This is a genomic window from Sphingomonas sp. (assembly GCF_003248515.1).
Classification (GTDB): domain Bacteria; phylum Pseudomonadota; class Alphaproteobacteria; order Sphingomonadales; family Sphingomonadaceae; genus Sphingomonas_I.
In genome coordinates, this window is the sequence record NZ_QFOB01000006.1 from 284289 (window position 1) to 399631 (window position 115343).

98 protein-coding genes and 1 pseudogene (1 of these 99 only partly in view) are annotated in these 115343 nt (G+C 64.8%); 57 read left to right on the forward strand and 42 right to left on the reverse strand.

The window, feature by feature from the left end; translation table 11 throughout:
• Window positions 1-218: 218 nt before the first annotated feature.
• Window positions 219-1253, reverse strand: a complete 1035-nt coding sequence (locus DI605_RS12480; protein ID WP_293974126.1) for a rod shape-determining protein — start codon at window positions 1251-1253, stop codon at window positions 219-221.
• Between the two features lie 112 nt (window positions 1254-1365).
• Between DI605_RS12480 and mutL the strand changes: the two genes are divergently transcribed.
• From mutL to DI605_RS12495, 3 genes are all read left to right on the forward strand, one after another.
• Entirely contained in the window at window positions 1366-3195 is a 1830-nt protein-coding gene (gene mutL / locus DI605_RS12485; RefSeq protein ID WP_293974129.1) for a DNA mismatch repair endonuclease MutL, read from the forward strand.
• Window positions 3196-3509: 314 nt separating this feature from the next.
• A complete protein-coding gene (locus DI605_RS12490) occupies window positions 3510-4013 on the forward strand; it encodes a GNAT family N-acetyltransferase (RefSeq protein ID WP_293974132.1) in 504 nt (167 codons plus the stop codon).
• Window positions 4010-4423, forward strand: a complete 414-nt coding sequence (locus DI605_RS12495) for a TIGR01244 family sulfur transferase (RefSeq protein ID WP_293974135.1) — start codon at window positions 4010-4012, stop codon at window positions 4421-4423. The genes DI605_RS12490 and DI605_RS12495 overlap by 4 nt, the downstream gene beginning before the upstream one ends.
• Window positions 4424-4617: 194 nt before the next feature.
• Here DI605_RS12495 and zapE read toward each other — a convergent pair whose 3' ends face one another.
• The 3 genes from zapE to DI605_RS12510 form a co-directional block, all read right to left on the reverse strand.
• Complete coding sequence (gene zapE / locus DI605_RS12500) at window positions 4618-5778, reverse strand: cell division protein ZapE (protein ID WP_293974138.1); 1161 nt, start codon at window positions 5776-5778, stop codon at window positions 4618-4620.
• 10 nt (window positions 5779-5788) lie between these two features.
• Window positions 5789-6178, reverse strand: a complete 390-nt coding sequence (locus DI605_RS12505) for a PaaI family thioesterase (RefSeq protein ID WP_293974141.1) — start codon at window positions 6176-6178, stop codon at window positions 5789-5791.
• A gap of 71 nt (window positions 6179-6249) precedes the next feature.
• The gene (locus DI605_RS12510) at window positions 6250-7029 is read right to left on the reverse strand and encodes a succinate dehydrogenase iron-sulfur subunit (RefSeq protein ID WP_293974144.1); all 780 of its coding nucleotides are present in this window, start codon (window positions 7027-7029) and stop codon (window positions 6250-6252) included.
• Between the two features lie 323 nt (window positions 7030-7352).
• Between DI605_RS12510 and rpiB the strand changes: the two genes are divergently transcribed.
• From rpiB to rpsD, 6 genes and pseudogenes are all read left to right on the forward strand, one after another.
• On the forward strand, window positions 7353-7826 hold the full coding sequence (rpiB, locus tag DI605_RS12515) for a ribose 5-phosphate isomerase B (RefSeq protein WP_293974147.1): 474 nt from the start codon (window positions 7353-7355) through the stop codon (window positions 7824-7826).
• Between the two features lie 5 nt (window positions 7827-7831).
• Entirely contained in the window at window positions 7832-9121 is a 1290-nt protein-coding gene (gene glyA, locus DI605_RS12520) for a serine hydroxymethyltransferase (RefSeq protein ID WP_293974150.1), read from the forward strand.
• Window positions 9122-9176: 55 nt separating this feature from the next.
• Complete coding sequence (gene nrdR, locus DI605_RS12525) at window positions 9177-9638, forward strand: transcriptional regulator NrdR (protein ID WP_293974153.1); 462 nt, start codon at window positions 9177-9179, stop codon at window positions 9636-9638.
• 140 nt (window positions 9639-9778) lie between these two features.
• Window positions 9779-10021: a GIY-YIG nuclease family protein gene (locus DI605_RS12530; protein WP_293974156.1), complete on the forward strand. Its 243-nt coding sequence runs from the start codon at window positions 9779-9781 to the stop codon at window positions 10019-10021.
• A 67-nt stretch (window positions 10022-10088) separates the two neighbouring features.
• Window positions 10089-10814 carry an RNA methyltransferase gene (locus tag DI605_RS12535; protein ID WP_293974159.1) on the forward strand — a complete coding sequence of 242 codons (726 nt, stop codon included), beginning with the start codon at window positions 10089-10091 and terminating at the stop codon, window positions 10812-10814.
• Between the two features lie 180 nt (window positions 10815-10994).
• A pseudogene (rpsD, locus tag DI605_RS12540) lies at window positions 10995-11584 on the forward strand (30S ribosomal protein S4).
• Between the two features lie 218 nt (window positions 11585-11802).
• Here rpsD and DI605_RS12545 read toward each other — a convergent pair.
• The 3 genes from DI605_RS12545 to gorA all read right to left on the reverse strand — a co-directional run bounded on the left by DI605_RS12545 (window position 11803) and on the right by gorA (window position 15338).
• Entirely contained in the window at window positions 11803-13086 is a 1284-nt protein-coding gene (locus DI605_RS12545; RefSeq protein ID WP_293974162.1) for an APC family permease, read from the reverse strand.
• Between the two features lie 179 nt (window positions 13087-13265).
• On the reverse strand, window positions 13266-13919 hold the full coding sequence (fsa, locus tag DI605_RS12550; RefSeq protein WP_293974165.1) for a fructose-6-phosphate aldolase: 654 nt from the start codon (window positions 13917-13919) through the stop codon (window positions 13266-13268).
• Between the two features lie 72 nt (window positions 13920-13991).
• Window positions 13992-15338, reverse strand: coding sequence for a glutathione-disulfide reductase (gorA, locus tag DI605_RS12555; RefSeq protein ID WP_293974166.1), 1347 nt, complete (start codon window positions 15336-15338; stop codon window positions 13992-13994).
• 639 nt (window positions 15339-15977) lie between these two features.
• Between gorA and DI605_RS12560 the strand changes: the two genes are divergently transcribed.
• The 6 genes from DI605_RS12560 to DI605_RS12585 all read left to right on the forward strand — a co-directional run bounded on the left by DI605_RS12560 (window position 15978) and on the right by DI605_RS12585 (window position 20695).
• On the forward strand, window positions 15978-16382 hold the full coding sequence (locus tag DI605_RS12560) for a DUF2147 domain-containing protein (RefSeq protein ID WP_293974169.1): 405 nt from the start codon (window positions 15978-15980) through the stop codon (window positions 16380-16382).
• A 29-nt stretch (window positions 16383-16411) separates the two neighbouring features.
• Window positions 16412-17713 carry an OmpP1/FadL family transporter gene (locus DI605_RS12565; protein WP_293974172.1) on the forward strand — a complete coding sequence of 434 codons (1302 nt, stop codon included), beginning with the start codon at window positions 16412-16414 and terminating at the stop codon, window positions 17711-17713.
• The gene (locus DI605_RS12570) at window positions 17713-19392 is read left to right on the forward strand and encodes a long-chain fatty acid--CoA ligase (RefSeq protein ID WP_293974175.1); all 1680 of its coding nucleotides are present in this window, start codon (window positions 17713-17715) and stop codon (window positions 19390-19392) included. Before DI605_RS12565 ends, DI605_RS12570 begins: the two co-directional genes overlap by 1 nt.
• Window positions 19389-19784: a MerR family DNA-binding transcriptional regulator gene (locus DI605_RS12575; RefSeq protein ID WP_293974178.1), complete on the forward strand. Its 396-nt coding sequence runs from the start codon at window positions 19389-19391 to the stop codon at window positions 19782-19784. Before DI605_RS12570 ends, DI605_RS12575 begins: the two co-directional genes overlap by 4 nt.
• A 79-nt stretch (window positions 19785-19863) precedes the next feature.
• Window positions 19864-20106 (forward strand): hypothetical protein, encoded by a 243-nt coding sequence (locus tag DI605_RS12580; protein WP_293974181.1) that lies wholly within the window; start codon window positions 19864-19866, stop codon window positions 20104-20106.
• 121 nt (window positions 20107-20227) lie between these two features.
• The gene (locus DI605_RS12585) at window positions 20228-20695 is read left to right on the forward strand and encodes an Hsp20 family protein (protein ID WP_293974184.1); all 468 of its coding nucleotides are present in this window, start codon (window positions 20228-20230) and stop codon (window positions 20693-20695) included.
• Between the two features lie 162 nt (window positions 20696-20857).
• Here DI605_RS12585 and DI605_RS12590 read toward each other — a convergent pair whose 3' ends face one another.
• The 5 genes from DI605_RS12590 to DI605_RS12610 all read right to left on the reverse strand — a co-directional run bounded on the left by DI605_RS12590 (window position 20858) and on the right by DI605_RS12610 (window position 25469).
• Window positions 20858-21751, reverse strand: coding sequence for a hypothetical protein (locus tag DI605_RS12590; RefSeq protein WP_293974187.1), 894 nt, complete (start codon window positions 21749-21751; stop codon window positions 20858-20860).
• Window positions 21752-21832: 81 nt separating this feature from the next.
• A complete protein-coding gene (bla, locus tag DI605_RS12595) occupies window positions 21833-22684 on the reverse strand; it encodes a subclass B3 metallo-beta-lactamase (RefSeq protein ID WP_293974190.1) in 852 nt (283 codons plus the stop codon).
• A 72-nt stretch (window positions 22685-22756) separates the two neighbouring features.
• Window positions 22757-23284, reverse strand: coding sequence for a hypothetical protein (locus DI605_RS12600; protein ID WP_293974193.1), 528 nt, complete (start codon window positions 23282-23284; stop codon window positions 22757-22759).
• Window positions 23285-23381: 97 nt separating this feature from the next.
• Complete coding sequence (locus tag DI605_RS12605) at window positions 23382-24908, reverse strand: M20/M25/M40 family metallo-hydrolase (protein ID WP_293974196.1); 1527 nt, start codon at window positions 24906-24908, stop codon at window positions 23382-23384.
• A gap of 48 nt (window positions 24909-24956) precedes the next feature.
• Entirely contained in the window at window positions 24957-25469 is a 513-nt protein-coding gene (locus tag DI605_RS12610; RefSeq protein ID WP_293974199.1) for an NUDIX domain-containing protein, read from the reverse strand.
• A gap of 179 nt (window positions 25470-25648) precedes the next feature.
• Here DI605_RS12610 and DI605_RS12615 point away from each other — a divergent pair, with 179 nt between their 5' ends.
• Window positions 25649-26152: a PilZ domain-containing protein gene (locus tag DI605_RS12615; RefSeq protein WP_293974202.1), complete on the forward strand. Its 504-nt coding sequence runs from the start codon at window positions 25649-25651 to the stop codon at window positions 26150-26152.
• 50 nt (window positions 26153-26202) lie between these two features.
• Here DI605_RS12615 and DI605_RS12620 read toward each other — a convergent pair whose 3' ends face one another.
• A complete protein-coding gene (locus DI605_RS12620; protein ID WP_293974205.1) occupies window positions 26203-26682 on the reverse strand; it encodes an SspB family protein in 480 nt (159 codons plus the stop codon).
• A gap of 87 nt (window positions 26683-26769) precedes the next feature.
• Here DI605_RS12620 and hisB point away from each other — a divergent pair, with 87 nt between their 5' ends.
• The 5 genes from hisB (at window position 26770) to DI605_RS12645 (ending at window position 30107) form a co-directional block, all read left to right on the forward strand.
• On the forward strand, window positions 26770-27381 hold the full coding sequence (hisB, locus tag DI605_RS12625; RefSeq protein ID WP_293974208.1) for an imidazoleglycerol-phosphate dehydratase HisB: 612 nt from the start codon (window positions 26770-26772) through the stop codon (window positions 27379-27381).
• Entirely contained in the window at window positions 27371-27994 is a 624-nt protein-coding gene (gene hisH / locus DI605_RS12630; RefSeq protein WP_293974473.1) for an imidazole glycerol phosphate synthase subunit HisH, read from the forward strand. The genes hisB and hisH overlap by 11 nt, the downstream gene beginning before the upstream one ends.
• Window positions 27991-28728: a 1-(5-phosphoribosyl)-5-[(5-phosphoribosylamino)methylideneamino]imidazole-4-carboxamide isomerase gene (gene hisA, locus DI605_RS12635; protein WP_293974211.1), complete on the forward strand. Its 738-nt coding sequence runs from the start codon at window positions 27991-27993 to the stop codon at window positions 28726-28728. The genes hisH and hisA overlap by 4 nt, the downstream gene beginning before the upstream one ends.
• Window positions 28725-29501, forward strand: coding sequence for an imidazole glycerol phosphate synthase subunit HisF (hisF, locus tag DI605_RS12640; protein WP_293974214.1), 777 nt, complete (start codon window positions 28725-28727; stop codon window positions 29499-29501). Before hisA ends, hisF begins: the two co-directional genes overlap by 4 nt.
• A gap of 144 nt (window positions 29502-29645) precedes the next feature.
• Window positions 29646-30107, forward strand: a complete 462-nt coding sequence (locus DI605_RS12645) for a hypothetical protein (RefSeq protein WP_293974217.1) — start codon at window positions 29646-29648, stop codon at window positions 30105-30107.
• A 45-nt stretch (window positions 30108-30152) separates the two neighbouring features.
• Here the strand turns inward: DI605_RS12645 and DI605_RS12650 are convergent, their stop codons facing one another.
• Complete coding sequence (locus tag DI605_RS12650) at window positions 30153-31142, reverse strand: GGDEF domain-containing protein (RefSeq protein WP_293974220.1); 990 nt, start codon at window positions 31140-31142, stop codon at window positions 30153-30155.
• Between the two features lie 100 nt (window positions 31143-31242).
• Between DI605_RS12650 and DI605_RS12655 the strand changes: the two genes are divergently transcribed.
• The 6 genes from DI605_RS12655 to DI605_RS12680 all read left to right on the forward strand — a co-directional run bounded on the left by DI605_RS12655 (window position 31243) and on the right by DI605_RS12680 (window position 35677).
• Window positions 31243-31947, forward strand: a complete 705-nt coding sequence (locus tag DI605_RS12655; protein ID WP_293974223.1) for a response regulator transcription factor — start codon at window positions 31243-31245, stop codon at window positions 31945-31947.
• A complete protein-coding gene (locus DI605_RS12660) occupies window positions 31916-33484 on the forward strand; it encodes an ATP-binding protein (RefSeq protein WP_293974226.1) in 1569 nt (522 codons plus the stop codon). Before DI605_RS12655 ends, DI605_RS12660 begins: the two co-directional genes overlap by 32 nt.
• A gap of 139 nt (window positions 33485-33623) precedes the next feature.
• Entirely contained in the window at window positions 33624-34064 is a 441-nt protein-coding gene (locus DI605_RS12665) for an HPr kinase/phosphorylase (RefSeq protein ID WP_293974229.1), read from the forward strand.
• Complete coding sequence (gene rapZ / locus DI605_RS12670) at window positions 34061-34987, forward strand: RNase adapter RapZ (protein WP_293974232.1); 927 nt, start codon at window positions 34061-34063, stop codon at window positions 34985-34987. Before DI605_RS12665 ends, rapZ begins: the two co-directional genes overlap by 4 nt.
• Before the next feature lie 10 nt (window positions 34988-34997).
• Window positions 34998-35405 carry a PTS sugar transporter subunit IIA gene (locus tag DI605_RS12675; protein ID WP_293974234.1) on the forward strand — a complete coding sequence of 136 codons (408 nt, stop codon included), beginning with the start codon at window positions 34998-35000 and terminating at the stop codon, window positions 35403-35405.
• Window positions 35402-35677, forward strand: a complete 276-nt coding sequence (locus DI605_RS12680) for an HPr family phosphocarrier protein (RefSeq protein ID WP_293974237.1) — start codon at window positions 35402-35404, stop codon at window positions 35675-35677. The genes DI605_RS12675 and DI605_RS12680 overlap by 4 nt, the downstream gene beginning before the upstream one ends.
• 22 nt (window positions 35678-35699) lie before the next feature.
• Here DI605_RS12680 and DI605_RS12685 read toward each other — a convergent pair whose 3' ends face one another.
• Window positions 35700-36614, reverse strand: coding sequence for a LysR family transcriptional regulator (locus tag DI605_RS12685; RefSeq protein ID WP_293974240.1), 915 nt, complete (start codon window positions 36612-36614; stop codon window positions 35700-35702).
• A gap of 110 nt (window positions 36615-36724) precedes the next feature.
• On the opposite strand from DI605_RS12685, the gene DI605_RS12690 reads away from it, so the two are divergent.
• Window positions 36725-37477 carry an SDR family NAD(P)-dependent oxidoreductase gene (locus DI605_RS12690; protein ID WP_293974243.1) on the forward strand — a complete coding sequence of 251 codons (753 nt, stop codon included), beginning with the start codon at window positions 36725-36727 and terminating at the stop codon, window positions 37475-37477.
• 78 nt (window positions 37478-37555) lie between these two features.
• Here DI605_RS12690 and DI605_RS12695 read toward each other — a convergent pair whose 3' ends face one another.
• Window positions 37556-40342 (reverse strand): EAL domain-containing protein, encoded by a 2787-nt coding sequence (locus DI605_RS12695; RefSeq protein ID WP_293974246.1) that lies wholly within the window; start codon window positions 40340-40342, stop codon window positions 37556-37558.
• A gap of 254 nt (window positions 40343-40596) precedes the next feature.
• Here DI605_RS12695 and DI605_RS12700 point away from each other — a divergent pair, with 254 nt between their 5' ends.
• From DI605_RS12700 to DI605_RS12710, 3 genes are all read left to right on the forward strand, one after another.
• Window positions 40597-41415 carry an RNA methyltransferase gene (locus tag DI605_RS12700; RefSeq protein WP_293974249.1) on the forward strand — a complete coding sequence of 273 codons (819 nt, stop codon included), beginning with the start codon at window positions 40597-40599 and terminating at the stop codon, window positions 41413-41415.
• A gap of 191 nt (window positions 41416-41606) precedes the next feature.
• Window positions 41607-42872, forward strand: coding sequence for a bifunctional diguanylate cyclase/phosphodiesterase (locus DI605_RS12705; protein WP_293974252.1), 1266 nt, complete (start codon window positions 41607-41609; stop codon window positions 42870-42872).
• A 95-nt stretch (window positions 42873-42967) separates the two neighbouring features.
• Window positions 42968-43354 (forward strand): response regulator, encoded by a 387-nt coding sequence (locus DI605_RS12710; protein WP_293974255.1) that lies wholly within the window; start codon window positions 42968-42970, stop codon window positions 43352-43354.
• Here DI605_RS12710 and DI605_RS12715 read toward each other — a convergent pair.
• Window positions 43347-44210, reverse strand: coding sequence for an ATP-binding protein (locus tag DI605_RS12715; RefSeq protein ID WP_293974258.1), 864 nt, complete (start codon window positions 44208-44210; stop codon window positions 43347-43349). The genes DI605_RS12710 and DI605_RS12715 overlap by 8 nt on opposite strands.
• A 286-nt stretch (window positions 44211-44496) precedes the next feature.
• Here DI605_RS12715 and DI605_RS12720 point away from each other — a divergent pair, with 286 nt between their 5' ends.
• The 6 genes from DI605_RS12720 (at window position 44497) to DI605_RS12745 (ending at window position 50554) form a co-directional block, all read left to right on the forward strand.
• Window positions 44497-47721 (forward strand): autotransporter domain-containing protein, encoded by a 3225-nt coding sequence (locus DI605_RS12720; RefSeq protein WP_293974261.1) that lies wholly within the window; start codon window positions 44497-44499, stop codon window positions 47719-47721.
• 98 nt (window positions 47722-47819) lie between these two features.
• Window positions 47820-48059, forward strand: a complete 240-nt coding sequence (locus DI605_RS12725; RefSeq protein WP_293974264.1) for a hypothetical protein — start codon at window positions 47820-47822, stop codon at window positions 48057-48059.
• Window positions 48060-48112: 53 nt separating this feature from the next.
• Complete coding sequence (locus DI605_RS12730) at window positions 48113-48346, forward strand: hypothetical protein (RefSeq protein WP_293974267.1); 234 nt, start codon at window positions 48113-48115, stop codon at window positions 48344-48346.
• A gap of 53 nt (window positions 48347-48399) precedes the next feature.
• Entirely contained in the window at window positions 48400-49335 is a 936-nt protein-coding gene (locus tag DI605_RS12735; RefSeq protein ID WP_293974269.1) for an XdhC family protein, read from the forward strand.
• Window positions 49332-49883: a nucleotidyltransferase family protein gene (locus tag DI605_RS12740; RefSeq protein ID WP_293974271.1), complete on the forward strand. Its 552-nt coding sequence runs from the start codon at window positions 49332-49334 to the stop codon at window positions 49881-49883. The genes DI605_RS12735 and DI605_RS12740 overlap by 4 nt, the downstream gene beginning before the upstream one ends.
• Before the next feature lie 242 nt (window positions 49884-50125).
• Entirely contained in the window at window positions 50126-50554 is a 429-nt protein-coding gene (locus DI605_RS12745) for a DsrE family protein (protein ID WP_293974274.1), read from the forward strand.
• A gap of 39 nt (window positions 50555-50593) precedes the next feature.
• Here the strand turns inward: DI605_RS12745 and DI605_RS12750 are convergent, their stop codons facing one another.
• Both DI605_RS12750 and DI605_RS12755 read right to left on the reverse strand, forming a co-directional pair.
• Window positions 50594-52198, reverse strand: a complete 1605-nt coding sequence (locus DI605_RS12750; RefSeq protein WP_293974277.1) for an alpha-L-arabinofuranosidase C-terminal domain-containing protein — start codon at window positions 52196-52198, stop codon at window positions 50594-50596.
• A 210-nt stretch (window positions 52199-52408) separates the two neighbouring features.
• Entirely contained in the window at window positions 52409-52711 is a 303-nt protein-coding gene (locus DI605_RS12755) for a Dabb family protein (RefSeq protein WP_293974280.1), read from the reverse strand.
• A 444-nt stretch (window positions 52712-53155) separates the two neighbouring features.
• Between DI605_RS12755 and DI605_RS12760 the strand changes: the two genes are divergently transcribed.
• From DI605_RS12760 to DI605_RS12785, 6 genes are all read left to right on the forward strand, one after another.
• Window positions 53156-53968, forward strand: a complete 813-nt coding sequence (locus DI605_RS12760; protein ID WP_293974283.1) for a DUF1080 domain-containing protein — start codon at window positions 53156-53158, stop codon at window positions 53966-53968.
• On the forward strand, window positions 53965-54522 hold the full coding sequence (locus tag DI605_RS12765) for a gluconate 2-dehydrogenase subunit 3 family protein (protein WP_293974286.1): 558 nt from the start codon (window positions 53965-53967) through the stop codon (window positions 54520-54522). Before DI605_RS12760 ends, DI605_RS12765 begins: the two co-directional genes overlap by 4 nt.
• Window positions 54522-55370 (forward strand): sugar phosphate isomerase/epimerase, encoded by an 849-nt coding sequence (locus DI605_RS12770; RefSeq protein WP_293974289.1) that lies wholly within the window; start codon window positions 54522-54524, stop codon window positions 55368-55370. The genes DI605_RS12765 and DI605_RS12770 overlap by 1 nt, the downstream gene beginning before the upstream one ends.
• Before the next feature lie 17 nt (window positions 55371-55387).
• Window positions 55388-57067, forward strand: a complete 1680-nt coding sequence (locus tag DI605_RS12775) for a GMC family oxidoreductase (protein ID WP_293974292.1) — start codon at window positions 55388-55390, stop codon at window positions 57065-57067.
• A gap of 94 nt (window positions 57068-57161) precedes the next feature.
• Window positions 57162-58301 (forward strand): Gfo/Idh/MocA family oxidoreductase, encoded by a 1140-nt coding sequence (locus tag DI605_RS12780; protein WP_293974295.1) that lies wholly within the window; start codon window positions 57162-57164, stop codon window positions 58299-58301.
• Window positions 58298-59350, forward strand: coding sequence for a sugar phosphate isomerase/epimerase (locus DI605_RS12785; RefSeq protein WP_293974297.1), 1053 nt, complete (start codon window positions 58298-58300; stop codon window positions 59348-59350). Before DI605_RS12780 ends, DI605_RS12785 begins: the two co-directional genes overlap by 4 nt.
• 10 nt (window positions 59351-59360) lie before the next feature.
• Here DI605_RS12785 and DI605_RS12790 read toward each other — a convergent pair whose 3' ends face one another.
• The 4 genes from DI605_RS12790 to DI605_RS12805 all read right to left on the reverse strand — a co-directional run bounded on the left by DI605_RS12790 (window position 59361) and on the right by DI605_RS12805 (window position 64232).
• On the reverse strand, window positions 59361-60209 hold the full coding sequence (locus DI605_RS12790; RefSeq protein WP_293974300.1) for a Nif3-like dinuclear metal center hexameric protein: 849 nt from the start codon (window positions 60207-60209) through the stop codon (window positions 59361-59363).
• The gene (locus DI605_RS12795) at window positions 60206-61096 is read right to left on the reverse strand and encodes a Nif3-like dinuclear metal center hexameric protein (RefSeq protein WP_293974303.1); all 891 of its coding nucleotides are present in this window, start codon (window positions 61094-61096) and stop codon (window positions 60206-60208) included. The genes DI605_RS12790 and DI605_RS12795 overlap by 4 nt, the downstream gene beginning before the upstream one ends.
• Window positions 61093-62496, reverse strand: a complete 1404-nt coding sequence (locus DI605_RS12800) for a hypothetical protein (protein ID WP_293974306.1) — start codon at window positions 62494-62496, stop codon at window positions 61093-61095. The genes DI605_RS12795 and DI605_RS12800 overlap by 4 nt, the downstream gene beginning before the upstream one ends.
• Before the next feature lie 65 nt (window positions 62497-62561).
• Complete coding sequence (locus DI605_RS12805) at window positions 62562-64232, reverse strand: DUF5597 domain-containing protein (protein WP_293974476.1); 1671 nt, start codon at window positions 64230-64232, stop codon at window positions 62562-62564.
• A 124-nt stretch (window positions 64233-64356) separates the two neighbouring features.
• Here DI605_RS12805 and DI605_RS12810 point away from each other — a divergent pair, with 124 nt between their 5' ends.
• On the forward strand, window positions 64357-66504 hold the full coding sequence (locus DI605_RS12810) for an alpha-glucuronidase family glycosyl hydrolase (RefSeq protein WP_293974309.1): 2148 nt from the start codon (window positions 64357-64359) through the stop codon (window positions 66502-66504).
• Between the two features lie 441 nt (window positions 66505-66945).
• Window positions 66946-69957, forward strand: coding sequence for a TonB-dependent receptor (locus DI605_RS12815; RefSeq protein ID WP_293974312.1), 3012 nt, complete (start codon window positions 66946-66948; stop codon window positions 69955-69957).
• A 104-nt stretch (window positions 69958-70061) separates the two neighbouring features.
• On the opposite strand, the gene DI605_RS12820 is transcribed toward DI605_RS12815, so the two are convergent.
• A complete protein-coding gene (locus tag DI605_RS12820) occupies window positions 70062-71066 on the reverse strand; it encodes a cupin domain-containing protein (RefSeq protein WP_293974314.1) in 1005 nt (334 codons plus the stop codon).
• Window positions 71067-71197: 131 nt separating this feature from the next.
• Here DI605_RS12820 and DI605_RS12825 point away from each other — a divergent pair, with 131 nt between their 5' ends.
• On the forward strand, window positions 71198-71677 hold the full coding sequence (locus DI605_RS12825) for a hypothetical protein (protein ID WP_293974317.1): 480 nt from the start codon (window positions 71198-71200) through the stop codon (window positions 71675-71677).
• Here DI605_RS12825 and DI605_RS12830 read toward each other — a convergent pair.
• Window positions 71649-72962 (reverse strand): MFS transporter, encoded by a 1314-nt coding sequence (locus DI605_RS12830; RefSeq protein WP_293974320.1) that lies wholly within the window; start codon window positions 72960-72962, stop codon window positions 71649-71651. The genes DI605_RS12825 and DI605_RS12830 overlap by 29 nt on opposite strands.
• 271 nt (window positions 72963-73233) lie before the next feature.
• Between DI605_RS12830 and DI605_RS12835 the strand changes: the two genes are divergently transcribed.
• The 3 genes from DI605_RS12835 (at window position 73234) to DI605_RS12845 (ending at window position 75462) form a co-directional block, all read left to right on the forward strand.
• Entirely contained in the window at window positions 73234-73989 is a 756-nt protein-coding gene (locus DI605_RS12835; protein ID WP_293974323.1) for a cupin domain-containing protein, read from the forward strand.
• Window positions 73990-74017: 28 nt separating this feature from the next.
• Window positions 74018-74443, forward strand: coding sequence for a hypothetical protein (locus DI605_RS12840; RefSeq protein WP_293974325.1), 426 nt, complete (start codon window positions 74018-74020; stop codon window positions 74441-74443).
• 92 nt (window positions 74444-74535) lie between these two features.
• Window positions 74536-75462, forward strand: a complete 927-nt coding sequence (locus DI605_RS12845) for an SMP-30/gluconolactonase/LRE family protein (RefSeq protein ID WP_293974328.1) — start codon at window positions 74536-74538, stop codon at window positions 75460-75462.
• A gap of 170 nt (window positions 75463-75632) precedes the next feature.
• On the opposite strand, the gene DI605_RS12850 is transcribed toward DI605_RS12845, so the two are convergent.
• Window positions 75633-75953, reverse strand: coding sequence for a hypothetical protein (locus tag DI605_RS12850; RefSeq protein ID WP_293974331.1), 321 nt, complete (start codon window positions 75951-75953; stop codon window positions 75633-75635).
• Window positions 75954-75967: 14 nt separating this feature from the next.
• On the reverse strand, window positions 75968-77875 hold the full coding sequence (locus DI605_RS12855) for a PQQ-binding-like beta-propeller repeat protein (RefSeq protein WP_293974334.1): 1908 nt from the start codon (window positions 77873-77875) through the stop codon (window positions 75968-75970).
• Window positions 77876-78030: 155 nt separating this feature from the next.
• On the opposite strand from DI605_RS12855, the gene DI605_RS12860 reads away from it, so the two are divergent.
• Both DI605_RS12860 and DI605_RS12865 read left to right on the forward strand, forming a co-directional pair.
• Entirely contained in the window at window positions 78031-79218 is a 1188-nt protein-coding gene (locus DI605_RS12860; protein WP_293974337.1) for a CoA transferase, read from the forward strand.
• Window positions 79215-79997 (forward strand): enoyl-CoA hydratase, encoded by a 783-nt coding sequence (locus DI605_RS12865; RefSeq protein WP_293974340.1) that lies wholly within the window; start codon window positions 79215-79217, stop codon window positions 79995-79997. Before DI605_RS12860 ends, DI605_RS12865 begins: the two co-directional genes overlap by 4 nt.
• A gap of 36 nt (window positions 79998-80033) precedes the next feature.
• Here DI605_RS12865 and DI605_RS12870 read toward each other — a convergent pair whose 3' ends face one another.
• The 9 genes from DI605_RS12870 to DI605_RS12910 all read right to left on the reverse strand — a co-directional run bounded on the left by DI605_RS12870 (window position 80034) and on the right by DI605_RS12910 (window position 93379).
• A complete protein-coding gene (locus DI605_RS12870; protein WP_293974343.1) occupies window positions 80034-80468 on the reverse strand; it encodes a c-type cytochrome in 435 nt (144 codons plus the stop codon).
• A 10-nt stretch (window positions 80469-80478) separates the two neighbouring features.
• On the reverse strand, window positions 80479-82584 hold the full coding sequence (locus DI605_RS12875) for a PQQ-binding-like beta-propeller repeat protein (protein WP_293974345.1): 2106 nt from the start codon (window positions 82582-82584) through the stop codon (window positions 80479-80481).
• 43 nt (window positions 82585-82627) lie between these two features.
• Window positions 82628-84109 carry an NAD-dependent succinate-semialdehyde dehydrogenase gene (locus DI605_RS12880; protein WP_293974348.1) on the reverse strand — a complete coding sequence of 494 codons (1482 nt, stop codon included), beginning with the start codon at window positions 84107-84109 and terminating at the stop codon, window positions 82628-82630.
• A gap of 16 nt (window positions 84110-84125) precedes the next feature.
• On the reverse strand, window positions 84126-85343 hold the full coding sequence (locus DI605_RS12885; RefSeq protein ID WP_293974351.1) for an iron-containing alcohol dehydrogenase: 1218 nt from the start codon (window positions 85341-85343) through the stop codon (window positions 84126-84128).
• A 42-nt stretch (window positions 85344-85385) separates the two neighbouring features.
• Entirely contained in the window at window positions 85386-86711 is a 1326-nt protein-coding gene (locus tag DI605_RS12890) for an MFS transporter (RefSeq protein WP_293974354.1), read from the reverse strand.
• On the reverse strand, window positions 86708-88111 hold the full coding sequence (locus DI605_RS12895) for an amidohydrolase family protein (protein WP_293974357.1): 1404 nt from the start codon (window positions 88109-88111) through the stop codon (window positions 86708-86710). Before DI605_RS12895 ends, DI605_RS12890 begins: the two co-directional genes overlap by 4 nt.
• Window positions 88112-88207: 96 nt before the next feature.
• Window positions 88208-88846: a GntR family transcriptional regulator gene (locus DI605_RS12900; RefSeq protein WP_293974360.1), complete on the reverse strand. Its 639-nt coding sequence runs from the start codon at window positions 88844-88846 to the stop codon at window positions 88208-88210.
• 205 nt (window positions 88847-89051) lie between these two features.
• Window positions 89052-90596 (reverse strand): tryptophan halogenase family protein, encoded by a 1545-nt coding sequence (locus DI605_RS12905; RefSeq protein ID WP_293974363.1) that lies wholly within the window; start codon window positions 90594-90596, stop codon window positions 89052-89054.
• 65 nt (window positions 90597-90661) lie between these two features.
• Entirely contained in the window at window positions 90662-93379 is a 2718-nt protein-coding gene (locus tag DI605_RS12910; protein ID WP_367120047.1) for a TonB-dependent receptor, read from the reverse strand.
• A gap of 484 nt (window positions 93380-93863) precedes the next feature.
• On the opposite strand from DI605_RS12910, the gene DI605_RS12915 reads away from it, so the two are divergent.
• Together DI605_RS12915 and DI605_RS12920 are read left to right on the forward strand one after the other, a co-directional pair.
• A complete protein-coding gene (locus DI605_RS12915; protein ID WP_293974369.1) occupies window positions 93864-94547 on the forward strand; it encodes a SapC family protein in 684 nt (227 codons plus the stop codon).
• Complete coding sequence (locus DI605_RS12920; protein ID WP_293974372.1) at window positions 94547-95548, forward strand: cupin-like domain-containing protein; 1002 nt, start codon at window positions 94547-94549, stop codon at window positions 95546-95548. The genes DI605_RS12915 and DI605_RS12920 overlap by 1 nt, the downstream gene beginning before the upstream one ends.
• 60 nt (window positions 95549-95608) lie before the next feature.
• Here the strand turns inward: DI605_RS12920 and DI605_RS12925 are convergent, their stop codons facing one another.
• Both DI605_RS12925 and DI605_RS12930 read right to left on the reverse strand, forming a co-directional pair.
• A complete protein-coding gene (locus DI605_RS12925; RefSeq protein ID WP_293974376.1) occupies window positions 95609-96967 on the reverse strand; it encodes a cation:proton antiporter in 1359 nt (452 codons plus the stop codon).
• Between the two features lie 152 nt (window positions 96968-97119).
• Complete coding sequence (locus DI605_RS12930; protein WP_293974378.1) at window positions 97120-99870, reverse strand: beta-L-arabinofuranosidase domain-containing protein; 2751 nt, start codon at window positions 99868-99870, stop codon at window positions 97120-97122.
• A gap of 350 nt (window positions 99871-100220) precedes the next feature.
• Here DI605_RS12930 and DI605_RS12935 point away from each other — a divergent pair, with 350 nt between their 5' ends.
• The 4 genes from DI605_RS12935 to DI605_RS12950 all read left to right on the forward strand — a co-directional run bounded on the left by DI605_RS12935 (window position 100221) and on the right by DI605_RS12950 (window position 107357).
• On the forward strand, window positions 100221-101795 hold the full coding sequence (locus DI605_RS12935; RefSeq protein ID WP_293974381.1) for an alpha-L-arabinofuranosidase C-terminal domain-containing protein: 1575 nt from the start codon (window positions 100221-100223) through the stop codon (window positions 101793-101795).
• 63 nt (window positions 101796-101858) lie between these two features.
• Entirely contained in the window at window positions 101859-104117 is a 2259-nt protein-coding gene (locus DI605_RS12940; RefSeq protein ID WP_293974384.1) for an NADP-dependent malic enzyme, read from the forward strand.
• A 385-nt stretch (window positions 104118-104502) separates the two neighbouring features.
• Complete coding sequence (locus DI605_RS12945; protein WP_293974386.1) at window positions 104503-105744, forward strand: MFS transporter; 1242 nt, start codon at window positions 104503-104505, stop codon at window positions 105742-105744.
• Window positions 105741-107357, forward strand: coding sequence for a glycoside hydrolase family 43 protein (locus DI605_RS12950; RefSeq protein WP_293974388.1), 1617 nt, complete (start codon window positions 105741-105743; stop codon window positions 107355-107357). Before DI605_RS12945 ends, DI605_RS12950 begins: the two co-directional genes overlap by 4 nt.
• A 337-nt stretch (window positions 107358-107694) precedes the next feature.
• On the opposite strand, the gene DI605_RS12955 is transcribed toward DI605_RS12950, so the two are convergent.
• From DI605_RS12955 to tkt, 4 genes are all read right to left on the reverse strand, one after another.
• A complete protein-coding gene (locus DI605_RS12955; RefSeq protein ID WP_367120048.1) occupies window positions 107695-110607 on the reverse strand; it encodes a TonB-dependent receptor plug domain-containing protein in 2913 nt (970 codons plus the stop codon).
• A 766-nt stretch (window positions 110608-111373) separates the two neighbouring features.
• Entirely contained in the window at window positions 111374-112756 is a 1383-nt protein-coding gene (locus DI605_RS12960) for a sugar porter family MFS transporter (protein ID WP_293974479.1), read from the reverse strand.
• 73 nt (window positions 112757-112829) lie between these two features.
• A complete protein-coding gene (gene tal, locus DI605_RS12965; protein WP_293974394.1) occupies window positions 112830-113942 on the reverse strand; it encodes a transaldolase in 1113 nt (370 codons plus the stop codon).
• Window positions 113939-115343: the 3' portion of a transketolase gene (gene tkt, locus DI605_RS12970; protein ID WP_293974397.1), read on the reverse strand. Its footprint extends 674 nt past the window's final position; 1405 of the gene's 2079 nt are visible here — the last part of the coding sequence; its start codon lies off the right edge, out of view — the gene reads right to left on this strand; its stop codon occupies window positions 113939-113941. Before tkt ends, tal begins: the two co-directional genes overlap by 4 nt.

Genomic DNA, 115343 nt, shown 5'->3' on the forward strand with positions numbered 1-115343 from the left:
CTAGCAGCCGCCCCCACTCACACGCCGATCGTGGACGCGATCCATCGCGGCGCGCGCCAGGGGCGCGGATGACGCGGACAGAATTGTCCAACTCCGTTCGTCCTGAGCGAAGTCGAAGGACGGGCTAAGCATCGTATCGCCTGTAGCACGGGCTTCGACTTCGCTCAGCACGAACGGTTAAAGAGGACGGATCGGGACCCCACCGAGCCACGGGAACATCACGCCGTGTGCAGCACGCCCCGGAATACCGGATCTTCCAGCGCGCGCCCCGTGCCCAGCGCCACGCAGGTGAGCGGATTGTCCGCCACCGACACGGGCAGCCCGGTCGCCTCGCGCAGCACTTCGTCGATCCCGGCCAGCAGCGCGCCGCCGCCGGTGAGCACGATGCCCTGGTCCACGATATCCGCCGCAAGCTCTGGCGCCGTATTCTCCAGCGCGATCCGAACGCCCTCGACGATCGCGGAAATGGGCTCGCTCAGCGCCTCGGCGATCTGCGCCTGGGTGATCTCGATCTCCTTGGGCACGCCGTTGACGAGATCGCGCCCCTTGATCTGGATACGCTCGCCCACGCCATCGGCGGGCATGCGGGCGATGCCATGCTCCTGCTTGATCCGCTCCGCCGTCGCCTCGCCGATCAGCAGATTGTGGTTGCGGCGGACGAAGGATCCGATCGCCTCGTCCATCTTGTCACCACCCACGCGCACGCTCGTCGTATAGGCGAGGCCGCGCAGGGACAGCACGGCCACCTCGGTCGTCCCGCCGCCGATATCCACCACCATCGATCCGATCGGCTCGGTCACGGGCATGTCGGCGCCGATCGCGGCCGCCATCGGCTCCTCGATCAGGAACACCTGGGATGCGCCGGCATTGCTGGCCGCGTCGCGGATCGCGCGGCGCTCCACCTTCGTCGATCCCGAGGGCACGCAGATGATGATCTCCGGCCAGGTGAAGGGCCGCTTCTTGCCGCCATGCACCTTGCGGATGAAGTGCTTGATCATGTCCTCGGCGATGTCGATGTCGGCGATCACGCCGTCACGCAGCGGGCGGATGACTTCCATATGCTCGGGCGTCTTGCCCATCATCATCTTGGCGTCATCGCCCACGGCGCGAACTTTCTTCACGCCGTTCAGCATCTCGATCGCCACGACCGAAGGTTCGTCCAGCACGATGCCGCGCCCGCGGACATAGACCAGCGTGTTCGCCGTGCCGAGATCGATCGCCATGTCGTGCGACATGAATTTGAGCCAACGCATCAAGGGATGAATTCCGTTCTCGAAGAAAGCCGCCCCCGCGCGCGGCTGCCAACGCACAATAAGGTCTCTCGGCGGGTCGCGGAAGGCCGCCCGTTGGGCTAGAGCGCCCTTCGTGTCAATAAGACGACTCCCCGAGCATCTGGTCAACCGCATCGCCGCCGGAGAGGTGGTGGAACGCCCCGCCAGCGCGCTGAAGGAACTGGTGGAGAATGCGATCGACGCAGGCTCCACCCGTATATCCGTGCGCCTGTGGGGCGGCGGGATCGAGGGGCTGGAGGTCACGGACGACGGCTGTGGCATGGCTCCGCCGGAAATGGCGCTCGCGCTGGAGCGGCACGCCACCTCGAAGCTGCCGGACGACGCGATCGAGGCGGTTGAGACATTGGGCTTCCGGGGCGAGGCGCTTCCCTCGATCGCCAGCGTGGCAAGACTCACGATCGAAAGCCGCGTGCGTGGCGCCGAAGGCTGGCGACGCACCGTGGACAATGGCGCGGTGGTCGAGGAAGGCCCGGCCGCCCTGCCTCCCGGTACGCGCGTGAAGGTGGAGGCACTGTTCGGCCGGGTGCCGGCGCGCGCCAAGTTCCTGCGTTCGGCCCGTTCCGAATATGCCGCCTGCCTCGATGCGGTCCGCCGCCTGGCGATGGCACGGCCGGAAATCGGCTTCTCGCTGGAGCATGACGGCCGCCGCGCGCTTTCCGTGCCGCCGGGCGATTCGGCACCCGAACGGGTCGCGGCGCTCACCGATCGCGAACTGGTCCGCAATTCGGTCGCGGTGGATCATGAGCGCGAGGGTATCCGCCTCGGCGGTGTCGCCGGCCTGCCCACCTTCCATCGCGGTGTGGCCGATCACCAATATCTGTTCGTGAACGGGCGCCCGGTGAAGGATCGCCTGCTGATCGGCGCGGTGCGGGGCGCCTATCAGGATATGCTCGCGCGCGATCGCCATCCGGTGCTCGCCCTGTTCCTGGATGTCCCGCCCAGCGAACTCGACGTGAACGTCCACCCCGCCAAGACGGAGGTGCGCTTCCGCGAGCCTTCACTCGTGCGCGGGCTGATCGTGGGCGGACTGCGGGCGGCGCTCGATTCGGCGGGACATCGCAGCGCGCAGCGCCCGTCCGCCGGCGCGCTCGGCCTCTGGCAGGCGGGTGAAACCCCCGCGACGCCGCTTTCGCCCGCGACCGGCGCCTGGCCCGCGCGCATCGCGGCGCCCGCCCCCTCTCTCTTTGCAAGCTCCGTTTATCCGTCCTCCTATCCGGCTCCGGCCGGGTCGCCAGAGGGCGCCGCGCTGCACGACACGGCGCGCGATTTCGCGCCCGCCGCCCGCGCCGAGACCGCGATCGAGCCACCGCCATCACCCGTCCTCCACCCGCTCGGCGTGGCGCGCGGGCAGGTTGCGCTCACCTATATCGTGGCGGAAGCGGAAGATGGGCTGATCCTCGTCGATCAGCACGCGGCGCACGAGCGCCTCGTGCTGGAACGGATGCGCCGCGCGGTGGCCGATGGCGGTGTCGCCTCGCAGGCCCTGCTGCTGCCCGAAGTCGTCGAACTGGACGAGCCCGCCTGTGACAGGCTGGAGGCGCGCATCCCCGAGCTTTCGGAGATGGGCCTCGAACTGGAGCGGTTCGGCCCCTGCGCGGTCCTCGTCCGCGCGCTTCCGGCGTTGCTCGGCAAGAGCGACGCGCAAGGCCTCGTCACCGACCTCGCCGACGAGCTTGCCGCCTATGACGAGGCGCTGTCGCTGAAGGAGCGGCTCGATCATGTCGCCGCGACGATGGCCTGCCACGGCTCGGTCCGCGCCGGCCGCGCGCTTTCGGTGGCGGAGATGAACGCGCTGCTGCGCGAAATGGAGGTCACGCCCCATTCGGGCCAGTGCAACCACGGCCGCCCGACCTGGGTGAAGCTGGGGCACGCCGATATCGAAAAGCTTTTCGGACGAAAGTGACGCTCCGCGCCTCGCATCGCTCGCGGCGGACCTGCGCCACAACCTTTTCGTAACGTGCTTTGCGCAAACTTCACCCATGCCTGATGCTCCGACCGGCAGAAGACTGAGATCGCTCGACGAATTCGAGAAGCCCGTCTGGTCTTCCGATCCGCCCGCCATCCTCCCGCTCGACGCGGATCGGGAACGGGCCGCTGCTCGATTTCAGGTGGGGCCGATTTCGATCCCGGCGATCCTTCTCATGGCGGCGGCAGGAGCCACCGGAGCCTTCATCGGATTGTCTTGGCCGATCTGATCGATACTGGCATGCCTCAGCTATGCGAATCCGCCCAGCCACCGCCATCGACCTGCCGCTCCTCCATCCCGTGATCGAACGGGCCTATCGCGGCGATTCGGCGCGCGGCGGCTGGACGCATGAGGCGGACCTGATCGAGGGCGCGCGCACCGATCTCGCCACGCTCGAAGCAATCCTCGCCCGCCCAGACGAGCGGCTGCTCGTCGCCGAGCGTGACGGTGCGATCATCGGCTGCGTGCAGGTGAGCGATCGCGGCGGGGGGATCACCTATCTCGGGCTGCTGTGCATCGATCCCGCGCTCCAGGCCGCGGGCCTCGGCCGCGCCCTGATCGCCGCTGCCGAAAGCGAGGCGCAGGCGACCTTCCGCGCCGCGACAATGGAAATGACGGTCATCGACAGCCGCGCCGAACTCATCGCCTATTATGAGCGACGCGGCTATGGGCGGACGGGCGAGCGGCGGGCCTTCCCCATCCCGCTCGATCCGCCGCTTTCGTTGACGGTCTTGTCCAAGGAACTTCTCGCATGACAACGACCCCTTTCCGCACGCTGGACGAAACGATAACCGTCGCCGGCCAGATCCGGCCTTCGGACGTGGTCGAGGCGGCCGCCGCCGGATTTCGACTCGTCATCAACAACCGCCCCGAAGGCGAGGAACCCGGCCAGCCCGCCGCAGCCGAGATCGAGGCGGCTGCCACCGCCGCCGGCCTTTCCTATGTCGCGATCCCGGTCGATCATTCGGGCATGCGACGCGATCAGGTGGATGCGATGAAGGCGGCCCTGGAAGGCGCCTCCGGTCCTGCGCTCGCTTTCTGCCGATCGGGCACGCGCTCCACCTTCCTGTGGGCATTCGCGCGCGCCGAACTGGGTGACTCGCCGGCCGATCTTATCGCGAAGGCGGAGGCTCAGGGCTATAACGTGCGGCCGCTCTTCGGCTGAGCCTTTCTCGGCGCGGCCCTTCGTTCGGAGCCTGCGGGGCGCCATTACGGCCTTCATGCGTCAGCGCTGAGAGGGAGGTCCTCGCGAGCCTTGATTGTGGCCTTCGCCGGCCAAAGGCCGAAGCCCTTTCCTCGCCGCAGGGAAATGGACACGGGCGCGCTTCGGGATGACGACCGCCCGAACCTGCGGATCCTCTAGCGCGCCTTCGATCCTCCGGCCGTGTCCACCGGCCCCTTTTCGGGCTCGTCCGATACGCCATGGCCGCGCGCCAGATAGTCGGCCGACTGCATTTCCATCAGTCGCGAGACGGTGCGCTCGAATTCGAACGAATCCTCGCCCGCCGGATAGAGATCCTCGGCGGCGGCATCGGCGGTGACGAGCAGCTTCACGCCATGTTCGTACAGCGCGTCGATCAGCACCTTGAAGCGGGCGGCCTCGTTGCGCCGCTCGGGCGTCAGCAGCGGAATGCCGACGATGATGACGGTGTGGAAAGCGCGCGCGATCGCCAGATAGTCGGCCGCCCCCCGCGCCTCGCCGCACAACCGTTTGAAGGAAAAGACCGCGACGCCCTTCAGCGCCTTGGGCACGTGCAGCGTCCGCCCGCCCTGCACCGCCAGATCGCAGGAGGGCACATGCGCGCGATCCTCGGGAGGATAATCGGTAAGGCGGAAGAAGGCGCGGCTCACGGCCTGCGTGGCGGCGTCGCCGAGCGGCATATACCATGTGGGGAAGCCCGCCAGCCGCTCCAGCCGGTAATCGGTCGGTCCATCCAGCGTCATCACATCCAGCTTCGCCTGGAGCAGATCGATGAAGGGCAGGAAGAGCTGGCGATTGAGCCCGTCCTTGTAGAGATCGGTCGGCGCCCGGTTCGATGTGGTGACCACGATCACGCCACGATCGAACAAGGCCGCGAACAGCCGGCTCATGATCGCGGCGTCCGCCATGTTGTTGACGACCATCTCGTCGAAACAGAGCAGTTTCGCATCGGCCGCCAGCGCGTCGGCCACGGGCGGGATCGGATCGCCCTTTTCCTTCACGCGCTCGCGCCGGAGGCGATCATGCACCTCCAGCATGAATTCGTGAAAATGTACTCGTCGCTTCGGCGTCACATCGGCGCAATCGTAGAACAGGTCCATCAGCATGGACTTTCCACGCCCCACCCCGCCCCACATGTAGAGGCCGCGCGGACTCTTCGCCTTGCGCCCCAGCAGACGGCCGAACAGACCCGTATCGTCGGGCTTCGAAACCTCCACCGCCAGCACGTCGAGCCGCCGCACCGCGCGCTCCTGATCGGGATCGGGCTTCAGCTCGCCGGCCGCGACCAGCGTCTGATAACGATCGAGCACCGCAGCCATGACGCGTTCGTCAGCGCGGCTTGCGGAGCGTGCCGGTGAAGGCCATCACGACGGTGCCTTCCTGCTCGATCAGCCCGCGCGCGAACAGCATCCGGCCGGTTTCGCGCAGCACCTCGACAACGGCATCCAGCGGCGTACCGATCCGCCCCGCGCCGATGAACTGGCAGCTGGCATCCACGGTGACGCCTCCCAGCACGTCATGGCCCAGCGCGGTCGGACAGATGAAAAGCGCCTGATCGGCCAGCGCCATCAGGAAACCGCCATGGACGGTGCCCACGATATTCTGGTGGCCACGATGCGTATCGATGCGCAACCGCGCGCGATCCGCCGCTTCCGCGCGCACGCGGCTTTCCCCGAAAATATCGAAAAAGGTGCCGGTCGCCGAAGCGGGGCGCAGCATCCAGCCGGGGTTCTCCGGATCGGGTGCGTAACCGTGCGATGCGCCGTCCCGGCTCCCGGACAGGGCGTCGCTCAGATCTGGCGCTCCACTTCCATCTTCTTGATCTCGGCGATGGCACGCGCGGGGCTCAGCCCCTTCGGGCAGACGTTCGCGCAATTCATGATCGTATGGCAGCGATAGAGACGGAAGGGATCCTCCAGCTCATCGAGCCGCTCGCCGGTCATCTCGTCACGGCTGTCGGCCAGCCAGCGATAGGCCTGCAACAGGATCGCCGGGCCAAGGAACTTGTCGCTGTTCCACCAGTAGCTGGGGCAGGACGTGGAGCAGCAGGCGCACAGGATGCACTCGTAGAGGCCATCCAGCTTCGCGCGATCCTCCGGCGACTGGAGCCGCTCCTTGCCCGAGGGCGCGGGGGAAACGGTCTGCAGCCAGGGCTGGATCGAGGCATATTGCGCATAGAAATGCGTGAAATCGGGAACGAGATCCTTGATCACGTCCATGTGCGGCAGCGGCGTGATCCGCACCTCACCCTTGCAATCCTCGATCGCGGTGGTGCAGGCCAGCCCGTTCTTGCCGTCAATGTTCATCGAGCAGGAGCCGCAGATGCCCTCGCGGCAGGAGCGGCGGAAGGTCAGCGAGCTATCGACCTCGTTCTTGATCTTGAGAAGAGCGTCCAGCACCATCGGACCCGTTTCCGCCAGATCGATCTCGAACGTGTCGTAGCGCGGATTTTCGCCGGAATCGGGATCGTAGCGATAGATCTTGAAGCTGCGCGGCTTGGAGGCGCCCTCTGCCTTGTGAGTCGTGCCCTTCTTGACGACACTGTTCTTGGGGAGCGCGAATTCGGCCATGCGTGATCCTTCCGTTGCCGAAGCCGATAGCGGCTGGAACCGGCGACGAAAAGCCCCGGATCGCCGCATCGCAGCGTAAATGCCATGGAACCGATTTTCAATCTCATTCACCCCGGATGGAGGTAATCGGGCAAATATCGGGAAATTTTTGATTGTTTCATCAGATAATTTTCCGATTTGATTGTGGATATGGACGCATCGAACTGCTAATGCTCGCCGCCGCAGCTTCGGCGCGACCCCGATCGGAAGGCCGGGGTGGCGAAGCGTGCGCGGCGCCCCTAAGGCACCGCCATTCCGAATCGAAACGGGGAAAGCTCTTGCCGATGCGCATCGCCATCGCCTCCGATCATGCCGCCGTCGGGCTCAAGGCCGCGCTCGTGGCATGGCTGCGCGAGCAGGATTATAGCGTCGAGGATATCGGCCCCTTCGATACATCCTCCGTCGATTATCCGGACTATGGCTACCGGCTCGCCCGCGCGATCGCGGAAGGCCGGGCCGATCGCGGTATCGCCCTGTGCGGATCGGGCATCGGCATCTCCATCGCCGTCAATCGCGAGCCGGGCGCGCGCTGCGCGCTCGTTTCCGAGCCCGTTTCGGCTGGCCTCGCCCGCCAGCACAATGATGCGAACGTGATCGCGCTCGGCGCCCGCCTGATCGGCGAGGTGATGGCCAAGGCCTGCGTCCGCACCTTCCTCGTCACGGAATTCGAGGGCGACCGGCATCAGCGCCGCGTCGCCATGCTCGCCAGCCCGGAGCTCGCCTCCAAAGCCCACCTCACCTCTTCAAGCGAGGCCTGATATCTATGAGCACGCAGCCCACCGGCTATTTCACCCAATCGCTGAAGGACAAGGATCCGGCGGTCTTCGCCGGCATTTCCCAGGAAATCACGCGTGAAAAGAAGCAGATCGAGCTGATCGCCTCGGAAAATATCGTTTCCAAGGCGGTGCTGGAGGCGCAGGGCTCCGTCTTCACCAACAAATATGCCGAGGGCTATCCGGGCAAGCGCTACTATCAGGGCTGCCACCCGTCCGACGTGGTGGAGCAGCTGGCGATCGATCGCGCCAAGGAGCTGTTCGGCTGCGCCTTCGCCAACGTCCAGCCGCATTCGGGCGCGCAGGCCAATGGCGCGGTGATGCTCGCGCTCACCAAGCCGGGCGACACGATCATGGGCATGAGCCTGGATGCGGGCGGCCACCTCACACACGGCGCGCGCCCGGCCATGTCCGGCAAGTGGTTCAACGCGATCCAGTATGGCGTCACCCGCGACACGCACCTGATCGACTATGATCAGGTCGAGGCGATGGCCAAGGAGCACAAGCCCACGCTCATCATCGCGGGCGGCTCGGCCTATCCCCGCCACATCGATTTCGCCCGCTTCCGCGCGATCGCGGATGAAGTGGGCGCGAAGTTCATGGTCGATATGGCGCATTTCGCGGGCCTCGTCGCCGGCGGCACGCACCCCACCCCCTTCGGCCATGCCGATGTCGTGACCACGACCACGCACAAGACTCTGCGCGGCCCCCGCGGCGGCGCCGTCTTTACCAATGACGAGGCGATCGCGAAGAAGATCAACTCGGCCGTTTTCCCCGGCCTTCAGGGCGGCCCGCTGATGCATGTCGTCGCCGCCAAGGCGGTCGCGTTTGGCGAGGCGCTCCAGCCGGACTTCAAGGATTATGCCGCCGCGATCATCGCCAATGCGCAGGCGCTTGCCGCCCGCCTCAAGGAGCGCGGCGCCGCCGTCGTCTCGGGCGGGACGGACACGCATCTCGCGCTGATCGATCTCAGCCCGCTGGGCGTGACGGGTAAGGATGCGGACGAGGCTCTGGAGCGTTCGGGCATCACCTGCAACAAGAACGGCATCCCCTTCGATCCGCTTCCCCCGGTCAAGACGAGCGGCATCCGCGTGGGCTCGCCCGCCGGCACGACGCGCGGCTTCGGCGTCGCCGAATTCCAGCAGATCGGCGACATGATCGCGGACGTGCTGGATGGCCTGCGCAAGAATGGCGAGCAGGGCGACGCGCAGGTGGAGCAGAATGTGAAGACGCGCGTCGAGGCGCTCTGCGACAAGTTCCCGATCTATCCGGAGCTTTGATCCCGGCGCGTGCTCCTGCTTGCGCAGGAGCACGTCTCCTGCGTAAGGGCCGCCCATGCGCTGCCCTTTCTGCGGACATGCCGATAGCCAGGTGAAGGACAGCCGCCCCGCGGAGGATGGGGCGGCGATCCGGCGCCGGCGCCAGTGCGAGAAGTGCGACGCGCGCTTCTCCACGTTCGAGCGCGTGCAACTGCGCGAGCTGACCGTCGTGAAGAAGGATGGCGAGCGCCAGCCCTTCGTCCGCGCCAAGCTGGAGCGGGCGATCGAGACGGCCGCGCGCAAGCGCCCGATCGCGCTCGAGGAGATTGAGCGCCTCGTCAGCCGTATCCAGCGCCAATTCGAGACGAGCGGCGACAGCGAGGTTTCCGCCACCCGCATCGGCGAAGCCGTGATGGAAGGGCTGAAGACGCTCGACAGCGTCGCCTATATCCGCTTCGCCAGCGTCTATAAGGATTTCCGCGAGGCGAAGGATTTCGAGGAATTCGTGGGCGCCGTGCAGGCCGCCACGAAGGAATAGAGCCGGCCGAAAGCCGCTTACCACCCGCTACCGTTTGGCTCGCTCACCACTCACCCCAACCTACCCTCCCCGCTAGTCCCGAGCGGAGTCGAGGAACCCACGGTATCGAGCGAAGCCGAGATACGACTATAAGAGCCCCGATGACCTTATCGACCCATATCCTCCGCTGCGCCAACGGCAGCTATCATGCCGGCCAGACCGATGATCTCGACCAACACACGGCCGGGCATCATTCGGGGCAGATTGCCGGATACACCGCCAGCAGCTTGCGGGTGGCACTGGGGGGGCATGAAAACTTCCAGACACGCCGAGGTGGCGCCGGCATCAAGCCCTGGTCGCGCGCCAAGAAAGAGGCTCTGATCCGAAGCGACGGGAGGGGCTGAACGTATGACCATTTCTCCCCGGAAACTCGCCTCACGCACCTCGGCTTCGCTCGGGGAAAACGGACATTTGGAAACCCCTCCTCCCGCCATCGTCCTCGTACGACCGCAGCTTGCAGAGAATATCGGCAAGGCCGCCCGCGCGATGCTCAATTTCGGGCTCACCGATCTGCGTCTCGTCTCTCCGCGCGATGGCTGGCCCAATCCCGCCGCGGGGCCGGCCGCCTCGGGCGCGGACGAGGTGATCGCCAATGCGCGCGTCTATGAAAGCGTGGCCGATGCCGTGGCCGATCGCGCGCATGTCTTCGCCACAACCGTACGCAAGCGCGGCGTGACCAAGCCGGTCGTCACCCCCGAACGGGCGGCCGCCACGATCCATGCCGAGCCGGGCGGCTGCGCGATCCTGTTCGGCCCGGAGCGCTCGGGGCTGGAGACGGACGACGTCGCCGTCGCACGCACGATCCTCACCGTGCCGATCAATCCCGAATTCGGCTCGCTCAATCTGGCCCAGGCGGTGATCCTCGTCGCCTATGAATGGTCGAAAGCGGAGGCGCTGGAGCAGCCCCCGGTGACGGAAATGCTTCCCCCCGCGCCGCAGGCGGAGCTGGATGGCATGATCGCGCAGCTGGATGGCATGCTGGAGGAGGCGGGCTATTTCTTCCCGCCCGATCGCAAACCCACCGTGCAGCGCACGCTGCGCACCCTGCTGACCAAGCCCGCATGGAATTCCCAGGAAGTACGCACGATGCGCGGCGTCCTTTCCGCGCTGGATCGCCCGCGCCCGCGCCGGGGCTGATCCGGCGCCTCGCCGCGATTGACTCGCGGCGGGGTCGCCGCTAAGCGCCCGCCTTCGCAATTGGCCCCGCACCCCGGTGCAGCGGTGGCCCTGCCCTCGTCTCGATGAGCCAAGCAGCGCGGATCCGGGATCATCCGCACGGGCTTCCGGCCCGGGCACAACGCAATTGAAGGACATATCATGTCGAAGCGCAGCAGCGCCAAGTACAAGCTCGATCGCCGCATGGGCGAGAACATCTGGGGCCGCCCGAAGTCCCCGGTGAACAAGCGTGAATATGGAAGGGCAAGGCTACCGACTTTGGTATCCAGCTGAAGGCGAAGCAGAAGCTCAAGGGCTATTACGGCGACGTCACCGAGAAGCAGTTCAAGAAGGCCTATGCCGAAGCGGACCGCATGAAGGGCGATACCGGCCAGAACCTGATCGGCATGCTGGAGCGGCGCCTCGACGCGCTGGTCTATCGCGCCAAGTTCGCACCGACCATCTGGTCGGCCCGCCAGCTCGTCAGCCACGGCCACATCCGCGTCAACGGCGTGAAGTGCAACATCGCCTCGCGCCTCGTGAAGCCGGGCGACGAGATCACGCTGGGCACCAAGGCGCAGGAAATGGCGCTGGTGATGGAAGCGCAGGGCCTCTCCGAGCGCGAGATCCCCGATTATGTCGTCGCCGATGGCAGCGCCAAGGTCACCTTCATCCGCGTCCCCACGCTGGACGAAGTGCCCTATCCGGTGAAGATGGAACCGAATCTGGTCGTCGAGTTCTACTCGCGCTGATCGGTTCCTCCGGGACGAACAGGAAGGGCGGCGCCGGCGACGGCGCCGCCCTTTTCGTTGGCGAGGTCGAGATCCGGCCCCACCCGGTTTATCGGTGCCTGTCCAAAATCCGCGGCATCAGCCACGATCGGGATGATCGGCGTGCGTAACACCGCTATCGCCCTGCCCGCTGATGATCGGGCTCTAGCGCCCGATCGATCGTCTTCCACAACAAGCCATCATGCCACCCGCGCCTTCGGCCGCATCACGGCAAACAGCGCCAGGCTGCCCAGCGTTACCGCCACGAAGCCGGCGATGTCGCCCATCTTCCCGATCGCGACCAGGAGGACCATGCTGATCATCCCCACCCAGGCCGACGGCGCGAGAATGCGGAACGCCAGCGGCTTGCCGGAAATGGCGATGCCCCGCCGACGGAGCGACAGGGCCGCCGCGCATGCCAGGAAATAGATTCCCGCCGTCGCCAGCGTGGAAAGAATAGCCAGCCCCTCGAACGTGCCCGTCACCGCCAGGAACAGCGCGATCCCGGTGTGGAAAAGGATCGCGACATAGGGCGTCCGCCAGGCCGGATGCACGCGTCCGAACACCGCTGGCAGCAGGCCATCGCGCCCGAAGGCGAACAGCACGCGCGGCGCGCCGAAAATGTCGCTGCCGATCCAGACGAGCCGCGACAGCGCCGCTCCGAACAGAAGAACGAGGCCCAAAGTGGGGCTCACCTGCTTCATAGCGTCCGCCAGCGGCTCCGCCGATCCCGCCAGCGCGGGGCCCAGCAGCCCCTGGGCAACAAGCTGGATCGCGATGTAGAAGATCGGCACGAAGGCCATGGCCAGCATCGTCGCGCGCGGCACGGTGCGCGCAGGATCGGCAACCTCGCCGCTCGCGGCGAGTGGCGTCTCCATCCCGCAGAAGGCGAAGAGCGCGAGTTGCACGGCGGCTGCGAAACTCGCGAAATCCAGCGTTTCGGGCGGTGCGACCGTCTCGGGAGGCTTGTGCCCGGAAAGGATGGCGAAGCCGCCGACCACCAGGAACAGGCATAAGGGAATCAGCTTGATGACGGTGCCCGAAGCGATGATCCGCGCGGCCAGCCCCACACCCCTGAGGTTTATCGCCGTGATGCCACCGAACATCAGCAGCAGCATCGCGAAGCGCGCGCCCGGCCCGGCAAGCGCGGGCGTGAGCGTGCCGATCCCGTCGAGGAAGGCCACGGCGATGCCGCCGCATGCCAGCACGCTCGCCAGCCAGATATAGATGCCGCACAGAAAGGCCCAGCGTTTGCCGAAAGCGGCCTCCACCGTGCCATAGGCGCCACCACTTGTCGGCACGCGGCTGCCGGCTTCCGCGAAGCACACCACCACCGCGCCCATCGCCAGCGCGCAGACGAGATAGACGAGCATCGTATAGGGGCCGGCCGATGCGGCCATGGATCTGGGCAGCGAGAAGATGCCCCCGCCGACCACGCCGTTCACGATGCTGGCCGCCAGCGCCCACGTGCCGACGCCACGCATCAGCCCCTGATCGCGCGACGTCTCCTCGCCCGCAATCGCTTCGCTCGCGCCGATTCCCGCCAGAGCCGCCCCCTATCGCCCGTGGAAGCGACGAACGTGCCCGAGGCGACCGACCTCTGCAACAGGCTCGACGGGGCGGAATCACCCGCCCGGCCGAGCCGCCGCAATCAGATCATGCGTCAGAGGATGGACTGGCCCGTCTTCGCCCAGTCGGCCGCGAAGCTTTCCAGCCCCTTGTCGGTCAGCACATGCTTGGCGAGCTGCTCGATGACCGACGGCGGCGCGGTCATCACATCCGCTCCCACCTTTGCGCTATCCAGCACGTGCATCGGCGAGCGCACGCTGGCGACCAGGATCTCGGTGTCGAAATCATAATTGTCGTAGATCAGGCGGATATCGGCGATCAGCTCCATGCCCGAATGACCGATATCGTCCAGACGTCCGACGAAGGGCGAGATGAAGCTCGCCCCCGCCTTCGCCGCCAGCAGCGCCTGATTGGCGGAGAAACAGAGCGTGACGTTGACGAGCGTGCCATCGCCGCGAAGCTTGCGGCAGGTCTTCAGGCCATCGATCGTGAGCGGCACCTTGATGCACACGTTGTCGGCGATCTTCCGGAGGATCTCGGCCTCCTTCATCATCTGATCGTGCTCCATTGAGACGACTTCGGCGGAGACGGGGCCGGAGGTGATCCCGCAAATCTCCTTCACCACCTCCTTGAAGTCGCGGCCGGATTTGTTGATCAGCGAGGGATTGGTCGTCACCCCGTCGAGCAGCCCGGCCTCCTGCAGCTCCTTGATGTCGGCCACTTCGGCGGTGTCGGCGAAGAACTTCATGGGGACGTGCTCCTGATCGGTTTCGGGGCCATATAGAGCCTTGTCCGGCGGAGGGAACCGCCAGCTTCAGCCCTAACGCATGAGAACGAGTTCTTCTGCCATGCTCGGATGCAGCGCCACCGTCTGGTCGAAGGCCTGTTTGGTCAGGCCCGCCTTCACCGCGACGGCCGCCGCCTGGAGGATTTCCGGCGCATCGGGTCCGATCATGTGGATGCCCAGCACCACGTCCGTCTCCGGATGGACCACCATCTTGTAGAGTGCGCGCTCGTTGCGGCCAGCCAGCACATTCTTCATCGCGCGGAAATCGGCGGTGTAGGTTTTACAGCTGCCGAGAGACTTGCGCGCCTGTGCCTCCGTCAGGCCGACGCCCGCCAGCGGCGGATGGCTGAAGACGGCGCTCGGGATGCAGCCATAATCCACCCGCCACGGACTGTTGCCAAACACGGTATCGGCGAAGGCATGCCCCTCGCGGATCGCCACCGGCGTAAGCTGCACGCGATTGGTGACATCGCCCACCGCATAAATGCTGCCGACCGCAGTCTTGCTATCCGCATCCACCGGAATCGCGCCATGCGCGTCCACCTGTATCCCGGCCGCCTCCAGCCCCAGCCCCATGGTATTCGGCCGTCGGCCGGTGGCGAACAGCACCATATCCGTCTCGATCGGCGCGCCGCCGCCGACGAAGCTGACCTTGAGCGCGCCGTCCTCCAGCCGCTCGATCTTCTCCATCACGGTGTTCAGCTTAAAATCGATGCCCTTGGCCATGCTGATGGCCATCAGCCGCTCCACGATCTGCCGCTCATATTGGCGCAGGATCACATCGGACCGGTTTACGAGCGTGACGTGTGCGCGCAGTTCATGAAAGATGCCGGCGAATTCGTTGGCGATGTAGCCGCCCCCCGCGATCAGAATGCGCTTCGGCAGGCTCGGCAGATCGAACACCTCGTTGGAGGTGATACCCAGCTCCGCGCCGGGAATGGCGAGCACATCCGGCGTCGCGCCGGTCGCGATCAATATCCTGCCGGCGGTATAGTCCGTATCGCCCACCCGAACGCTGTTCGGCCCGGTGACGATCGCGCGGCCATGGATCGTCTCCACATTGTTGCTCGCCAGCGTCGTGCCATAGGCGCCTTCGATCCGTTTGACCTCGGCCAGCACATTGTCGCGCAGCGTCGGCCAGTCGAAATCGCAGGTCGGCACCTGCCAGCCGAAGCGGCGGGCATCCATCAGATCCTCGGCGAAATGCGCGCCATAAACGAGCAATTTCTTGGGCACGCACCCACGGATCACGCAAGTGCCGCCAACCCGATATTCCTCCGCGACCGCCACCTTCGCGCCATGCGCGGCCGCCACGCGCGAAGCCCGCACGCCGCCCGACCCCGCACCGATGACGAACAGGTCGAAATCATAATCAGCCATTGCGGGGTGAACTCCAGTTGCGAAGCGCATCTAGGCAGCCCCGCCACGCGGCGCAAATGGGATAGGCCGATCGCGGTGATCGACCTGGTGATTGTTCGATCGTCCGTCCCATGCTCGCCGGCGCGAGCGGAAGGTCGCCTCATCGTGCCGGGCGCGTCTCCGGCAGGGCGGACGGAATTCCGGCATTTGCCCGATCGGCGGTCGCCAGCCGGCGCAGCGGTGCGGGCAAGGCAATCCTCCGGCAACTCTATCCACCACGCGGCGTTCAGTCGCTGTCCCACCCTGGAAAAGCAGCGCCGGCCAAGATGTCCCTGGAGATTTCGATATCCTCCGATTTCAGATGGGCCGGATCGATCCGGCGCGTGCGCCCCGGGCAGCATGGCCGGGCGCGCGAACCCGCATCCGCACCCGGTGATCCGTGGGGTGCGGGAAACGAGCCGGCATAGGCGCGATCATCGGATCGCTTGGTCGACGCCCCCCTGCATGCCGACATGCCCCCGCCCGACCGCGTTGATCGTATAGGTTCGCTAATTTCCCTATACGTCAATCAATTTTTGAGGCAGAACGTGATTCGAGGATGCCGCGCCGGCATTCGAAAACGTTTTGCACGGCCCGATCGGGGCCGGCTGGAGGAGAGAGATGATCGTCCTGATGGCCGCGGCCGCACTGGCCGCCGGGGGAGCCGAATCCATCGTCGGAAAATGGCGCGCCGAAACGAAAGGCGCCGTCATCGAGATCGCCCGCTGCGGCTCATCGATCTGCGGCAAGCTTACCGGATCGGATGGGCTGCGCGCCAACCCCGACATGCTCGATGCGAAGAACAAGGAGCCCAAGCTCCGCGGCCGCCGGGTGATGGGGCTCGAGATGATCAGCGGTGCCTTCACCTTCGCCGATGGCTCGTGGAGCGGCGGCACCGTTTATAATCCCGATGACGGCGGCACCTACAAGGCGACGCTGACCCTTCCGGACAATGATCATCTGAAGCTCAAGGGCTGCATCGTCTGGCCGCTCTGCAAGACACAGACGTGGACGCGCATCCGTTGACGACAATATATTCTCAGGAGAGGAAAGTTATGAAGACCATTTTCGTCCGGGGCATGATGCTGGCAGCGGCACCGGGAGCCTTGCTGGCGGCAAGCGCCGCGCATGCCGGCGCCTTCTACCTCCAGGAGCAGTCGGTTCGCGCGACGGGCCGCGCCTTTTCGGGCGAAGTGGCAGATCAGGGATCCGCGTCGCTGTGGTGGAATCCGGCCGCGATCGGCGGGATGACGGGCGGAGAGGGCTCGTTCGGCCTCAGCGCGATCCTGCCGAAGGGCAAGGTGACCAATCTCAACACGCTCATCAAGCGCCCGACCAACACCGCGCCGGTTGCGATCGGCGGAGAGCAGGTTTCCGAGGATCCGATCAACAAGGGCTATCTGCCCTCGGGCGCCGTCGCCTATGGCATCACCCCCAAGGTCGCGCTCGGCCTTGCGATCACCTCGCCCTACAGCTTCACGACCAACTATAATTCCACGAGTTGGGCGCGTTACACGGCGGACAAGACCATGCTCCGCACCTTCGACATCCAGCCTTCGGTCGCCTTCGCGCCGAATGAGAATATCAGCCTGGGCGTCGCGCTGAACGCCGAACATTCGAAGGCGAGCCTTTCCAATTTCCTTCCCAATCTTTCGGCCGCGCTGCCGGACGGCCATCAGACGCTGAAGGGCGATGGCTGGGATTTCGGCTGGACGGCGGGCGCCCAGTTCCGCACCGACCGCGTGACATTCGGCGCCAGCTACAAATCGAGCGTCAAGCACGTGCTGAAGGGCGACGTGGTCACCGCCGGCCTGCTTGGCCCGCTTGCGGGGCAGAACGGGACGATCAGCACCAAGGCCACCTTCCGCACGCCCTGGCAGGCGACGTTCGGCGCGCGCTTCAAGGCCACCGACAAGCTGACGCTGAACGCGCAGATCGTGCGCTTCGGCTGGAACAAGTTCGATTCGATCAGGCTCGGCTCCCCGATCAACAGCGCTCTTCCGGAAAATTACAAGAATACCTGGAGCTTCGCCGGAGGCGTTGATTATGCCGTGAACGAGAAGTGGACGCTGCGCGGCGGCATCCAGCACGATCAGACACCGACGCGGGACGGCAATCGCGATGCGCGCGTGCCGGATGGCGATCGGTGGAATTTCGCGCTGGGCACCAGCTATGATCTGATGCCCGGTTTCACGATCGACGCGGCTGCCAATTATCTGCCGGTGAAGAATGCCAGCATCGATCGCACCACCGCCGCTTATGCCGGAACGGCCGTGCAGACGCCGATCCTCGTGAACGGGGAACTGCGCAAGGCCAGCGTTCTCGTCTTCGCGCTGGGCGGACGGCTGCGCTTCTGATGTCCGCCTCGGCCGCACCCCACACGGCCGACGGCCAGGCCGGAGGAGCCCCGCTCCTCCGGCCGCGACTACTGACCGACCTGCTCGACGCCACCGTCGCGCGACATCCCGACTGGACGGCGATCGATTTTCTCGGGCGCACATGGAGCTATGGCGAGATCGGCGCTCTGGTGGAGCGTGCAGCGCGCGGCCTCCAGGATCAGGGCCTGAAACCGGGCGACCGCTTCGGCCTGTGCCTGCCCAATTCGCCTTATTTCGTGATCCTTTATTTCGCGGTGCTGCGCGTGGGCGGCATCGTCGTGAACTTCAACCCGCTCTATGTGGAGCGCGAGCTGGAGCATCAGATCCGGGACAGCGGTACGCGGATGATGGCCGTGCCCGATCTCGCCGCCATCCACGGCAAGGTCCTTCATGTGGCGGAAGCGACGGGGCTCGATCGGATCATCATCTGCCCGATGACGGGCATCCTGCCCTTCGCCATGGGCCTCGGCTTCCGCTTCCTGAAGCGCAAGGATCATGCCCGCTGGCCGCGCGACACGCGCCATGTCGCGTGGGGGGCGCTGATCGCCTCCGATCGCCCCCACGATCCCGTTGCGCGCGATCCGGACGATATCGCCGTGCTCCAATATACGGGCGGCACGACCGGCGTGCCCAAGGGCGCGATGCTCACCCATGCCAATCTGGCGGCCAACAGCGCCCAGATGACCATCCATGTCGGCGATCATGAAGACGTGCAGGAGCGTACGCTCGGCGTGCTGCCCATGTTCCACGTCTTCGCGCTGACAACCGTGCTCAACTATTCGGTGGATACGGGCGCGGAGATGATCCTGCTGCCCCGCTTCGATCTGAAGCAGATGCTGAAGACGATCGCCCGCACCCACCCCACCCAGTTCTTCGGCGTGCCGACCATCTATGTGGCGATCAACGGGGCGGATGCGGCCGATCTTGCCGGATTCAAGTCGATCCGCTGCTGCATATCGGGCGGCGCGCCGCTGCCGCTGGACGTGCGGGAGCGTTTCGAAAGCCGCACCGGGGTGATGGTGGTCGAAGGTTATGGCCTGTCGGAGGCCTCGCCGATCCTCGCCTGCAACCCGCTCGACGGCCCCGTGAAGAACAACAGCACCGGCCCCGCCTTCCCCGAAACAGTGATCGAGATACGCGACCTGGACGATCCCCATCGCGTGCTGGGCCTGGGCGAAAAGGGCGAGGTCTGCGCGCGCGGGCCACAGGTGATGAAGGGCTATTGGCAGAAGCCCGAGGCGACCGAAGCGGTATTCGTCGACGGCGCGCTGCGTACCGGCGATGTCGGCTATGTGGACGAGGATGGCTATCTGTTCCTCGTCGATCGCATCAAGGATGTGATCCTGTGCGGCGGCTACAATGTCTATCCCCGCGTGATCGAGGATGCGATCTACCAGCATCCTGCGGTGAAGGAAGCGATCGTGATCGGCGTGCCGGATCCGTATCGCGGGCAGGCACCCAAGCTCTTCCTCGTCTTCCGCGACGGCATGGATGCGTCTAAGGAGGAATTGTGCGACTTCCTCCGCGAGCGCATCAACAAGATCGAAATGCCGAGGGAGATCGAGATACGTACGAGCCTGCCGAAGACGCTGATCGGCAAATTGTCCCGCAAGGAACTCGTCGCGGAGGAGGCCGCCCGCGCGGCGGCATCGTCATGACGACGACGGACGCGAGCGATCTGCGGGGCATTCAGCAGATGGCGGAGGAGCTGGGCATCACCCAGCGCACAATCCGCTTTTATGAAGACAAGGGGCTGATCGAGCCGCAGCGGGCCGGGACGACGCGCGTCTACACGCGGCGCGAATTCGCGCGGATGCAGTTGATCCTGCGCGGCAAGAGTCTCGGTTTCTCGCTGCGTGACATCAAGGATTTCCTCGATCTCTACGATCACGATCCAGCGCATATCGAGCAGACCCACATGCTGGCGGCCCGCGCGGCCGAACGCATCACCGATCTGGAGCAGCAGCAGCGCGCCATCGTGCAGACGCTGGCCGAACTGCGCCTGATCGAGCGCCAGGCCCTGGATCGCATCCGCGCCGTCGAGGGCTGATCTGCTCCCTCCGCGCCCGGCTTCGTCGCGGCGCGGAAATCGCTTGCATGGAAATATCCGATGCGAACGCGCGGCCATCATGATCCGCCTGCGCGAGCCTGCGCTGGAGCGGCCATACAGGATGCCCCTTTTTCCCGCGCCCGCCCTGTTCTCGCTGTTCGTCAACGCCGCGCTGCTGACGGCGTTCGTCTATGAGGAGCCACTCGTGCCAGCCTGGGCTTTCGCGCTGCTCGGCGCGCTGACGCTTCTCGCCTCGTGGGCGGCATATCGGGCGGGCCGAAATCGTGCTCCAAACGTGCACGGCAGCGCGCCGGAGGCTTGAAACCGGATCGGGTGTGCCTAGCTACGAAGGCGTCGGGATCGTCGCCGTTCGGGGCGGTCGCGGCGGGGCCGGTGGATGATCCACGGCCCTTCTTTCAATCGCTTGTGAAGGATTGAATATCATGCGTACCTTCGATTTCGCCCCCCTGCTCCGCAGCTCCATCGGCTTCGAGAATCTCAACCGTCTCGTCGATCTCGCCACGCGCGGCGAGGGCGATGCCTACCCGCCCTACAATATCGAGAAGGTGGCCGAGGACGCCTACCGCATCTCGATGGCGACGGCCGGCTTCACCCGCGACGAGCTGGATATCACCGCGCAGGATAATGTGCTGACCATCACCGGCCGCGCTGTCGAGGCGGCGGACGGCGACAAGCGCGAATTCCTGCATCGCGGCATCGGCAAGCGCGCGTTCGAGCGTCGCTTCCAGCTGGCCGACACGATCCGCGTGACCGGCGCCTCCTACACGGACGGCCTGCTCAACATCGAGCTCGTCCGTGAAGTGCCCGAGCACAAGAAGCCCCGCACCATCGCCATCGACGGGCAGTCGCCCACGCTCGAAGCGGTGATCGACGAGCGCCAGGCCGCCTGAGCGCCGGCGCCCACGAGGCTAAAGCGAAAGGCGCCCCTGCCACATGGCCGGGGCGCCTTTTTTCATATGTGAAAGCGTTTGCGCCCCGCCCTTACCCTTCACGGGGCGGAGGCGGGGCGGCGCTTCGGTGCGTTCGTCACGAACGATCCTTGTCGATCACCCTCAAACCTTCACCTCCAGCGCCATCGCCTCCGCGTAAAGCGTCACCGCGAAGCGCGCGACCTTCTCACCCGCGATCGGCAGGATCGTCTGAAACCGCCGGAAGCCGATATTGGCGAAGGAGATGATCGCGAGTTCGGCCTTCATGTCCGGCCCGAGCAGCACGATCCGACCCGCCATCTCATCCGTATCCAGATGCTTGCCATCGACGAACCAGGCCTGCGCCGCCGCGGCCCACGCTGCATGGTCGGCAGCGGAGATCGTCAATTGCAGATCCGGCACCGTCACCTTCGCGGGCAGCTTGGCCGGATCACGAAAGATGCCGACACTGTCGGTCGCCACGCCACATGCCCAGCTGAAACTCTCGATCCGCGCCACCCGCGCGCACGGCAGATTGCCGATCTCGATCCGGAAATTCGAGGCGATCCAGGCCTTTGCCTTCGGCGCCTTGACGCGGATGTCGCGGCCGTCTCCCTTGCCGATCTTCACCTGCTCGGCCTCGAACGCCGCAAGCAACGTGCCGGGCTCCTTGCTCGCGCCGTCCAGCGCCGGAACGATCAGGCGCGTGAGAACGGCGTTCGAAAAGGCGATGGATCTCTGCGCCTTGTAGGCCGCGTCACCGATCACGACTTCACCGGATGCCGGCGACAGCGGCTGGGCCAGTGACGCCTTCAGCCAGTCCGCCATGGGTTTGCCCATGCCGAGGCCGACCGTGAGCGAGGCGGGCGTCCAGCGCACGTTCGAGACGTGTTTCTTGATGGCGCCGGCCGGGCCAAGATTGGTTTGGGCAATATCCGCCTCCATCTCCAGCCCCTCGATCGCGCGCAGATCGCTGACCGTGCCGCCGTTGAGAGTGAGGGTCTCGGGGTAGCCGGACGTGCTGGAGACTGCTGGCATGACGATCCTTCCCATGATGATCGGCGCGGGGCGATTCGTGGCCTTCCCGCTACCCCGTTGAAACGCCCCGTGCGGCGGCCGTCAGCCCGGCGGATTCCCCGCGCGCTGGCTGGCCAGTTCCTTGGCGAAGCTCTTCTGCGCTGCATCCACCACCCACCGCAATTCGCCGGGATCGACGAACGCGCCGGGCTTGCCGGCCTTCAGCGCCGCGCGCTTGGCCTCCAGCCCGAAACCATCGGCATGATAGTTCAGGAAAATATCGGCCCTGGTCGCGCGCAGTTTGGCGAAGGTCGTCTCGAAATCGGCGGCGGCCCTCGGATAATCGGGATTGCCGACCAGCCTCTGCCCCGCCACCGAAATGCTGGACGCGAAGATCACGCGCTTGCCGCCGATCGTTGCGAGCCAGCTTGTAGCGCCCTTCGTATGGCCCGGCGTCAGCATCGCGGTCAGCGCGATGGGGCCGAGCGTCACCTTCTCGCCATCCCGGATCACACGATCGACACGCACGGCCGGGAAATCGGCGAGGTCGCCCCGGCCGATCGTGCGCCCCGCCTCCAGATCGGGCCGATCGCCCGCGCTGGCATAAAGCTTCGCCCCCGTCAGCCGCTTGAGTTCGGCAAGACCGCCCGAATGATCGAAATGCGCGTGGTTGATGAGGATGATCCGCACATCGCGCAGCCTGAAGCCCAGCCTGCGAATGTTCGCGGCGATCAGCGGCGCGCTTTCCGGCAGGCCGCCATCGATCAACACATGGCCAGCCGGCCCGGTCAACAGATAGGAGGAGAGCCCCGCCGTCCCGACATAATAGAGATTGCCCCAGATCCGGAACGGCTGGGAGGGCCGGTTCCAGCCGATCCGCGTCTCCGCCGATTGCGCGAAGGCGGGAGCGAAAGGCGTGGAGAGAGCGAGCAGGATGGCGATGAGATGGCGCATGGCCCCCTGCCTAATCGAAGCCCGCGAGAGTGCAAAGCGACACCTCTCGGCATATGACCAGCGCCCCATCCGCTAGCCGCGCCCGCAATGGCTCAACGCCTGTCGCTCCGCAGTCGGGCGATCGCTCAGGAGATCCTTCATCTGGTGAAGATCCTGATAGCCGGTGCCCATCCACGAAACACCGTAAATCACCGAAGCCGCCGCGCAGAGATAGGAGAATTTCCGGTATCGTGCCTCCAGATCCCGGCACAATATGATGAGAAGATAGGCGAAAAGCAGCGAGACGATCACGTTCCCGATCACCGCTCCGATCCAGTTCTGGTAAAGGATCGATTCCCGGTGCGCGAACTCGATATAATGGCCACCAAGGCAACCCTGTAGAACGCTGTCCTTCTGTTCGTTTATCGTGCTCGTGGCGCTCAGCGAGGTCGCGATCGCGGCCCAGAGCCCCGCAACGATCGCAAGCAGCGCATCGCGATCCTTCTTCCCCTCGGCGCCGGCCTCGGCCTGCCTCACATTCGCCTTCAGGGCATCGGCCAATGCCCGCAGATCGCTCGCTTCGCCCGTCCTGCCGACTTCGCCGGCTTTACTCTCGTCCATCGAAGCCCCCGCAACGAAAACGGACGTAAGCTATATCGGATTCATCGGCGCGGGGCGACGGCTTCGAGGACGGGCAATCAATCGTTACAGAGGCCGGTCAGAGCGGCCGGGTGAACAGAGCGTAGAGGCTCTTCACTCCCATGAAATAATTGCCGATCCGCAGATTTTCGTTCGCGGCATGCTGGTTGTTGTCATTGTTCACCAGCGGCACGAGCAGGATAGGCGCCTTCACGCCATCCACCAGCGGGCGCGTCGGCACGCTGCCGCCCATGATCGGGATGCGCACAGGCTCCGCCTTCCATGCATCCACCAGCGCCGCGCGCGCCCAGCCACCCACCGGCGCATCGAGGGGCGTCTGGAGCGCCTGCCCCTGCCCGTCCCCACCGGTGATGGTCGCAAGCTTCGGCCAGGTCGCGCGTTCCTCATCGGTCGGCGGGCCTTTCACCAGATGATAGCCCTGATCCTCCACCCATTTGCGGACGAGCGCGATCTGGCGCGGCGCTGGCGTACCCGGCACGGTGCGCGCATCGAAGGTGGCGATGGCAAAGGCCGGGATGATCGTGCGCGAGGCTTCCGGCGATCCCGCCTTCATCGATGTGATGTTGAGAGAGGGATAAGCGAGCGCCTCCTGATAGCTCTCGCCCACCTTCTCGCTGGTCCTGATGCCCAGCCGCTTGCGCAATGCCACTTCATCGTCCGGCACGGCTGCGCGCGCCGCCTTCGATGCCGGATCCAGCGCGACGCCATCGTAGAAGCCGGGAATCAGCACACGGCCGTCCGCATCCTTCATCGTCGCGATCAGCTGCGCGAGGCCGAAGGCCGGATTGGCCGCATAATTTCCGTAATGCCCGCTATGAAGCTCGCTTCGCGCCCCCCACACGGTAAGCGCGAAGCCCCCGCCGCCGCGATGACCGAAGACGAGGGTGGGCTTGTTGCTCTCGTGCATCGGCCCGTCGAGCATCACCACCGCATCCGCCTTCAGCAGTTCCGCGTTGCGATCCACCACGTCTTTCAGCGTCGGCGGGCCGCCCTCCTCGTGGCTATCGATCAGGATCTTGATCCGGATGGCGGGTTTTCTGCCCGTAGCCTTCAGCGCGTCCATCGCCGCCATCAGCATCAGGATCGGCGCCTTGTCGTCGGCCGCCGAGCGGGCGAACAGGCGCCATTCGGGATCAAGCGCGCCTTTCGAGAGGGTCTCGATCGGCAAGGTTTCCCACGAGCCATCGGCGCGCTTTCTTTTCAGCGTCGGCACAAAGGGGCCGGGCTGGTCCCATTCGGCGGGGTTTACCGCCTGTCCGTCCATATGTGCGTAGAACAGCACGGTGCGGGCGCCCTTCGCCGCCGCCGGGCCGGCCGCATAGACCATCGGAGTCTCGCCATCCGCCAGTTGCCGCGCCGTGAAGCCGTGGCGCTTGAAAGCGGCCTCCACCCAATCCGCATTCGCCCGCATATCGGCAGTCGAGGCACGCATCACGTTGGGAATCTTCACCGCCTCGACCAGTTCGGGCAGCGTCGAGCGGGCTGCTTGGGTGATGGCCTTTTCGTCCTGCGGGGTCAGCGCACGCGCCTGCGATCCGATCAGGCAGACCGCACCCAGCAATGTCGAAAAGCGCGCACATCCCATGGCCGATCGCCCCCGCGAAAAGCGCGAAAAGCGCGCCGAAATTCGAGACTAGGGGCTTTTCCCGCCGCGTCCAGCAAGCCGGGATTCTCCGCCGGAATCCTGCGCGAGGAGGCTCCTGAGAGCGGTCAGCACCGGGCGCTGGCTGGCGAGCATCGCCGTTTCCGCCTCTTCCAGATTCATCCAGCGCGCCTCGCCCACTTCGGGCACCCGCATGATCTGCCCCGATCGCGGCGGCCATTCGATCGAAATCTCGTTGCTGACGAGATCCGCCACATCCCAGTCCCGCTCTGCCGCAAAAGCCTCGACGCGCTTGCCGCCCGCCTGACGCACCGTGCACAATGGACGCGGCGCCTCCTCCAGCAGGACCCCCAGTTCCTCGTGCAACTCGCGCATCGCCGCATCCACCGGGCTCTCGCCGGGCTCCAATGCACCTTTGGGTATCTGCCACGCACCCTCGTTGCGACGGCGCCAGAAGGGGCCACCCGGAAGGATCAGCAGCACCTCCGTGCCTTTTTCGCGCCGGCGATAAAGAAGGACGCCCGCGCTACGGGGTTGGCTCATGCGATACTCCCACCCCGCCGCGCACGATAAACGCGGCGACGGGCCGGTGTTTCCGTTGCGTGACGAACATGGGGGACTGATAGGCAGGCAGAGCGGAATCCTCTAATGGTTTCCGATTGATTCACCCTTTTCCGTAACAATCCTTCAATCCGATCGCGCCGATCGTCTCTCCGGGGGACATGACCGTGCCGTTTCTGGCCAAACTTGATTTGAAAGCGACTGGCGACGCGCGGCGATCGCGGCGTCTGTTTGCCAATCGAATCGATGGCCTTCTGGTCGGCAAGGATCGCCGCTTCGACATCATCATCCACAACATGTCCGAAACCGGCTTTCTCGCGGAATTCCAGTCCGGCCTGCGCCCCGGCGATCTCGTGCGGATCGAGATGGCGCGCATCGGCTTCGTCGAGGCGCGGGTGATGCGCAAGCGCGGCATGGGCCATGGCTGCCAGTTCCTGACCCCCGTCCCCTCCGATGTCGTGCAGGAGACGATCGCCGGGAGCGTCGGCTTCGCCGAGGGATCGGGCGAGGGCGAACATGCCGAGCCCGGCACCAGCGAAGCGGAACTTCTGGGTTATCGCCGTCGCGCGCGCCGCGAACGGATCGGCGCGATCATCATGGTCGTCTGCATGCTGGCGGCCGTCGCGATCCTCGCGGCCGCCCTGCTCCGCATCCTTACGGCATAACGACGGCCACGGCCGGCATTCCGATGCCGGGGCGCCGCGACCGCCCGATTCTATTTCTTGCGGGTGAAATCCACCGAAACGACGTTGGAGCCATCCTCCACCGGCCGCGCGATGACCGGATCATTTTCCGCCGCCGCAATCTCCTCGGGCTGCTGATCGTCGGCCTGGGCCGAGAAATGCAGCGCGAAATCCACCGCCGGATCATGAAAGGCCGTGATCGCCGCGAACGGGATCGAAAGCTTCGAACCGACCTGATTGAAGGACAGTCCCACCTCGAAACCGCTCTTCGAGACGTGCAGGTCCCAATAGCGATTCTGGATGACGATCGTCATCTCGTCCGGATAGCGTTCGGTCAGGTGGCGCGGAATGTCCACGCCGGGCGCCCCCGTCTTGAACGTGATGTAGAAATGGTGCGCGCCGGGCAGTCCGCCCTGCTCGACCTGGCCCAGCACCCGGCCGACGACGGCGCGCAGCGCGTCCTGCACGATCTCGTCGTAGGGAATCAGGCTGTCTTGCGGAGTATCGCTCATCGGCACTCACCTGAACTTGGGACAGGAAAGGGTCAAGCCGCGAGACGCGCATTGCTCCTTTCGCAAGTGCCGTATAGGCGGCTCGCCATGCGCAGCGCCACCATCAGCCGCAAGACAGCCGAGACCGCAATCGAGGCAACCGTAAACCTCGACGGAACGGGAAGCTACACCGTCTCCACGGGAATCGGCTTTCTCGATCACATGATCGAGCAATTGTCACGTCACTCGCTGATCGACATCACCCTCAAGGTGGATGGCGATCTGCACGTCGATCAGCATCACACCACCGAGGACAGCGCCCTCGCGCTGGGCCAGGCGGTGGCAAAGGCTCTGGGCGATCGGCGCGGCATCACGCGCTATGGCCTGTGCTATGCGCCGATGGACGAGACGCTCTCGCGCGCCGCGATCGATATTTCGGGCCGTCCCTTCCTCGCCTGGCGCTCCGGCTTCACGCAGGAAAAGCTGGGTGAACTGGATACCGAGCTGATCGAGCACTGGTTCCAGAGCTTCACCGGCGAGGTAGGCATGACGCTTCACCTCGAAACGCTCTACGGCAAGAACAACCATCATATCTGCGAAAGCCTGTTCAAGGCGACTGCCCGCGCCCTTCGCCAGGCCGTGGAGATCGATCCGCGCAAGGCCGATCAGATCCCGTCGACGAAGGGCACGCTGGGTGGTTCTTCCGGGGATGGCGTCTAAGGTGCTGGCACTGATCGATTATGGTGCCGGCAATCTCCACTCGGTGGAGAATGCGCTGCGGGCCGCCGGCGGGCGCGACATCCTCGTCACCGCCGATCCCGCCGTCGCGGCCTCGGCGGATCGCATCGTGCTCCCCGGCGTGGGCGCCTTCGCCAATTGCATGGGGGCGCTCTCCGCCATTCCCGGCATGGTCGAGGCGCTCGACGAAGCGGTGGTCGGCAAGGGCCGCCCGTTCCTCGGCATTTGCGTGGGCATGCAGCTGATGGCGACGGCGGGCGAGGAGTTCGGCCGCCACAGGGGGCTCGGCTGGATCCCCGGCACGGTCTCCAAGATGGAGGCCACGGACGAAAGCATCCGCATCCCCCATATGGGCTGGAACGATGTGACGCTGGAGCGCGATCATCCGATGATCGAGCATGGCGAAGCCTATTTCCTCCACAGCTTCGCCTTCCACGTCGACGATCCCGCCGATCTTGTCGCCACGACGGAGCATGGTGGTCCCGTCACCGCCGCCGTGGGCCGCGCGAATATGCTCGGCGTCCAGTTCCACCCCGAGAAGAGCCAGGCCTACGGGCTCGGCTTCCTCGCGCGATTCCTTGAATGGAAGCCATGAGCATCATCGTTTTTCCCGCCATCGATCTGAAGGGTGGCAAGGTCGTCCGGCTTGCCGAGGGCGATATGGATCGCGCCACCATCTATGGTGACGATCCCGCCGCGCAGGCGAGCGCCTTCGCGGACGCCGGCGCCGATCATCTCCATGTCGTCGATCTCGATGGCGCCTTCGCGGGCGAATCGGTGAACGGGGACGCCGTGCGCGCGATCGTCGCCGCCTTTCCGGGCAAGGTGCAGCTTGGCGGCGGCATCCGCACGCGCGCCTCGATCGACAAATGGCTGGAACTGGGCGTCGCGCGCGTTGTGATCGGCACCGCAGCGCTCGAGGATCCGGATCTGGTGCGCGAGGCGGCGAAAGATCTTCCCGGCCGGATCGTGGTCGCGGTCGACGCACGCGATGGCATGGTCGCCACGCGCGGCTGGGCCGAGGTATCCGAGCTTACGGCGGCCGATCTCGCGAACCGCTTCGTCGATGCCGGTGTCGCCAGCCTGCTTTTCACCGATGTCGGCCGCGACGGCCTGCTCAAGGGCTGCAACATTCGCGCAACCGTGGATCTCGCCCGCAAGACGCGGATGCCGGTCATCGCGTCGGGCGGTGTGGCCGGGCTGGTCGACATCGTCGATCTCGCCCGCAGCGCTTCGGAAGGAATCGAAGGCGTGATCACCGGCCGCGCACTCTATGACGGTCGCCTCGATCTCGCCGCCGCGCTTCGGGCGGCGAAAGGCGGCCGGTGACCGTCCGCACCCGCGTCATCCCCTGTCTCGACGTCGCCGGCGGGCGCGTGGTGAAGGGCGTGCAGTTCCTGGATCTGGCCGATGCCGGGAATCCGGTGGAACAGGCCAAGGTCTATGACGCGGCCGGCGCGGACGAACTCTGCTTTCTCGATATCACCGCCACGCACGAGGATCGCGGCACGATCCTCGACGTCGTCGCGCGCACCGCCGCCGTCTGCTTCATGCCGCTCACGGTGGGCGGCGGCGTGCGGACGGCGGACGATGCGCGCGCGCTGCTGCTGGCAGGCGCGGACAAGGTGGCGATCAACAGCGCCGCCGTCGCCCGGCCGGAGCTTGCGGCGGAACTGGCGGATCGCTTCGGCGCGCAATGCGTGGTCGGCGCGGTCGATGCCAAGGCCGTCGGGCGCGGGCGCTGGGAAATCTTCACCCATGGCGGGCGGCGCGAAACGGGCATCGACGCGATCGAGCATGCCATGCGTCTGGCGGAGCTGGGCGCGGGCGAATTGCTCGTCACCTCGATGGATCGGGACGGCACCAAGGGCGGCTATGATCTCGCGCTCACCCGCGCGATCACCAGCGCCGTCTCGGTGCCCGTGATTGCAAGCGGCGGCGTTGGCACGCTCGAGGATCTGGTGGCCGGTGTCACCGAAGGCCATGCGAGCGCGGTACTGGCCGCCTCCATCTTCCATTTCGGCCAGCATACCGTGGCGGAAGCGCATGCCGCGCTGGCGGCGGCCGGCTTGCCCGTGCGTCAGGTCGCGGCGAGCCGATAGGGCCGCGCGGGCGGCTTTTCCTTCCTCCCGGCGCCCACTGCACGACGATCATCAAGAGGACGCCCCACTGAACCGGGCGATCACGTTTGCCCTGTTCCGTTGCGCACAGGGAACCATTCGCCTTCCCTGTGCATATTGCGCGCCATGCTGACACTTATCGCTTTCGCCGCCCAGGCGGCCGCACAACCCCAGTCCGGCACCGAACAGGTCATCGATCGGGGCGGACAGATTGCCACCCGCCCGGCCGTGGACGTCGGCGTGAAAAAGACGGAGATCCCCCCCGTCCTCATTCGCGCGGCCAACAATCCCTATGCCACGGCCGGCGCGGCGAATTGCGCACAGATCCGTTCCTCGCTCGCAAATCTCAACGCCGTCCTCGGCCCGGATTTTCAGGCCGGCGCCACGACGAAGGAAAATGAGGCGGGCAAGCTGGCGGAAGCCGGCGGCAAGACGCTCGTGAACGGGCTCGTGCCGTTTCGCGGGCTGGTGCGCGAGATTTCCGGCGCCGCTCCCGCCGAGCGACGGCTGAATGCGGCGATCAGCGCCGGCCATGCGCGGCGGGGCTTTCTGCGGGGCCTCGCCGTCGCGCGGAAATGCCGGGTCTAGGAAGACCTGTCCGCGCCGGATCGCCCGGATGCGGGACAAGGCCGCTCAGTCGCGATCAAGCTCGACGCGGTTCCTGCCATTTTCCTTGGCGCGATAAAGCGCCTCATCCGCCCGGTTGAGCAGGCCATCGCCCTCCTCGCCCGGGCGAAGCGCGGCTACGCCCGCCGAAAAGGTGATCCGGCCGATCGGCGTTTCGTTGGTGCGCGACTTGAAATCGCGCGTTGCGAGATCGGCACGCACGGCATCCACCCGCGCCGCCGCCTCGTCGAGGGGCACGCCTTCGAACAGCATCACGAATTCCTCGCCGCCCTGCCGGCCGACGAAGGCGCCCGCCCCGGCGCCATCCGCCAGACAATCACCGACAAGGCGCAGCACGCGATCTCCGAGCGCATGACCATGGGTATCGTTGAGACGCTTGAAATGATCGATATCGCAGAAGGCGAGCGACAGAGCGTGATCGGCCGCGCGCGCCCCGTGCACCGCGCGCAGCAACGCAGCCTCCAGCGCGCGCCGGTTCGGCAGGCCAGTCAGCTGGTCATGCTCCGCCGATCGGCGGGCATCGGCCAGATCACGCTGGACCGATTCCAGCTCGTCGCCCATCGCACGCAGCCGCTCCTCGGCGCCGCGCGCGCGGGCGATCATCGTGCGCGTCACGTTGACGAGCGCAGCCGTCACCTGCTCGCCGGCATTCGCGCCGACCAGGGCCTCCGCCTCGGTGGTCAGGGCAGTCCGAAACGCCTCGGCATCGTCGGCGGAGCGGCCGACGAGCATCACCGCTCCGTCGATCCGCGTCTGCGCCGAGACGATCAGTTCCTCCAGCATCCTCGTAAGCGCTTCCACGCCCGGATCGGCAAGCGGAGCGGCCGTCTCCGGCTCATCCAGCAGCATCGGCACGGCGACCTCCGCCTCTGTAATCCCGAAGCCGAGACGATGGCGAATCCGTCCCACCCAGCCAGTGGCGGGAGGGGCCTTTGCCGCGCGGAGCGCAGCGCCGAGATGAGGATCGTGTTGCACATCTTCCGTTACGGCGGACAAGGCTAACATTTTATGAGGGCGCCCCAATTTTTCCGCGCCATTGAGGCCGGCAGACCGTTCGGATAGGAGGGCGCCTGCGGCAATGGGATGAAGACGCAGAATGGCCGGAGCGATCGCGCTCGTCGATGACGATCGCAATATCCTGACATCGGTATCCATCGCGCTGCAGGCCGAGGGCTTCACCGTTCGCGTCTATTCGGATGGCGAGGCGGCCTTGAAGGCCCTCACCGAAAATCCCCCCGAACTTGCGGTGCTCGATATCAAGATGCCGCGCATGGACGGAATGGAACTGCTGCGACGGCTGCGCGAGAAGAGCGCACTGCCGGTGATCTTCCTCACATCCAAGGATGACGAGCTGGACGAGGCGCTCGGCCTCGCCATGGGCGCGGACGATTATATCACCAAGCCTTTCAGCCAGCGCCTGCTGATCGCGCGGATCCGATCCCTGCTGCGCCGCTCGGAAATGCGCGCCAAGCCGGACAATGCGGACGAGCCCACTGCCGAGAAAATCGTGCGCGGCCGGCTGGAAATGGACCCCGCCCGCTATCGCGTTTTGTGGCAGGGGCTTGAAGTGACGCTCACCGTCACCGAATTCATGATCCTCGAAACGCTCGCCCAGCGCCCCGGAATCGTGAAGTCGCGTGACCAGTTGATGGACACCGCCTATCAGGACGATGTCTATGTCGACGACCGCACCATCGACAGCCACATCAAGCGGCTCCGGCGCAAGTTCCGCGCCGTCGACCCCAGCTTCAAGGCCATCGAAACGCTCTATGGCATCGGCTATCGCTTCGCGGAGGAGTGACGGGCCCGAAAGCTGGCTCGGCCGGCTTTCGCTCACCGCCCGCATCCTCGCCGTCAACATCTTCGCGCTGATCGTCCTCGCCGGCGGCTTCTTCTATCTCGACAGCTATCGCAGCCAGCTGATCGAGGAGCGGACCGATCAGGCCGAGACGGAGGTGCGCATGGCCGCGCGCGCGATCGCGCTGGAGCCGGCAGGGGATCGTGCGGCGACCCTCACCGCGCTGGGCCAGGCCAATGAGAGTCGTTTCCGCCTCTATGCCGCGCGGGAAGCGGCGCCCCTCGACGGCTGGACTAGAAGCACACCCACCTACGAGCTGCGCGATCCCTCAAGCGAGCAATGGCAGCGCCACGCGGCCCGCGCGCTGGATCGCGTGATCGACAAGGTGGTGGGCGCCGAGGTGCCCGAGCCTTTCGTGGAACCCGCGCGCGATCGGCTGGCAGCATGGCCCGAGGCGGCCGCGGCCGCGCGCACCGGCGAGGTCCAGTCCCATGTCCGCCGCGCGCCCGATCGCACACCGGTCGTCTCCGCGGCGATCACCGTTCCCGACAGGAGCGGCGCGGTTCTCCTGATGACGACCAATGATCGCGATGTCGTCCGCACCGTTCGCGCCGAGCGCTTCTGGCTCGGCATCGTCCTGCTCGGCACCACTGCCCTTTCCATCTTCCTGTCGCTCTTCCTCGCGCGCACGATCGCGCGGCCGCTGCGCAGGCTCGCCATCGCCGCGCATCGCGTGCGTCTGGGCCGTTCGCGCGAAGTGCAGGTGCCGCGCCTGCCTTCGCGTCGCGACGAGATCGGCACGCTTGCCCGCGCGCTTTCAGATATGAGCCAGGCGCTGCGCCAGCGCATCGACGCGACCGAGGCGTTCGCCGCCGATGTCGCGCACGAGATCAAGAACCCTCTCGCCTCGCTGCGCTCCGCCGTCGACAGCCTGGAGATCGTTAGCGATCCGGACCTTCGCCAGCGCCTCGTGGCGATCATCCGCGACGATGTCGGCCGGCTGGACCGGCTCATCACCGATATATCCGAAGCCTCGCGCATGGACGCGCAGCTTTCCCGCGCGCGATTCGAAACGATCGACATCGGCGTGATGATCGAACAGCTCGTCGCCGCCCGTGACGAGCGTGGCGTGCCCAATGAAGTGCGCCTCGCCTTCGCCCGGCCCAATCGCGGCAGCGCGCTGATCTTCGGCGATGGGCAAAGGCTGGCGCGGGCGATCGAAAATCTTGTGGACAACGCCATCTCCTTCTCGCCGCCCGGCGGGCTGGTGCAGGTGGCGGCGACGCGCGATCGCGACGAGATCGTGCTGCGCGTGGAGGATGAAGGCCCCGGCGTTCCCGAACATGCGCGGGAAGCCATCTTCAACCGATTCCATTCCATCCGGCCGGAAGGCGAGGAATTCGGCCGCCACTCCGGCCTGGGCCTCGCCATCGCCAAGGCGATCGTGGAAGGCCATGGCGGCCGCATCTACGTCAGCGATCGGGAGGGCAACGCGCAGGGCGCGCGCTTCACCATCCGTTTGCCCGCAGCGCAGCGGTGACACCGCATCATTCGCAGATCCGGTCCGCACTCCGCCCCGCAAAGAATTGTTTCACATCGATATATCGGCGACAGAAAATGCGCTGTGCTCAGCATCGCGGCACACCGAACGTTAAGATGGAAGGCGGGATAGTCGCGCCATGACGTCCCCCTCGCCTTTCGCGATCCTGCACGCCACGTGCGTTTCGATCGGCAAGCGAGGCGTGCTGATTCTCGGCCCCTCCGGATCGGGCAAGTCCGATCTCGCACTCCGCCTGATCGATCGCGGGGCGATGCTCATCAGCGATGACGGGGTGGAGGTGCGCGCCGAATCCGGCCGCGCCATCGCATCCGCTCCGGCCACGATCGCAGGGCAGCTGGAAGTGCGCGGGCTCGGCATCGTCGCTCTGCCGGCCTATGACGAAATCCCTGTTTCCCTCTGCATTTCGCTCGATTCGGAGCGTCACCGTATGCCCCCCGATCCCCTTCCGGTCCTCTCCGTCGCCGGTCTGCCGGTGCCGATGCTCGCGCTGGATCCGTTCGAGCCATCCGCCCCGATCAAGGTGGAGCGCGGCCTCGCCCTCTACGGCCTGCCCGCATGAGCGAGCCGAAGCGTATCCTTCTTGTCACCGGCATGTCCGGCGCCGGGCGCACAACCGCGCTCAAGAGCCTAGAGGATCTGGGCTGGGAAACGAGCGACAACCTTCCTCTGGCGCTGGTGGATCGCCTGCTCGCCAGCCCGCCGCCACCGGGCGACGTGGAGGATGATCGCCCGCTGGCGGTTGGGATAGACAGCCGCACGCGCGGCTTCGATGTCCACGCCATCCTCAAGCGTGTCGCGGCCGTGCGTTCGGATCGTCAGCTCTCGATCGAGATCCTGTTCCTCGATTGCGCCGGCGCGGTGCTCGTCCAGCGCTATTCCGCTACTCGCCGGCGCCATCCGCTCGCGCTGGACCGCCCCGCCGAGGATGGCATCGTGCAGGAACGGGATCTGCTGAGCCCGCTGCGCGAGGCCGCGGATTATCTGATCGATACGAGCGGCCACACCACCAACAGCCTGCAGCAGGAGATTCGCGAGCGCTTCGGCGACGGCCCGGCCGCCGAGCCGACCCTGATGGTCACCTCCTTCGGCTTCTCGCGCGGGCTGCCGCGCGGCGCCGATCTGGTGTTCGATTGCCGATTCCTGCGCAATCCGCACTGGGTGCCCTCGCTGCGCCCCGGAACCGGCCTTGATCCAGCCGTCGCGGCCTATGTTGCGGCCGATCCGGTCTATGAAGAGGCCGTCTCGCGCTTCGAGGAGCTGCTTCTGCTGTTGCTTCCGCGCTACGCCGGCGAAGGAAAATCCTACATCAATATCGCCATTGGCTGCACCGGAGGGCGGCATCGCTCTGTCCATGTCGCCGATCGAATCGGGCGGCGGTTGCGCGAAGCGGGTTTTTCGCCCACCATCGCGCATCGCGATCTGGCACATAGAACGTCGGACGCGGCTGAGGGGAAGCCGGAGGCAGGCGAAGCAGCGACGTGACGGTGAGTAGATGATCGGACTGGTGCTGGTGACCCATGGTCAGCTCGCGGCAGAATTCGTGCGGGCGATGGAGCATGTTGTCGGTCCCCAGCAGGCGATCGAGGCGATCTGCATCGGGCCGGACGATGACATGGAGGCGCGTCGCGCCGACATTGCACGTGCGGTGGCGGCGGTCGATCTCGGCAAGGGCGTTATCCTGTTGACCGATCTGTTCGGCGGCACGCCCTCCAATCTGGCCATCTCGCTCATGGAGCCGGGCCGCGTCGAGGTGATCGCAGGCGTCAATCTCCCCATGCTCATCAGGCTGGAGGGTGCGCGAAAGATGATGAAGGTCCAGGCGGCGGTGGCGGCAGCGCGCGAGGCGGGCCGCAAATATATTTCGGTCGCATCCGAAGTGCTGGGCGAGGCTGCGGCGTGAGCGGCGGCATCGAACGCACGGTGCTGATCAGCAACCAGCGCGGGCTGCATGCGCGCGCATCGGCCAAGTTCGTGACGCTTGCGAGCGCACAATCGGCCGCGGTCGAGGTTGCCAAGGATGGCAATCGCGTCGCCGGCACCTCGATCATGGGCCTCATGATGCTGGGCGCGGCCAAGGGTGATTCGGTCACGATCCGCGCAAGCGGCGATGGCGCGGACAAGGCGCTGGATGCGCTGTGTGGCCTGGTGGAGGCAAAGTTCGGGGAGGAGTGAGCCCCTCCGGAAACCGCGCCCGTCAGCCGGCCAGATCCGGCCCGATTTCCCGAAACCGTTCGGCGATGTGATCGATCCAGGCCCGCACCAGCGGCGGCAATCCCACCCGGGTCGTGAAAACCAGATGCACGATCCCTTCCAGGCCCTGCCATTGCGGGAAAACCCGCACGAGAGCTCCCGTCCTCATCGCTTCACCACAGACATGATCGGGCAGCAGCGCGACGCCCAGCCCAGCGATCGCCGCATCGCGAACGGCCATGAAACTGTCGCAGCAGAAGCGCGGCACATGCGTGATATCTCGTATCTCGCCGGCCGCCCCCTCCAGCGTCCAGATCACGTCCGCACCGTCATCGGACGTGCTCAGCGTGGGCACATCCGCCAGCGCCGCGATATCACGCGCCCCGATCAGATTGGCCAGAGAGGGGCTCGCCAGCAGGATGCGCCGGCTGCGACCCAGCGTTCTCATCGTCATGGCCGCATCACTGTCCAGCCTCACGCGCACCCTTAGGGCCACATCGATTCGCTCCTCGATCAGATCGACCGGCCGATCCACGGCGACGATCTGAACGCGTGCGCCGGGATAGAGGGCCAGAAAGCGCGGAACCAAAGGCGAGACGATTTCGAGCAGGCCCGTGGGGCAGGAAAAGCGCACCGTTCCGCGCGGTTCGCTGATGCTGGCTTCCACCAGCGCCTCTGCCCGCTCGGCTGCGCTGATGGCCGCCCGACATTGTTCGTGAAAGGCGGCTCCGATGTCCGTCACACGAAAGCGACGCGACGATCGCTCGATCAGCCGCACGCCAAGCCGCTCCTCCAATTGGGCAACACGGCGGCTCAGCTTCGATTTGGGAATGCGGGTGGCACGGCTGGCCGCCGCAAAGCCGCCCCGCGTCGCGACCTCGTTGAAATAGAAAAGATCATTGAGATCCTGCACGATCATCATCCCATGAATGGGACGATAAGTATCGAAATTGCCGACTACTGGCAATTTCGTTCCATCAATAGATCGTTTCTCACCGGCGGATAGCCCGCCATCCAAGGAGAAACACCATGACACGCAAGCTGGAAAACAGGGTCGCTGTCGTTACCGGCGCCACCACCGGGATCGGCCTCGGCATCGCGCAGGAACTCGCGGCCGCGGGCGCCAGGGTCTTCATTACCGGATGCCGACAGGAAGAACTGGACGCCGCCGTCAAGGCGATCGGCGGCAACGCCGTCGGCATCCGCAGCGACGTATCGCGCCTCGATGAGCTTGATCGGCTGTATGACGTGATCCAGCGGCATGCGTCGCATATCGACATTCTCGTCGCCAATGCCGGTGGCGGCAGCTTCCAGCCGATCGGCCAGGTGACCGAGGAGGAATTCGACAAGACCTTCGCCATCAACGTCAAAGGCACGTTGTTCACGGTGCAGAAGGCGCTGCCATTGCTGCGGGACGGCGCCTCGGTGATCCTCACCAGTTCGACCAGCACGACGCGGGCGCTTCCGGCCTTCAGCGTCTATGCCGCCACGAAAGCGGCGATCCGCAACTTCGCCCGGCACTGGATCGTCGATCTCAAGGAGCGGCGGATCCGGGTGAACGCGATCAGCCCCGGGCCGACACGCACGCCGGGCCTTCAGGGCCTCACCAGCACCGAGCAGGAATGGCAGGCGCTGGAAAGCCAGCTTGCCGCGCAGGTGCCGCTCGGCCGGATCGCCGATCCGCGCGAGATCGGGGCGGTTGCCGCCTTCCTCGCCTCGGACGAGGCCAGCTTCGTCAACGGCGTCGAACTGTTCGTGGATGGCGGCATGGCGCAGATCTGATCCGACCTGCTTCCAGGCGCCCCGCTTCCCTTCACCGGAAGCGGGGTTCGGCGCATTCACGCGATCCGCCGGCTATCGCTAGGCAGCGATATCCTCCTTCGGCGCATCCAGGCTCGGCCGACCAAGCAGATAGCCCTGCGCCTCGGTGCACCCCTCCTGCCGCAGGCGCGCCAGTTGCGCTTCCGTCTCCACGCCTTCGGCCAGCACCGGCATGTCGAGGCTCGATCCCAGCGCAATCACGGCGCGGATGATCGCCCGCGCCTGCTCGCTCCGATCGGACTGGAGCACGAACGAGCGATCGATCTTGATCTTGTCGAACGGGAAGGCGTGCAGCGTTTCCAGCGAGGAATAGCCCGTACCAAAATCGTCGATCGCGATCGTCACGCCCAGCGCCTTGATTTGGCGCAGCGTGTGGAGCGCCACGTTCTTGTCCGCGATAATGGCCGTCTCGGTGATCTCCAGTTCCAGGCGGCTGGGCGGCAGGCCGGTCTCCAGCAGAATCTCGGCCAGCGTTTTCGTCAGATCCCGGTTGGTGAACTGAACCGGTGAGAGGTTGACGGCCACGCGGTGCGGCTGATCCCAGCCGGCCGCGTCACTGCACGCCCTGCGGAGCACCCATTCCCCGATCTCGACGATGCTGCCGCTTTCCTCGGCGATCGGAATGAACTGATCGGGCGCAATCCAGCCGTCGACGGGGTGCTGCCAGCGCAGCAGCGCTTCATAGCCGGTAATCGCACCGCTCATCACCGAGCGCTGGACCTGATAGGCGAGCGTCAGTTCGTTGCGGTCGATCGCCTCGCGCAGATCCTTGGCCAGCGCCCGGCGCGTGCGCGCCGTCTCGTCCATGCCATATTCGTAGCGGCAGATCTGGGTACCATGCGTGCCCTTGGCCCGATACATGGCGAGATCGGCATTTCCGAAAATCTGCTCGCGATCCCCGCCATCATCCGGGAAGATCGCCACGCCCAGGCTGGCGACCGGCTTCAGTTCCAGGCCATCGGCGTCGATCGCCGCCCCCATGCGCTCGGTGAGCCTGTCGAGAAAGGCTGTCAGATCCTCTTCGCGCTCGAAGGCGTGGCAGGCCGCGAATTCGTCGCCGCCGAAACGCGCGACAAGCTCCCCTTCCTCCACCAGATCGGCCATGCGCTGGCCAAGCGTCTGGAGCACCAGATCGCCTGCCGCGTGCCCATAAGTGTCGTTGATCTCCTTGAAGCCGTCCAGATCGATCGCGACGACGCCCACCTTGGTTCCCGCCGCCCGCGCCCGCTCGATCGCCTTGTCGAGGCGGCTGTTGAAATGGGTGCGGTTGGGCAACCCTGTCAGTTCGTCGTGCAACGCCATATGCGCGATCCGCGCCTCGGAACGATGCCGTTCGCTGACATCCTCGAAAGTGGCGACAAAGCCACCGTCAGGCAGCCCCCGATAGGCGACGTCGATCACGCTGCCATCGTCGAAGCGGGTCGTCACGGAGCCGCCATGATCCGGCTGGGCGAGGCAGGCCCGCTTCCACTCCTGCCCCAGGGCGATGCGCTCGTCACCGATGGGCACGCCGTTACGTGAGCTCAGCGAGAGGCGCATGAACTCAGCAAAAGCCATGCCCTCCAACGGCAGGTCCCGATCCAATCTGTACATGCTCCGGAAGCGCGCATTGACGAGCGCGACGCGTTCCTCGGGATCGAACATCACCAGTCCCTGGTGCATGTTGGTGAGCGCGGCATCCAGCTTGCGGGCCAGCGCTTCCTGCCGATCCTGATCCTCCTTCTGCCGGCTGATATCGCGGGTGATCTTGGCGAAGCCGAGAATCTCACCCTTCTCACCCAGCACGCGCTCGATTGTCACGGTGGCCCAGAAGCGCCTGCCATCCTTACGATATCGCCAGCCTTCAGCTGTATATTTGCCGGCTTCGCGCGCCTGAGTCAGCGCACGCTGCGGCGATCCGTCTTTCTGTTCGTCCTCTGAATAAAAGCTCGCGAAATGCGCCCCGATCGCCTCCGCGGAGGTGCAGCCCTTGAGACGCTCCGCGCCAGCATTCCAGCTGACGATCCGGCCGTCTGTATCCAGCATGTAGAGGGCGCAATCGGTGATGCCCTGCACGAAGATCCGGAATTCGCGGCCTCGCGAGCGGATGGCGGTAAGGGCGACGGCGTTGATGAACGCCGCGCCGGCACCGATCATCAGCACGGCCAGACCGATCGCGCCAATCACGAGGCCGAGGCTGACCGGCGAGAGCACATAGTTATCCTGCCGATCGGTGGCATCGGGGATGATGTTGAGCGCCGTCATACCCGTGAAATGCAGCGTCAGGATCGCCACCATCAGCAGACCGCCCGCCGCGAGCCCAGTGGCGAAACCGCGTCGGCGCAGGGCCAGCGCCAATCCGGGTGTCGAAAAGCCGATCGCGAACAGCACGGACAGGACGACCAGCCCTGGCGACCAGGTGAAATAGCCGGGAAATTCAACCGCGTTCATGCCGAGATAGTGCATGGCCGCGATTCCCGATCCAACGGCAGCCCCACCGCCAACAAGGTGTCGCATCCGGGCGTCTCGCCGCGAGGCAAAGGCGAAACCCGCAGTGGTCATGACGACCGCGATGGCAAGGGAGAGCACCGTCAGGTGAATATTGTAACCGATGATGGCAACACCGCTATTGTAACCCAGCATCGCCACAAAGTGCGTGCACCAGATCCCGAAGCCCGTCGTAATTCCGGCAACCAGACGCCAGCGAAAATCGATCCGGCGACTCTTCCCGCGCTGCTGGCGCAGAATCGTCACCGCCGCAAGGCAGGCGAGCGTGCAGATCAGGCCAGCGAACACCACCAGTCGCAAATCATGCTGATATCGTATGCAATACAAGACGCCGATCACGCGCACTTCCCTGTCTTGTTATCGCCGCGCACCTCGTTGCCCCCCGTGCAGCGCTATCGATCGAACCTACCGGCCCGAATATTCTCTTTCCGTTAACAGGAGCACCGATGCACCTGCAAAATCATGAAAAATCGTCTCATATCTGGGATCGGCAGATATCGACGAGGAATTCAGCCGCAACGGTCGCTCCGCGACAGGCTCCCGGCGCACCGCTTCGCATCGACGCTTCGCCCCTGGCCCGCTAGAGCGGCCCGATGCCCCGCGAGATCACCGCTTACTCCAATCCACTCGTCAAGCGCGTGCGTAACCTGCGCGACAAACGCCATCGCAAGGACGAAGGACTATTCCTGGCGGAAGGGCTGCGCATACTGGCCGAGGCGGAGGAGACCGGCGTGCTGCCGCTCTGGCTGTTCTTCGCCGCCGATGGCGCCGGGCATCCGATCGTCCGCAGGCTTGTCGCCAAGGTGGAAGCCGCGGGGGGCGAAGCGATCGAGACGACGCGAGACATCCTCCACAAGCTTTCCGGGAAGGAAAACCCGCAGACCGTGATCGGCGTCTATCAGCAGCCGGATACCGGGCTGAACCGGATCGATCGATCGTCAGCCCCGATCTGGCTCGTTGCCCAGGCGATGCGCGATCCCGGCAATCTGGGCACGATGCTCCGCACCGGTGACGCGGTGGGCGCGGGTGGACTGATCCTGATCGACGATACGGTAGATCCCTTTTCGGTGGAGGCCGTCCGCGCGAGCATGGGCGCGCTCTTCACCCAGACGATCGCGCAGGCGCGCTGGCCCGATTTCCTCGCCTGGCTGCGGGCCGGGCCGGGCCTGCTCGTCGCGACCCATCTGGAAGCCAGCGTCGATTATCGCGTGCCGGATTATCCCGCGCCCACTTTCCTGCTGATCGGCAACGAGGCGCAGGGCCTGCCCGCCGATTATGCCGCCGCCGCCGATGTGCGCGTGAAGATTCCGATGCGGGGCCGCGCGGACAGCCTGAACGCCGCCGTCGCCTGTGCCGTCATGGCCTATGAGGTGCTTGGCCGGATCGAGAAGATCCGCGAACCGCTCGGCTAGGCGCTCCGCAGCCAGCCATCCGAAAAAGACGGAATCGTGCGATCCGCCCTCTCCATTTTCCCGAAAACGCCGGAAAAAGGGTAGAAATGGCGGCAGAACGATCCGCCATCCATTTGAAAGTCCATCGCGAAGCCTCATGATGGCTGCCGTCGTTAACGGTTGTGCAGGAAACCGGTGGCATGGGGGATGCAATGTCGTCCGTGCCTGCCCCCTCGCCCGAGTCCGAAAGGACCGTGCTGGCCTTGCTCGAGATCGTGCGCTTCGAGGCCCTGAAGCGCACGGTCGGCTATGCGGCGGCTACCGGATTGCTGCTCGTGCTGGCGGAACGCGTGGCGCAACTGCCGAACTGCCGGTCTGCGCGGGGCGATCGCCATTATGTCGAAGTGACGCTGGCCTGCCCGCAAGGCGCCGATCTCCATCGTGAACTGGAGACGATGGCGCGCACGCTCGGCGGCCCGATCGATATCGACGGCTACGAGTTCGGTCTGTCCGTCCGCATGGGCGCCGCCGAGGCGCATGAAGACGAGGACATGGCCAGCCTGTTCGGCCGCGCCGAACGCTCGCTCGCGCGTGCCAACGAGCAGCGCAAGAATATCGCAATTGCAAGGCCAGAGGACGAATCGGCCTTTGCGAGCCGCCTCGTCCTGATGCGCGGGCTCCAGCACGCCATCCAGGACGATCAGCTCGAGCTTCACTACCAGCCGAAAATCTTCGCCCGATCGGGCAAGACGGCGGCGCTCGAGGCTCTCGTCCGCTGGAACCACCCCACGGAGGGGATGATCCCGCCCGATCGCTTCATCGGCCTCGCCGAGGAGACGGGCGACATCAACAAGCTTACCGAGTGGGTCATACGCCGGGCGATCGCCGATCAATCCCGCCTGCTGAAGCTGGGCCACAAGCTTCCGATCGACGTCAACATATCCGGCGTGATGATCGCGGATCCCGATTTCGCCTGGGACACGCTGATGCTGTTCACGGCCGTGCAGGGTGAAATCGGCTTCGAGATCACCGAAACGGCGATGATTGCGGATCCGGTCCGCGCGCTCGAAAATCTCCGCACCATCGCCGATGCCGGCATCAAGCTGGCCATCGACGATTATGGCTCGGGCTTCTCGTCGCTCGCCTATCTCCAGCAATTGCCCGTCAGCGAACTCAAGATCGACAAGATCTTCATCTCGCGCCTCGCCAGCGGCCAGCGCGATCCGCTGCTCGTGCGATCGACGATCGAACTGGCCCACGCGCTGGAAATGAAGGTGACGGCGGAAGGCGTCGATTCTCCCGAGGCGCTCGCCCTGCTCCAGGTGATGGGCTGCGATCTGCTTCAGGGCTTCCATCTTTCGCGCCCGTTGCCGTTCGATCGGCTCGTCACCTATCTGGAAACGGAGGGGTTGCGCGCCGAGGAACGGTTGACCAACCCGATACGAGATCTGCGCGCTAGGCTGGTGCGGGCGGGATAGTCAATCGCACCTTAACCCTTCCCCTGAACGTCCCCGCAACACTAATCCCGCATCGCGGGCCTTGCGTGAAATCTTCAGCCGACGAGGGTGAACCGGTGCGTATCCTTTACGTCGAGGACGACAGCATGAACCGCCGGGTGGTGCGCGACATGTTCGCGAGCCTGGGCATGGATCTCGATGAGGCGCCGGATGTCGCGACCGGCCTGAAGATGGTCGACGAAATCCATTTCGATGCGATCGTCACCGATCTGATGATGCCGGTGGCCGATGGCCTCGCGCTGATCAGCGCGATCCGACGGCGTGCCGATGCCGGCGCCAGCGTTCCGATTCTGGTGCTGACGGCGGACACATCCGAGCGAGCGCGCGACAATTGCCTGCAGGGTGGCGCAAACGACGTGATGACCAAGCCGGTCGGCCTCGGAACGCTGGTGGACCGGCTCGGCCATGCCATCGCCGCATCGGATCACGCGACCTTCAGCTGACCAGCGCTGCGTCCCCCGGCTGCATCACGCCCGCCGCCGCCTCCACGATCGGAAGATCGATCCGGAAGACCGCGCCCCGGCCGGGCACGCTTTCCACCGAAATTGTCCCGTCCATCGCATCGGCAAGCTCCCGGCAGATGGCGAGCCCAAGGCCCGTCCCCGCGACGCCCGGCACCGCCCCGCCATCCGCCTGACGATAGCGATCGAAGATCGCCGCCTGCTGATCGGCCGGGATCCCGATGCCGCTGTCGGCCACGAGGATCACGAGGCGGCCGTCCATCTCGGCCGCCTCGAGCGAGACCGATCCGGCCGATGTGAACTTCACCGCATTCGATAGGAGATTGAACAGGATCTGCCGCACGCGCGCCTCATCCCCCAACAGCAGCGCCGGGAGCGGCCCGATCGTGATCCGATGCGCAAGCCCCTTTCGCTCAGCCGCCATCTGCCAGAAGCGCGCGGCTTCCCGCAGCAGGCCCGTGGGATCATAGGGCGCCACCGTCAGCGTCAGATGACCGCTCTCGATCTTCGCGATGTCCAGAATGTCATCGATCAGCGCGCGCATCCGCTCGCCGGCGCTCTGAACGATCTCGATCCGCTCCCTCAGGCCGTGTGCGACCCCCGCATCGGCGAGCATCACCTGCGTCATGCCGAGAATCCCGTTCAGCGGCGTCCGTATCTCATGGCTCGTCGTCGCGAGGAATTGCTCGCGCATCGCCAATGCACCGGCCAGACGTTCGTTGCTGGCCTGCAGGATCGCGTTGGCGCGATGCGCTTCCTGGCGGCCACGCCGCAGCCAGAATGCATAAGCGGCCAGCGCCAGCCCCGCGCCAAGGGCGAGCGCGCCCGATCCCGACATGCCTTCCGCGGGATCGCCGCTTACTGCGGAACCGGATTCTGGGGTGCTCGAAGCGAGCCTTTCGACGGACGAAACGCGACGTGACGGCAAGGATACGCACTCCTGACTCGCCGCACTTAAAAGATCAGCGCTAACAGGACACTAAGGCCGGGCGCGATCCGTCGATTATTACGGCACCGCAATATGGATGCCACAAAGGCCGCCCCGGGCGCCCTCCGCAAAGCCAGCGAAACATCCCCGCAAAGCGCCCGCGCCACGAGCCTCCCGCATCAATTTGGGGAACTCCATGCGCCGACCGCCCGCGCCGACCTGCCTGCTTCGCATCGCGCTTGCGCCCATGGCATTCGCCATCGGGACCGCACCCGCCCGTGCGGACACCACCATCTCGAGCGCGACCACCGCCAACCAGCAAACCTCCACGGTGAACAGCGGCACGGCCGACAATATCGTCGTCTCCTCGAGCGGCAGCATCACCCCCGCTTCCGGCACCGCGATCACGATCGACAGCGACAATACGGTGAGCAATGCCGGATCGATCACCGCATCGGACATCGATGGCGTGATCGCCATCGGCGGCGGCGGCGGCTTCACGACTGACATCACCAATACGGGCACGATCACGATCGACGAGACCTATGCGGCGAGCGATACCAACAGCGACGGCGTGGTCGACGGGGCTTTCGCCTCAGGATCATCGCGCTTCGGCATCCGCCTGAGCGGCAACAGCGCCCTGATGGGCAACATCAACACCAGCGGCACGATCACGATCAAGGGCAACGATTCCGCCGGCATCTTCAGCGATATCGCGATCACGGGCGGCGTCACCACCAGCGGGGCGATCAGCGTCACCGGCGATCGGGGTTATGGCGTCCGCCTCGCCGATGTCGGCGGCAATGTCGCGATCGCAGGTTCGGTAACCGTTACCGGCGAGAATTCGGTGGGCGTGGCGCTCACCGGCGATGTGGCCGGAGCCGTGATCGTCCACAATACGGTCAGCTCGACCGGCTACAGTTCGACCACCCTGCCCTCGGACACATCGAACCTCGGCGCGGACAATCTGTTGCAGGGCGGAGCCGCTTTCGTGATCGGCGGCAATGTGGCGGGCGGTGTACTGATCGCGACGACGACATCGTCCACCGATACGACTCTGGACGAGGATGGCGACGGCATCGTCGATACCAGCGAGGGATCGGGCCTGCTGTTCAGCGCTGGCTCCGCTCCCGCTTTGCTGGTCGGATCGGCCAGCCGCGATGTGACGCTGGGCCTGGTTTCGGGGCGGACCGCCGGCCTCGCGATCGATGGCACCATCACCTCGACCGGCGTCTATGCCGGCTACAGCGCGACGGCCGCGCAGATCGGCGGCCTTGGCGGCGCGGTGTCGATCACGGGCGGCATCAGCGTCGCGGGATCCATTTCCGCGACGTCGAACGGCGGCCTAGCGACCGGTCTGCTGCTCGGCTCCGGCGCGGCGGTGCCGGTTCTTTCCGTCACGGGCACCATCGCCGCCAACAGCAGCACCACGGCCGGCGGCAGCGCCCGCGCGATCGTGATCGAATCCGGGGCGTCGCTGCCGACGATCGAGAATGCCGGCTCGATCTCATCCATCGTCACGACCGGTACGGGGCTCGCCACGGCCATCCTGGATTCCACCGGAGGGCTCACGTCCGTCACCAACACGGGAACGATCGCGGCATCGGACGCGGCCGGCACGGCCCGCGCCATCGACGTTTCGACCAACACCAGCGGCTTCAGCTACGTCCAGTCGCTCGCCAGTTCCACCTCGACGGCGCCCGCGCTGACCGGCGCGATCATCACCGGCAGCGGCAATGACAGCATCACCGCGAGCGCCGGCACGCTGAGTTCGGCCGCCTCCCTGGGCGAGGGCAACAATCAGGTTGCCCTGAGCGGCACCGCCGCCTGGACGGGCAGCGTCGTCTTCGGATCGGGTGATGACAATCTGACGCTGGCGGATACGGCGCATTTCACCGGCACGGTCGATTTCGGGACGGGCGCCGATACGCTGGCCATAACCGGCAGCAGCGTGTTCAGCGGGCGCATCCTCGATGCAACGGGCCATGCGGCGGTGAGCGTCACGGGCGGGACACTCGCGCTCAATTCCGTCGCCACCTCATCGATCGGGAGCCTCTCGATCAACGGCGGCACACTCGGCGTGACGATCGATCCCGCCTCCGGCACGCACAGCCTGCTGCTCGTCAACGGCGCCACCACGATCGCGGGCAGCTCATCCATCAAGGTTTCGCTTTCCACCTTCGGGCTCGGCACCGGCAGCTTCACCGTGCTGCAAAGCGGATCGCTCTCCGGCAGCGCGAACTTCGGCCTCTCCGTGGATTCGCTCCCCTATCTCCTGACCGGATCGCTGACGGCCGATGACGCGGCCGGCACGGTGACCGTCAATCTGAACCGGAAGACGGCCGCGCAGATGGGCTTCCGCACATCGGAAGCCGGTGCCTATGACGCAATCTATGCCGCGATCGCCGGCAACAGCGAACTCACCAGCCTGTTCCTCGGCTCCACCGATCGCGAGACCACGCTACGGCGCTATCGTCAGATGCTGCCCGATCATGCGGGTGGCCTGTTCGACGTGCTGAGCCGGGGCGCGCGGCTCGTGGCGCCCGGTGCCAGTTCGGTCCCGTGGAAGGATATCGGATCGTTCAGCCTGTGGGCACAGGAAGCCCAGACCAACAATCGCCAGAGCGCCGGGGAAACCGCCGGCTACAAGAGCACGGGCTTCAGTCTTTCGGCTGGCGGCGACATCGATACCGGGGGGGCGGGCCGGATCGGCCTGTCGCTGGGTTTCGTTTATGGCGACGTCAACAATCGCGGCGGCAACAGCGAGGTCACCGCCAGCCTTTTCCAGGGCGGCGCCTACTGGATGGCGGACTGGGGCACGCTCCATCTCGATGCCAATGCCTCTTTCGGCACGGTGGCCGCCAGCAGCAGCCGATCGATCGAAAGCACCTCCACCATCAGCCCGCTGCTGTTCACCAGCAATGGCAGCTGGAGTGGCACGATGGCATCGGCGGGCGGCAAGGCGAGCTGGGAAGCCCGCCTCGGCGCCTTCTATCTGAAGCCGACCGCCAGCATCACCTATGCCCGGCTGCACGAGCAGGCGCATGACGATACGGACGGCGGAACCGGCTTCGATCTTTCGATCGACGGCCGCACCAGCGACGAACTGGCGGCGACGGGAACGATCGCGCTGGGCCTGCATCTGGGCAAGGCCAAGGATGAGGATTCGATCACCGGCCATGTCGAGATCGAGGGCGGCCGGCGCGAAATACTGGCCGGATCGATCGGGGCGACCACGGCGCGCTTCACAGGCGGCAACGACTTCACCGTGCTGCCCGAGGATCGCACGAGCGGCTATCTGGGCGGGGTCAATGCATCGATCGGCTCCTCCACCTTCCGCTTCGTGGCGGGGCTGAATGCCGAGCAGCGCGAAGGCTATCGTTCGCTTTCCGGTCAGGTAGGCCTGCGCAGCGCCTTCTGACGATCGGCGGCACGGAGGTTGCCCGGCGCCGCGGCGATGATAGTCTGTCATCAAAATGGGAGTGGATGTCTGTCGCGGCCCATTTGGGGATTTTTGCCGTGCCGATCGACATCGACGACAATCTGGTGAACGCCGCCATCATCGAATTCCACACGGCCAAGGAACATGGCCGATCCGATCCGCAGGCGTGGGCGGCGGCGGTATCCCGCGTCCGTCACGACGTGCTGACGCTGGCATCGGTCACATGCGAACGTGTGGCCGAAGGCATGGTGCGGCGTGGCGAAAAGGAAGCGGACGTCGCCCGACGCTGCGCCGCCACCATCCGCGATCTTTATTGATTCGTATCATTTCGTTTACGGATCGTTAGACGAAACGATGCTATCGTTACGCCATGGATCTTCTGCGCCAGATTCGCATCGCCCAGGATGCCTGGATCGCCAGGGGCTTCGGCGTTGCCGACCTTCAGGGCATGAACGACGCGCGCACCCTGCTTTCGCAGGCCATTGCCGATCAGAATGAGACGATGATCCGCATCTATTCAGAAACCTGCCTGCTCCTTCTGGAGGCGAACCGGAAGCAGGCGGCCGAATGGATGGCGATGATGATGCCCGACTGCGAACGCTGATCGCTTCATCCCCGCCCGGTCGGATGCTGGCGGGAACAGCCCATGCGCCCTAGATGGGACAGGTGAGCGACATCGAACCCATTCTGGATGCCTCCCGCTTATGGCGCGGCGCGCCGATGGCGCTGGCCACCGTAATCTCCACCTGGGGCTCCGCGCCCCGCCCCAGGGGCAGCCACATGCTCGTCCATGCGGATGGGCGGCTGGAGGGATCGATTTCGGGCGGCTGCATCGAAGGCGAGGTGCTGGCGCTGGCGGCGGACGTGATCGGCGGCGCGCCGGCCCAGCGGCGGACCTTCGGCGTTTCAGACGGCATGGCGTGGGAAGCCGGCCTTCCCTGCGGAGGATCGATCGAGATATTCGTCCAGCCCGTGGCCGATCACGGTTTCGCACCGCATCTGTTCGATGCGGTGCGGGAGGCGCGCGCCGCCGGCGAGACGATCGCGGTGGCGACCCATCTCGAAAGCGGCCAAAGCCGCCTCGCCGATGTCGCGGAGGAGGGCCACTTCCTCAATCACTATGCCCCCCCGCGCCGCCTGTTCATCGTCGGCGCGGTGCAGATCGCGCAGACCCTGGTCTCGATCGCGCGCAGCATCGATATCCGCCCGATCGTGATCGATCCGCGCGCGCGATTCCTCACCGAAGCCCGCTTTCCGGGCACCGAACTGGACGATCGCTGGCCGGACGAGGCCATCGCCGCCTGGAAACCGGACAAGGCCAGCGCGATCGTCACGTTGAGCCATGATCCCAAGATAGACGATCCCGCCTTGATCGCCGCGCTGGCCGCGCCGACCGGCTATGTCGCGGCGCTGGGATCGCGACGCAGCCACGCGGCACGACGCGAGCGATTGGCCGCCGCTGGCCTGGACACCGCCACGATCGACCGGATCGAGGGGCCGGCGGGGATCGACATCGGCGCGCTGGGCACGGCGGAGATCGCCCTTTCCGTCGCGGCAGGGCTGGTCAGGGCGCTCGGCCAGCGCAAAGGGTGAAGATCGCGGGCATCCTGCTGGCCGCGGGCCGATCGACACGCTTCGGCGCGGAAAACAAGTTGGTGGCACCGCTGCTGGGCCGCCCCCTCCTCCAGCACGCCATTGATCCGATGCGTGGAGCGCCACTCGAATGGCGGCTGCTCGTCCGTTCCGAAGATGCTCCTGAGATGGAGGGTTTCACGACAATCAGGGTCGCCTCAGGCCAGGATATGAGCCGGTCGCTCGCCGCCGGTATCGCCGCTGCGCGAGACCTTGGGGCGGATGCCGCGCTGGTCGCGCTGGGGGACATGCCGTTCGTCACGATCGGCCACCTGACAAAGATGATCGCGTCCTGCGCCGGCCGGCACAGCCTGCTCGCCTCCGACGACGGAAAGCGGCGTTCGCCCCCCGCTCTGTTCGGATCGGACTGGTTTGACGATCTGTGTGCGGCGACGGGAGATTCTGGCGGCCGGGCGCTTCTTGCCCACGCCACGCCGATCCCCGTCCCCGCCGCAATGCTGCGCGACATCGACACGCGGGAGGATCTGGGCGCGGCGGAAAGGGCATGAACGCAGGCCCCGCCGCCTTGCGCTGACGGCGGATCATTTCCGATCCCCGCAATCGCTCATTGCCAAGCGGGCGACACGACGGAAAGATCGGCTCTTCGCAGAGAGGATCGCCGCACATGTATCGCACGCCACGACCGAGAAGAACCGGAGCTGCCCTGATCGCGTGCCTATTCGCCGCCGGCTCCAGCCTCTCGCCGGCGAGCGCGCAGCTGCCGATCCCGTCCGCCGGCGTGATCCCCGACATGGCCGGGGCCACCGACCGGCCGGATCCCGCGCAACGCTACAAACTGGCGTTCGACGTGAAATCGACCGGCCCGGCGAACGCGGTGAATCCCGCCCTGATCGGCATCGCCCGGATCATCAATACGCTGCGCCAGCAGGGCGTAGCCGCCGATCATATCGAGGCGACGGCGGTGTTTCACGGCCCGACGATCGCCGTCGTCACGAAGAACGAGACATATCGCAATCGCACGGGCGCGAAGGCCAATCCCAATCTGGGGCTGCTGCGCGAACTGGCCGCCGCCGGCGTGAAGTTCGTGATCTGCGGCGTTTCGGCCGCAGAGCAGAATTACACCAGGGACGATATGGTGCCGGAAGCGACCATGAACATGTCCGCGACGCTGACCTTCATCGATCTCGGACTTAAGGGGTACGTGAAAGTCGAGCGTTAAGTATCGAAATTTACTAGATTTGACTGATCCGTGACCACCCTAGCGGATCGTCACCATCGAAACGGACCGGGCGGGAACAAGGATCGAAAGCGTCGAGCCATCGAGGCGGGCGCCGTCGATCGGCTTGGGAACGAACGGGTCCGCCGCGCCGAATTCCACCTTCGTGTCGATCGCGGCTGCCGTCAGCGCCTGCGCGGAGACGGACTTGCCGGCCGCGCCGACAAGCGTGGCCGAGATCGGCGCCGCGTGTTCCGGATCCAGATTGACGATCGACAGGTGCACGGCACCCGTCTCATCACGCGAGGCCGATACGCTGACCTGCGGCATCCGGATGTCCCCCTCGACATAGTCGGCCGTCGCCACATCGACGGGAATCTGCGTGGCCCCCTGATGCACCTTGTAGAGATCGAAGACATGCCAGGTCGGCGTGACGACCATCTCCTTGCCACGGGTAAGCACCAGCGACTGGATCACATTCACCATCTGGGCGAGATTGGCCATGCGGACGCGATCCGCGTGGCGATTGAAGATGTTGAGGCTCAGCCCGGCAATCACGGCATCGCGCAGCGTGCTTTCCAGATAGAGGTTCGACGGCGCATCCTTCTCGCTCTGGAACCAGGCGCCCCATTCATCGACGGCGAGCGCGATCTTCTTGTCCGGATCGTAGCGATCCATGATCGCCGCGTGGCGGGTAATCAGCTCGTCGGTCAACATCGTCCGCTGCAGCGCCTTGGCCCAGCCCGTCCGATCGAAGCCGACATTGCGCCCCTTGTTGCGCCAGTCATTGCCCGCGAACGTGTAGAAGTGGAGGGACAGGCCCCACATCAGCGGCTTGTCGTCGATATAGGCCAGCGGCGTGGGATCAGGGCGCCACGTGACGGCACGGGCCATCATCGTTTCCGTCCAGGCATAATCATCGGAATCGGCGCCGACCGCGATCAGGCGCGCGCGCGGCCCCGAATAGCTGCGCAGAAAGGCGGCATAATGCCGATAGGTTTGCGCATAGGTGTCGGCGGTCATGTTGCCGCCGCATCCCCACGTCTCGTTGCCGACGCCGATATATTGCACGGGCCACGGTTCGGCATGGCCATTATTCGCCCGCGCCCGCCCCGGCGCGCTGTCCGTCGGGGCGGTCATGTAGCGCATCCAGTCATCGGCTTCCTGGACGCTGCCCGATCCCACATTGACCGAGACGAAAGGCTCCGCCCCGATCTGCCCCAGGAAATCCATGAACTCGTGCGTGCCGAACGCATTCGTATCCGGCTTGCCGCCCCATGAGGCGTTGATCTCGGGCACGCGCCGGGATTGGGGGCCGATCGCGTTGCGCCAGTGATAACTGTCGGCAAAGCAGCCGCCCGGCCAGCGGATTACCGGAATGTGAAGGGGCTTCAGCGCCTCCACCACATCGCGCCGGATTCCGCGCACATTGGGGATAGGCGATTTCTCGCCCACCCAGATGCCCTCATACACGCCCCGACCGAGATGCTCGACGAACTGCCCGTAGATCTCCGGCGCTATGCGGGCGCCCGGCTGATCCAGATGGACGAGAAGCGTGGTTGCAGCGGGCTGGGCTCCCGCGGGGCCAACGCCCAGGCAGGCCATCGCCCCGAGCAAAGCGGCCTTTAACGTGGCACGGCGGATCATGGCGTTCTCCCCTGGGCATAGCGGCCCTGTCATTCGCGCCGCCTACACCTCTGATTTATTGTCTGAGTATATTGCGGGCACCGCGATCGCAAGCGCGATGAGAGCGCTTCAGGGAATGCGGCAGCCCTTTCGCGACGGCCGGGGATCGAAACGCCGGGGCGATCCGGCAGACGTGGATCTGTCGCCGCAAACTGCGGGCGATCGGCCGGATCAGGCCTCGATGCTGTCGTACACGACGATCCGCTCCCACAGATGCCCGCACGTTTCCACGAACTGTGCATGGATCGGATGGCGCTGATAGGCCTCTTGATCCGCGATACTGTCGAAGCGCATCAGTTCGGACACGTCGAAACTCGAATCGACAACCGAACGCTCCTCGGTCGAGGCCGGCACGCCGATATGCAGTTCGCGAACGAACGGAACGCCGCGCAGCGTTTCCAGGCCGGCGATCAGCGTCGCGCGATCGCCCGCGTCGCGAGGGCGCCTGAGCCAGAACAGAACATGATGAAACATGTGCCTTCTCCCGTATCGCGCACCGACAATCGCGCCGATCGCTGCCACGCCGTCCCGTGCGGCTTTTCCGGTCGATTCCTCCCGCCCGCCGGCAATGGAGCGCCCCGTAGATAACCCTGACGGCCTGGGCCAAGATGGCGTGACGCCGCCCGTTGCTCAAGCCTGCGCTCGACCTTGACTTAAGGCGGGCAATGCTAAAAACTCAGACAATAATATCGAAACGAGAGGGCAATGAGGCGCACCGTGAGCATGAATGCTACGATCGACGGACGCGCCCGGGGTGCGCATGCGGATCTCGCGATCGCCCTTCGCCGGGCGCGCAGCGTCTTTCGCCCCCCTTTGCTCCCGGATGATCCCTCGACGTTCCTGTGCCGGCGCGGGACGCATGGTGTCGGGGCGAGGCGTGCCACAGGCCGGCGCGCTGCGGGCGGGCGTTTGGGGGTTGTGGTTTCGACATGTTTCGCCGCCTGCTTCGCGGCGGGAGCGCAGGCGGCCGATCCACAGGACATGGGCTTCACGGACACGCCGATCCTGCCCGGTGGAAAATGGCATGTCCACGATCCCGCGCGCCCGGCGCCCGTGGTCGTGACCCCCGGCCGGCAGGCAGGATCGCCCCCGTCCGACGCGACCATATTGTTCGACGGCGGCTCGCTCGATGCGTGGGCGCCGAAGGGGCAGGCGTGGCCGGTCGCGGGAGGCGCGATCACGGTGCCCCCCCGAACGGACGGCAAATCCAGCAATCTCGTCACGCGACAGAGTTTTGGCGACATCCAGCTTCATCTGGAATTCCGCTCCCCCTCACCGCCCACGCGCACCTCGCAGAACCGGGGCAATAGCGGCATCTATTTCATGGGCCGGTATGAGGTGCAGGTCCTCGATGGCTTTCGGAATCCGACCTATGCGGACGGCACCGTCGGCGCCGTCTATGGCTGGAAGCCGCCGCTGGTAAATGCCGCCCGCCAGCCGGGCGAATGGCAAAGCTACGATATCGTCTTCGAACGCCCCCGCTTCAAAGCCGACGGATCGCTCGCGAGGCCAGCTTACGTCACCGTGATGCTCAACGGCGTCCTCGTGCAAAACCACCAGGCCATGCTCGGCACGACGAACTGGCGGCATGTCTCAGCCTATACGGCGCATGGCGATGCGGCTCCGCTCGAACTGCAGGATCATGATTCGCCCGTATCGTTTCGCAACATCTGGGTCCGGCCTCTGCCTGCCGACGCCATCGCCCAGGATCTGAATGGAGAGACGCGGTGATCGACCGCAGGACTGCACTGGCCGGCATAGTCGGCATGTTCGGCGCCCATCTGTTCGCGCCGCTGGCGCGTGCGGCTGGCTTTGCCCCCATCCCCGCCATCAATACGGGCAAGCCCGCCACCGTCTTCACGGATCCGCAGCGCGATCTGGTCGCAGCGCTCAGTGAAAGGGTGATGCCCACCACGGACACGCCCGGCGCGATCACGGCAGGCGTACCCGAATATATCGAACATATGCTGGGCGACTGGGCGGTCGACGATGATCGCGCGGCCATATTGGGCGGCCTTGCCGCGATCGATGCCCGCAGCATGGCAGACTATAAGGCGCCCGCCGTCAAGGCTTCGCCCGAACAGCAGGATGCGCTCCTGACGCTGGCCATGAACGGGCAGTTGCCGGGCTCGGCCGCCTTCTTCGATGCGTTCCGCCAACTCGTGATCGCCGGCTATTTCACGTCGGAAGTCGGCATCATGCAGGAGCGCGAATATCTGCCGGTGCCCGGAAAATATGACGGCGCCTATCTCTATTCCAACGTCAACAAGGTCTTCTCCTCATGATGACGAGCCGTCGTTCCTTCCTATCCGGCGGGGCCGCCGCGGCGACCCTGGCCGCCACCGGCAGCCTCTTTTCCAGCGCACGCGCGGCGACCCCGGTCGGGATCGGCCTGCAACTCTACACGGTGCGCGAAATCTTCCACGCCGATCCGGTCGGCACGCTCGAGAAGGTGGCCAAGGTCGGCTATCGCGAGCTGGAATATGCCGCCGGCGGCTATACCGAAATGGATCATGCCATGCTGCGCAAGGCCATGGACCGGCTCGGCCTCAAGGCGCCATCGGTGCAGGTGGGCTACGAAAATCTGCTGGATCGTTTCGATGCCACGGTGACGATGGCCAAAACGCTGGGCGCCGATGCCGTGGTGCTCGGCTTTATGGGCGAGAAACACCGCAATGCGCCCGCCTGGGCCGAGGCGGTCGCCAACTTCAATCGCTTTGCGGAAAAGCTGAAGAAGGAAGGTCTTTCGTTCGCCTATCACAATCATGATTTCGAGTTCACGAACAAGCCGGACGGCATCAGCCTTTTCGATCGGCTGCTGAAGGATCGCGATCCCGCGCTCGTCCGTTTCGAGCTGGATCTGTACTGGGCCGTCAAGGGAGGCCAGGATCCCAAGGCGATCATCCGGCGGCTGGGCGGCCAGATCTATTCCTATCATGCCAAGGACATGAAACCGGATGGATCGATGGCGGCGGTGGGCACCGGCACGATCGATTTCGCCTCGATCTTTAAGCTGGATGCCGTCTCGGGCGTTCAGCACATCTACGTCGAGAACGATCAGGCCCCCGCCCCCTACATCCCCGATATCACCACCAGCTTCGTCAACCTGCGCAAGCTGCGCGCCAACATCTGATCGGCAGGCGAGACATCATGGCAGAGACCAACCGGTTTGACGCAATCGTCATCGGCTCCGGCGTGAGCGGCGGATGGGCCGCGAAGGAACTGACCGAAAAGGGCCTTCGCGTCCTGATGCTCGATCGTGGCCACATGGTCGAGCATGGCGAGGACTACACTTATGAGGGGCGTCCCGCCTACGAAATCCCTGCGCGCGACAGGATGCCGGCGGCGCTCGTCAACAGCGACTATTACGGGATCCGCAACTGGGTTGCCCCGTCCAGCCAATCCTTCTTCATCAATGATCGCCTCAATCCCTATGAATATGAAGGCGAGAACAAGTTTCGCTGGGTCCGGCCCGGTGGCTTCGGCGGCAAATCCCTGACGTGGGGACGCTGGAGCTTTCGCTGGGCGCAGACCGATTTCGAGGCGAACAAGCGCGAAGGTATCGGCACGGACTGGCCCATCCGCTACGAGGATGTGGAACCCTGGTACGCCTATGTTGAGAAATATATTGGCGTTTCCGGTGGACGGGAAAATCTGTCCTATCTGCCGGACAGCGAATTCATGCCGCCCATGCCGATGAACATCGCCGAAAAGTGGCTGAAGGAGCGACTGGAGAGCAGTTCCCCCGGCCGGAAGCTCATTCACGCGCGGCTGAGCAACATTACCGAGGACAAGCCGGAACAGGGGCGCACCCAGTGCCAGAAGCGCGCCCAGTGCCACCGCGGCTGTTCGTTCGGCGGATATTTCTCCACGCAGGCGGTGACCTTGCCAGCGGCCCGGGCGACCGGGCGGCTCACCGTGCGCGCCGATGCCTGGGTGACCAATCTGGAATATGATCCCGCCCGCAAGCGGGTGACGGGCGTCCGCGTGGTGGATGCCAAGACGGGTCAGGCGGAAATCATCCCGGCGCGCATCGTCTTCCTGTGCGCCTCGGCGATGGGGTCAGTCCATGTGATGCTCAACTCGCGCCCGGCCGGCAGCGGCATAAGCCACTTCAACAGCAGCGGAAAACTGGGCACCGCCGTGATGGACCATGTATTCCGGGTCAATGTGTCGGGCGACATACCGGGCATGACCGAATTTATCGAATATGGCCGCCGCCCCGGCGGTGTTTACGTCCCTCGTTTCCGCAATCTCAACGGAGACGAGGGGCTCGGTTTCCGACGCGGGTACGGATATCAAGGAGGCGCGAGCCGCCAGCCTGCGGAGCCCGACGGTTTTGGCGCCTCGATGAAACACGGCATGCGAAAATATGGCGGCTGGAAATTCTGGATGGGTGCATTCGGCGAATGCCTGCCCTATGACGATAATCGCGTGACGCTGAATCCCGCGAAGGTGGACGCGCGCGGCATGCCGCTCATGCATTTCGACGTTCGCTTCCGCGAGAATGAAGTCCGGCTGCTCGATGACGCGCAGGAACAGGGCCTCATCATGCTGCGCAATGCCGGCCTCCAGAACGTCACGTCGTCCCGCACGGAGGGCGTTCCCGGCGATGCGATCCACGAAATGGGGGGCGCACGCATGGGGGCGGATCCCACCATGTCCGTGCTGAACCGCTGGAACCAGGCGCATGATGCCGCCAATCTGTATGTGACGGACGGAGCGCAGATGGCATCGGTCTCGTGCGTCAATCCCTCGCTCACCTTCATGGCGATCACGGCGCGCGCCGCCGATCATGCCGTGAAGCAGATGCAGGCCGGCGCCATCTGACCTTCCGCAAAAAAGCGCCATTGCCGACACGAATGCACGCCGCGTCCCGCCCGCCGGAAGGCGGGACGCGAGCCGATCCGAAGGAGAGACGATGATGGCAAACCGACCGCTGAGGCTGGGCATGGCGGGTGGTGGCCCGGGCTCCTTCATCGGGCCGGTTCACCGCATGGCCGCCCGGCTTGACGGCCGGTTCGAACTGGTGGCGGGCGCGCTGAGCCGCTCCATCGAAAAGTCGCGCGAGCAGGCCGCCCGCTGGGGAATTGCCTCCGATCGCGTCTATGCCGATCCCGATGCGATGTTCGCGGCCGAGTCCGCGCGCGCGGACGGCATCGAGGCGGTGGCGATCACCACCCCCAATTCCAGCCATCGCGATATCGCGGCGGCCGCATTGCGCGCCGGCATCGCCGTCATCAGCGACAAGCCCATGACCGCGACGCTCGACGAAGCGGAGGATCTTGCCTCCATCGTCGCGGAAACGGGAACGCCCTTCGCCCTCACCTATACCTATACGGGCTATGCGATGCTGCGCGAGGCGCGTGCCCGCATTTCGGCCGGGGCGATCGGCACGGTCCGCAAGGTGGTGGCGGAATATCCGCAGGGCTGGCTGTCCGAAGCGATCGAGAGCACGAACGCGCAGGCCGGCTGGCGCACGGATCCCGCGCGCGCGGGGGCCGGCGGCGCGATCGGCGATATCGGCGTGCACGCCTTCCAGATGATCGAATATGTGACAGGTCTGCGCGCGACCGCGCTCTGCGCCGATCTGCCGCGCGTCGTGCCGGGTCGGATGCTGGACGACGATTGCAACATCCTGCTGCGGCTGGGCGATGTGCCGGGCGTGCTGATGGCCTCGCAAATCTCGACCGGCGAACGCAACGGCGTGCGCATCCGGGCGTATGGCGAACGCGGCGGGCTGGAATGGACGCACGAAACGCCCGACCAGCTCATCCTGCGGGAGCCCGACAACAGGCTGTGCATCCTGCATGCCGGGGCGCCCGGCCTGTGCGATGCGGCCCTGGCGGCCACCCGGCTGCCGCCGGGTCATCCGGAAGGGCTGATCGAGGCGTTCGCCACGCTCTACAGTGATTTCGCCGACGCGATTTCGGGCGCGGGCGGCATATTGGATGGTCGCCTGCCCGGCATCACGGATGGCCTGCGCGGGATGCGGTTCATCGATCTCGCCGTGACATCGAACGCATCGCGGCGGTGGATCTCGTTCGAGGGAGAGATTCTGTGAAGACGATCAAGGGGCCGGCCATCTTCCTCGCCCAGTTCATGGGCGATACCGCGCCGTTCGATACGCTGGACCATCTTGCCGAATGGGCGGCAGGGCTCGGCTACAAGGGCGTCCAGATCCCCGTGGCGGACAAGCTGATCGACATCAGGACGGCGGCGGAAAGCCAGGATTATTGCGATGATCTGCGCGGCCGCCTCGCGCAATATGACATCGAGCCCACGGAACTCGCCACGCACCTGCAGGGTCAGCTCGTCGCCGTTCACCCCGCTTACGATCAGATGTTCGACGGCTTCGCGGCCGAGCATGTGCGGGGCAATCCGAAGGCACGACAGGAATGGGCGGTCGAGCAGATGAAATATGCCGCACGCGCCAGCCGGAGGCTTGGGCTGAAAGCCCATGCCACCTTCTCGGGCGCGCTCGCCTGGCCCTATGTTTATCCGTGGCCGCAGCGGCCGGCCGGCCTTGTCGAAGAGGCGTTCGACGAACTTGCGCGGCGGTGGCGCCCGATCCTCGACGTGTTCGACGAGGAAGGCGTGGATGTCGCCTACGAGATCCATCCGGGCGAGGATCTGCACGACGGCGCCACATTCGAGCGTTTCCTGGCGCTGGTGGACGATCATCCGCGCTGCAACATGCTGTTCGATCCCAGTCATTACGTGTTGCAACAGCTGGATTATCTGCAGCTGATCGATTTCTATCACACGCGTATCAAATGCTTCCATGTGAAGGATGCGGAATTCCGCCCCACGGGCAGGAGCGGCGTCTATGGCGGCTATCAGAGCTGGGTGGATCGTCCGGGACGATTCCGTTCGCTCGGCGACGGGCAGGTCGATTTCAAGGCGATCTTCTCGAAGATGGCAGCCTATGATTTCGATGGCTGGGCCGTGCTGGAATGGGAATGCGCGCTGAAGCACCCGGAAGACGGCGCGCGCGAAGGCGCCCCTTTCATCCGCGATCACATCATCCGCGTCACCCCGCATGCCTTCGATGATTTCGCCGCCGCAGGCATCGATGCGGCGGCCAATCGAAAGGTGCTGGGCCTCTCCTGAAGCCCGTTTCCTACGCCGTCTGCCGGAATGGCCCGAATGGCGGGGCGAAGGCCTCGCCCGCCGGGATGAACGTCACCGGCAGGGGCGCGGCGATATCGCGGATCCAGTCCGCGAGCAGGATCAGCGGCAGATCCTCCGTCCCCATATGCCCCAGCAGGACGATTCCGCGCGGACGTCCGAGCGTGCTCATGTCGGCGGCCCAGGCGGTTTCGTCGATCGTCGGCATCGCATTGGCGCTGCCTTCGGCCGTCTCCCCGCCCACGATCGCATCCACGTCCGCCGGAAGCGTCGGGAAGCTCGGAAAGGCATAGCCCACGCCGATCGCCACGCGCCGCACGATCATCGCCGGATCACCGGTCACGCGGTGCGCCTGCGTCTTGCAGCGCGCGGCGGCATAGCGCACCAGCGCGGCAAGGTTCATCGGCTGCGGCAGGGTGACGAGCGGCATGGGCGGCGGCGGCACAATGGCATCCGCCTTCCAGCCCAGCACCTGAAGCTGGCCCGCGAAGACCTGATCCGGAACCATCCGATGGGCGAGATCGTGATCCCGCCAGATGATCAGGCCATGTTCCTCGATGAAGCGCTTCTTCGCCTCGTAAATCGCATCGCCCGCCAGGAAATCCGGATTGTCGTCATCGCGGAACCACGTGTCTTCGTGCGAAATGATGAAGTTGCACTTCGCCGCCACCGCCCGGCGGAGGACCGAAAAGGTCGTCATGCCCGTGGTGGCGATGCCCGTGATGGCGGCATCGGGATCACCCGTTTTGAACGTATCCCGCCGGGATGGCACCGTTGGCTGCGGAGTTCCCTCCGCGCCGGCCTTGCTCACGATCCGGGCGACGAGTTCACGCGGAGTCATGCCTGCACCCTCCAGAAAGGATCGCGTGCCGGAGCGATCTTCAGGTTGAGCCCCGGCAGCGCGGCCGTGATCGCCTGGCCGCAGAGATCCACGAATGGTTGCTCGGAAAGGATCCGCCCGACGGCAAGCAAGGCCTTGGGCTGCCCGGCCTCGGCACTGTCGTGGATATATTCCACGACCTCCCATTCCCTCAGATCGCCCGTCAGCAGCGCGTCCACGCCCGCCAGCCCCTTCACGGTCGGCACCACGCGCGCGGTGCCGGCGACCAGCAGGATCGAGGCGATCGGCATGTCCGGATGTCCGATCGTGCGCAAACCGCCGCGAACATCCAGCCGCGCATGGGTCAGTTCCGCCAGCCGGGAAAGAGTCAGGCCCGGCGGCGTGTAAACCGGGGTATCGCCAGCGCGGCGATGGGCTGCCCAGCCCAGCCGCTCCGCCAGCGCGGCTGTCGCAGCGCCGCCATCGTCTCCGACCGGCGAAACCCGGATCACCGCCAAGCCATGCTCGCGCACGAAAGCGCGCTTGGCCTGAAGCGGCGGGCTGGCCTCATCGCGCTCTATCGCCCGCGCCATCGCCTGCGCGAACGGCCCCGGCGCGGGTGCTCGCGCCGCACGGGCATAAAATGGGCTTTCGGGGCTCACGATCACCGAGCAGCCGGATGCCACCGCCTCACGCAGAGCCGCCAGGCTGGGACGGGCGGTGAAAAGCACGCCCCCGACCGCAGCGCCCGCATCCCCCGCGAGCAACTCGACATCTCCAAGCTTGCCCAGCGCCGCCATCACGGCTTCCACCCGCGCCGCATCGGCCGCTCTTACCGCCGATGCGATCGCCACGGTCGCGGCGGCCGCCGCGCAAAATGTCCGCCGGCCGATATTCGCCTCGCTCATTCCGTCACCTCCGGCTCTTTGAAGGCACGCGCCGCGAACCGCAGGAAATAGGGCCAGTTGGGCTTGGGCGTGTGGCCATATTCGTGCTGCCGGAATGCGATGCTCCCCCGATCGAGAAGCGTTCCGAGCTTTGGCATCTGATCGCTCTCCAGCCCCTGCGCCCCGAGGAGAGCCCAGGCCGGGCTCGCCGCGACTGCCGCCTTGAACATGCCTGCGGGATCGACCCAGCCATCGCCCGGCACGGCATCCGGCGGAGAGAGCTTCAGCACGCCCGTTCCGATGAATACGGGGCGTGGGGCGACGAGCGCGATCAGCTCGTGCGAGTCCACCGGAAGGTCCGCCGCGCTGCGCCCGACGGCCGCATAACGGAGGAAATTCCCCGCAAACCAGTGGAAGCCGCCGCTCGACGCGAGATTGGGGATGCCCTCGCCATAATTGCGCCGGTAAAGCGCCGCTCCGCCCGCGCCGGACGAGCTGATATAGCCCGTGGCGAAACGCTGGTCATAGGCCATCGCCACCAGGGCGGCCTTGCCGTAGCGGCTATGCCCGTAGATCGCCACGCGGCGCGGATCGATATCGGGATCCTGGGTCAGCCGGTCGAGCCCCCGGCTCGCACCCCATGCCCACGCCCTCAACGCACCCCAGTCGTCCAATCCGCGCGGCCCGCCGTGATTGCCGATGCCGATGATTCCCGCGGAAAGACCGGCACCATTGTCCGCCTGCACGGAGGCGGGATCCAGCACGACCACCGCCCAGCCGCGCCCGAGAATCTGGGAGCGCTCGTCGGGGCCGGCGGGCTCGCTGATCTGGAACGGCGGCGGGCCCGGTGGGCGGGGCGCGGTGGATCCGAAGAGCATCACCGCCGGCACGTGCCGCCCCCGTGATCGCTCGGGCACGAGGATGTTCATGCTGATATCGATGGATCGCTTGGGGTCCCGCCCGTCGGCGACGTGGCCGGCGAGGCGCGTCACGATCACCCTGGCATTGTCGACCGTCTCCGTTTCGCGGGCCAGGATGCGCCAGTTCACGGAAGGCAGGTGCGCCGGCACATGCCCGTACAGCGCATCGGAAAGCAGACGTTCGATCTCCGGTCGGCGCACGCGCGTCCACGCGGAGCGCGTTGTCACGTCCTTGCCGCCATTCGTCCTGAGCAGCGCGGGCAGATCGGGAAGGGGATTGGCCCGGGCTTCGTCGAAATTGGCGAAGTTCGGCGCCGCCGGATCACGCGCTGAGAGTGTCGGTCGCGTCTCCCTGATCCCGAGGAGCGCCAATTCGCGCGATCGTTCGGCTCCAGATTCCGTCTGGATGCGTTCCCGTTCCGCAGGCGAAGGCGCCTGCGCGATCACGGGGAAAGCCGCCAACAGGCCAACCATAATGCCGAACCGGCATCCCTGCTTCATCCCACCTCTCCACTTCGAATTCTTGGCGATCCGATAGTCTTTGCGCGCCTGGCCCGAAGCGGGCCTCAGCGATATCGATAATAACGTACCTTCTGGATGGCGAAGTGGTGCCCCAGCATGATCCGGCGCCCCTGATGCGTCTGGTCGCCATTGAGCAGGCGCCCCGGCGACCAGGCGCCATCGCCACCGAAGCGGCCTTCCCACGCGCTGTCGATCCCGGCCTGGCCACCGGCCACCGGCTCAGCATAGACATGCACGTCGCGGCCGGCGATCAGATAGTCTTCCGGCCCGGTCTGCACGATGATCGCCGCCGCGCCGGCTGTATCGTCGGTCCGCGCCGGCCGCTCGATATCGGCGAAGGTGACGGTGAAGCGATAATCCCCGATCACCTTGGTCTGCGGCTCATAGACCAGGCTCTCATCGTAAAGCTGGCGCGGCTTGAAGCCGCCCATCCTGCCCTGCCCCTGCGCGGCCAGAATATAGGGCGAGAGCTGCCCCAGCACGTCATACGCCTCGCCCAGCGCCCCGGGGTCGCCATCGACGGAGTCGATCGAAAATGGACCGAAGCCGATCGCGTCCAGCGCGCCGATCGCGTAAAAGGCGTTGGCTGGCACTTCCGGCCGATCCGCATTGTTCGCTTCGGGAATGAACAGCGGATTATCCGGCCGCTTATAGCCATTCACGATGTCGACGAAGTTCGGAAAATAGATGTCCGGGGCCAGCAGATCGATATGCGGCGCGCCCGCTTTCCAGATGTCGATGAGATGCGGCAGCGGTCCGCCGCTCGGATATTGGCCGGGTGCGCGGCCGGGGCGGGCAAGCGCCACGTTCACATACATCGGGATCGGATAAGCGGCCTTGCCCGCCGCCGTCAGTGAATCGGCGAAGCGCGCATAATGCCACGCCGCGAAGATTTCGGCGGATGCGTCGCCCTGGCCGAACAGTTCGGACCAGGTGCCGGCGGTGCGCGCGCCATTCTGTTCCCACACCTGCTTCAGCGCGGGAACCAATGTCTCGCGATGCGCGGCGAGATAGGCGGTCAGATCCGCCGGCACCGCGCCGGCGAACGCGGCATTGGCGGCCGCGCTGTAATCCCGCGCGACCGGCAGCATTCCGATCTCGTTTTCAACCTGGATCATCAGCACCGTGGCGTCGCGCCGATCGACCTCCGCCAGATGCGCGTTCAGTGCCGCGAAGGCGCGCGCATCGGCCTTCAGCGTTTGCTCACCGAAGGTCGAAAGGATTTCCGCGCCCTGCCCGTTCGGCAGTTCCGCGCGCGGAAAACGCCCCTGATCGCGCTTCACCCACGCCGGCGCGTAGGTCGACATCGAATTCTTCCAGGCGCCGAACCAGAGCAGAACGAGCTTCAGATTGTTCGCCCGCGCAGCACGCAGCATCGAATCCAGGCTGCTCCAGTCGAACCGCCCTTCCTCGGGCTCGATCAATTCCCACGATACCGGCGCCAGAACGGTATTGAGATGCATCGCCTTCAGGCGCGCCCAGTGCGGCGCCATATAATTCGCGCTGGATGCGGCGGAATTGCTCAATTCGCCCGCGACAAGGAGCATCGGCTTCCCGCCGACGACCAGTTGTGTTGCTGTCCCCTGCCGCTGGAGGCGCGGGGGTTCGGCACGCGCAGCAACGAAAGCCTGCCCCGGCAGGGAGACGCAAAGTGCCGTCGTGAGCAGGGCGCGACGCAGTGCAAATCCATTGGATCGAACGAAATCAACTCGCACCGTCAAACGGCCCTCCCGACATTTCCGGCCCCGGACCGGCTTTCTCCCCGCGCACGATACCGCTATTCGGCACGACGACCAGCTTTAAATGTCTGACATAATAAATTTGCGACGGGGACGATCCATGACGATCCTTGCACGGCTCATCACCTCTCTCGCGCTGATGACGGCGCTCTTCTCATCGCCGGCGCGGGCCGAGGACGGCTATGATCTCTGGCTGCGTTATCGCCCGCTTCCCGCCGCCGAGGCGAGCGTGGCCGCGCGCCACATGCAGGCGATCGTGCCGCTGGACGACTCCCCCGTCATCCGGTCCGCCGCCGCCGAACTGGCCCGCGCGGCCACCGGCCTGACCGGCCAGTCTCCCGCCACGTCACGCCGGGCTGGCGCGATCATTCTGGCGCTGGCCAGCAATCCGGCGATCGCGTCGCTCAGGCTCGACACCTCCACGCTGGGTGCCGAGGGTTATCTCGTCCGCTCCGTGAAAATGGAGGGGGAGCCTGTGACGCTGATCGTCGCGAATGCGGATCGCGGCCTGCTTTACGGCGCCTTCGCGCTGATCCGCCTCGCCCAGACCAACACGACACTGAACGGGCTCGACGTGTCCTCCCGCCCCAAAATGCAGCTTCGCGTGCTCGATCACTGGGATAATCTGGATGGAGTGGTGGAGCGCGGCTATGCCGGCCAGTCGCTGTGGGATTGGTGGACGCTGCCGGATTACCGGAATCCCCGCTACACCGATTATGCCCGCGCCAATGCCTCGATCGGCATCAACGGTGTCGTCCTCAACAATGTGAACGCCAAGTCGGAAAGTCTGACGGCGCGCTATATCGGCAAGGCCGCCGCGCTGGCCGAGATGTTCCGGCCGTGGGGCCTGAAGGTCTATTTGTCTGCGCGTTTCACCGCGCCGATCGAATTGGGGGGGCTGCCGACCGCCGACCCTGCGGATTCGCGCGTGGCCGCCTGGTGGCGCGCCAAGGCGGATGAGATCTACCGCACGATTCCGGATTTCGGCGGCTTCCTCGTCAAGGCAAACAGCGAGGGCCAGCCTGGTCCGCGCGATTATGGGCGCACCCAGGCCGAGGGCGCGAACATGCTGGCGGCGGCGCTCGCGCCGCATGGCGGCACCGTGATGTGGCGCGCCTTCGTCTATGCGGAAACCAACCCCGAAGACCGCGCCAAGCAGGCCTATACCGAATTCAAGCCGCTCGACGGCACGTTTGCGGACAATGTGCTGGTTCAGGTGAAGAACGGCGCACTGGACTTCCAGCCGCGCGAACCTTTCCACCCCCTGTTCGGGGCGATGCCGCGCACGCCGCTGATGATGGAATTCCAGATCACCAAGGAATATCTCGGCTTCGCAACGCACCTCGTCTATCTCGCCCCTCTCTTCTCCGAGACGCTGCAGAGCGACACGATGGCGCGCGGCAAGGGATCGACGGTCGCGCGCATCCTGGATGGCTCGCTGGAAGGGCATCGGCTGAGTGGCATCGCCGGCGTCGCCAATATCGGGCGTGACCGTGACTGGTCCGGATCGTCCTTCAATCAGGCCAACTGGTATGCCTTCGGGCGCCTCGCCTGGGACCCGGACGGGTCGCCCGAAGCGATTGCGCGCGAATGGTCCGCGATGACGTTCGGCCCCTCGCCCGAAATAATCGCAACGAGCGTGAAGATGATGATGGGCTCGCGCGAGGCGGCGGTGGATTACATGACCCCGCTGGGCCTGGCTCACCTGATGGGCACCGGCCACCATTACGGGCCGGCCCCCTGGATCTCCAATCTCGCCCGGCCGGAATGGAACCCGGTTTATTATCATCGCGCCGACAGCGCCGGCATAGGCTTCGATCGTACGGCATCGGGCAGCGACGCGATCGCCCAATATGCACCGCCCGTCGCCCGCATCCTTGCCGATCCGAAGCGCATTCCCGAGCGCGAACTGCTCTGGTTTCATCATGTCCGCTGGGATCAGCGGATGGCATCCGGGAAGACGCTCTGGGCCGAACTGGTCGGCCATTATGATCGCGGCGTGGATTATGTGGCGGGCATGCAGCGCGAGTGGAGCGGACTGGAAGGCAAGGTCGATGCCGAACGCTTCCAGAAGACGGCCACCTTCCTCGCGGTGCAGCTCCGCGAGGCGAAATGGTGGCGCGATGCGAGCCTCGCTTATTGGATGAGCGTCAACAAGCTCGCGCTGCCCGCGGGGGTCGCCGCACCGGAGCATGATCTGGCCTGGTATCAGGCGCAGCGCTTTCCCTACGCGCCCGGAAACCCCTAACTCCCCCTTCGCCCCGGCAGAACCGGGGGAGCGATCAGGAGCGTCCGGCGGCAGCCTCCAGGAGTGGCGGCTGCCGATTGCGTCCGCGCACGCATCGCTGGCGCGCGCCCTGAAGCGAAGCGAGCCATCGCAGACACAATTGCGCACAAAAGGCCAAAAACAGCCAATTTCTCTACAAATACCAAATCAGTAAAAGAGGAATGATCATTCCATAGACAAGGACAATCGGCCACAGAATTATACAAAATGACGCCACCGGAGGCTATCGACCACGATTTTTTCGGCTGAAAACCGAGCAATCCACGATTATGTATTACAAGTTCCAAAGTAGAACAGTTGTTCATTGCTTAGACAAGTATTGACGAAACACATACTTGGTCGGATAACTTCTGTCCCGATCGTATATGATATGATTCGATCCATAAGGACAGGGGGAGAGGAATGATCACATCTCGAATTGACGGGACAGGTGCGTCCATCGCCGTTCTGGCGGCAGCCTTGCTTGCCAGTGCGGCTTCGGCCCAAACGGCGGCACCGGGCCAGTCCCGCACCACCGCCTCCACCGCGCAGGCGGAAGAAGACAGGCCGGCGACCGCGGCGCCGCTCAGCCAGGATATGCAGGGCATAGCCGACATCGTCGTCACCGGATCGAAGATCCGCGGCGTGGCGCCGATCGGCTCCAATCTCGTTTCGGTGGGGATCGAGACGATCGAGAAGACCGCGCCAGTCAACGTCTCGCAACTGGTCAACACCGTGCCGTCGATCTCGACGGCGGGGTCGCTCGCGCAGGGCGAGAACGGCTTTTCCTATTACTCGCCGCAGATCCACAGCCTGGCGGGCTCTTCTTCCAATACCACGCTGGTGATCGTGGACGGGCTCCGGCTTCCCGGTGGCGGCACCCAGTTCAACCAGACCGATCCGAACATCATCCCGGTCAGCGCGATCCAGCGTGTCGAGGTGCTCGCCGACGGCGCATCCTCGGTCTACGGTTCGGACGCGGTGGCCGGCGTCGTCAACTTCATCACGCGGCGGACATTTGATGGCCTCGAGGCCAATGTGCAGGCCGGCTTCGCCGATCATTATCGCGATTTCCAGACGAGTTTCATCTGGGGCAAGACCTGGGAAACGGGCGGCGTCTATGTCGCCGGATCCTATTCCGATCAATCCAAGCTTCTGAACAAGTATCGCGAATTTTCCAGCCGCGGCGATTATCGCTCGGTCGGCGGCAGCGTGAACCAGAGCTATCAGTGCAACCCCGCGACGATCGTGGTGCCGGGCGTCACCGGCGTGTTCCTTTCGCCCAGCGCCACGACGCCTGTCGCGAATACAACCTTGAACGCGCCCTGTAACAACTCGATCTACGCGACGCTGCTGCCCAGCCAGTTCCGCGCCAATTCCTTCATCAAGGTCACCAACGATTTCAGCGACAAGCTGACCGTGACCGCGACGATGAACTATAACCGGCAGGAGACGCATTCGCCCAACGGGCCGGGCGGCCTCAGCAATGCCGTGGTCTTCGGCCCCGGCTCCGGACGGACGGGGCAGATCAACCCCTTCTACGTGGCCCCGGCCGGCGCGCCGACCGCGACGCAGGAGACGGTGAGCTTCCTCTTCCCCCGCGCGGACGGGGAATATGGGGAATCGGAATCGCAGGCGGATTCGATCTACGCAACGGCCGTCGCGGATTATAAGATCACCGACGACTGGACGGTCACGCTCAGCGATGCCTTCGGCTGGAACCGGTCGGCGCTCAACAATATCAACAGCTTCTGTTCCGCCTGCGCGCTGCTGGCTCTGAACGGAACGGGGCAATCGAGCGGCAGCACCACCGCCACGAACATCGCCGGCCAGAATGTGATCGCGCTGAACCTTCCGCTGACGACGGCCAATGCGCTGGATATCTGGAGCCCGGTGGGATCCGCCAACCGCACCTCCGCGGCGGTGCTGCGCAGCCTGTACGGCGCGAACAGCGAAAATACGAACTACAACACCTTCAACCAGATCAAGCTCGACGCCCAGGGTTCACTGTTCAATCTGCCCGGCGGCGCCGTGAAGATCGCCGTTGGTGGCGAATATTACTGGCAGGAGCAGACGCAGAAGATTTCGGGATCGAACGGCACCGGGCCGACCACGACCGGATCCAACTTCCGCGTCTATAATTATGATCGCAACATCAAATCGGTTTACGCGGAACTTTATGTACCGGTCATTTCGCCCGAAATGGAGATTCCCTTCTTCCATCGGGTCGATCTCAGCATCGCCGGCCGCTACGACAAGTTCAGCGACGTCGGCGATACGACCAATCCGAAGTTCGCGGCGAATTGGGAACCGTTCGAAGGGCTGAAGCTTCGCGGTAATTATTCGCGCTCCTTCGTCGCCCCGCCGATCGGCGTGATCGGCGATCCCACGCAGGGCTATCTCTACGCCTCGGGAAGCGTCGGCGTGAACGGCGCCCAGATTGCCGTGCCGATCGCGAATTATCCCACCGTCGCCCAGATTCCGGGCATCCAGTGCACCGCGACGACCTGCCTGATCGGCACATCGGCCATTCAGGGCATGCGGCGCCAGCTTGGCGGCGGTTTCACCAATGAGGTTCCACAGAAAGGCCGCAGTTGGTCGCTCGGTGCGGATTTCGCGCCACGCTTCCTGCCCGGCTTCGTGGCCGCCGCCACCTTCTTCCACAACACGTTCATCGGCGGTGTGAGTTCACCAAGCCCCAGCGCGATCGTGAATTCCGCGGGCCTGCGCCCGCTGCTCACCATCTGCCCGTCCGGCTGCACGCAGGCGCAGATCGAAAGCTTCGCGAACATCGCCAATGGCGCGACGATTTCGGGTGCGGTGCCGCCGACCGTCTATTTCCTGATCGACCAGAGCTCACGCAACGCGCTCAATCTCAAGGTTGAGGGTATCGATGCCCAGTTCACCTACAAGACCCGCGAAACCGGCATCGGGCGGTTCACGGTGGGCACCGCGCTGACTTACTTCACCAAGTTCGTCCAGAATTTCGGCGGGGGCACGAGCTTCAGCATCCTGAATACCTCCGGCTACAATACGACCTTCCCGTCCGTGCGTTTCAAGAATCGCGCGCAGCTGGGCTGGGAATCGTCGGGCTTCTCCGCCGATCTCTTCTGGAACCATACGGGTTCCTACCGTAACTGGATCAGCACCTCGGTGAACCCGATCACCGTCGACAGCGTGGGCAATCCCACGGGCGGCGGCGACAAGGTGAAGGCGAACAACCTGTTCGACATGCACCTTCAATATACGTTCAAGACCGGAAACTTCCTGAACGGCTGGCAATTGTACGTCGACATGCAGAACATCTTCGATCGCAACCCGCCCTTCTACAACGGCAATACGGGTGGCATTCTCGGCGGCGCGTGGGGCTATAACGGCTTCGTGTCCAACCCGCTCGGGCGGCTCACCAGCTTCGGATTGCGCGTGAAGCTCTGATCCTGCCGGTCCCCTGTCGAGCCGTCCTCAGCAATCTGAGGACGGCTCTTTTTTGTGCGGTTCGCGGCGCGCTCAGGCGCGCATGAAAGGGCGAACGGGACGCATCACTGCCGCCCGCCCGATTCCAGCGAGTAGCCATGCAGGCCCGCCGGATAGGGATTGATCGCCACGCGGGTGCCCATCTGCCCTTCCGGGCCGCCGAAACTGGCGCGGTGCCAGCGCCCCTGGGCCGCCGATACGACATCGCCGGCAGAAGCCTTGATAAGGGGCACCCCTTCTACCTGCAGATCGACATTACCCTCCATGACGAACCAGAATTCGTCATAGCCGATATGATAATGGCCAAGATTGGAGGATGGAGGCGTAGGCACGCCACGGCCGCGAATATTGTTCACGAACATGTGCTGCGCCATGATGAACGGCCCCGCGCGGGCTCCGCCTTTCACCACATCCCCATAATAATCGAGATAGGGCTTGTTGGCCTCGTCGAATCCGCCCGGGCCTCCGGTCGCGAGCCTTTCTTCATAGATGAAGCCGTCTGTCGGCTTGGGCCGCGCGCGTGCGGGCTCCACGGGATAGAGCGGAAGATCGCTGGCGGCATGGATTTCAAAATACAGCGCCGGCGCGTCGCCCATCGCTTCCAGCGTGAAGGCGACGCGATAGGGAATATCGATCTCAAAGCCCTTGCGGGCCACGAACGAGGGCTGCCCCGCCAGAGAAACCTTCACCTCTCCGTCCCAGACGATGATCGCAGTGCGATTATCGGAATAAGCAACGGCATCCGTGGCCTTGCCCGGCGCGATCTGCTTCCAGTCCGCCACGATATCGCGATTGCGGACGATGGGCTGCGTCCACGTTTTCTGGCCTTTGTGAAGCGCCAGCACGTCGGCAAGCTTCCACCATGGGCGGTTCGGCGCCTTATAATCCGCATAAGGGGTTTTCTTCGGCATCCAGAGGCGCATTGGCGGCGGTGGCCCGCGACGGGCCGGGGCATCCGGCGGCGGCGGCGCCGCGCCGGACATTCCGGCCTGCGCGTTGACCTGCGCTGTGGCCGCGATCGCCACCATCGCAATCGCCGTCATGGCCGAGCCGATAGCAAAGCGTTTCATTCATCCCCTCCTCGCCCGTGGGCTTCGATTTTGTTGCGATCATATATGATATGATAGCATCTTGTTCGTCAAATTGATCCGCGCCAGAAACGGACAACGAAGATCTCAAGAATCTCGGAGAGGATGGATCGATGCTGCGACATGTTTTGGCCACCCTGCTGATCGCCTCGGGCGCGACGGCAGCGGAGGCGCAGGTGGAAAATTGCCGCGCCATTGCGGATTCCGCCCGTCGGCTGGCCTGTTATGATGCGCGCGATGCTGCTCCAGCCGCATCCAGCGCCGCCCCCGCGCCCTCCAGCGCGGCGCCCCCTGCCTCACCGATCGCCGCTGCCCAGCCCGCACCGGTCCAGACATCCGTGCCGGCGTCGCAGTCGAGCGCATCGATCGTACGGGGCCGGCCGGATGGCCGGATCGCATCGGTCACCGCTCTCCGCTACGGTCTTTCGCGCATCCAGCTGGAAGACGGCCGCACGTTCGAAACCGCGACGGATACGGCGGTGCCGCCCCCCGCCGGCACCGAGGTCCGGCTGCGGCGCACCCTGCTGGGCACCACCTTCCTCGACGCGGACGGTCGCCGCCCGCTCACTGTGCGACTGGTACGCCAGCCCTGACGGAGGGTTCGCCTCCTACGATCTGCCGGCGCGGATCCACGAACGCCCAGGCCACGATCCCGGCGAGCACCACCACCGCCCCGGTGCCGAACGCCGCGATCCAGCCGAATTGGGCGGCGATCCAGGGCGTCAGCGATGATGTGAGCGCTCCACCCAGTTGGCAGCCCACATTCATCAGGCCGGAGACGACCCCCGTATGCCGGCCGGCGATATCCGTCGTCACCGACCAGAACGAGCTTTGCGAAAGATAGATGGCGCCGCCGCCCAGCGCGAGCGTGAGAACGGCGAGCGAGACATTATCGACGCGCGAGCCGATGCCCAGAAACAGCCCGGTCAGGAGGAATGCGGCCATCGCCAGCCCGGACCGCCCCCAATAAAGGCCGAAGCGCTGGGAGATGAAATCGTTGAGCACGCCTCCGGCAAGGCAACCCACCGTCATCGCCATGAACGGCGCCATGCCGAACAGCGCGCTGGATTTCAGATCGAGCCCGCGCGCCTCCGCCAGATAGATGAAGAACCAGCTGAAGAAGATCCAGATGACATAGCCGAACGCGAAATAGCTGAGGAATAGCCCCCATACGCTGCGGCTGGACAGGATCGCCGACCAGGGAATGGCGCCGGGTGCCGCCGGATCGTGCACGGGAAGCCCGCTCTCGATATGCGCCAACTCCGCGGCATTGACGCGGGAATGCTCCCGAGGCTTGTCGCGCGAGACGGTGAACCAGATCGCGGCGGCGACCAGGCCGATCACCGCGCAAACATAGAAGGATGCCCGCCACCCCGCCGTCGCGATGATCGCCGTGATGAGCGGCGGCGTGAGCCCAGATCCTGCGCCCACACCCGCGAAGATCAGCCCGTTGGCCTTGCCGCGCTCCTGCGCCGGCACCCACCGGGAAAGAAACTGATTGCCGGCGGGATAGACGGCAGCCTCACCGATGCCGAGCGCGAAGCGAACGATCGCCAGAAGCAGGATCGCATGGCGGCTATCGGGCGGAACCAGTGCCGTCGCGACGCTGAAAATTCCCCACCAGACGAGCGCGGCCGTCAGCAGGGCACGCGGCCCGAAGCGCGCCGCCAGCCATCCCGCAGGGACCTGGAATGCCGCATAGCCCAGCAGGAAAGCGCTGAAGACCCAGCCCAGCCGGATCTGATCGATCCCATATTCCTCGCGCATCTGCACGCCGGCGACGGAGATATTGGTCCGATCGAGAAAGGCGATCGCGCTGATGACGAACAGCATGAAGATCAGCCAGATCCGGATGTTCGAGCGCCCGCTCCTTGCCATCATCATCTCCCCTGTCGCGGTCGAGCCACGATAATATCCTATATGATTTTTCTGTAGGCAGGTTATATCGACCCGTAAAGAGCGGGTCGACAGGCCCCGCCACAGGAGGGATGGCATGGTGGGATCGGGTAAATCAAAACGATATCTTGCTCTTGCGGCCGTGCTTTCATGGGGCGCCGCGGCCCAGGCAGCCCCCCTCCCCGATAGAATCGGCCACAGCGATCCCTCCCGCTATCGGGATGCCGCCAAGGTTCATAACGGCGCGGGCCAGATGAAGTTCGCCGAATTGCTGGGCGCCGGAGCCCTCAGCACGAACCTGATCTTCGTCCATCGTGGCGTGATCGCGCCCAAGAGCGGCATCGGCGAACATTTTCATCATCAGTGCGAGGAAATGTTCGTCATTCTCGATGGCGATGCGGAATTCACGATCGACGGACACACATCGCTCGTCCCCGGCCCCGCCGCCGTGCCGGATCGGATGGGCCATGCGCACGGGCTCTACAATCCGGGCGACAGGCCGCTGCAATGGCTGAACATCAATGTCGGCACCACCAAATCCTATGACGCCTTCAATCTCGATGATCCGCGCGTGGGCGTGGCGCGCGATCCCATTCCGCAATTCGTGAGCGTCCGGCTGGACAGATCGCTCCTCAGGCCCGCGCCGACCATGAACGGCGGACGCGGCACGATGCTTTACCGGCGCGTGCTGGAGCCATCGGTGTTCAACACGACATGGAGCTTCGTCGATCATCTCGTGCTGCCGGCGGGGAGCGCCACGGGGCGAAATGCCGATCCCGGCATGAGCGAAGTCTATTATGTGATTTCCGGGCAGGGCGAGATCGATGTCGATGGCGAAACCGCCCCGATCCGAGCCGGTGATGCGGCGCCGGTGGATCTCGGCCAGGCCCATGCCATCAGACAATCGGGCGAGGCCCCGCTCGAATTGATGGTGATCGGGGTCGCCAAGGATCTCGCGGCCAAGGCCACTTATGCGGCGCAGGCCGCCGCAGCGCGCCAGAGGCGCTGACCATCCACAACCATTGGGGAAAGAACGAATGGAAAGGCGCACCCTTCTCAAGATGCTTGCCGTCGCAAGCGCCGGCATGGCCGGCGGCGCGCGCGCGCAAGGCGCGGCCAAGGCCGCTGCGGGCAAGAAGCCGATCGTGCTCTATTGCGATCTCGCGATCGATCCCCGGCGCGAGCAGGAAATGCTCGATGCCTTTCACAATCATTTCAGGCCCGCCGCCGAAAGCTTCCGTGGGCGCGGCTTCATCGATCTGAAGATGCTCAAGATCCGCAAGGTGATCCAGGGCCGCCCCGCGCCCGCGGACGGCATCAACTATCGCTTCCAGCTGACCTATGAGAGCGAGGAGCAGCGGCAGGTCTGGATCAAATCGGAGGTCCACGAGAAGAACTGGCCGCTCATCGAGAATACGGTCCTCAACAAGGATTATCTCGTTCTGCTGACGGACAGCATCTGATCCAGTTCACGAAACGGAGAGGTTTCATGCGATCGGCAATATTGATCGGCGCCTTATTGTCTTCAGCGCCGCTCTGCTGCGCGCACGCCCAGGTGGCGGGTACAAACATCGAGAGGCTGGATCCCGCGCTGGACGCGCTGGTGGCGCCGGATGCGCGGATCGAGCGTGTGGCGACCGGCTTCGTCTTCACCGAAGGGCCGATGTGGAAAAGCGGTCGGCTCTGGTTCTCCGACGTGAATGGCGACAAGCTTCGCGCGGTCGATCCCTCGGGCAAGGTCGAGGAACTGCTGCCTAACTCCGGCGGCCTCCCCAATCCGCCGCAAGGCGCCTCGATCGGATCGAACGGCATGGTTCCCGACAAGGACGGGACCGTGCTGATGACACAGATGGGTGCGCGCCGGATCGTCCGCGTCGATGCGCGGCTGAAGCTCACGCCGTTTCTGGGCCATTATCAGGGCAAGAGGCTCAACAGCCCCAATGATCTGGTTGTCGGCGCGGATGGCGCGCTGTGGTTCACTGATCCTCCCTTCGGCCTGTTCAACGGAATGGACAGGGATCCGGCCAAGCAACTGCCCTACAATGCCGTGTTCCGATATGCCGATGGCAAGCTGGAGCCCGCGATCACCGATCTGGCCCTTCCCAATGGCATTGGCCTCTCCCCCAACGGCAAGATTCTCTACGTCACCGATTATGGCCCGCCGGGCATCATCTACGCCTATGACATCGGGCCGAAGGGCGCCCTTTCGAACAAGCGCACGGTGATCGCCTTTCCGCGCGGCGGCGGTGGCGGAGCGGATGGCCTGAAAGTGGATACGGCCGGCAACATCTGGGCGACCGGCCCGGGCGGCATCCGGATCATCACGCCGCAGGGCAAGGTCCTCGGCCAGATCAAACTGCCCGAAGTCGCCGCGAACCTCGCCTTCGCCGAAGACGGGCATGTGCTCTACATAACGGCCTCGACGAGCGTCTATCGCCTGAAGACGAAGATCGCCGGCATCCTGCCCCGCTACAGCCGCTGAGGCTCAGTTCCCTGCCGCGCAAGCCCTGAGGGCAAGCGTGCTCCGCCGCTCCGGCCTCCCGTGGATGCAATCAGCGGGAGGCCGGAGAGGAGCAGGCCCCGGACAGGCGGAGCCAAATGCCGGACATTTGAGAACGGCGTCCCGGTGGGGCATCCCCGGGGGCCGGGCGCTCAGCCCTTCGGGGGAGGCGCGGCCGCCGGCACCGCTCCACTGGCCGGCGGGGCGAAATGCGTCGCGAGATAATCGATCACGGTCGCCTGTTCCTCGGGATCGAGATCGGCGCCGCGATCGATCATCGCCTGCACGGTCGTCGTCCAGTCGGCGCGCGACTTGCGCACCTGGAGCGCCTGCGAGGGCGGATGGCAGGAGCCACATTTTTCGTTGATAACGGTCAGCCCCGGCCCTGGCGGCGGCGTCGCCGGAAGCTGGGCCAGGGCGGCGCCGAACGCGATCGTTGCGCTGGCGGCGGAAAGCACGAAAATCACACGCAAGGTCGTGGCCTTTCTCACGGAAGGGCATAAGCGACGACAGCGTCGCTGGTGGCGGGTTGGCCAGCAAAGCCGCCGGTCGCGACAACGGCCACCATCTGGTGCCCGCCAGGGGACTGATATGTCATCGGCGTACCATAACTGGAGGCTGGCAGCGTCGTGCTCCAGATTTCCTGCCCGGTGCGGGTGGCAAAGGCGCGAAGCTTCGAATCGCGCGTGGCCCCGATGAAGGTCAGGCCGCTCGCCGTTGTCACGGGTCCGCCCGCGCTCAGCACGCCCAAATCCTTCAGCGCCGGATCGGAATTGCTGCCCAGCGTACTCCGCCAGGCGATCGTTCCCTTGTTCACGTCCACCGCGACAAGTTCGCCCGCCTTGCCCTTGTGGCAGGGAATGCCCGTCTTGAAGTCCATGAAATAGGCATAGCCGCGCTTCATGCCCCAGCTTCCGTCCGGCTGGAGCGCCATCTGTTGCGGGCTCGCCAACTGGTTCAGGTTTATGACGTACAGGCCCATGGCCGGATCGAACGCGCCGCCGCCCCAGTCGCTGCCGCCCAGGCTGCCCGGAAAGAAGTTCACCGCGCCACCCGCCTTCAGCGGCTCGAACATCCGGCTGGGGACGATCTCGAAATCCTTGACCATCGCCTCGCAGCGTTCGCGGACATCGGGCGGGCCGTCGATCATCTCGGATGCGTTCCAGGAGAGGCGCGTCAATGGCTCCGGCCGCACCGGCATCGGCTGGGTCGGCCAGGGCTGCTCGCCCGGAATGTCGGTATCGGTGGGGACCGGCACTTCGTGCACGTCATAAAGCGGCTTGCCGGTGACGCGATCGAGGATGAACATGATCGACATCTTGTTCATCACCGCGATGGCGGGGATCGTGCGCCCGCCGCGGCGAACGTCGATCAGCGTCGTCACCGGAATATCGACGTCCCAGATATCGTGATGCACCGTCTGGAAATGCCAGAGATATTTGCCGGTGGCGGCATCCACGGCGACGATCGAATTGCCGTAGAGATTGGCGCCCTTGCGATCGCCGCCCCAGCGATCATAGGTCGGCGCCGCGACCGGCAGATAGGCGATGCCCCGTTTCTCGTCGACGACCACGAAGGTCCAGACGTTCACGCCGGAGCGCTGTTTCCAGCTGTCGCCCTCCCAGGTGCCGAAATTCGGTTCCCCGGGCTGCGGGATGGTGTGGAAAGTCCAGACAAGCTTGCCGGTGCGCGCATCCCATGCCCGCACGTCGCCCGCCGCGCCCTTCACGGGCATTTCCTGAACGCGGGAACCGGTGATGATGAGATTGCGGAAGATGGCCGGCGGGCTGCTCATGCCCAGCATCCCCTTCGTGCCGTTCATCACCTCCGGCGTCTTCATGTCGATGGTGCCGTTTTCGCCGAACCCGGCGGCGGGCATGCCCGTCGCGGCATCCAGCGCATAGAGCTTGCCCGTGCGGCCGCCGAACACGATGCGCGCGCCCACCCCCTTCGTCCCGGGCCAATAGGCGACACCGCGCGTGGAAGGCTGATCGTTTCCGGGAAGCGAATAGACCCACCGTTCGCGCCCTGTCGCCGCATCGAGCGCGACCACACGGCGATAGGGCGTCGCCAGATACATCACCCCGCCCACCACGAGCGGCGTTGCCTCCGATGCCGAAAAGCCCGTGCGCATCTGCGGCCCGGCGCTGTCGGGAGTGCCGATCGCCTCCCCGTTCGCGCCCGATGGCCGCATATGATAGGTCCAGGCTTCACGGAGGGTCGCGACATTGCCCGGCGTGATTTCCTTGAGCGGGGAGTGGCGCGCATGGCTTTCGTCACGGCCATAGCCGCTCCAGTCACCTGGAGCTTCCGCATGCAGCAGAGCCGGCGCTCCCGCCAGGAAGGTAGCGATAACAATGCCGATCCGCGACGATCGCGAACGAATGCTGGTCAAGCGGTCTCTCCCTTCAAATTGAGCGGTGCGCGCCTGTCCCGACGCGTTGCGTTGTCCCGCTTGCCCGATCATGCTAGCAACCGTGCAAATCATATACAATATGATCTGGAAAGCTAATCCGGCATTTTCTGCGCCGGCTCGAGGGAGATTGATGGATGCCGACTTTGCCTCTGGCAGGCCTCCGCGTACTGGACATATCGCAGGTTATGGCGGGGCCGTTCTGCTGCATGTTGCTGGGAGACATGGGCGCGGACGTCATCAAGATCGAACCGCCCCGGACCGGTGACTCCACTCGCCATTCCATGGGTTTCCGCCTCAAGGGCGAGGATAGCCCCGGCTTTCTCGCGCTCAATCGCAACAAGCGGAGCATCACGCTCGATCTGAAGAATGACGAGGATCGCGAGGTGCTCTACGCCCTCGTCAAGACGGCGGATATCCTGGTCGAGAATGCCCGGCCGGGCGTGGCGGGCCGGCTCCGCATCGATTATGATACGCTTTCGGCGATCAATCCCCGGCTGGTCTATGCCAGCATTTCGGGCTTCGGGCAGACCGGCCCCTGGGCGCAGCGGCCCGGCTTCGATCTGATCGCGCAGGCGATGTCCGGCATCCTCAGCTCCAACGGCTTTCCGGGCATGGAGCCCGCGAAGAATTCGATCGCCGTGGCGGATCTCGGCGCCGGGCTCTTCTCGGCCTATGGGATTCTCAGCGCGATCATCGGCCGCCACACGTCCGGCAAGGGGCAATATATCGATGCCTCCCTGCTGGAGGCGGCCATGGGCCTTTCGATCTGGGAAACGACCGAATTGTGGGGAACAGGCAAGCCGCCCGCGCCCATCGGATCGGCAAATCGCATGTCCGCCCCCTATCAGGCGGTGCGCGCGTCCGACGGCTGGTTCGTCATCGGCGCGGCCAATCAGGGACTGTGGCTGACCTTCCTCAAGGTATTGGGGCGGCCGGAATTGCAGGAAGATCCGCGCTACGCCACCAATGCCAACCGTGTCGTGAACCGCGAAATCCTGATCGCGGATCTCGCGCCAACCTTCCTCGAGCGGACCAAGCAGGAATGGATCGATGCCTTGCTGGAAGCGGGCGTCCCGGCATCCCCCATATTGGATTATGGCGAGGCCGTCGCAAGCGAGCAGGCGATCGCGCGGGATATGGTAATGCAGGTCCCCCACCCGGTAGAAGGCGAATTCAGGGCGCTGGGCTTCCCGGTGAAGATGCGCGGGACGCCGCAGGAAGTGCGCCTGCCCCCGCCGCTCATCAACGAACATGGCGACGAGATCCGCCGCGAGCTTGTGGAAAAGGGCCTGCTCCATCCGAAGACGGAGGCCGCTTCGTGAGCGGCGGGCGCGTCATCGTCGAGCGCCGGGGCGCAGAAGCGCATGTCCGCTTCGACAATCCTTCCGCGCACAATGCTCTGGACAGCCAGATGTGGCTCGATCTGCGGGATATCGCGCGTGGCTTCGCAGCGGATCGATCCGTTCGCGTCGTCACCTTCCGGGGCGCGGGCGGAAAGGCGTTCGTTTCCGGCACCGATATCGCGAAGTTCGCCGATTACGAAACCGGCGAACAGGGCATCGAATATGAACGCGGCATCGACGAATGCATGGGCGCGGTGGATGCCATTCCCTGCACCACGATCGCCGTGGTCGAGGGCTGGGCCATCGGTGGCGGCATGAACATCTCTTCCGCCTGCGATTTCCGCATCGCCACGCCCGATGCGAGATTTGGCTCCCCGATCGGCCGCACGATCGGCAATTGCCTGTCGGCGGCGAGCGTGGCGCGCATCGGCGGGGCCGTGGGCATCCAGCTCGCCAAGCGCATGGTCCTGCTCGGCGAGATACTCGGCGCGGAGCAGCTTCTCGCCAGCAACTTCCTGCTGAAGATCGTCGAGCGGAGCGATCTCGACGAAGAAATCGCGACGCTGTGCGAACGCGCGACGCAGAATGCGCCGCTCACCACCAGCGCCACCAAGGAAACGATCCGGCGCATGACCTATGACGCGCTGCCCGAGATCGAATCCCTCATCGGGCAGGTCTACGGGAGCGCGGATTTCCGGCGCGGCGTGGCCGATTTCCTCGCCCGCACGAAGGCCGTTCCGAACTGGTCCGGAAACTGAGGCGGCGGCGGGGGCCTTGCACCCCCGCCCCCTGCCCTATTGCGGCTTCTGGGCGATGATCTTGATCCCCGCCATCATCGGCGGGCTCGGCGGCAGCGCCACTTCCCCGCTGGGGAACCCGTTCGACTGGAACAGATAGGCCTCGATATCGGATACGGTCCGTCCGCTCAGGGAATCGGGCGCGTTCAGCGGCATCGTGGTCTTGATCCGCGTGAACAGATCGCCCGCGGATGTACCGTTCCAGTTGTTGAGGAAACCCGATCCGGTAAGCGCAGGCGCCACGTCGATTCCGGAAAGCGATTCTCCGTGGCAGGATGCGCAATTCTGCGCATAAGCCGCCTTGCCGCGTGTGGCCTGCTCCGCGCTGTAGACGCCTGTCCACACCGAACGCTCGGCGGGCTGGGCCTGGGCGACGATCCCTCCGGCGAGAGCCAGCGCCCCGGCGAATATCAACGCTACACGTGCCATCATACCTCTCTCGTCATGCCGCGCCCGGCAGCCTGTAAGCCACCAGTTCGGCGCTATAGTTTCCGCCCCCGATGGCGACGACGATATATTGCCGCCCCTTGAGACGGTAGGTCATGGGCGATCCACTTTGGGGTGCGGGCATGTAAACTGCCCCGCGTTCGACACCGGTCGCCTTGTCATAGGCGCGCAACATCGCGCCGCGGACGCCATATTCATTGGTGTAGAAGCCCGCTTCTCCGCAGATCACGAGGGTCTTCGTCACCAGCGGACCGAGATTGCCGGCACGGCCCGTGCGCGGAATCTTGAGCCCCTTCAACGCCGGGTGGTTGCGCACATTGTCCGGCGTTTCTCCGTGCGCGATCTGCCAGGCGAGATCGCCCTTGGAGAGATCGATCGCGGTGATGCGGCCATATGGCGGCTTGAGCAGGGGCAGCCCGTCAATCGCGAGAAAGGCGGGGCGCAGCGACTGGCCTCCCGGCGGCATGGGGGGAGGACCGCCGCCGGCGGTGGCCGCGCTCATCATGTTCGCCGCCGTTTCCGAACCCATCGCGATCTGCGCGCGCGGCGCGTTGCCCGCCACACCGTGGACGTGCGGGAATTCGGAAACCTTCTGATCCCCATTCGGGACGATCCCGATCAGCCCCGGCGTGGACTTCGAATAGACGTACACCATGTGCGTCTCTGGATCGTAACAGCCGCCGGGCCAGTTGGTGCCGCCCTGTATGCCCGGGTTCGTGATCGTGCCCCACCGGCCGGGACGGCTCAGCACCGGCGGCGTATAGAGAGGCCCGATCTTGTAATTCTTGACCAGTTCGACGGCCTTCGCCCGCAGTTCCGGCGTGTAATCGATCAGATCGTCGATCGATACGCCCTGCACATCATAGGCCGGCGGCTTGGTGGGAAAGGGCTGCGTGGGCGAATACCATTCACCCGGCACGTCGCCCGCCTCCACCTTCCGTTCCACGATCGGCCAGATCGGCTTGCCGGTCTCGCGATCGAGCACGTAGAGGAATGCCTGCTTGGTCGGCTGGGCCAGCGCCTTGACCGTCTTTCCCCGTACCGGGATGTCGCAGAGGATCGGCGCGCAGGGAATGTCGCGATCCCACAGGCCATGGTGCACAAGCTGGTAATGCCAGCGCCGAACCCCGGTCTCGATATCCAGCGCGACGAGGGATTCGCCGAACAGGGCATTGCCGCGGCGGAACATCCCCATCTCGTCGCCGGTCGGCAGCTCCACCGGAACATAGACGAGGCCGAGTTCCTCATCGGCGGACATTTCCGCCCAGACGCCCCCGTTGCCGGCCTCGTCGGCATCGCCGTTCAACCAGCTTTCATAGCCATATTCGCCCTTGCGCGGGATGGTGTGGAAGATCCATTTGCGGCGCCCGGTGCGAACGTCGAACCCGCGAACATAGCCCTTCACGTTCCGCTTCACCGCCGGCACGTCGCCTGCGGCATGCGCTGCCCCCACGATCACCGTATCGCGCGCGATCATCGGCGTGGCATGCAGCCCCACATCGGCCGATTCCAGATCGATCTCCTGATCGAAATCCTGCTTCAGATCGACGATGCCATTCTTGCCGAATGCCGGATCCGGCAGGCCGGTGACGGCATCCAGCGACACGAGCTGGTAGCCGATCGTCACGTAAAGGATGCGTTCGACCTTGCCGTCGGTCCAATAGGATACGCCGTGTCCGGAAAGCTGGCGCGGGGATTTCAGCGCGCGCTCGCCCTCATCGATGCGATGCATCCACAAAAGCTCGCCGCTCGCCGCATCCAGCGCCACGCAATCTCGCCGGGATCCGGCGGGAAGGTAGAGCTTGCCCTTCACCAGCAGGGGCGTCGGCTCGAACTGATATTCCTTGCGCGCGCCCAGAGCATCCGTCTTGAAGCTCCAGGCGACCTCGAGATCGTTGAAATTCTCCGCATTGATCTGCGCGAGCGGGGAATAGCGCGTATTCGCCTGATCCGCCGCATAGTGGCGCCATTCGGTGTCGGCGCCGCTATCCCCTGCCGCAGGGGGCGCCGCGAAAAGAGGCGCCCTGATACCCGCCCCATCGAGCACGATCACGGAGGCCGCGCCCGCCAGCAGCCCCCGTCGGGAGATCTTCAGTGTCACGCCGTGCGGCTCCTCTCGAATTATCGTTGCCGCGGCCAGCCTTTTACCAGCTGACCGCGATATATTTCGCCTCGCAATATTCGATCAGGCCGTGGTGCGAGCCTTCGCGACCGAGCCCGCTCTGCTTCACGCCGCCGAACGGCGCGGCCGCATCGGACACCAGCCCCCGGTTGACGGCGACCATGCCGCATTCGATCCGCTCTGCGACCCGCAGCGCCTTGGCCAGATCGCCCGAATAGACATAGGCCGCCAGGCCATATTCGGTCGCATTGGCGAGGGCGATCGCCTCCTCCGGATCATCGAACGGAATGACGGCCGCCACCGGCCCGAACACTTCCGTCGACAGGATTTCGGAGCCGGGCTGGACATTGGCGAGCACCGACGGCGGATAGAAATAACCCGGCCCGTCCACGGCCTTTCCGCCAAGCCGGATCTCGGCTCCGCGCGATGTCGCGTCGCTCACCAGCCATTCGATCTTGTCGATCGAGGCCTGGTTGATCATCGCGCCGCACTGCGTATCGCCGTTGATGCCGGGGCCGACCTTCATCGCCCCCATCCGTTCGGACAGCTTCGCCACGAAGCGGTCATGGATGCCACGCTGGACGTAAAAGCGGTTGGCCGCCGTGCAGGCTTCGCCCGCATTGCGCATCTTGGCCACCATCGCGCCTTCGATCACATCATCCAGATCGGCATCATCGAACACGAGAAACGGCGCATTTCCGCCCAATTCCATGGACGAACTGATGACGGTATCGGCCGCCTCGCGCAACAGCAGGCGCCCCACTTCCGTCGAGCCGGTGAAGGAAAGCTTGCGCACGCGCGGATCGTGAAGGATCGCGCGACACACGGCTGCCGGATCACTGGTGTTGACGAGGTTCACGACGCCGGCGGGCACGCCCGCGCGCCGCATGATCTCCGCCACGGCCATCGCCGTCAGCGGCGTTTCCTCGGCCGGCTTGAGAATGCAGGTGCAGCCGGCGGCCAGCGCCGGCGCGATCTTGCGGGTCGCCATCGCCGCCGGGAAATTCCACGGCGTGATGAGCAGCGCGATGCCGATCGGCTGATACTGGACGAGGATCCTGTTGGCCCCCGAAGGAGACAAGGCAAACTCGCCATTGATGCGCACGGCTTCCTCCGCATACCAGCGGAAGAACTCGGCCGCATAGGCAACCTCGCCGCGCGCATCGCTGATCGCCTTGCCATTTTCGAGCGAGATGAGCTGCGCGAGCCATTCCTGCTCGTCCATCATCGCCCGATAGCAGGCGAGCAGGATCTCGGCGCGTTTCCGGGGAGGTGTCGCCGCCCAGCCGGCGGCAGCAGCGGACGCGGCATCGATCGCCGCAATCCCATCCGCCACGCCGCCATCCGCGACGGACGTCAGAGTGCCACCGGTCGAGGGATCGAGAATGTCGATCCGCTTGCCACCGGCCGGCTCGATCCAGCTGTCGCCGATCAGTAGCCCGGTGGGGATGGCGAAGGGGCCGGCACGATCGCCGGCGGCGGGGGGCGTGTAACTGTTGCTCATATCTGCGCTTTCCCGATCAGGCCGTGACAAGCGACGCGCGGTCGCCCGCGAACGCGGCTCTGGTGATGGCCTGCATCCCGCCGAGATCCAGCAGGCGCGGATTGTTCTTCACGAGCCGGGCGGCCTTCAGGGCATGTTCGGCCACGAAATCCTGCTGATCCGCGTGAAGCCCCAGCTCCGCCAGGGATACGGGAATGCGGATGGCCGCGAGCAGATCCGCCACAGCATCGATGAAAGCCTGGGCGCGGTCTTCCACCGTTTCGCCCGCGAGGCCCAGCATGTCCGCCAGCTCGGCGAAGGCATCGGGGCAGGCGGATCGATTGAACTGCATCACGTAGGGCAGCAGGGTGGCGACGCCCAGGCCGTGCGCGGTGTGGGTGAGATTGCCGACCGGATATTGCAGCGCATGCGCGGCCGCCGTTCCCGCCGTTCCAAACGCGCAGCCCGCCGCCAGCGCGGCCAGCATCACGCCATCGCGCGCCTCCATGTCGCTCCCGTCGCGATAGGCGCGTTCGAGATATTTGAAGAGATTGCCGATCGCGAGCTTCGCCATATGATCGGACAGCACGTTCCGGCCGACGAAGACATGCTCTTCGGTCAGCAGCGGATCACGCGCCCGCGCCAGCGTGGTGAAGGCTTCCACCGCGTGCGTCAGCGCGTCCGCACCCGAAATCGCCGTGAGGCCGGGAGGACAGGTCATCGTCAGTTCCGGATCGCAAATGGCGATGGCCGGGATGAGATGCGGGCTCGCGATTCCGATCTTGGCGCCGCGCTCCTCATCGGAAACGACCGCAACGGGCGTCACTTCCGATCCGGTGCCCGATGTCGTCGGTATGGCGATCAGCGGGATAACGGGGCCTGGCACGGCGAATTCGCCATAATAATCGCGGACGCTGCCACCATGGGTGAGCAGCACCGCCACGACCTTCGCCATGTCCATCACGCTGCCGCCGCCGACCGCGATCATGATATCGGGGGCGATGGCGCGTGCCCGCGACACGCAATCCTCGATCGAATTCAGGGGCAGATCGGGGATCGTCTCGTCGAACACATGCGCCTCGACGCCGTGCTTCTTCAGATCGGCCAGCATCGCCGCGAATTCGGGCTGCGCGGCCTGACGCTCGTCCGTGCACAGCAGAGCCCGCGTTCCCAGGCGCGCCGCGACAGAACCGAGCGCCTCGCGCTGCCCCCGGCCAAACAAGATGCTGCGTGGCAGCCGCAACGCCCCAAACATGGATGAGATTTCCTTCACTTCATTCCGCCCAATTCACACACATCAGGAATTTTCGGTCGACGGCGCGACGTAGAGCCGCCGCGAAGCATCGATCTTCAGGAACAGGGCCGCCGCGATCAGGCACAGGACCGCGAGGACCATGAATGCCGAGAACCAGCCGCTGACGCTGACGATATAGCCCGTGATCGCGGCGGCGATCGCAGCGCCAAGATTGCCGAGCGTGTTCATTACCGCCGAGACGGAACCGGCGAATTCGCCGCCCACATCCAGCGCCACCGCCCACGACACCCCCACCGTCAGCTCAAGGCCGAACAGCGCGATGCAGAAGCACAGGATGCTGGCGATCGGATCCGTTATGCCCGCCGCCAGCGGGATCGCCACAGCGGCCGTCACGAAGCCCACCACCGCCACGGCCCGGCGCGCCATTTTCAGGCCCGCGCCCTTCTTGACGAGGTGATCGGATGCCCATCCCCCCGCCAGATCGCCGACGACGCCGGCCATCAGCGGCATGCTGGCGAACAGCCCCATCACCGCGATGTCGAAACCGCGCGCGTCGTGCAGATATTTGGGGAACCAGGTCAGGAAAATGTTGATGCAATAGGCATAGCAAAAGTACATCGCCGACAGCACCCAGAGCTGCGGGTTCGCAAGAAGATGGCGCCACGGCACCTTCGCGCGCTCACGCCCCGCGCCCAGCGCATTTTCGATCATGGCGCGTTCCGCGTCGTTCGTGCGCGGATGATCGCGCGGCGCATCGCGATAATAAACGAACCACAGCAAGGCCCAGGCCAGGCCGACGCCGGCGAACAGAAGGAAGGGCATCCTCCAGCCGAAATCCACGATCAGCAGCGCGACGAAGACCGGCGTGACGGCGCCTCCCAGCCGGGCGCCGGCGTGCGTGAGCCCCTGCGCCCAGCCGCGCTCCGATGGCAGCATCCAGCGCGACAGCGATCGCGTGGCGATCGGGAAGGATCCCGCCTCGCCCATGCCGAACAGGAAGCGGCACACCATCATCGATCCGGCCGACCATGTGGCCGCGGTCGCCGCCGTGAACATCGACCACCAGAGCACCACGCCCGTCAGGGCACGGCGCGGACCGAACCTGTCGCCCAGCCAACCGCCCGGGATCTGGAAGATCGCATAAGCGAACTGGAACGAGGCGAAGATCCAGCCCATCGTGACGAGCGAGAAGCCATATTCGGCCTGAATGGAGGGCGCCGCGGTCGAAATGACCACACGATCCATATAGGTGATGAGATAGGCGAGAACGGTCAGCCAGAGCACGACATGCCGCACCCTGGTCGGGCGGACGGCAGCGGGCTGGCTATCGATCTCCGCCGCGGCGGAAAGGGCGCCACTATCGCTCATGGCCGCGCCGGCCCGCAGGCACCTTCGGGGCGGTCGACGCAGGTCTGCCAGATGGTCGGCACCTTGCGGCCGGCGACATAGACGCTGCGGATCGCGCGCGTATTGCGGATATCCGCGACAGGATCACGATCCAGCACGAGCAGATCGGCCCATTTTCCCTTTTCGACCGTTCCGGCCTCGCTTGCCGCCATGAATTTCGCGTTGGTGCCGGTCGCGGCCGTCAGCGCCTGCAGCGGCGTGAGGCCCGCCTTCACCATCAGCTCAAGCTCCCAATGCGCGAAATAACCGGGGAACCTGCCGGAGGGGCCGCTATCCGTGCCCATGCCATAGGTCACGCCGCCCTTGGCCTGGCTGGCCAGGTTGGCCATCGCGTTGCGCAGCACCTCCGGATATTTCGGAAAGGTCGGCGATGCGGCCAGCTTTTGCTGGCGATCCGGCGCCTTCAAAGCGGCGATCGTGGCGGGCGAGACGCCGCGCGAGAAGAAGGGATCGTCCACAAACGGGAGCAATTTGTAGGTGAAGGACGCTTCGCGGCTGAGCGTGGAGGCGAGCTGCCAGGTTCCGCGTGCCTTCATGGCGGAAACCAGCGCGGGATCGACCGCGCGATCGCGAACCTGGTGCATGAAGGCATCGATGCCTTCGCCCGTCAGTTCTGCCGCATTGTCATAATAGAAGATATGCGCCGCGGCCTTGCGGCCATCCTTGTGCGCCGTATCGATCACCGCCTTGCTGATCGAATAGGGCATGCGCTGGGAAATCGTCTCGAACTCGTCATCCATCCACAGCTTGATGAAGTCATCGCCCTTGGCGACTTCCCGATCGACCATCGCCACGGCTTCCGCGGGCGTCGCCACGGATTGTTCGAGCCCGGCGACACCGCCATAGCTGCCCTTGAACACGACTCCCCTGCCCGCCGTGAAGGCACGGGCCATATCGATCCGGCCGATACGCCGCTGATCCGCGATCACGTCATGGATCGCGTCCCCATCCGTACCGAGCGTGTAAACGGAAGTGACGCCATAGGCCGCGTAGAGTCGCAACTGACGCTCGACGCGCTGCCGATCATAATATTTGCCGAAATTCTGATCGATGCCTTCGACGAGGCCGAGATGGACATGGCTATCGATGATCCCCGGCATCAGATATTTGCCGCGCAGATCCTCGGCCGCCGCGCCCGCGGGCTTGCGCAGCCCCGCCGCCGGACCGACCCACGCGATGCGCCCATCCTCCATCACCAGCGATTGGTCCCGCTGGGCGGGCCGCCCCGTGCCGTCGATCAGCGTGAAATGCTCCAGCACGACGGTTTCGCCGTGCACTGCGGCGGCACAGCACATGCCGAGCGCGATAGCCGCGCCCCGCATCGCCGATCGCCGGTATTGGCCGAACGGCAATGGCCGCATCGCACCCCTCCAATTTCATATCATATATGATTTTGGTAAGGTCGCGTCAGATCGCTGTCAAGCGCGATGGCTCCCCATACGGCGCGATATCGATGCTTATTTCTGAAGGTCTTCCGGCGCGGCCAGAACCGTATCCATCCGCTGTTCGGAGCGTTCCAGATGCTGCAACACGGCGCGCTCCGCCCCGTCCGGATCATGGGCCACCAGCGCCTCGATAATGGCCCGGTGTTCGGTTGCCGCCCGCGTGGGCGCGTTGGTGCTGTAGAGCGCCCGGAAAATATGGAGGTGTGCGTGAAGCCGCTCGATCGTCTCGGCCACCAGCCTGTTGCCGCTGCCCTCCGCGATCAGGCGATGAAGCCGCGCATCGGCCTCCGCGAACTGGGAGTAAGCCAGCGCATCCCCATCCACGACTTCCGTCATCTCGCGATCGATCGCCTGCAGTTCAGCGATCGACTCATCCGTCATCGCCTCGGCAGCGCGGGCAGCGGCATAGGGCTCGATCAGCTTGCGCAGCGCATAGAGATCACGAACCTCCTCGTGCGTCATCTGCGGGCTGGCGCGATATCCTACGTTCGTCATCTTCGAGACGAGCTTCACCGCCTCCAGCTGACTGAGCGCCTCGCGGACCGGCGTCTGGGAAATTCCGAGCTGCCTGGCCACGGCATCGATCGCGATCCGTTCGCCAGGGGCGATCCTCAATGTCATCAGCATTGTCAGGAGATGCTCATAGGCCATTTCGACCATCGTCTGCCCGGGAGGGGTCCGCCCCACCCGGGGAGCGACATTGGCCGGAATTTGATCGTTTGTCTGATGCACTGCCGTTCGACCGTCGTTTGGGACGTAATCATATAGGATACATCTCCCAAACAAAAGCCGAGCCGTTCTCCGGCAGCGACGGGCTCCTCACGTTCGGCCGAAACCGCATGATATCCCTATCGAATCAGATCGCCTGCATCCCGCGATCGACGATCTTCCGGATGAGATCGCGATGCTTGGGAAGGGTGCCGCGCAGCCGCTCCGCCATCACCTTATTCTCCCGGATCGCGCGTTCGGCGGTGCGGGCGTCGGCCACCAGCGAGTCCGCCTCGATCTCGGTTCGAAAGCCCATGCCGTAGAGCACATATTGATAGCTGGCGGCGGGAAACACTTCCTCCACGCGATCGAATTCGTCGTGCAGCCAGGGCCCCTGATACCGCCAGAGATGGAGAAGGTCCTTCAGCCTGTCCGATATGGTTTCGGGCAGCATATTATCCCGCCAGAATGCGGAATCGCGCCGTTTGCTCAGCACGTAATGCAGCTTCAGGAAATCGATGATGCGCCCCCAGCGATAGGTGGTGGTGGCGTTGAACCGGGCCGCGACGATATCCATCACCTCGCGGTTGGCGGGCATCTGCTCGGCTATGATCTTGGCCGAAAGTTCGACCAGAACGATCGCCGAAGCCTCCAGCGGCTCCAGGAAGCCGGCCGCGAGCCCCACGGCGACGCAGTTCCGTTTCCAGAAGGTTTCGCGATGGCCGCTCCGGATCCGGATCTTGCGGACGGGCAGATGATCGGCCGCCGATCCGAGATAGGCGCGCAATTCTCCTTCGGCGGCATCGTCGCTGATATGGCGGCTGGAGAAGACATGTCCCACCCCGCGTCGCGTCGGCAAGCCGATGTCCCAGATCCACCCGGAACTCTGCGCGGTGGAGATGGTGTGGGTCGCGATCGGGCTGTCCTCGTCCGGATAGGGCACCTGCACGGCCAGCGCGGTATCGCAGAACAGCGTATCGCCACAGTCCTTGAAGCCCACGCCCAGCGCCTGCCCCAGCAGCAGCGATGAAAATCCCGTGCAGTCGACGAACAGATCGCCCTCGATCTCGCCCGCCTGCTCGGTCATGATCGCGCGAATATCGCCATTCTCGGCCAGTTCGACGGACCGCACATCGGCAAGCACGTGCCGGACGCCCAGCTTCGTAGTCGCATGCCGCTGAAGGAAGGGCGCGAATTTGCCCGCATCCAGATGATAGGCATAATTCGCCACGCCTTCATATTCGGGCGTGGTAATCATCTTGGGCGCCAGCCCGTCATCGCAGCACAGCCCTTGGGCGCAGACGGTATCGCAGAAACTGCTATCCTCGCCGGCATTCAGCCAGTGGGGCACCAGATTGACCTGCGAAAAGGCCTGCGGAAGCACCAGCGGATGATAATAAGCGTCGTCGGGCGCACCCGTCGTCCAGCGCGCGAACAGCGCGCCCTGCTTGAAGGCCGCATCGCATTCCCGGAAGAAATCCGTTTCGGATACGCCGATCTTGCGCAACGTTGACCGCAAGGTCGGCCACGTCCCCTCTCCCACCCCAATGATCGGAACGTTGGGGGATTCGACGAGGGTTACCGAGAAATGTTCCGGCATCCGGCTCTGATGGCGCGCGGCGACCGTCGCCGCCGTCAGCCAACCGGCCGTGCCGCCCCCCACGACGACGATCCTGCGCACGGGTTTGACCATAATATCTCACATGTAGGCCAAACGGGGGCGCTCGCCAAAAGGCGAACGCCCCCGCCGCCCAAGCCTTAGAAGTGGAAGCGCGCTCCGGCGGTGAAGCGGCGTCCATAGGACCAGACGTCGAGCGTCTGGTTCGAGAAGCGACCATGCGTGCTGTAGGTCGAATTGTTGAGGTTGGTCGCCTCGCCAAAGACCGTCAGCTGCGGCGTGATGTCGTAGCTTGCCGACATGTCGACCTGGATCTGCTTGTCGACATAGACAGGCTCGGCACCGAAGGTACCGCCCTGGCCCTGGCCAAGACCAGACAGATATTCGTCGCGCCAGTTGACCGAGGCACGGATCTGGAACCCGTTCTTGTCATAGAAGCCGACGAAGTTGGCCGAATTGGCAAGACCCGTGATCGCGAAGGCCGCACCGGAAATGTCCGCACTGTCGAACTTCCGGTTCGTATTCACGAACGTGCCGTTGACGCTGAAGCCGAAGCCGCTGTCGCCAAACACCTGCTGCATCGCGATTTCGACGCCGCGGACGGTCGCCTTCGGACCGTTGATCTTCGCGTTGACCTGGAATTGCGCGGCCGATCCGGTGAAGGGATCGATCACGCCGGGGAAGGTCTGCGTCGAAACGCCGCCCACGATGAAGTTGGACAGATTCTTGATGAACCCGTTCACCGCGAAATACGAGTTGCGCGCATAATACCATTCGACGCCCAGATCGTAATTGTCGGCAAGATATGGCGTCAGGTTGGGGTTGCCGCCCGAGGCCGAAAGGCTGCCGCGACGCAGCGTGCCAAGGTTCACCGTCGGCTTCAGATCACCAAGCACCGGCCGCGTGAGCGTGCGGGACGCATCGGCGCGCAGATACAATTTCGGCGTGATCTCAAGCTTCATGTCGAGGCTCGGAAGCAGATAATTATACTTGTTTCCGCGAACGATGCTCTGCGTCGGAGTGTAGGCGGCCTGCAGGAGCGTCGGATCGTTGGCATCGAGGATCAACTGCGTCGGATCACGACCAATCGCGGAGGCGGTGACCTTCGTCCCCTCATTGCGGATGCCCGCGTTGAAGTGGAACGGCATGTCCCCGATCTCGACATCGAAGCCCGCCTTCACGAAGATCGCATAGGTCTTCTCGTGGACGCTCAGCACCGAGCCAGGATCGAATGCGGGCGAAACCGAACCACGCCCGGTCGCTTCCAGCGCCGAATAGATGACGTAGGGATCATATTTCAGGAAGCCGGGCGCCAATCCGCTGGACGAATAGCCGGGGATGAAGCCGTTGGTGCTGATCGTGCCCTTGAACGCCGCCGCCGGCAGAGGATACAGCGCACCTGTGCGGCCCGAAGGCGTACCATAGCCACCGTAAGACGCGAACACGTTATTCGTGAAGGTGTTCGTCGATTCCTGATAGAACTTCGTATCCAGATACTGGCCACCGAAGGCGATCTTGAAATTATCGCCGTCATAGGATCCGGTGAAGCGGCCCTGCTTCAGCTTGTTCGTGCGATAAGGCGCACCGCGTACGATGACGTGCGAGCCCATCACAGACGTATCGAGGAAGCGCGACAGATTACCGGCCGGGCCGATATCGTGCAGCACCGGAAGATCGTTGCTGCTCGATCCGATGATGCCGAGACCCGTATTGGCACCGAGGATGGTGGACACGCGACCACCGGTCGAAAGGAAGGGGCCGGTGGAGCTATTGTTATAGCCACCATAGCCGATATCCATATTGTCGCCGTAGCCGTTGCGATGCGGATTGAACACGCTCTTCGCATAGGCGCCGTCGACATCGAACTTCAGTCGGTCGGTTGCCTCCCACTTGACGTTGGCGCCCGTCTGGTTGGTCTGATTGATCGAACGGCCGAAGCCGGCATTGAAATCCATCGGCGTACCGAACTGGTTGAAGTCGATCGCCGTGCCGTTGCTGTCCAGTTTCAGGTTGCGCAGATCGTCACCCGCGAACCAGGCGCCATAGCCGTAGGTCTCGGTGTGAAGCGTCTGGCGCGTATAATTGTGATCGACCGTCAGCAGCAGCGTGTCGCTCGGGCGCCACTGAACCGCCAGACGCCCATCGATACGTTCGTCTTGGGTCGTGACCTGGTTGGCGCCGATCTGTTGCGGGAACCAGCCCAGCACGGTCTTGTTCGCCGCCGTCAGGTCGGAAGCCGAGCAGCTCGGGCCGGACTGGCAGCGATAGAAGCGATTACCGACCCAGCCGGGAATGAAGACCTGGTTCGAAGTCGTGTCGCGGCGGCTGTAGATAAAGTTGCCGAGCACGCCGAACGTATCATCCGCGAAGGTGTCGCTCAGCAGGATGCCCGCCGACGGCCGCGCATCCTTGTTGCGCGACTGGATCGTGCCGGATGCCACCGCCGAAGCGTGAAAGCCGGTCCGGTCGAAGGGCTTCGGCTGGGCGACGTCGATCGTGGCGCCGATCGCGCTGGACGAAAGGCCGACATCCGGCGTCTTGTACACGCTCAGACGGCCGACGAAATCCGCGCCGACGGTGGTGAAGTCGACACCGCGCCCGCCGGATGCCGTGGAAACACGACGACCGTCATACAGCGTGTCGTTGAAATCGCCGCCGAAGCCGCGGATGCTGACGCCGGTCGCTTCACCACGGGATCCGGAGCGCTGGATCGAAACGCCCGGAAGGCGCTGCATGGCGGACGCCACGTTCGAATCCGGGAACTTGCCGATATCTTCGGCCGAAATCACGTCGACGACGCCCGGCGACGTGCGCTTGATATCCAGATTGCGCTGCAGCGAGCCGCGAATACCCGTCACGACGATTTCAGAGCGGGCCTGCGCCTCCTCGTCGGAAAGCTGAGTGGCCTGCGCCGGTGCGCCGCCAGCGGCCTGCGCGGCAGCCGAAGTTGCTCCTGTGAGCGCTATCAGACTTGAAGCCGCGATGAGCGCACGCCTCCGCGAACGCCGAACTCCGCCAAAAGAGTTGGATATATCCGAATCCTGCATCACACCCCCTGTTGTCGACATCTTGTCCGACATTTGGATCATCATTCGGACCAGATTTTGATGGCTGGGGAGCGCAAAGCTGAACGTGGGACACGTTTGCCTTGATCAGGTTCTCTCCAGCAACCTCTATCGGGTCTGGAATCAGAATATTTCCAAACTTCGACGCTATCAAGCTATTTGTCTGCGTTAAAAAATTGCATCTATCCTTCCGATCATGGCTGGACCGGTTATGCCGCGTTGGTATGACCGGCCGAGAACGATCTGGCGAGATGATCGTGGGGGAGGAAGAATGACAGTGGCACTGGAAATCCTGAACACCGATCGGCACCGGTTGCTCAGGATTAGCGAAAATCCGGGAAAACCTGCGCATTTCACGATGATCACGCTCGACGAATTCCCGGCCGCCGCCGCCGTCTGTCCGATCTTCTTCGCCAAGGACGCATCGAGCGGCGATTTCTATGCGGGCGCCATGTTCGGGTTCCAGCCCGGCGAATTGCTGGTCGATTGGTCCCCGACAAGCGGCTGCGCCTTTCAGCCTCTGGACCTTCAGAGGCGCGGTTTTTTCATCGCCGGGCAGGATATCGCGATCGATCCTGCCCATCCGCGATTCTCGGACGGCGCCTCGAAGCAGCTTTTCAGCGACTCCGGCCAGCCGGAAGAGGCCCTTTCGCAGATTCAACGCATCATCGGACGGCTCAAGTCAGGGGTGGACGCGACGCGCGATTTCATCGCCGCCCTTCTCTCGCTGAAAGTCATCGAGCCGATCGATATCAGGCTCAACTTCGATGACGGGGAAAATCTCAGTCTGGACGGGCTCTATACAGTCAGCCGCGACGCGCTGAACGAACTCGACGATCAACAGATCACGAAACTGTTCCGCGCCGGCTATCTCCAGATGGCGCTGTGCGTCGCATTTTCCCAGGCGCAGATCCCGGTGATGGCGCGTCGGAGAAACGAGCGGCTGACCGCGATCTCGTGATGGCGGTCGATCCCGCCTGGCTCGCGGACGGCCCGCTCTTCAGGAGCGAGATCGCGGCCCGTTGCAAACCGGTGCTGCTGCCGGGGCTCCTTCGTGATTGGCCGGCCGTGCGGGAAGGCGCGGCGTCGCCCGCGGCACTTGCCCGCTATCTGGCCCGTTTCGCCACTGACCGGGAAGCGCAGGCCTTCGTCGGCGAGCCGGGCATTGCCGGCCGCTATTCCTATGGCGCCAATCTGGAAGGCTTCAATTTCGAGCGGATCGACATGGATGTCATGTCCGCACTCGAACGCCTGCTCGCGGCTCAAAACGAGCCGCTCCCGGAGAGCTTCTATATGGGCTCGATACCGGCGGACATGTTTCTTCCCGGCTTCGCGGAGGAAAATCGGATCGCCATCGTTCCGCCCTCCGTCAGCCCGCGCCTCTGGATCGGGAGCGCGTCGCACATTGCCTGTCACTATGACACGTACGATAATGTCGCAGGTGTCATTGCCGGGCGGCGGCGCTTCACCCTCTATCCGCCCGAAGCGATCGAAAGCCTGTATGTCGGCCCGATCGACCATACGATGGCGGGTCAGCCGATCGCGCTGGCGGAAGGATCTTCGCCGGGCGATCCCCGCTATCCCGATTTCGAGGCCATGCGCGATCAGGCGATCATGTTCGATCTGGCCGAAGGCGACGCTCTCTATATCCCGAAATTGTGGTGGCACAGGGTCGATGCGACGGCGCCGTTCAACATGCTCGTCAACTATTGGTGGGATGCATTCAGCAACGGCACCGACGCGCCTTATACCACGATGCTTCTGGCCATGATCGCGCTCGCGGAGCGCCCGGAGGCCGAACGGCAGTCCTGGCGGGCTTTCTTCGATCATTATGTGTTCCGGCCGCAGGGACATCCGCTTCGGCATCTGCCCGAGGCGAAGCATGGCATCCTCGGCGCGCTCGCAAACGGCAATTACGGACGCATCCGCGCCCATGTGATGCAGATGCTGCGGCGCGGCTGACATCCCCTGCCACGGGCCAGGATATCGCCCGCCGCCTCTATGCTCGTGGTCAGGCGCAGATCAGGCCGCGTTGGCCACGCGATGCAGCGCGTCGAGTTCGCCACTCTGCCTCGCCCTGCGGCCATAGACCATTTCGAACAGTGGACCGGCCATCATCGTGGTGACGATCGCCATCAGCACCAGCATGGAAAAGAGGGTCGGCCCGATAATCCCCTTCTGCAGGCCGATGTTGATGATGATGAGTTCCATCAGACCGCGCGAATTCATCAACGCGCCAATGCCCAGTGCCGTCCGATTGTCCTCGCCGGCGAGCCGTGCCGCGAGATAGCAGGCGCCGCCCTTGGCAAGGATCGAAACGACGAGGATTCCCAGCGCGATCAGCAGCAGGGAAACCGAATTGACCATGTCGATCCGCGTGTTGAGCCCCGAATAGGTGAAAAACATCGGCAGCAGCAGAACGACCGCCAGAGGCTCCACCTTCCGCTTCAGATCCTCGGCGAACCGTCCGCGCGGCATGACGGCGCCAAGCACGAAACCACCGAAAATGGCGTGGATGCCCACGGCATCCATCAGGAAGGCCGAAAGGCTGAAGGCCGCGAGCGTAATCGCCAGGATGGCATAGCTCATCTCGCCCTGCTCTTCCACGCGACGGGCGAGAGGGGCGAAGACGCGCGGACCGAACGTAATCACGAGCCCGGCCCAGATCAGGCCGCCGCCAATGGCGAGGATCGCCACCCCCGCCCCGCCCCCGAACGTTGCCAGCACGATCGCCAGCACGCACCAGGAACAGGCATCGTCGAAGGCCCCTGCCGTGAGCGAAAGCGTGCCAAGCGAACTATTGGCCAGCCCACGCTCGTTGATGATGCGTGCCAGCATGGGGAAAGCGGTGAGCGCGATGCACGCGCCCATGAACAAGGTTGCGTTCGCCACGGAAATCTGGGGCGAAAAGAGTCCCGGAATCCTGACGAGAAACGGGGTTATCAGGATCGCGAAGGCGAAGGGCGCCGAAATGCCCGCGAGCGAAACCGCCGCCGCACTCTTCGCCTTCGATCGGAAATGATCGGTCCGAAGCGTCGTCCCCACAAGGAACATGTACAGCCCAACGCCGAGCTGAGAGCCCGCATAGAGGATGTTGCGGGTTTCCTTCGCGAAGATCGCGCCCTGGAGATCAGGCAGGAGGAGCCCCAGCAGCGATGGCCCCAGAAACACGCCGGCGATCATCTCGCCCACCACTTGCGGCTGGGCCAGCAGCTTCCGGCCGAGCCAGCCGACAACACGGCAAGCCACAAGGATTACAGCCAGTTGCAAAAAGAAATGGATCGAGAAATCACCGGGAACATAGCTATTCGCGGCGGCATCCATGGCCGGACCGTGTGGCGAAAGAACGCTCCTTACGGTCGACCAAAGACTTTCGATCATATCACTCCCCCGAATTGCTCTTTGAAGCAATGATATTCGGATCGGTGCCGTTTACAACATGCCCTTCATAACAAATTCGTCGCCGATCCCGAATCGAAAGCCGGTTGACAAAGAATTGCGACGGATATCCCGACCCGATTCTTGGCCTGTCGTCAGGCCGTGGCCATCCACACCGCCGAATCCTTGTAATCGGGGTCGCGCGTGGGAAATTCATTCGAGGGCCCTGCCCGGTTCATGCGCGCATAATTGGGCACCGCCAGCATCGGGCTGCCGTCCCCCCATTGCCCCGCAATCGCCATCACGCCGCCCAGCAAGGACGGACGCCATTCGGGCGTAAGCGCGCCTGCGGAGAGCGCCCTCCCGAGATCGGGCTGATCGGCCAGCTCGACATTGTAGACGAGCGGCCCGTAACGCAGCGCCACCTTGCCGCGCGTCGCCGCCACCCTATCGGCGGACGCCAGTCGCTGCACGGCCATGGGCAGTTCAAACTCCACCCGATCGCCCTTTTTCCATTCGCGATCCAGCACCGCATATCCGCGTTCGATCCGCGGCACGACTGTCTTGCCGTTGATCTTGAGATAGTTCAGCCCACGGATCTGCGGCGAGGCGGCGTAAAGCTGGCTGGTCTGCCGATCCGGCACTCGAACGTGCACCGCGAAGCGGCCCGCCTTCTGGGGGTTCACCGTCAGAGCGACCTTGCCGTTCCAGGGATAATCGGTTTCCTGCACCATCTCGACCTGCGTTCCGGCAATCTCGCCGACATTGATGCGGCTGCCGACGAACAGGTTGACGAACAGACTGTCCTTGTCCTTCGCATAGGCCCAGGTCGGCATCATTAGCAGGGTGCGCGGGATATTGCCTACGCAGCAGGGGCAATTATGCCATGCGTAGCGCGCGGAGCCCAGGAGCGGGTTCGTATAGGTGAAGTTCCGGCCTTCGAGGTCCGTCGCCCCCAGCAGGGCATTATACATCGTCTCCTCATAGAGATCGGCATATTTCGCGTCACGATAGGCGATGTTGAGCTTGTACTGGAAGAAGATCAGCCCGCAGCTCGAACAGCTTTCGCAATAGGAATCGTTGCGCAAACCATAATCGTCGCCAAATCCTTCCGATGTATCGCCGCTGCCAACGCCCCCCGTGACGTAATATTTACGGTTCACCATATTGTCCCAAAGGGACATGACCGCGCTCTGATAATCACGGTCCCCGGTTTCGGCGGCGATATCAGCCATGCCGGAATAGAAATAGACCGCCCGCACCGCATGGCCGACAGCCTCATATTGCTCGCGCGGCGGCAGGTGGCTCTGGTCATATTCCGATCCGCCCCGCCGCGATTCCAGCAGGAACCGCGCAAGCGCGATATAGGCGTCGCCGCGCCCCTTCCCCTCCATGTCGTTCACGAAGCGGCCGAAGCGGACAAGCGCCTGCTCCATCTCCTGATGCCCGTCATACCAGGCCTTCTTGCCCGGCCCGATATTGGCAACCCAGCAATCGGCAAGGCGCTTGGCCGCGTCATAGAGCCGGCGATCCTGCCCGCCGGTCAGCGTATAATGGTTGATCGCGGATTCGATGAAATAGCCCGAAACATAGCCCTCATGATCGCCGCGATGCTCGGGCGACCAGCGATCGGGCCACTCCTTGCGATCGGCAAGGGTGTAGGCGGTCTGGAGATAACCATCCGGATGCTGGGCGGCGAGGATGATCGGGATCCACCGCGCGAGCGCGTCGCGCATATGCGCCTGTGCCGCTGCAATCTCGGCATCGCCCTGCGGATCGACCATCAGCGCGATGCACATCGCCTCAACCGTCTGGTGAACCCAGGCATTCGAGAAGACGAAGCCCCGGTGCGGCCCATGGGGCTCGCCGCGCAGCGCCTTGGCGGATTCGATGAAATTGTCGAGGCCGCCCACCCCGTCCTTCAGGTCGGTTCGCTGGCAATAGTCGATACAATGGGGAATCCAGTTGACGATCAGCGCCTTGGCACGCTGCGTCCAGAACGGGCTCGTGATCGCATAAGGCGTCGTATAGACGACATCGAGCCTTTCCGAGGGAGGCCCCTCCTCCACCCGGAGCTGCACGACCGATTTGGAGACGCCGCCCGCGCCTATGCCCGCAAGTTCGAGCACATAGTCTCCGGGGGTGGAGACCGTCGCTGCCGTCCTGAGCGCGGCCGGATCCTCGAAGACCACCGTGCCGGGGCCGCTCACCTGGCTCCAGCGCACGGCGTCCCCCGGTTGCTTCGCGAGCCATTTCGCCTTGCCATTCATATAGGTCCGCCCGCCGAGTACGAGCGTACGATCCACACCGGCCGCCACCGCCGGCGCGAACGCCGGCACCGGGCCTCTGTTATAGACCTTCCATTGCAGGATGCCGGGCGAATTCTTGCCGTTGCCGACCATGACGATCCGGATCTTCGTCGTCGTAACCGCGTCGAAGCGGGTCGTATTGTAGCGATCCTTGTCGAGGCCCAGGCCGCGGGGATTGCGCACCGGCACGAAGGCAGCGCCGTCCCAATACTGCACCTCGTATCGGATCGGACGCTCGATCCCCCAGGGATTTTCCAGCCAGAAGATATCGGTCCGATCGGTCGAAATCGGTTTCGACCAGTCATATTGGATCCATTGCGTATCGGTCTTGGGAACGAAATTGAACGCGCCGCTCGTGTCGCTCGACGACAGTTTCGGCTCGAATCCGCTGTTGAGGTGGGTCAGCTTGGCCCTGGTCGAGGACCAGGACGCGCTCGGCGTTGCCACCAGCGCGAGGTTCGGCGCTTCCTCGATCATCGCGGCGAAGGCACGCGTTCCGCCAGCGAGCGCAGCAAGCGCCGTCGCGCCTTTCAATACAGCGCGGCGGTCGATCGCGCCCACCTGCGAGGCACAGCCACAACCGGGTGTATCGTCCACCTTCAATCCTCCCTCGAGACAGCCCGTGCGCCGCCAACAAACGGGTTATCCCGTCCGAACTTACTACATATGCCTGTCATTTTTGTCTGAGTTTATCAAGCCATCGACAAGGCTGATCGTCGCCAATGGCCGGCGATCCGCCGAAATTCGCGGCCAGCCTCGGGCCAGACGATCGAGTGGCGCAACATCCGGAACACAATCCACGATACGAGTTTCCCGGATCGGGCGAGATCCATATGCGCATATGCCCCTCCCGGATCCGAAAACGGCGCGTCCATGCGAGAATCGGATTGTGAACCCGCTCAAAAACTCAGACATTAACCGCCATCAAAAGAGGGAGAGCTGCCGATATGAGCTTGCGCGGATTCGGGCGATGGGTCGCCACGGGAATGGCGGGCGCGGCAGCGGCGAGCGCGCCTGCCGAAACACCCGTCCAATTCCTGCCCCAAAAGGCGGCGCCGACGATCTCGCGCGATATTTTCGGCCAGTTTGCCGAGCATCTGGGCACGGGTATCTATGACGGCGTCTGGGTCGGCAAGGACTCCGCCATTCCGAACGTGCGGGGCATACGCAGTGATGTTGTGGCGGCGCTGCGCGCGATCCATGTTCCCAATGTCCGCTGGCCGGGGGGCTGCTTCGCCGACGAATATCATTGGCGCGACGGCATCGGCCCGGCGGCCAAGCGCACCGTTACCGTCAATTCGAACTGGGGCGGCGTGCCCGAGCCGAACACGTTCGGCACGGACGAGTTCATGGATTTCATCGGCCAGATCGGCAGCGAGGCCTATGTTTCCGTCAATGTCGGCTCCGGCTCGCCCGAGGAGGCGGCGAAATGGCTGGAATATATGACGACGGACCAGCCGACGACGCTGGCCAGGGAACGCGCCGCCAACGGCCATTCCGCCCCCTACAAGGTGAAGTATCTGGGGATTGGCAATGAGAATTGGGGATGCGGCGGCGCCTATTCGCCCGATCACTATGTGGAAGAGATGAAGCGGTTCAGCCACTTCGTGAAAAACCTCAATCCGGCGCAGAAGGATCAGGGGGCGATGCAGAGGATCGCCGTCGGGTGGGACGCGGACAAGGGCGACTATACCGAAGCGGTGATGAAGGCCTGGGCGAACAAGGCGTGGAGCTGGGATATCAACGGAGTCTCCCTGCACAGCTATACCGTCAATGGCTGGCCGCCGCACATGGCCAGCACCGGCTTCGGCGAGGATGATTATGCGAAGATCATCAAGGAAACGCTGGGGATGGATACGCTGATCGCGAAGCAATCCGCGATCATGGATAAATATGATCCGGAGAAGAAGGTCGCGCTCGTTGTCGACGAATGGGGCTCTTGGCTGGCGCCCACGCCGGGCAGCAATCCCGGTTTCCTCCAGCAGCAGAATTCACTGCGCGACGCGATTCTCGCGGCGGTGAACTTCAACATCTTCATCCGCCATGCCGATCGCGTCCGCATCGCCAACATCGCGCAGATGGTGAACGTTCTGCAGGCGATGATCCTCACCGACGGCCCGAAGATGATCCTCACGCCGACCTATCACATCCACAAAATGTATCTGCCGTTTCAGGACGCGACGTTCGTGCCGATCACATATGAGGCCGGGCGATACGAACATGCCGGCGTCGCCATGCCGCAACTGGATGCCGTGGCGGCGCGCGACAAGGCCGGGAAGCTCTGGCTCGCGGTGACGAACATTGATGCGTCCCGTCCCGGCGAGCTGAAGCTCGACACGACGGGGCTCCACATAAGGCGCGCGGCGGGAACGGTTCTCACGGCAGATAGGGTCGACGCGGTGAACGACTTCACGGCACCGAATGCCGTGATGCCCAGGCCGATCGCGGCGAAAGCCAACGGCTCCTCCCTCCATCTCACGGTGCCGCCCAAGTCGGTCACAGTGATTGCGCTGGAATCCTGAGACTCACACACCTAGTTAGCCGCCGCTCACGCCATCCACCGATACCCCCCGAAGGATCCTCCCGTGGACAACGATTACCGCAAATCCGCCCTCGACTATCACCGCCTTCCGCGACCGGGAAAGCTCGCCATCGAGGCGACGAAGCGGATGGCGACGCAGCGCGATCTGGCGCTCGCTTATTCTCCGGGCGTCGCCGCCCCGTGCGAGGAGATCGCCGCCAATCCCGATCGCGCGCTCGATTATACGGCGCGTGGCAATCTCGTGGCGGTGATCTCGAACGGAACAGCCGTGCTGGGGCTCGGCTCGATCGGCGCTCTGGCGTCAAAGCCGGTGATGGAGGGCAAGGCCGTGCTCTTCAAGAAATTCGCCGACATCGATGTCTTCGATCTGGAACTGGATACGACCGATACCGACAAGTTCGTCGAGGCGGTGGCGCTTCTGGAGCCCACTTTCGGCGGCATCAATCTGGAAGACATCAAGGCTCCGGAATGTTTCGAGATCGAACGCCGGCTGCGCGAGAGGATGAACATCCCGGTCTTCCATGACGATCAGCATGGCACCGCGATCGTCGTTGCCGCCGGGATCCGCAACGCCCTTTTCCTCCAGGGCAAGGAACTGGCGGATGTCCGTCTCGTCACCTCGGGCGCCGGCGCGGCGGCCCTCGCCTGCGTCGATCTGCTCGTCTCCATGGGGCTGCCGATCGCGAATATCACGCTCACCGACAAGGACGGTGTCGTCCATGCCGGACGGGAGGGAATGCCCTCCAACATGGCGGTCTATGCCCGCACCACCGATGCCCGCACGCTTCAGGAGGTGTTGCCGGGTGCGGATGTCTTCCTGGGGCTCTCCGCCCCCAATGTGCTGAAGCCCGAATGGCTGCCGCTGCTCGCCGCCAAGCCGATCATCTTCGCGCTGGCCAATCCCGAGCCGGAAATCCTGCCCAGCGTGGTGCGGGAGGAGCGGCCGGATGCGATCGTGGCGACCGGGCGATCCGATTTCCCGAACCAGATCAACAATGTGCTCTGCTTTCCCTTCATTTTCCGGGGCGCGCTGGATGCCGGCGCGACCGAGATCAATGAGCCGATGAAAGTCGCCGCGGCGGAGGCGATCGCCGCCCTCGCGCGCCTTCCCGCCGAAGAGAGCGTCGCGGCGGCCTATGGCGGAGCCCTCCCGCATTTCGGGCCAGATTATGTGATCCCCGCGCCCTTCGATCCCCGCCTCATCGTCGAGATCGCGCCCGCCGTCGCGCGCGCGGCAACCGAGAGCGGCGTCGCCAAGCACCCGATCTCGGATATCGCCGCCTACAAGCGCTCCCTTTCCGAGCGGACCTGGCGGTCGAGCCAGCTGATGCTTCCCATCTTCTCGGCGGCGCAGAGCAAGGCACCCCGCATCGCCTATGGCGAAGGCGAGGATCCTCGCGTGCTCCGCGCGATCCAGACCGTATTGGATGAAGGGCTCGCCCGCCCGGTCATCGTCGCGCGGCGCGGCATCGTGGAGAAGCGGATTACGGAACTGGGCCTGCGCTGGCAGCTAGATCGCGACGTGGAGATCGTCGATCCGCTCGCGGGCGGCCCTGTGCTGCAAGGCCTGATCAAGCCTTATCAGGATCTCGTCGTGCGACGCGGCAAGCCCGTCGCCGAGGCGGAACGGATGATCTATCGCCGCCCGACCGTGACGGCGGCGATGCTGCTGCGCACGGGCCATGTGGATGCCGCGCTGGTGGGCGGCCATTCCGAATGGTGGAGCCAGGTGAGGCTCATCATGCCGATCATTCCCCGCTCTTCCGGGGTGAGCCGTGTCTACGCCCTGTCCGGGCTCATCATGGATGCCGGTGCCCTCTTCATCACCGATACGCATATGGTGCCAGATCCGACCGCTGCCGAGATCGCCGAGATGACGATGCTTTCTGCTGCGCAGATGCGGCATTTCGGGATCGAGCCGAAGGCGGCGCTTCTTTCCCACTCCAATTTCGGCGCGTCCGATACGGCGAGCGCGCGCAAGATGCGGGCGGCGCTGAAGCAGTTGCGCGAACAACAGGTGGATTTCTCGGTCGACGGCGAAATGCACGCGGACAGCGCGCTTTCGGAAGCGCTCCGCAATCGGCTCGTGCCCGATTCGCCGATTTCGGGGAGCGCCAACCTGTTCGTGATGCCAAACCTCGATGCCGCCAATATCACGCTCGGCGCCCTCGCCGCCTCGGCCGGCGGTCTTGTGATCGGCCCGATCCTGATGGGCTTCGATCGCCCGATCCATGCGCTTGTGCCCACAAGCACGGCGCGCGGCATCGTCAATCTCACGGCGATCGCGGCGGCCGCCACCTGAGCAGCATCGTCTTCGCTGGAGGGCTTCACGCGAAGCCCTCCAGAAAAATACTCATACAAGATAAGAACATGCGCCATCGGATTGCCGCCGCGACACACATATCGCCCGCGCACCGCATACGGCGAGGGCATCGGCGCTCTCACCCGTTGGCATCGGAAGCGTTGGCCGCAATCGCCTGACGGCCTTGCCAACTGCCTATACACTTGGAAAAGAGGCTCTATGGTCGCCTCAAAGAGCCGGATGACGGGACCGGACACAGCCCGGAGAGCACTCATGCCATGCCACGCAAGCGGATGCCCTTGGGAGCTCCACCCGCCATCGGGGGCGCCACGCCAGCCGGATCGGTCGCTCGAAATGATCCACACTTTGCGGAATTTTGTCTGACATGACACGACCCATGCGGATCCGCTGGACGATCATCGGCCTGCTCATGGGCGTGATGATTCTCAACTATCTTTCGCGTAGCATATTGGGCGTGGCCGCCCCCACGATCATGCGCGAGCAGGATATCTCCACCCAACAATATGGCTGGATCACCGCCGCCTTCCAGGTCGGCATCATGTTCCAGCCGCTGGTGGGCTGGCTGCTGGATGCGATCGGATTGAAGATCGGCTTCGCGATTTTCGCCGGCCTCTGGTCGGTCGTCACCCTCCTCCACGGTTTCGCGTCGGGCTGGGTCGGCTTCGCCGCGCTGCGCGGCCTGCTGGGGCTTGCCGAAGGCGCGGGCCATCCCGGCAGCATGAAGGTCGTCTCCGAATGGTTTCCCGCGCGCGAACGCGGCTTTGCGGGCGGCCTTTACAATATCGGCGCGTCGCTGGGGGCCGTCTTCGCACCGCCGCTCGTAGCATGGGCGATCCTCACGCACAGCTGGCGCGCGGCCTTCCTTGTGGCGGGCGGCATCAGCCTGGCCTGGGTGCTGCTGTGGCTGTTCTGGTATTCCCCGCCGGCCAGCCACCGCGCGGTTTCGGCGGAGGAAAAGGCCGAAATCGAGGATGGACAGGAAACCGGGCTGGAGGCGATGGCAGCCAAGCCTTCTGTCGGCTCCCTGCTGCGCCAGCGCAACCTTTGGGGCATCGCCCTGCCCCGGATGCTGGCGGATCCCACCTGGGGCACGCTTTCTTTCTGGATGCCGCTCTATCTGATGACGGCGCGGCATTTCGACATCAAGCAGATGGCGCTCTTCGCGTGGCTGCCATTCCTCGGGGCGGATCTGGGCTGCCTGTTCGGCCCCTCGGTCGTCGCCTTTCTGCAACGCCGGGGCATCCACCTGATCGATGCGCGCCGCTATGCCTTCACGCTCGGCGCCGTGCTCATGACGGGTGTGGCGGCCGTGGGATGGGTCACGGATCCGGTGATGGCCATCGCCCTGCTCTGTCTGGGCGGGTTCGCCCACCAGACGCTTTCGGTCACCGTCATCACCATGTCCGCGGATCTGTTTCGCAAGAACGAGGTCGGCACGGTGGCCGGTCTGGCCGGCCTAGCCGGAAATACCGGCCTGCTCATCTTTTCGCTCCTGATCGGCACGTTCGTCGATCAGGTCGGCTACGAGCCCTTCTTCGTCGTGCTGGCATGCCTCGATCTGCTGGGCGCCGCGCTTCTCTGGACGTTGGTACGGAAACCTTCATGACCAAGATCGCCAATCCGATCCTTCCCGGCTTCAATCCCGATCCCTCGATCGTGCGGGTCGGCGACGATATCTACATCGCGACATCCACCTTCGAATGGTATCCCGGCGTCCAGATCCACCACTCGCGGGATCTGGTGAACTGGCGGCTCGTATCGCGTCCGCTGGTGCGGGCCAGCCAGCTCGACATGCGCGGCACCCCGGACAGCTGCGGCGTCTGGGCGCCGGACCTGAGCTATGCCGACGGGCGATTTCACCTGATCTATACGGACGTCAAACGTTATGGGCGCACGACTGCTGCAGGCGCGTCCGGCGCCTCGCTGCGCGATTTCCACAACTACTGGGTTCATTGCGATACGATCGACGGCGAGTGGAGTGACCCCGTCCACCTGAACAGCAGTGGCTTCGATCCCGCCCTGTTTCATGACGACGACGGGCGCAGCTACCTCCTGAACATGCTCTGGGATCACCGCCCCGGCCGCAATCGTTTCGCAGGCATCGTCATCCAGGAGATGGATCTGCGCAGCGGCGCCCTGCTCGGGGAGCGGCGCACCATCTTCGTGGGCACGGACCTGGGCTTCACGGAAGGCCCCCATCTCTACAAGCGCGATGGCTGGTATCACCTGCTCGTCGCCGAAGGCGGCACCGGCTGGAATCACGCCGTGACGATGGCGCGCGCGCGATCGATCGAAGGGCCTTATGAAATCCATCCCGATGGACCAGTTCTGACAGCCAAGGACAAGCCACTGTCCCCGATCCAGCGATCAGGCCACGCCGATCTCGTCGATCTGCCTGACGGTGAGACATGGATGGCCTATCTCTGCGGCCGTCCGCTGCCCTCGCGCGGGCGATGCGTGATGGGTCGCGAGACAGCCATCCAGCCGATGCGCTGGGGCGAAGACGGCTGGCTTCGCACCGTGGAAGGAGATGCCGCGCCGGCCCCCGCGCCGAATGCCCCCGCCCTGCCGGCAGCGCCGTGGCCCGCCCCCGCCAGCCACGACGATTTCGACGGCCCCGATCTGCCCGTCACGCTGCAATGGCTGCGCACCCCGCATGCGGATCGCCTGTTCAGCCTCACCGCGCGCCCGGGGCATCTGCGGCTATATGGCCGGGAAACGATCGGAAGCCTGCACGAGCAGGCACTCGTCGCGCGGCGGCAGACCAGCTGGAAATATCGCGCGGAATGCGTGCTGGATTGCACCCCGATCAATTTCCAGCAGCAGGCGGGCCTCGTCTGCTACTATAATTCCACCAAGCTTCACTATCTGTTCGTCTCGCATGACGATCCGGACGGACGCCATCTGCAGGTCATGTCGATCCTGCCTGATCAGGTTCAGGGCGATGTTTTCGGCCCTCGCATCCCCATCGAGGGGGGCCGCATCTCGTTGGCGGCGGCGGTCGATCATCACATCCTGCGCTTCGGATATCGAACCGAGACGATGACGGATTGGTGCTGGCTACCGCAGGCGCTGGACGCATCGGCGCTATCGGACGAAGCCACCCTGCCCGGCCTTGCGAATTTTACGGGTGCCTTCGTGGGCATGGCCTGCCAGGACATGGGCGGGCTCGCAATGGCCGCCGATTTCGACAGCTTCAGCTACGTCGATCTACCCTGAGAACCCGACTGGACATGCGCGGACGAGCGCATGTCCAGATGCCCTCTGAAATCGAAAAGCTCGTGGGGTTGCGCGATCCATCGGCAAGCCGGGGCTGCCTCATAAAGATCGCCTCTCCGTCAGCGTGATAACGTGCTCGCCACACTCTTTCGAGAGGGCGATGCCTCAGCACGGCAGGGCATGTTCGCCTGCACATCCTTTCCATCCCGGCAATCGTGGGAGCGGATACACGCAGCTCTGCCGGATCGTTGGCTCCCGGCCCGCGCGACGCTTTGGACGCCCTCCAAAAAGAATGGCGGCACTCCCTTTCAGGAGCGCCGCCAGTGGGAGGAAAGGCTTAAAGGCTGAAGCGGATGCCGGCCCGATAAACCCGCCCGAGAATGTCGTAGAGCGACGGGCTCGGGAAACCGGGGAGGTAAGGCGGCGACTGATCCAGCAGATTGTCGACCTTGAAATAGGCCGTGATGTTCGGAAGGATCTTATAGGATCCACCGATATCCAGATAGAACGAACCCTTGATGTGGTTGTTGCTGATCGTCGGGTGCTGGCTCGTGGAAACCGGGCAACCCGTCTGGCACTCGATATAATTGTTGTTGTACTTGCCATCCGAGAACCAGCGCTGCTGGACGAGGAACGACCATTTGTCGGTCTCGTAGGTCTGGATCGTCAGGAACTTCCAGTTCGGCGTGCCACCGATGTTCACACCGGCCGAGTCGTTCGGAATCGTGCCGGGCAGGCCGGTGTCGCTCACATATTTGATGATATGCGTCGCCAGACCACGCAGCGTCAGCGATCCATCCAGACCGAGCGGCCGCCGCCAGCGATAGCTGCCCTCGATATCGAAGCCTTCCGTCTTGATCGATGCGAAGTTGAACGACTGCACATTGACGTAATTCGGCCCGCTCGTGTTGTTCAGATTGAACGAGTTGCAGACCTGCGGAAGGATCCCCTGGAAACAGAAGTTCACGATATCGTTGGCGCCAAGGCCGCTGATCACGTCCTTGATCTTGATCGTGTAGTAATCGAACGACAAGCTGAAGCCCGGCAGCCAGGACGGATTGGAGAGTACCGCACCGACCGAGGTGTTCCGCGCCAGTTCCGGCGTGAGCGCCGGATTGCCCAGCGCATTCTGGATCACCAGAACGTTCACGTTGCGGAAGGGATCGAAGAAGTTCGGCAGCGTCGTCGTGACGGGGGCCGCGAACAGCTCCGAAAGGTTCGGCGCACGCACGTCGCGCGACGTGGTGGCGCGCAGGCGGAAGCCGTTCAGCGGCGTATCCCAGGTGCCGCCGACCTTCCATGCCCACACTGTGCCGGAGGTGCTGTAATCGGTCACGCGGGCCGCAGCGTTGAGGTTGGCACGGCCGATCTTCTCGCCATCGAACAGCGGCAGGTTCGCCTCGAAGAAGGCTTCCTTCACGCTATAGGAGCCGGTGCCGTTCTTGTAGTTGCCGGCATACCAGTTGTTGCCGCTGTCGAGCAGGGTCGGATCCGCCGGATAACTGGAATCATACGGCGTACCGGAGATCCCCGCCTGATCGAGGATACCGTTGCCGTAGGCATCGGCGCGAACCTTGTAATATTCGTGCCGATATTCCGCGCCGAACGCGATCGCGAGCGGACCGGCCCACAGATCGACCGGCGAACCGGAAATGTTGAGGCTGACGACGTCCTGCGTCTGCCGGGTCCGCTGGTACGGCCCCTTCTCAGGCTGCACATAGGCCTTCGCCGAGGCGGAAGGGGTGGCACCGCTGAAGATGTTGATCGGCTGGCAGCCATTCGCCCGCGCCACCGGATCCGCGCAGACGATCACGCCATTCAGGCTGATCGCGTTGATCGCCTGATTGAAGCGCCGCGTGAGCATGATCTCGCTGACGTCGATCGCGGTCTTGTTGATGCCGCGCTCGTAATAGGTGTCATAATTCCAGTCCGTCCCGAACACCGGCACCTTACCCTTGGCGCCAGCCACGAACCGATACTGGCGCCGATCCGTGTGGACCTGCGTGTTCGGCAGGATGGCGACGCTGGTGCCGTACTGGAAGCTCGTGATGCCGGCCGTGGCGCAGGCGGCCGAAACGGAGGCGGGCAGGAAGGCGTTGCTGCACTGGATCGTCAGGTTGGGACGATTCTGACCGCTGATCGGCTGGTTCTGCGTCTTGACCTGCGCGATGTTCGCGGAGACGTAGAATTCGTTGTCGTCGGCGAAGTCGTAACCGATCCGGCCATAGCCGTTGTAACGCTTCAGGCTCGATTGCAGTGTGCGGCCCGGATCCACATTGCCCGACAGATCGCCGCCGGAGCAGAAACCCGGAAGACAGCCGTTGACGGAGCCTGCGGCATTGCGCGCCGGCGTGCCGTTGGAACCATATTGGAATTGGAAGGGATTGCCCGCCGCATCGAAGGCGATGCCCTGGAGCGGACCGGACGTGATCAGGCCATATTTGGTGTAGTTATACGGCTGGGCATAATCGACGACCACATATTGCGGGCGGCCATCGTTCAGAACGTTGCGGTTGACGACCGTGCGGTTGATGAACCAGTCACGCCCGCCGCCCAGCTCCGTGCCGAAGCCGCCGGGGCCGACGCCCTTTTCGCGATCATATTCGCCGCTGACGACGACATGGAGGCGATTGTCCATGAAGGCGTGGCCGTAGGCGCCCTGAACGAGAACGGTTTCGTTATCGTTGTAATTGGTGATGGCGCCCTGGACATTGCCCTTGATGCCTTCGAAATGCGTGTCGGTGATGAAGTTCACCACGCCGCCCACCGCGTCCGATCCGTAGGACGACGATGCGCCGCCATTGACGACATCGACGCGCTTGATCAGCAGCTGCGGGAAGAGGCTGACGTCCGGAACACCCGTCACGTTGGCGGCCACGACACGCTGGCCATCGAGCAGGGTCAGCGTGCGGATCGCGCCGAGACCACGCAGCGAGAAGGAGCTGAGGCCCTGCGCACCGCTGGACGTGCTGAACGTGTTCGTCGTGGTGCCGGTCGAGCCCTGCAGCGAAGGCAGCTGGGCGACGGTGGCGAAGATGTTCGGCTGCGCGTTCGCGGCCAGCTGGTCCGCGCCGATCACCGAGGTGGGCGTCGGAGCCTGGAAGCCGCTCGTCGTGATGCGCGAACCGGTAACAACGATATCCTGCGCGCGATCTTCACCGCCTGCCGCATCGGCAGCAGTCGCAGGCGCGGGGGCCGGTGCGGGCGCCGACTGGGCGAAAGCAGGCGCCGAAAGCGAACAGATCGCCATCGCACCGAGGCTCACAGCCCAGGCGGCCCGACTGCGGGCCCGAACAGATTTGTCTGACATTATCCCCTCCTTCAATTGAATGCTTCGGACAGGTCGCCCGAAAACCTCCACAATCCACTTGGCCGCGCCGTCATCGGAATCCCTTCGAGTCGGGTATTTCGCGACGGCCGTATCGAGGCCTCACCCTGTATCGAGTGATAAAACCACCGATTCTGGCCGATCCGGCTGGATCGATATGTTGGACAAATACCCAACTCGCCGCGCATTGCAACGCCCTGCCAAGGGCGAATGGTGCGAAAATCCGGCTATTTTGACAGACAAGGGGTGCCCGAAGCACAATGGCGGACTAGCGTAACCGGACAGCAACAGGTGCCGCCCCGATCGGGCGTTCTTCATGCCGCCAGATCGGCAGGTGGCCGTTCAGAACGGCGGCAGGCAGCGCGGCGGCCTCGCAAAGGAAGCGGGTCCGCAGGGCCGGATAGCAATGCTCCAACTCCGGGGGCAGGAACGCGCGCCGCCCGGCCATCCCGTTTCGGCGCCGGTCCCCGATCCCGGTATCGCTTCCTTGGAGAGCGTCTCGACAGGCGCGAAGCCGCCCGGAAAGCACCCGGCGCGGCTCCGCCTTCACGCGTGCGCCAACGCCGAGGCTCGGTAACCAGCCAGCCCTGCCCGAGCAGCCGGAGCCGCCGTCAGCGGGCGACCGCCGCTTTCGTGACATGATCGGCTTGCGGGCCGCCCTTCCTTCAGCGGAAGGGCGGCATTCCGATCAGCCGACCATGTCCTCCAGTTCCCGTCCGCGCGTTTCGTGCACCAGCGCCTTCACGAAGAAGAACGAAACCAGCGCCGCCAGCGCATAGCCGGAATAAGTGATCGCCAGGCCCGGCGCCACGACGAGCGCCGGGAAGCTCACGCTGATCGCCGCGTTCGCGATCCACTGCGCGAAACCGGAAACGGCAAGGCCGGAGCCACGGATCTGGTTCGGGAACATCTCGCCGAGCATGACCCACATGATCGGGCCCCAGCTGATGTTGAAGAAGATCACGTAGAGATTGGCCGCCACCAGCGCGATCACGCCATTGCTGCCCGGCAGGGCCACCCCTCCGTTCGCGCCCTCGATCGCGGTCGAGAACATCCATGCCACGATCGCGAGCGTCACGGTCATTCCGGCGGACCCGATCAGCAGCAGAGGCTTGCGGCCAACGCGATCGACAAGCGCCATCGCGGCGAAGCAGGCCCCGATCGAGAGAACGCCCGAAAGAATGTTGGTCTGAAGGGCATCCTGCTCGGAAAAGCCCACCGCTTCCCACAGGGTCGCGCCATAATAGAAGACGACGTTGATGCCGACGAGCTGCTGGAACACGGCGAGGCCGATGCCGGCCCAAAGGATGGGCCTGATCTTCCCCGTCGCCTTGTCCACCAGATCGGACAGCTTGGGCCGGTGATGATCGCCCGCCAGGGACTCGCGAATCTCGCTGACCTTGCGGCGCGCCGTTTCCGGATCGAACAGGCGCGTCATCACCGCAACGGCATCCTCGTCCCGCCCCTTCACTACCAGATAGCGCGGGCTTTCCGGAATGCGCGTGAGCGCGACAAGATAGATGAAGGCGGGAATGCCCTGCAGCCAGAACATCCAGCGCCAGGCCGGCATATCGTACCAGAGCAGCGCGGTGGAGCCGCCCGCCACGCGCGCCAGCGCATAATTGGCGACGAACGCGCCCGTCAGGCCGGTGATGATCATCACCTGCTGGATGCTGGAGAGACGGCCACGGATGTTGGCGGGCGTCACCTCCGAAATATAGACGGGGGAGATCACGCTCGCAGCGCCGACGCCAAGGCCGCCAATGATGCGGGCGCAGATGAACATGGCGGATCCGGTCGCGGCCCCGGCCAGCAACGCGCTGACGAGGAACAGGGCGGCGGCGAGCATCATCACGCTGCGTCGCCCGATATTGTCGGCCAGACGGCCAGCGCCGAACGCACCGATGGCCGACCCGACGAGGATCGCGCCGACATTCACGCCGATGCCCAGCTCGCCCAGATCGAATGCCGCTTCCAGCCCCTTCTGGGTGCCGTTGATGACACCAGAATCATAGCCGAACATGAAGCCGCCGATCGTGGCCACCGCCACGATCGAGCCGACAAAGGCCATGTTCACCCGTTCCGTTCCGCTCACCTTCGGTCTCCCCTTTTATTGTCTTCGTGCGGATCCGCCGCCCTATCGGTCAGCCTGCCGATTGCAATCCCCGCAGCATCTCATCGAACGACGTCTTGAACGAGGCGATACCGTCGACGGTCAGTGTGGAAGTGACGGTCGCCAGATCGATGCCATGTTCCTTCAGTCCGGCGATCACCCGCTGTGCTTCCGCGACATCGCCCGGCAAGGTCGCGCTCACCTGCCCCTGCTCGCGGAAGGCGGCCAGCGTGGCGGGCGGCATCGTGTTCACGGTTTCAGGGCCGATCAGTTCGTCCACATAGAGCGTAGGGCTATAAGTCGGATCCTTGGTTCCGGTCGAGGCCCACAGCAGCCGCTGCGGCATCGCGCTCGCCCGGGCCAGCGTCGCCCAATCCGACGAGGCGAGTATCTCTTCGAAGACCGCGTAGGCGAGCCTCGCATTCGCGATCGCCGCCTGCCCCCGCAGGGCGCGCAGCCGTTCCGCCTCCGCATCTCCGCCGGCGATGCGTCGATCGATTTCGCCATCGATCATCGCATCGATCCGGCTGACGAAGAAGCTCGCCACGCTGGCGATCCGGTCGATCGGTTTTCCGGCCCGCAGGCGCCGCGAAAGGCCGGTCATGTAGGCATCCGCCACGCGCCGATAGGCATCTACCGAGAAGAGCAACGTCACGTTGACGGAAAGCCCTTCCTCGATCAGCCGGCCCACCGCAAGTGCGCCCTCTTCCGTGCCCGGCACCTTGATCATCAGATTGGGTCGGTCGACCCGCTTCCAGAGATCCAGCGCCTCCCGCACCGTCGCCTCGGCATCACGCGCGAGACGGGGCGACACTTCCAGGCTCACATAGCCATCCCTAGCGGCCGTGGCGGCATAGACGCCCGCCAGCATGTCCGCCGCAGCGCGAATATCCTCGATCGCCATCCGCTCGTAGCGAACGAGCGGATCGGCCATCCCCGGATCCCCGGCCATGGCCCGCAGATCGGCATCGTAGCTGCCACCCGGCGCCATCGCCTTCTGGAAGATGGCCGGATTGGAAGTGACGCCGGAAACGCCATCCTCCTCGATCAGCTTCGTCAATTCGCCACGATGCAGAAAGCCGCGTTCGACGAAATCGAGCCAGACGGAGGTGCCCGCCGCGGAAAGATCCTTCAGACGGCTCACGCATCTTCTCCCAACATGGCCTCAGCCTGCGCGACGATCGCCTCCACCGTGAAGCCGAAGCGCTTCTGCAGTTCCGGCAGCGGCGCGGACGCGCCGAACCGGTTCATGCCGATGATCCGGCCGCCATCGCCGATCCAGCGATGCCACCCCATCTCGCCGGCCTGCTCCACCGCCAGCCTCCGGCGGATGGCGGGAGGAAGCACCGCGTCGCGATAGGCCTGGTTTTCCTGTTCGAAGCGATGCCAGCTCGGCATGGAAACCACGCGCGAGCGGATGCCCCGCTGCGCAAGCTGCTCATGCGCATCCACCACAAGCGACAATTCGCTGCCTGTCGCGATCAGGATGATCTGCGCATCCTCACTGTCCGCCAGCACATAGGCGCCGCGCAGCAGCCCCTCCGCCGAACCGTAACGATCACGATCCAGCGTCGGCAGCGCCTGACGCGAGAGGATGATCGCCGTGGGCATCCGCGTCTGATCCAGCGCCGCGCGCCACGCCCAGGCCGTCTCGTTGGCATCACCGGGACGGATTGTATCGAGGTCGGGAATGGCCCGCAGCGAAGCCAGATGTTCGATCGGCTGGTGCGTCGGCCCATCCTCGCCCACGCCGATCGAATCATGCGTGAACACGAAGATCGACGGGATGCGCATCAGCGCGGCCAGCCGTATCGGCGCGCGCATGTAATCGGAAAAGACGAGGAAGGTCGCGCCGAAGGCCCGCAGCCCGGACAGAGCGAGGCCGTTGACGATACCCCCCATCGCATGTTCGCGAACGCCGAAATGCAGGTTCGATCCCGCAGGCGAGCCGGGCTGGAAGCTGCCCTGATCCTTGATGAGCGTCTTGGTGGAAGGCGCAAGATCGGCCGAGCCGCCGACGAGGAAGGGGATCGCGGCGGCCGCGGCATTCAGCGCCTTGCCTCCGGCGTCGCGAGAGGCCACGCCCTTCGCATCCGGCTCGAAGGAAGGAAGCGCCGCCTCCCATCCTGCGGGCAGCGTGCCCGCGAACAGATGCTCCAGTTCGGCCGCCAGGGCTGGCTCCGCCGAGGCATAATCCGCCAGCAGCTTTTCCCATGCCTCCCGCAACGGCCCGGCGCGCCCGGCCATGTCCCCATGAAAAGCCTCGCGCGCGCCTGCCGGCACATGGAAAGGCTCGTCGGGCCATCCGTAAGTCTGGCGCGCGGAAGCGATCGCGGCGGCACCCAGCGGCTCGCCATGCGCCTTCTCGCTGCCCGCCTTGGAGCTGCCCCAGCCGATGACCGACGTCACGATGATGAGCGTGGGTTTCTCGCGGCGGCTGCGGAAGGTGGCGAGCGCCTCGCCGAGCGCCGCCATGTCATTGGCATCGGCAACGTGCAGCACGTCCCAGCCATACGCCTCGAACCGCTTGGCGACATCCTCGGAG

Bases quoted from the DNA above. Each gene is read 5' to 3' on its own strand.
- DI605_RS12600 (WP_293974193.1), bottom strand. From the start codon at position 23,284: ATGGACGAGAGTAAAGCCGGCGAAGTCGGCAGGACGGGCGAAGCGAGC.
- DI605_RS12920 (WP_293974372.1), top strand. From the start codon at position 94,547: ATGGCGGTCGATCCCGCCTGGCTCGCGGACGGCCCGCTCTTCAGGAGC.
- DI605_RS12580 (WP_293974181.1), top strand. From the start codon at position 19,864: ATGATCCGCCTGCGCGAGCCTGCGCTGGAGCGGCCATACAGGATGCCC.
- DI605_RS12950 (WP_293974388.1), top strand. From the start codon at position 105,741: ATGACCAAGATCGCCAATCCGATCCTTCCCGGCTTCAATCCCGATCCC.
- DI605_RS12745 (WP_293974274.1), top strand. From the start codon at position 50,126: ATGGCCGGGGCCACCGACCGGCCGGATCCCGCGCAACGCTACAAACTG.
- zapE (WP_293974138.1), bottom strand. From the start codon at position 5,778: ATGGCTGCGGTGCTCGATCGTTATCAGACGCTGGTCGCGGCCGGCGAG.
- DI605_RS12685 (WP_293974240.1), bottom strand. From the start codon at position 36,614: ATGATCGTGCAGGATCTCAATGATCTTTTCTATTTCAACGAGGTCGCG.
- DI605_RS12480 (WP_293974126.1), bottom strand. From the start codon at position 1,253: ATGCGTTGGCTCAAATTCATGTCGCACGACATGGCGATCGATCTCGGC.
- DI605_RS12835 (WP_293974323.1), top strand. From the start codon at position 73,234: ATGAAGTTCGCCGAATTGCTGGGCGCCGGAGCCCTCAGCACGAACCTG.
- rapZ (WP_293974232.1), top strand. From the start codon at position 34,061: ATGAGCGAGCCGAAGCGTATCCTTCTTGTCACCGGCATGTCCGGCGCC.
- DI605_RS12655 (WP_293974223.1), top strand. From the start codon at position 31,243: ATGGCCGGAGCGATCGCGCTCGTCGATGACGATCGCAATATCCTGACA.
- DI605_RS12780 (WP_293974295.1), top strand. From the start codon at position 57,162: ATGGCAAACCGACCGCTGAGGCTGGGCATGGCGGGTGGTGGCCCGGGC.
- DI605_RS12615 (WP_293974202.1), top strand. From the start codon at position 25,649: ATGACCGTGCCGTTTCTGGCCAAACTTGATTTGAAAGCGACTGGCGAC.
- hisA (WP_293974211.1), top strand. From the start codon at position 27,991: ATGAGCATCATCGTTTTTCCCGCCATCGATCTGAAGGGTGGCAAGGTC.
- fsa (WP_293974165.1), bottom strand. From the start codon at position 13,919: ATGAAGTTCTTCGCCGACACCGCCGAAGTGGCCGACATCAAGGAGCTG.
- DI605_RS12955 (WP_367120048.1), bottom strand. From the start codon at position 110,607: ATGGCGATCTGTTCGCTTTCGGCGCCTGCTTTCGCCCAGTCGGCGCCC.
- DI605_RS12545 (WP_293974162.1), bottom strand. From the start codon at position 13,086: ATGCGTGGCGTCGGCACGTGGGCGCTGGCGGCCAGCATCGTGAACGGC.
- DI605_RS12660 (WP_293974226.1), top strand. From the start codon at position 31,916: ATGGCATCGGCTATCGCTTCGCGGAGGAGTGACGGGCCCGAAAGCTGG.
- DI605_RS12590 (WP_293974187.1), bottom strand. From the start codon at position 21,751: ATGCCAGCAGTCTCCAGCACGTCCGGCTACCCCGAGACCCTCACTCTC.
- DI605_RS12610 (WP_293974199.1), bottom strand. From the start codon at position 25,469: ATGAGCCAACCCCGTAGCGCGGGCGTCCTTCTTTATCGCCGGCGCGAA.
- DI605_RS12585 (WP_293974184.1), top strand. From the start codon at position 20,228: ATGCGTACCTTCGATTTCGCCCCCCTGCTCCGCAGCTCCATCGGCTTC.
- DI605_RS12890 (WP_293974354.1), bottom strand. From the start codon at position 86,711: ATGAGCGATAGTGGCGCCCTTTCCGCCGCGGCGGAGATCGATAGCCAG.
- DI605_RS12790 (WP_293974300.1), bottom strand. From the start codon at position 60,209: ATGACTCCGCGTGAACTCGTCGCCCGGATCGTGAGCAAGGCCGGCGCG.
- DI605_RS12735 (WP_293974269.1), top strand. From the start codon at position 48,400: ATGGGACAGGTGAGCGACATCGAACCCATTCTGGATGCCTCCCGCTTA.
- DI605_RS12705 (WP_293974252.1), top strand. From the start codon at position 41,607: ATGTCGTCCGTGCCTGCCCCCTCGCCCGAGTCCGAAAGGACCGTGCTG.
- DI605_RS12820 (WP_293974314.1), bottom strand. From the start codon at position 71,066: ATGAAACGCTTTGCTATCGGCTCGGCCATGACGGCGATTGCGATGGTG.
- DI605_RS12495 (WP_293974135.1), top strand. From the start codon at position 4,010: ATGACAACGACCCCTTTCCGCACGCTGGACGAAACGATAACCGTCGCC.
- DI605_RS12605 (WP_293974196.1), bottom strand. From the start codon at position 24,908: ATGGGATGTGCGCGCTTTTCGACATTGCTGGGTGCGGTCTGCCTGATC.
- DI605_RS12815 (WP_293974312.1), top strand. From the start codon at position 66,946: ATGATCACATCTCGAATTGACGGGACAGGTGCGTCCATCGCCGTTCTG.
- DI605_RS12860 (WP_293974337.1), top strand. From the start codon at position 78,031: ATGCCGACTTTGCCTCTGGCAGGCCTCCGCGTACTGGACATATCGCAG.
- DI605_RS12750 (WP_293974277.1), bottom strand. From the start codon at position 52,198: ATGATCCGCCGTGCCACGTTAAAGGCCGCTTTGCTCGGGGCGATGGCC.
- DI605_RS12575 (WP_293974178.1), top strand. From the start codon at position 19,389: ATGACGACGACGGACGCGAGCGATCTGCGGGGCATTCAGCAGATGGCG.
- DI605_RS12665 (WP_293974229.1), top strand. From the start codon at position 33,624: ATGACGTCCCCCTCGCCTTTCGCGATCCTGCACGCCACGTGCGTTTCG.
- DI605_RS12690 (WP_293974243.1), top strand. From the start codon at position 36,725: ATGACACGCAAGCTGGAAAACAGGGTCGCTGTCGTTACCGGCGCCACC.
- DI605_RS12675 (WP_293974234.1), top strand. From the start codon at position 34,998: ATGATCGGACTGGTGCTGGTGACCCATGGTCAGCTCGCGGCAGAATTC.
- DI605_RS12510 (WP_293974144.1), bottom strand. From the start codon at position 7,029: ATGGCCGAATTCGCGCTCCCCAAGAACAGTGTCGTCAAGAAGGGCACG.
- DI605_RS12795 (WP_293974303.1), bottom strand. From the start codon at position 61,096: ATGAGCGAGGCGAATATCGGCCGGCGGACATTTTGCGCGGCGGCCGCC.
- DI605_RS12885 (WP_293974351.1), bottom strand. From the start codon at position 85,343: ATGTTTGGGGCGTTGCGGCTGCCACGCAGCATCTTGTTTGGCCGGGGG.
- DI605_RS12700 (WP_293974249.1), top strand. From the start codon at position 40,597: ATGCCCCGCGAGATCACCGCTTACTCCAATCCACTCGTCAAGCGCGTG.
- hisB (WP_293974208.1), top strand. From the start codon at position 26,770: ATGCGCAGCGCCACCATCAGCCGCAAGACAGCCGAGACCGCAATCGAG.
- DI605_RS12770 (WP_293974289.1), top strand. From the start codon at position 54,522: ATGACGAGCCGTCGTTCCTTCCTATCCGGCGGGGCCGCCGCGGCGACC.
- DI605_RS12945 (WP_293974386.1), top strand. From the start codon at position 104,503: ATGACACGACCCATGCGGATCCGCTGGACGATCATCGGCCTGCTCATG.
- DI605_RS12755 (WP_293974280.1), bottom strand. From the start codon at position 52,711: ATGTTTCATCATGTTCTGTTCTGGCTCAGGCGCCCTCGCGACGCGGGC.
- DI605_RS12870 (WP_293974343.1), bottom strand. From the start codon at position 80,468: ATGATGGCACGTGTAGCGTTGATATTCGCCGGGGCGCTGGCTCTCGCC.
- DI605_RS12490 (WP_293974132.1), top strand. From the start codon at position 3,510: ATGCGAATCCGCCCAGCCACCGCCATCGACCTGCCGCTCCTCCATCCC.
- DI605_RS12505 (WP_293974141.1), bottom strand. From the start codon at position 6,178: ATGCTGCGCCCCGCTTCGGCGACCGGCACCTTTTTCGATATTTTCGGG.
- DI605_RS12925 (WP_293974376.1), bottom strand. From the start codon at position 96,967: ATGATCGAAAGTCTTTGGTCGACCGTAAGGAGCGTTCTTTCGCCACAC.
- DI605_RS12840 (WP_293974325.1), top strand. From the start codon at position 74,018: ATGGAAAGGCGCACCCTTCTCAAGATGCTTGCCGTCGCAAGCGCCGGC.
- DI605_RS12560 (WP_293974169.1), top strand. From the start codon at position 15,978: ATGATCGTCCTGATGGCCGCGGCCGCACTGGCCGCCGGGGGAGCCGAA.
- DI605_RS12645 (WP_293974217.1), top strand. From the start codon at position 29,646: ATGCTGACACTTATCGCTTTCGCCGCCCAGGCGGCCGCACAACCCCAG.
- bla (WP_293974190.1), bottom strand. From the start codon at position 22,684: ATGCGCCATCTCATCGCCATCCTGCTCGCTCTCTCCACGCCTTTCGCT.
- DI605_RS12880 (WP_293974348.1), bottom strand. From the start codon at position 84,109: ATGAGCAACAGTTACACGCCCCCCGCCGCCGGCGATCGTGCCGGCCCC.
- DI605_RS12960 (WP_293974479.1), bottom strand. From the start codon at position 112,756: ATGGCCTTTGTCGGCTCGATCGTGGCGGTGGCCACGATCGGCGGCTTC.
- nrdR (WP_293974153.1), top strand. From the start codon at position 9,177: ATGCGCTGCCCTTTCTGCGGACATGCCGATAGCCAGGTGAAGGACAGC.
- DI605_RS12720 (WP_293974261.1), top strand. From the start codon at position 44,497: ATGCGCCGACCGCCCGCGCCGACCTGCCTGCTTCGCATCGCGCTTGCG.
- DI605_RS12715 (WP_293974258.1), bottom strand. From the start codon at position 44,210: ATGTCGGGATCGGGCGCGCTCGCCCTTGGCGCGGGGCTGGCGCTGGCC.
- rpiB (WP_293974147.1), top strand. From the start codon at position 7,353: ATGCGCATCGCCATCGCCTCCGATCATGCCGCCGTCGGGCTCAAGGCC.
- DI605_RS12570 (WP_293974175.1), top strand. From the start codon at position 17,713: ATGTCCGCCTCGGCCGCACCCCACACGGCCGACGGCCAGGCCGGAGGA.
- DI605_RS12900 (WP_293974360.1), bottom strand. From the start codon at position 88,846: ATGGCCTATGAGCATCTCCTGACAATGCTGATGACATTGAGGATCGCC.
- gorA (WP_293974166.1), bottom strand. From the start codon at position 15,338: ATGGCTGATTATGATTTCGACCTGTTCGTCATCGGTGCGGGGTCGGGC.
- hisH (WP_293974473.1), top strand. From the start codon at position 27,371: ATGGCGTCTAAGGTGCTGGCACTGATCGATTATGGTGCCGGCAATCTC.
- DI605_RS12730 (WP_293974267.1), top strand. From the start codon at position 48,113: ATGGATCTTCTGCGCCAGATTCGCATCGCCCAGGATGCCTGGATCGCC.
- DI605_RS12775 (WP_293974292.1), top strand. From the start codon at position 55,388: ATGGCAGAGACCAACCGGTTTGACGCAATCGTCATCGGCTCCGGCGTG.
- DI605_RS12620 (WP_293974205.1), bottom strand. From the start codon at position 26,682: ATGAGCGATACTCCGCAAGACAGCCTGATTCCCTACGACGAGATCGTG.
- DI605_RS12825 (WP_293974317.1), top strand. From the start codon at position 71,198: ATGCTGCGACATGTTTTGGCCACCCTGCTGATCGCCTCGGGCGCGACG.
- DI605_RS12800 (WP_293974306.1), bottom strand. From the start codon at position 62,496: ATGAAGCAGGGATGCCGGTTCGGCATTATGGTTGGCCTGTTGGCGGCT.
- glyA (WP_293974150.1), top strand. From the start codon at position 7,832: ATGAGCACGCAGCCCACCGGCTATTTCACCCAATCGCTGAAGGACAAG.
- DI605_RS12810 (WP_293974309.1), top strand. From the start codon at position 64,357: ATGACGATCCTTGCACGGCTCATCACCTCTCTCGCGCTGATGACGGCG.
- DI605_RS12830 (WP_293974320.1), bottom strand. From the start codon at position 72,962: ATGGCAAGGAGCGGGCGCTCGAACATCCGGATCTGGCTGATCTTCATG.
- DI605_RS12935 (WP_293974381.1), top strand. From the start codon at position 100,221: ATGAGCTTGCGCGGATTCGGGCGATGGGTCGCCACGGGAATGGCGGGC.
- DI605_RS12565 (WP_293974172.1), top strand. From the start codon at position 16,412: ATGAAGACCATTTTCGTCCGGGGCATGATGCTGGCAGCGGCACCGGGA.
- DI605_RS12530 (WP_293974156.1), top strand. From the start codon at position 9,779: ATGACCTTATCGACCCATATCCTCCGCTGCGCCAACGGCAGCTATCAT.
- DI605_RS12895 (WP_293974357.1), bottom strand. From the start codon at position 88,111: ATGCGGCCATTGCCGTTCGGCCAATACCGGCGATCGGCGATGCGGGGC.
- DI605_RS12905 (WP_293974363.1), bottom strand. From the start codon at position 90,596: ATGGTCAAACCCGTGCGCAGGATCGTCGTCGTGGGGGGCGGCACGGCC.